70 protein-coding genes and 1 other RNA gene (1 of these 71 cut by a window edge) are annotated in these 91,593 nt (G+C 69.6%); 19 read left to right on the top strand and 52 right to left on the bottom strand.

Going from position 1 to position 91,593, the window contains the following annotated elements; translation table 11 throughout:
* Nucleotides 1–413: 413 nt before the first annotated feature.
* The 23 genes from V1318_RS07400 to V1318_RS07290 form a co-directional block, all read right to left on the bottom strand.
* Nucleotides 414–1,448, bottom strand: a complete 1,035-nt coding sequence (locus V1318_RS07400; protein ID WP_332939000.1) for an energy transducer TonB — start codon at nucleotides 1,446–1,448, stop codon at nucleotides 414–416.
* Between the two features lie 294 nt (nucleotides 1,449–1,742).
* Entirely contained in the window at nucleotides 1,743–3,104 is a 1,362-nt protein-coding gene (gene mnmE / locus V1318_RS07395) for a tRNA uridine-5-carboxymethylaminomethyl(34) synthesis GTPase MnmE (protein ID WP_332938999.1), read from the bottom strand.
* 741 nt (nucleotides 3,105–3,845) lie between these two features.
* Nucleotides 3,846–5,111: a citrate synthase gene (locus V1318_RS07390; RefSeq protein WP_332939016.1), complete on the bottom strand. Its 1,266-nt coding sequence runs from the start codon at nucleotides 5,109–5,111 to the stop codon at nucleotides 3,846–3,848.
* Nucleotides 5,112–5,517: 406 nt separating this feature from the next.
* Nucleotides 5,518–5,760: a type B 50S ribosomal protein L31 gene (locus tag V1318_RS07385; RefSeq protein ID WP_091632429.1), complete on the bottom strand. Its 243-nt coding sequence runs from the start codon at nucleotides 5,758–5,760 to the stop codon at nucleotides 5,518–5,520.
* A gap of 70 nt (nucleotides 5,761–5,830) precedes the next feature.
* Nucleotides 5,831–6,766 (bottom strand): nucleoside hydrolase, encoded by a 936-nt coding sequence (locus V1318_RS07380; protein ID WP_332938998.1) that lies wholly within the window; start codon nucleotides 6,764–6,766, stop codon nucleotides 5,831–5,833.
* Nucleotides 6,763–7,359 carry a DUF4166 domain-containing protein gene (locus V1318_RS07375; RefSeq protein WP_332938997.1) on the bottom strand — a complete coding sequence of 199 codons (597 nt, stop codon included), beginning with the start codon at nucleotides 7,357–7,359 and terminating at the stop codon, nucleotides 6,763–6,765. Before V1318_RS07375 ends, V1318_RS07380 begins: the two co-directional genes overlap by 4 nt.
* A gap of 189 nt (nucleotides 7,360–7,548) precedes the next feature.
* Nucleotides 7,549–8,658, bottom strand: coding sequence for a glycoside hydrolase family 99 protein (locus V1318_RS07370; protein ID WP_332938996.1), 1,110 nt, complete (start codon nucleotides 8,656–8,658; stop codon nucleotides 7,549–7,551).
* On the bottom strand, nucleotides 8,655–10,091 hold the full coding sequence (locus V1318_RS07365) for a glycoside hydrolase family 47 protein (protein WP_332938995.1): 1,437 nt from the start codon (nucleotides 10,089–10,091) through the stop codon (nucleotides 8,655–8,657). Before V1318_RS07365 ends, V1318_RS07370 begins: the two co-directional genes overlap by 4 nt.
* Before the next feature lie 68 nt (nucleotides 10,092–10,159).
* The gene (locus V1318_RS07360) at nucleotides 10,160–12,808 is read right to left on the bottom strand and encodes a glycoside hydrolase family 2 protein (protein WP_332938994.1); all 2,649 of its coding nucleotides are present in this window, start codon (nucleotides 12,806–12,808) and stop codon (nucleotides 10,160–10,162) included.
* Between the two features lie 6 nt (nucleotides 12,809–12,814).
* On the bottom strand, nucleotides 12,815–14,035 hold the full coding sequence (locus tag V1318_RS07355) for an AGE family epimerase/isomerase (RefSeq protein ID WP_332939015.1): 1,221 nt from the start codon (nucleotides 14,033–14,035) through the stop codon (nucleotides 12,815–12,817).
* A 103-nt stretch (nucleotides 14,036–14,138) separates the two neighbouring features.
* The gene (locus V1318_RS07350) at nucleotides 14,139–15,152 is read right to left on the bottom strand and encodes a carbohydrate kinase (RefSeq protein WP_332938993.1); all 1,014 of its coding nucleotides are present in this window, start codon (nucleotides 15,150–15,152) and stop codon (nucleotides 14,139–14,141) included.
* On the bottom strand, nucleotides 15,149–16,456 hold the full coding sequence (locus V1318_RS07345; RefSeq protein ID WP_332938992.1) for a sugar MFS transporter: 1,308 nt from the start codon (nucleotides 16,454–16,456) through the stop codon (nucleotides 15,149–15,151). The genes V1318_RS07350 and V1318_RS07345 overlap by 4 nt, the downstream gene beginning before the upstream one ends.
* 52 nt (nucleotides 16,457–16,508) lie before the next feature.
* Nucleotides 16,509–17,558 (bottom strand): LacI family DNA-binding transcriptional regulator, encoded by a 1,050-nt coding sequence (locus tag V1318_RS07340; protein ID WP_332938991.1) that lies wholly within the window; start codon nucleotides 17,556–17,558, stop codon nucleotides 16,509–16,511.
* A gap of 153 nt (nucleotides 17,559–17,711) precedes the next feature.
* Nucleotides 17,712–20,183, bottom strand: a complete 2,472-nt coding sequence (locus V1318_RS07335) for a GH92 family glycosyl hydrolase (protein ID WP_332938989.1) — start codon at nucleotides 20,181–20,183, stop codon at nucleotides 17,712–17,714.
* Entirely contained in the window at nucleotides 20,180–22,450 is a 2,271-nt protein-coding gene (locus V1318_RS07330; protein WP_332938988.1) for a family 20 glycosylhydrolase, read from the bottom strand. The genes V1318_RS07335 and V1318_RS07330 overlap by 4 nt, the downstream gene beginning before the upstream one ends.
* A 136-nt stretch (nucleotides 22,451–22,586) precedes the next feature.
* Nucleotides 22,587–25,553 (bottom strand): TonB-dependent receptor, encoded by a 2,967-nt coding sequence (locus V1318_RS07325; RefSeq protein ID WP_332938987.1) that lies wholly within the window; start codon nucleotides 25,551–25,553, stop codon nucleotides 22,587–22,589.
* Nucleotides 25,554–25,984: 431 nt separating this feature from the next.
* On the bottom strand, nucleotides 25,985–26,719 hold the full coding sequence (locus V1318_RS07320) for a copper homeostasis protein CutC (RefSeq protein WP_332938986.1): 735 nt from the start codon (nucleotides 26,717–26,719) through the stop codon (nucleotides 25,985–25,987).
* Nucleotides 26,716–27,723 (bottom strand): N(4)-(beta-N-acetylglucosaminyl)-L-asparaginase, encoded by a 1,008-nt coding sequence (locus V1318_RS07315; RefSeq protein ID WP_332938985.1) that lies wholly within the window; start codon nucleotides 27,721–27,723, stop codon nucleotides 26,716–26,718. The genes V1318_RS07320 and V1318_RS07315 overlap by 4 nt, the downstream gene beginning before the upstream one ends.
* A 44-nt stretch (nucleotides 27,724–27,767) precedes the next feature.
* Nucleotides 27,768–28,880, bottom strand: coding sequence for a glucokinase (locus tag V1318_RS07310; RefSeq protein ID WP_332938984.1), 1,113 nt, complete (start codon nucleotides 28,878–28,880; stop codon nucleotides 27,768–27,770).
* 260 nt (nucleotides 28,881–29,140) lie between these two features.
* Nucleotides 29,141–31,258 carry an ATP-dependent DNA helicase RecG gene (gene recG, locus V1318_RS07305; protein ID WP_332938983.1) on the bottom strand — a complete coding sequence of 706 codons (2,118 nt, stop codon included), beginning with the start codon at nucleotides 31,256–31,258 and terminating at the stop codon, nucleotides 29,141–29,143.
* A gap of 135 nt (nucleotides 31,259–31,393) precedes the next feature.
* Nucleotides 31,394–33,832, bottom strand: a complete 2,439-nt coding sequence (locus V1318_RS07300) for a TonB-dependent receptor (protein ID WP_332938982.1) — start codon at nucleotides 33,830–33,832, stop codon at nucleotides 31,394–31,396.
* A gap of 93 nt (nucleotides 33,833–33,925) precedes the next feature.
* The gene (locus tag V1318_RS07295; RefSeq protein ID WP_332938981.1) at nucleotides 33,926–35,047 is read right to left on the bottom strand and encodes an SO2930 family diheme c-type cytochrome; all 1,122 of its coding nucleotides are present in this window, start codon (nucleotides 35,045–35,047) and stop codon (nucleotides 33,926–33,928) included.
* Between the two features lie 30 nt (nucleotides 35,048–35,077).
* Nucleotides 35,078–36,307 (bottom strand): parallel beta-helix domain-containing protein, encoded by a 1,230-nt coding sequence (locus tag V1318_RS07290; protein WP_332938980.1) that lies wholly within the window; start codon nucleotides 36,305–36,307, stop codon nucleotides 35,078–35,080.
* Between the two features lie 179 nt (nucleotides 36,308–36,486).
* Here V1318_RS07290 and V1318_RS07285 point away from each other — a divergent pair, with 179 nt between their 5' ends.
* Nucleotides 36,487–37,554 (top strand): AraC family transcriptional regulator, encoded by a 1,068-nt coding sequence (locus tag V1318_RS07285; protein ID WP_332938978.1) that lies wholly within the window; start codon nucleotides 36,487–36,489, stop codon nucleotides 37,552–37,554.
* Between the two features lie 99 nt (nucleotides 37,555–37,653).
* Here V1318_RS07285 and V1318_RS07280 read toward each other — a convergent pair whose 3' ends face one another.
* The 5 genes from V1318_RS07280 to sucC form a co-directional block, all read right to left on the bottom strand.
* Complete coding sequence (locus V1318_RS07280) at nucleotides 37,654–38,037, bottom strand: RidA family protein (protein ID WP_332938976.1); 384 nt, start codon at nucleotides 38,035–38,037, stop codon at nucleotides 37,654–37,656.
* A gap of 74 nt (nucleotides 38,038–38,111) precedes the next feature.
* Nucleotides 38,112–39,752 (bottom strand): NAD+ synthase, encoded by a 1,641-nt coding sequence (locus V1318_RS07275; protein ID WP_332938974.1) that lies wholly within the window; start codon nucleotides 39,750–39,752, stop codon nucleotides 38,112–38,114.
* A 21-nt stretch (nucleotides 39,753–39,773) separates the two neighbouring features.
* Entirely contained in the window at nucleotides 39,774–40,130 is a 357-nt protein-coding gene (locus V1318_RS07270; RefSeq protein ID WP_332938972.1) for an endonuclease domain-containing protein, read from the bottom strand.
* Nucleotides 40,131–40,551: 421 nt separating this feature from the next.
* Nucleotides 40,552–41,427 (bottom strand): succinate--CoA ligase subunit alpha, encoded by an 876-nt coding sequence (gene sucD, locus V1318_RS07265; RefSeq protein WP_332938970.1) that lies wholly within the window; start codon nucleotides 41,425–41,427, stop codon nucleotides 40,552–40,554.
* A gap of 12 nt (nucleotides 41,428–41,439) precedes the next feature.
* Entirely contained in the window at nucleotides 41,440–42,606 is a 1,167-nt protein-coding gene (gene sucC / locus V1318_RS07260) for an ADP-forming succinate--CoA ligase subunit beta (protein WP_332938968.1), read from the bottom strand.
* A 262-nt stretch (nucleotides 42,607–42,868) separates the two neighbouring features.
* Here sucC and V1318_RS07255 point away from each other — a divergent pair, with 262 nt between their 5' ends.
* Nucleotides 42,869–44,488 carry an ATP-binding protein gene (locus V1318_RS07255; RefSeq protein ID WP_332938966.1) on the top strand — a complete coding sequence of 540 codons (1,620 nt, stop codon included), beginning with the start codon at nucleotides 42,869–42,871 and terminating at the stop codon, nucleotides 44,486–44,488.
* Nucleotides 44,489–44,553: 65 nt separating this feature from the next.
* Entirely contained in the window at nucleotides 44,554–45,957 is a 1,404-nt protein-coding gene (locus V1318_RS07250) for a sigma-54 dependent transcriptional regulator (protein WP_332938964.1), read from the top strand.
* Nucleotides 45,958–45,988: 31 nt separating this feature from the next.
* On the opposite strand, the gene V1318_RS07245 is transcribed toward V1318_RS07250, so the two are convergent.
* Genes V1318_RS07245 through V1318_RS07230 form a run of 4 tightly spaced genes read right to left on the bottom strand, consistent with a single transcriptional unit; the run spans nucleotide 45,989 to nucleotide 48,783 of the window.
* Nucleotides 45,989–46,588: a class I SAM-dependent methyltransferase gene (locus tag V1318_RS07245; RefSeq protein ID WP_332938962.1), complete on the bottom strand. Its 600-nt coding sequence runs from the start codon at nucleotides 46,586–46,588 to the stop codon at nucleotides 45,989–45,991.
* 1 nt (nucleotide 46,589) lies between these two features.
* Nucleotides 46,590–47,618 carry a glycosyltransferase gene (locus V1318_RS07240; protein WP_332938960.1) on the bottom strand — a complete coding sequence of 343 codons (1,029 nt, stop codon included), beginning with the start codon at nucleotides 47,616–47,618 and terminating at the stop codon, nucleotides 46,590–46,592.
* Nucleotides 47,618–48,409 (bottom strand): glycosyltransferase family A protein, encoded by a 792-nt coding sequence (locus tag V1318_RS07235; RefSeq protein WP_332938958.1) that lies wholly within the window; start codon nucleotides 48,407–48,409, stop codon nucleotides 47,618–47,620. Before V1318_RS07235 ends, V1318_RS07240 begins: the two co-directional genes overlap by 1 nt.
* Nucleotides 48,410–48,420: 11 nt before the next feature.
* A complete protein-coding gene (locus V1318_RS07230) occupies nucleotides 48,421–48,783 on the bottom strand; it encodes an EamA family transporter (protein ID WP_332938956.1) in 363 nt (120 codons plus the stop codon).
* A 472-nt stretch (nucleotides 48,784–49,255) separates the two neighbouring features.
* On the opposite strand from V1318_RS07230, the gene V1318_RS07225 reads away from it, so the two are divergent.
* From V1318_RS07225 to coaE, 10 genes are all read left to right on the top strand, one after another.
* Nucleotides 49,256–49,675: a pilin gene (locus V1318_RS07225; protein ID WP_332938954.1), complete on the top strand. Its 420-nt coding sequence runs from the start codon at nucleotides 49,256–49,258 to the stop codon at nucleotides 49,673–49,675.
* Nucleotides 49,676–50,037: 362 nt separating this feature from the next.
* Nucleotides 50,038–50,463, top strand: coding sequence for a pilin (locus V1318_RS07220; protein ID WP_332938952.1), 426 nt, complete (start codon nucleotides 50,038–50,040; stop codon nucleotides 50,461–50,463).
* A gap of 124 nt (nucleotides 50,464–50,587) precedes the next feature.
* On the top strand, nucleotides 50,588–52,522 hold the full coding sequence (locus V1318_RS07215) for a hypothetical protein (RefSeq protein WP_332938950.1): 1,935 nt from the start codon (nucleotides 50,588–50,590) through the stop codon (nucleotides 52,520–52,522).
* 265 nt (nucleotides 52,523–52,787) lie between these two features.
* The gene (locus tag V1318_RS07210) at nucleotides 52,788–53,216 is read left to right on the top strand and encodes a prepilin-type N-terminal cleavage/methylation domain-containing protein (RefSeq protein WP_332938948.1); all 429 of its coding nucleotides are present in this window, start codon (nucleotides 52,788–52,790) and stop codon (nucleotides 53,214–53,216) included.
* Nucleotides 53,217–53,422: 206 nt separating this feature from the next.
* Nucleotides 53,423–55,384, top strand: coding sequence for a hypothetical protein (locus tag V1318_RS07205; RefSeq protein WP_332938947.1), 1,962 nt, complete (start codon nucleotides 53,423–53,425; stop codon nucleotides 55,382–55,384).
* Nucleotides 55,385–55,599: 215 nt separating this feature from the next.
* Complete coding sequence (locus tag V1318_RS07200; RefSeq protein WP_332938945.1) at nucleotides 55,600–57,534, top strand: hypothetical protein; 1,935 nt, start codon at nucleotides 55,600–55,602, stop codon at nucleotides 57,532–57,534.
* Between the two features lie 148 nt (nucleotides 57,535–57,682).
* A complete protein-coding gene (gene pilB, locus V1318_RS07195) occupies nucleotides 57,683–59,410 on the top strand; it encodes a type IV-A pilus assembly ATPase PilB (protein WP_332938943.1) in 1,728 nt (575 codons plus the stop codon).
* Nucleotides 59,411–59,413: 3 nt separating this feature from the next.
* Nucleotides 59,414–60,670 (top strand): type II secretion system F family protein, encoded by a 1,257-nt coding sequence (locus V1318_RS07190; protein WP_332938941.1) that lies wholly within the window; start codon nucleotides 59,414–59,416, stop codon nucleotides 60,668–60,670.
* A 24-nt stretch (nucleotides 60,671–60,694) separates the two neighbouring features.
* The gene (locus V1318_RS07185; protein WP_332938940.1) at nucleotides 60,695–61,558 is read left to right on the top strand and encodes an A24 family peptidase; all 864 of its coding nucleotides are present in this window, start codon (nucleotides 60,695–60,697) and stop codon (nucleotides 61,556–61,558) included.
* A gap of 5 nt (nucleotides 61,559–61,563) precedes the next feature.
* Nucleotides 61,564–62,175, top strand: coding sequence for a dephospho-CoA kinase (gene coaE / locus V1318_RS07180; protein WP_332938939.1), 612 nt, complete (start codon nucleotides 61,564–61,566; stop codon nucleotides 62,173–62,175).
* A 228-nt stretch (nucleotides 62,176–62,403) separates the two neighbouring features.
* Here coaE and V1318_RS07175 read toward each other — a convergent pair whose 3' ends face one another.
* From V1318_RS07175 to V1318_RS07165, 3 genes are all read right to left on the bottom strand, one after another.
* On the bottom strand, nucleotides 62,404–63,354 hold the full coding sequence (locus V1318_RS07175; RefSeq protein ID WP_332938938.1) for a Nudix family hydrolase: 951 nt from the start codon (nucleotides 63,352–63,354) through the stop codon (nucleotides 62,404–62,406).
* 127 nt (nucleotides 63,355–63,481) lie between these two features.
* Nucleotides 63,482–66,202: a preprotein translocase subunit SecA gene (gene secA, locus V1318_RS07170; protein WP_332938936.1), complete on the bottom strand. Its 2,721-nt coding sequence runs from the start codon at nucleotides 66,200–66,202 to the stop codon at nucleotides 63,482–63,484.
* Nucleotides 66,203–66,719: 517 nt separating this feature from the next.
* Complete coding sequence (locus V1318_RS07165) at nucleotides 66,720–67,631, bottom strand: M23 family metallopeptidase (protein ID WP_332938934.1); 912 nt, start codon at nucleotides 67,629–67,631, stop codon at nucleotides 66,720–66,722.
* A gap of 7 nt (nucleotides 67,632–67,638) precedes the next feature.
* On the opposite strand from V1318_RS07165, the gene V1318_RS07160 reads away from it, so the two are divergent.
* Complete coding sequence (locus V1318_RS07160; protein WP_332938932.1) at nucleotides 67,639–68,088, top strand: DUF721 domain-containing protein; 450 nt, start codon at nucleotides 67,639–67,641, stop codon at nucleotides 68,086–68,088.
* A gap of 231 nt (nucleotides 68,089–68,319) precedes the next feature.
* Here the strand turns inward: V1318_RS07160 and lpxC are convergent, their stop codons facing one another.
* The 16 genes from lpxC to rnpB all read right to left on the bottom strand — a co-directional run bounded on the left by lpxC (nucleotide 68,320) and on the right by rnpB (nucleotide 86,707).
* Entirely contained in the window at nucleotides 68,320–69,228 is a 909-nt protein-coding gene (lpxC, locus tag V1318_RS07155) for a UDP-3-O-acyl-N-acetylglucosamine deacetylase (protein WP_332938931.1), read from the bottom strand.
* Between the two features lie 369 nt (nucleotides 69,229–69,597).
* A complete protein-coding gene (gene ftsZ / locus V1318_RS07150) occupies nucleotides 69,598–70,821 on the bottom strand; it encodes a cell division protein FtsZ (protein ID WP_055908591.1) in 1,224 nt (407 codons plus the stop codon).
* Nucleotides 70,822–71,018: 197 nt separating this feature from the next.
* Nucleotides 71,019–72,257 (bottom strand): cell division protein FtsA, encoded by a 1,239-nt coding sequence (ftsA, locus tag V1318_RS07145; protein ID WP_055908594.1) that lies wholly within the window; start codon nucleotides 72,255–72,257, stop codon nucleotides 71,019–71,021.
* Nucleotides 72,254–73,009 (bottom strand): cell division protein FtsQ/DivIB, encoded by a 756-nt coding sequence (locus V1318_RS07140; protein WP_332938928.1) that lies wholly within the window; start codon nucleotides 73,007–73,009, stop codon nucleotides 72,254–72,256. Before V1318_RS07140 ends, ftsA begins: the two co-directional genes overlap by 4 nt.
* Entirely contained in the window at nucleotides 73,006–73,983 is a 978-nt protein-coding gene (locus V1318_RS07135; RefSeq protein WP_332938926.1) for a D-alanine--D-alanine ligase, read from the bottom strand. The genes V1318_RS07140 and V1318_RS07135 overlap by 4 nt, the downstream gene beginning before the upstream one ends.
* A complete protein-coding gene (gene murC / locus V1318_RS07130; protein WP_332939014.1) occupies nucleotides 73,980–75,413 on the bottom strand; it encodes a UDP-N-acetylmuramate--L-alanine ligase in 1,434 nt (477 codons plus the stop codon). Before murC ends, V1318_RS07135 begins: the two co-directional genes overlap by 4 nt.
* A gap of 8 nt (nucleotides 75,414–75,421) precedes the next feature.
* On the bottom strand, nucleotides 75,422–76,537 hold the full coding sequence (murG, locus tag V1318_RS07125; RefSeq protein WP_332938924.1) for an undecaprenyldiphospho-muramoylpentapeptide beta-N-acetylglucosaminyltransferase: 1,116 nt from the start codon (nucleotides 76,535–76,537) through the stop codon (nucleotides 75,422–75,424).
* On the bottom strand, nucleotides 76,534–77,835 hold the full coding sequence (gene ftsW / locus V1318_RS07120) for a putative lipid II flippase FtsW (RefSeq protein WP_332938922.1): 1,302 nt from the start codon (nucleotides 77,833–77,835) through the stop codon (nucleotides 76,534–76,536). The genes murG and ftsW overlap by 4 nt, the downstream gene beginning before the upstream one ends.
* Nucleotides 77,835–78,920, bottom strand: a complete 1,086-nt coding sequence (gene mraY / locus V1318_RS07115; RefSeq protein ID WP_332938921.1) for a phospho-N-acetylmuramoyl-pentapeptide-transferase — start codon at nucleotides 78,918–78,920, stop codon at nucleotides 77,835–77,837. Before mraY ends, ftsW begins: the two co-directional genes overlap by 1 nt.
* Nucleotides 78,910–80,316 (bottom strand): UDP-N-acetylmuramoyl-tripeptide--D-alanyl-D-alanine ligase, encoded by a 1,407-nt coding sequence (murF, locus tag V1318_RS07110; RefSeq protein ID WP_332938920.1) that lies wholly within the window; start codon nucleotides 80,314–80,316, stop codon nucleotides 78,910–78,912. Before murF ends, mraY begins: the two co-directional genes overlap by 11 nt.
* Entirely contained in the window at nucleotides 80,313–81,773 is a 1,461-nt protein-coding gene (locus tag V1318_RS07105) for a UDP-N-acetylmuramoyl-L-alanyl-D-glutamate--2,6-diaminopimelate ligase (protein WP_332939013.1), read from the bottom strand. The genes murF and V1318_RS07105 overlap by 4 nt, the downstream gene beginning before the upstream one ends.
* Before the next feature lie 17 nt (nucleotides 81,774–81,790).
* A complete protein-coding gene (locus V1318_RS07100) occupies nucleotides 81,791–83,752 on the bottom strand; it encodes a penicillin-binding transpeptidase domain-containing protein (RefSeq protein ID WP_332938919.1) in 1,962 nt (653 codons plus the stop codon).
* On the bottom strand, nucleotides 83,749–84,015 hold the full coding sequence (ftsL, locus tag V1318_RS07095) for a cell division protein FtsL (RefSeq protein WP_332938918.1): 267 nt from the start codon (nucleotides 84,013–84,015) through the stop codon (nucleotides 83,749–83,751). The genes V1318_RS07100 and ftsL overlap by 4 nt, the downstream gene beginning before the upstream one ends.
* Nucleotides 84,012–84,953, bottom strand: coding sequence for a 16S rRNA (cytosine(1402)-N(4))-methyltransferase RsmH (gene rsmH / locus V1318_RS07090; protein ID WP_332938916.1), 942 nt, complete (start codon nucleotides 84,951–84,953; stop codon nucleotides 84,012–84,014). Before rsmH ends, ftsL begins: the two co-directional genes overlap by 4 nt.
* Before the next feature lie 11 nt (nucleotides 84,954–84,964).
* On the bottom strand, nucleotides 84,965–85,411 hold the full coding sequence (mraZ, locus tag V1318_RS07085) for a division/cell wall cluster transcriptional repressor MraZ (RefSeq protein WP_057160503.1): 447 nt from the start codon (nucleotides 85,409–85,411) through the stop codon (nucleotides 84,965–84,967).
* Between the two features lie 935 nt (nucleotides 85,412–86,346).
* Nucleotides 86,347–86,707: RNase P RNA component class A (gene rnpB / locus V1318_RS07080), an RNA gene on the bottom strand.
* Nucleotides 86,708–86,810: 103 nt separating this feature from the next.
* On the opposite strand from rnpB, the gene V1318_RS07075 reads away from it, so the two are divergent.
* Complete coding sequence (locus V1318_RS07075) at nucleotides 86,811–87,152, top strand: hypothetical protein (RefSeq protein ID WP_332938913.1); 342 nt, start codon at nucleotides 86,811–86,813, stop codon at nucleotides 87,150–87,152.
* Nucleotides 87,153–87,330: 178 nt separating this feature from the next.
* On the opposite strand, the gene rsmI is transcribed toward V1318_RS07075, so the two are convergent.
* Nucleotides 87,331–88,155, bottom strand: a complete 825-nt coding sequence (gene rsmI, locus V1318_RS07070) for a 16S rRNA (cytidine(1402)-2'-O)-methyltransferase (RefSeq protein WP_332938911.1) — start codon at nucleotides 88,153–88,155, stop codon at nucleotides 87,331–87,333.
* Between the two features lie 77 nt (nucleotides 88,156–88,232).
* Here rsmI and V1318_RS07065 point away from each other — a divergent pair, with 77 nt between their 5' ends.
* The 4 genes in view from V1318_RS07065 to V1318_RS07050 are tightly spaced (at most 10 nt apart) and all read left to right on the top strand, a layout consistent with a single transcriptional unit that may run on beyond the window.
* Entirely contained in the window at nucleotides 88,233–89,669 is a 1,437-nt protein-coding gene (locus tag V1318_RS07065) for a penicillin-binding protein activator (protein WP_332938908.1), read from the top strand.
* Between the two features lie 10 nt (nucleotides 89,670–89,679).
* Nucleotides 89,680–90,072, top strand: a complete 393-nt coding sequence (locus V1318_RS07060; protein ID WP_332938906.1) for a YraN family protein — start codon at nucleotides 89,680–89,682, stop codon at nucleotides 90,070–90,072.
* 6 nt (nucleotides 90,073–90,078) lie between these two features.
* Nucleotides 90,079–90,615, top strand: a complete 537-nt coding sequence (locus V1318_RS07055; protein ID WP_332938905.1) for a metal-dependent hydrolase — start codon at nucleotides 90,079–90,081, stop codon at nucleotides 90,613–90,615.
* A protein-coding gene (locus V1318_RS07050; protein WP_332938903.1) for an FAD-linked oxidase C-terminal domain-containing protein crosses the window boundary here: on the top strand, nucleotides 90,612–91,593 show its 5' portion. 401 nt of this gene lie beyond the right edge of the window; 982 of the gene's 1,383 nt are visible here — the first part of the coding sequence; it begins with the start codon at nucleotides 90,612–90,614; the stop codon falls past the right edge of the window. The genes V1318_RS07055 and V1318_RS07050 overlap by 4 nt, the downstream gene beginning before the upstream one ends.

The following is a 91,593-nucleotide window of genomic DNA, read 5'->3' as shown; positions in this document are numbered from 1 at the left end:
TTACTTTCTCTTGGGCCAGCAAGAGAAAGTGACCCGCACGCGCAGCGGGCGGAAGCCGTTGACCTTCGTGCCAACCAAGCAAAGCAACAGCAACAACAAATCCTCCCCAACCCGCCCGGCCCGCAGGCATAGCCTGCTGGCGTTCAGCCGCGCACGAATCTACGGTTCGTAAACGCACGGCTTCACCCTTTTCCAAAGGAGGGGGCCCAAGGCAGGAGAAAGCGGCGCACACCGCTAGCGGAGAAGGCCTCCAACGCATCGAAGCAAGCGCTGCGTTCGAGCTCCGACATCGCTGTTCGCATCGCTCCCGCCCCAGCGCAAGCGCACAAAAAACAACGCCCGGCCGAAGCCGGGCGTTGCGGGTGCTGCGGACGGGTCCCCTGTGCGTCGCCGCACGCCCGTCCCTGGATCGCTTAACCGCCGGGGTTGAACCCGATCGTGCGACGGGTCGTGACCGGTGCCCCCACCGGCTGGAACCGCCACTTGCGCACCGCGTTGACCGCCTCGCGGTCGAAGATGCGCGCCGGGTTGGAACGGACCACGCGGGCGGCGGTGACCGAGCCGTCGGTGCCGACGGTGAACTCGACCTGCACTTCGCCCGACTGGCCGGCACGCAGCGCTTCGGGCGGGTAACGCGGGGCCGGCGTCGACACCGCGCGCAGGTCGCTGCCCGCGGACGGTGCCGCGGCGGTCTGCCGCGCCTCGGCCGCGCGCTGCTCGGCGGCGCGTTGCTCGGCCGCGCGCTGCTCGGCGGCCCGCTGGTCGGCGGCGCGCTGATCGGCTTCGCGGGTCGCCGCGGCCTGACGCTCGGCCGCCTGCGAGGCGGCCAGCTGGGTCGCGGCCTGCTTCTGCTGCGCTTCCTGCTGGGCCAGGCGCTGCTTCTCGAGATCGGCCTGCTTCTTGGCCTGCTCTTCGGCGGTCAGCACCTGCTCTTCGGCGCGCTTGGCGACTTCGGCCTGCTTGGCGGCGATGCTGGCTTTCAGGCGCGCGAGCGCCGGATGCTGGGCATCGGCCTTTTCCAACAGAGCCGACAGGCGCTGGGCTTCGGCGAAGTCCTCGCGACCGACGCTCTGCTCGGTGGCGATGACGGTCATCGGCAGCAGGTCGGTGAGGGCGCTGGAAACGGCGGCGTCGGCCGGCGCCTTGTCGCGCAATGCGAGGTAGTACTCGACCGCATTGTCTTCGACCGGAGCGTACAGACGGTTTTCCGCATAGGCCTTGCGGGCGGCCTCGCGCAGCTGGTCGACGGTCAAGGCCGAGACCTTGGCCGAGACGGCCGTTTCCGGTGTTACCGCCGGGGCCGTGGTGGCCGCGGAGGTGGCCGCCGCATCCTGGGCGGGTTGTTCCTTGTTGCAGGCGGTCAGCGAGCAGGCCAGGGCCAGCGCGATGGTCGCATGCGATACGACGGACAGCCGGCGTGAACGCCGGTCATTTTGGTTCACAGTCATTGGCAAAACTCCCCTGAAGTGCGCCGTAGCGAGCACACGCCGGATAGGACGCGCTAGCAAGCCGCGTTTGTCAAGCGGCCGGGGGCCCAAAATCGGCCTCGGCCAGGCATGAATCGGGGATTGTGACCGATCCGGGACGACAGGGTTCCGCGCCGGCCCGGTTCAGGCCGGCGCAGCCTCGCGCGGCCAAACTCCGCAACGTGGCGGGACCGCTGCGGCGCGGTCGCCGGGCCGGCGGCGCGGACCGCAGCGGGCGACGACCGCGGCCGGATGGGCCGGCACCCTCGGCCGGTCCTACTTACCGATGCAGAAGCTGGAGAAGATGTGGCCCAGCAGGTCGTCGGCACGGACCCGGCCGGTGATTTCGCCGAGGGCGTCGTGGGCCTGGCGCAGCGACTCGGCGGCCAGGTCCAGGGCCTCGCGTTCGAGCTGGACGCCGGCGTCGGCCAGTTCGGTCCGGGCCCGGCGCAGGGCTTCGACGTGGCGCGCACGCGCGGTGAAGGCGCCTTCGCTGGCGTCGGCGCCCTCGCCCTGGGCGAGCCGGCGCAAGTGCGCGTGCAAGGCGTCCAGGCCCTGGCCGGTGCGCGCGGACAGGGCGATTCGGTCTTCGCCGTCCAGGGCGGCGGCGGCGGCCGGGTCCAGCAGATCGGCCTTGTTGTGCAGCCACAGCCGCGCCGGCACGCCGGCGATGGCGTCGGCGACCGCGGCGCGGCCGGTAGCGGGATCGCGTGCGTCCAGCACCACGATCGCCAGGTCGGCGCGCGCGAGTTCGTCGCGGGCGCGGCGCATGCCCTCTCGCTCGATCGCGTCGCCGCCTTCGCGCAGGCCGGCGGTGTCGACCAGGGTCAGCTCGACGCCGTCGCTGCGGATGGTTTCGTGCAGCAGGTCGCGGGTGGTGCCGGCGATGTCGGTGACGATGGCGCGCTCGCTGCCGGCCAGGGCGTTCAGCAGAGAACTCTTGCCTGCGTTGGGCGGACCGACGATGACCGCGTGCAGGCCGTCGCGCAGGCGGCGGCCGCGTTCGGCCGCGGCGAGCAGGGCGTCCAGGTCGGCGGACAGGGTGGCGTAGCGGCGGCGCAGCGCGGCGCCGCCGAGGGTGTCCAGCGGTTCGTCGGCGAAATCGATCGCGGCCTCGACGTGCACGCGCACGGCCAGCAGCTCGTCGGCCAGGGCATCGACCCGGCGCGAGAACTCGCCGTCCAGCGCGCGCCGGGCGGCGCGCGCGGCGCGCTCGTCGGCGGCCGCGATCAGATCGGCGACGGCTTCGGCCTGGGCCAGGTCGAGCCGGCCTTCGAGGAAGGCGCGTTCGCTGAACTCGCCCGGGCGCGCGCGCCGAGCGCCGAGCGCGCCGCAGCGCGCGGCCAGCGTTTGCAGCACGGCGGGGCTGCCGTGCGCCTGCAGTTCGACCACGTCCTCGCCGGTGTAGCTGGCCGGCGCGGCGAAGTAGAGCGCGATGCCGTCGTCGATGACCTCGCCGGCGGCGTCGACGAAACGCACGTGATGGGCATGGCGCGGCCGCAGGCGCCGCGCCACCAGGGCCTCGCCGATCGCCAGGGCGCGCGGACCCGACAAGCGCACGATCCCGACCCCGCCCGCGCCGGGCGCGGTGGCGATCGCGGCGATGGTGTCGCGGTCGGGAGGGGGCGTAGCGGTCATGCGGGTTCGACGGGTAGGCGGCGGTGCATCAGGGTAACGCGTTGGGTGCGGGGCGCGGGTCGGGGCCGCGACGGCAACGCGCCGTCTCCCCGTACCGGGGGCGCGCGACGATGCGGTTCGCCTACGGCTCACCGCATCCTACGAGTTGCGGTTGCGGTTGCCGTTGCCGTTGCCGTTGCCGTTGCCGTTGCCGTTGCCGTTGCCGTTGCCGTTGCCGCAGCATTGGAATCCATAGCAACGCATTCACCAATGAATCGTAGACCCGAAGGGCGGCGCGCAGGACGAGCGCCGTTTTTCGAATGGACAGGGATGTCCATTCGAAAAATCCCGGCGCCGGCCCCGGTCTCGCAAGGGAGGGTTGGTCACGCCAGCCCTTCTCTTTGGTTACTTTCTCTTGGGCTAGCAAGAGAAAGTGACCCGCACGCGCAGCGGGCGGAAGCCGTTGACCTTCGGGGCAGCCATGCAGAGCAAGGGCAATAGCAGATCCCCAACCGCCCTGCCCGCGCAATAGCCGGAGTTCGCGATCGCGGCTTATGACCGAAGGAAATCCCCGTGGGACGCCGCTCCCACAGAAAGCCAGTCGAAGTTCCCACGGAAGGCCGCCCCTTCGGAACCGGCGACGTAGCCGGAATTCGCGGCCGCGGCTCGCGCCGCTCCTACAGGAAGCGCTGGCGCAGAATGGGGCCGAAACGAAAACGCCCCGCACTGGGCGGGGCGTTTCGCGGGCGATTGCGGCCAGGCTCAGCGCTTGTCGGCGCCGACGTAGTCGCGCACGCCGTGACCGGTATAGATCTGGCGCGGGCGGCCGATCTTGTTTTCCGGATCGTTCTGCTGCTCCAGCCAATGCGACACCCAGCCGGCGGTGCGCGCGATCGCGAACATCACCGTGAACATCTCCACCGGAATGCCCAGCGCCTTGTAGATGATGCCCGAGTAGAAGTCGACGTTCGGGTAGAGCTTGCGCTGGACGAAGTAATCGTCCTGCAGCGCCGCCTCTTCCAGCTTCATCGCCACTTCCAGCAGCGGATCGTTGACGCCCAGCTCGCCGAGCACGTCGTGGGTCATCTTGCGCACCAGCGCCGCGCGCGGGTCGTAGTTCTTGTAGACGCGGTGGCCGAAGCCCATCAGGCGGAAGCCCGATTCCTTGTCCTTGGCCTTGTCGACCGCGGCCTTGACGTTCTCCGGACGGCCGATCTCGTTGAGCATCTTGAGCACGGCTTCGTTGGCGCCGCCGTGCGCCGGCCCCCACAGCGCCGCGACGCCGGAAGCGACGCTGACGTAGGGGTTGGCGCCGGTCGAGCCGACCAGACGCACGGTCGAAGTCGACGCGTTCTGCTCGTGGTCGGCGTGCAGGATGAACAGCAGGTCCATCGCCTTGGCGGCGACCGGATTGAGCTCCAGCGGCTCGCTCGGCACTTCGAACAGCATGTGCAGGAAGCGCGTGGTGTAGTCCAGGCTGTTCTTGGGGTAGCGGATCGGCCAGCCGATCGAATAGCGATGGCAGGCGGCGGCGATCGTCGGCACCTTGGCGATCAGGCGGATCGCGGCCAGGCGGCGCTGTTCCGGATCTTCCAGGTCGAGTTCGTTGTGGTAGAAGCTCGCCATTGAGCCGAGCATGCCGACCAGCATCGCCATCGGGTGGGCGTCGTGGCGGAAGCCGTACAGGAAGGTGCGGAAGGCCTCGTGCATCATCGTGTGATGCGTGACCTCGTGCTCGAACTTGCTGAACTCGTTCGCGGTCGGCAGTTCGCCGTTCATCAGCAGGTAGGCGACTTCGAGGAAGTTCGACTTCTCGGCGAGCTGCTCGATCGGGTAGCCGCGGTACAGCAGCACGCCTTCGTCGCCGTCGATGTAGGTGATCGCCGACTTGCAGCTGGCGGTCGCGGTGAAGCCCGGGTCGTAGGTGAAAAGACCGGTTTCCTTCGGCACCTTGGCGATGTCGATGCAGGAGGCGCCGAGCACCGGATGCTGGACCGGAAGGGTCACGCTCTTGTCGCCGGCGGCCAGGGTGACCTGGTCGAAGGCGGGTTTATTCGGGGTAGCTTTCTCAGCAACGGATTTATCAGGGGCGGACTTATCAGAACCGGACACGAACAGCTCCTCATGTCTGCGCCGCGCAGGGATGGCCGCGGGCGAGGTGGGGACAGGGAATCGCGGACGCGCCGCGTCCACGAATTATCGCATACCGGCCTGGAGCACCGGCTCGGACTTTGGTCGCGGGGACGGGCCGGGCTGTTCCGCCGGCGGTGTCGATCCGGCCGCCGACCCGTGCGCCGGATTCGAGCGGAGGCGATCGACGGCCACGCACGCGGGCGGCGCGCCGGACCAGTGCGGGTATCGACGCGCGGAATTCGGCCCAAACGCAAACGGCCGCCCAGTGGGCAGCCGTTGTGCGCGAAACCTGGCGACGCGATTACTTCTGCGCGTAACGCTTGCGGAACTTGTCGACGCGGCCGCTGGTGTCCATGATCTTGTGCTTGCCCGTGTAGAACGGGTGCGAAGCGGACGAGATATCGACCTTGATCAGCGGGTACTCGGCGCCGTCGACCTTGACCGTTTCCTTGCTCGACAGGGTCGAACGGGTCAGGATCTGGAAGTCGGTGGTGACGTCTTGGAACACGACGTCGCGGTACTCGGGATGGATACCTGCCTTCATGGCACTCACAAATTGATGCGGGAAAGAGCGGCATTATAGCCGCCCCTTCGAGGCCGAGGCAAGTCCCGGCCTAAACGGCCGCCAGGGCCCGCTGGATCAGGCCCTGGAAGCGTTCCTGGTCGTAGCGCATCAGGATCGCGACCCGGGCCGGGGCCCCGCCCTCCCCGCGCCAGTCCACGATGGTCGCGCCGCGGCCGTGGCGGCCGTCCAGCTCGATCGCCAGGGCCCGGTCCAGCACCTCCAGGGCGCCCTCGGGCTCCAGCGCGAAGGCCATGGCCAGGGCGTCGGCGGCATGCCAGTGGGCGCCGCGGCGGTCGGCCGACCACAGCCGGGTCTTCTCCGAGATGCGCTCGTAGAAGCGCGCGCGCGCGCTGTCGGCCTGGAGCCACTGGACCACGTCGTCGTGCAGGAAGCCGTGCGCGATCACCGCCTCCCAGTCGGCCAGCTCGATGCGCTCGAAGGCCTCGAACACGATGTGCGCGGCCTCCGGATCGAAGTAGATGTTGAACTCGGCGGCCGGGGTGATGTTGCCGCGGCAGGTGACCGCGCCGCCCATGACCACGAAGCGCGCGACGCGCTCGGGCAGGGTCGGGTCGAGCTTGAGCGCCAGCGCGATGTTGGTCAGCGGGCCCAGCGCCACCAACAGCAGCTTGCCGGCGTGCTCGTGCGACAGGCGCAGGATCGCCAGCGCGGCGTGCTCGGCCTCGACCTGGCGGCGCGCGGGCTCGTAGCCGACGTCGCCGAAGCCGTCCTGGCCGTGCACGTAGCCCGCGTCCGGCGAGGGATGCAGCAGCGGCGCGGCGGTGCCGGCGAACACCGGCGCGTCGACGCCGGCGACCTCGCACAACTTCAGGGCATTGGCGACGGTGTGCTTGAGGCCGACGTTGCCGGCGGCGATGGTCAGTCCGACCAGCTGGTGGCGCGGATCGTTGAACGCCATCAGCAGCGCGAGCGCGTCGTCCACGCCCGGGTCGGTATCGATAAGCAGGGGAATGCGGTCGGTCATGTAGCCACTCTTTCGACTTGGACGGCCGGATCGGCCGGGATGGCGTGCAGCGCGCCTTCGTAGCGCAGCAGTTCGCCGAGGGGAAACAGGGAGAAGGCGACGGCGAAGCGGTAACGCCCGTCGTCGTCGACGCGCTTGCTGGCGTCGGTGCGCGGAAACAGGAAGCGCGGCCAGGGCAGGCCGCGCAGCGCGACCCCCAGCAGGTGCCAGCGCCAGCCGCCCTCGGCCAGGTCCACGCCCAGGCGCAGCCGCGCCGGGCCGGTGGATTCCAGCCAATGCCCGTCCGGATAGCGGCCGACGGGGCGAAAGGTCGAGACCAGTTCGGCGCCGCCTTCGAAGCGGCGCCGCCACTGCATGGCCTGCGCATCGTGGACGATGCGGACCTGGAAAGCGCGGCGCGGACGATCCAGGGGAATGCCTAGGCGTCGCGCCAGGCGCCGGCCCAGGCGTCCGGCCAGGCCGGTACCGGTGGAGATCGCGACTTCGCCGCTCAAGGTGCCGCCGCTGCGATGCAGCGTTTGCAGCAGGGGGTGCAGCCGCTCGAAAGCCGGGCCGAACCATTGCGTGGCCGCGTTGTGAGGGGCTCCCGGCATCCGGGGGGTGCGCTCCTGGCGGCGGGACACTATAGCCAGAGTTTCGGCGCTTTGTGTGGCGGGAATTGCGCAAGCGCGGTCCGGGGCTTCGATGCGCATGGCGGCGCGGCCTGTCCCGGGGTGCCGCAACCGGCGCAGCAGGGTCGAAACGGCGGGCTGCTGGGCGCCCGCCACGATCGCTTCACGGCGCTAAGGCCGGGCGGCGGCCGGGAACCGCGACAGCCAGTGGCGGGTGCGGCGCAGGTAGTGATCGGGCGCCAGCGGAGCGTAATCGAGGTAGCTGCGGCCGCCGGCGCTCATCGGCACCGCCGGCTCCAGCTGGGTGCCTTCGTGCCATTCGTTGAACGAGGTGATCGACAGCCAGCGCGCGCCGCTGGCCCTGGCCGCGGCGAACATTTCGTCGTAGTAGGCGCCGCCGCGGCGGTCGCGCTCGTTGGCGCGGTTCCAGGGCCGCACCCGCCGGTCGCTGTAACCCGGCCCCAGCGAGGGGATGAAACGCAGGCCATGGCGGTCCGCCCAGCGCTGCAGCTGCGGCCAATGCTCCGGGGTCGAGCCCCAGGTGAAACCGCGGCTGGCGAAGTAGGTGTAGACGCCGTCGAAGCCGGCGCTCAGGAAGAAGGCGCCCTCGTCGGCGTTCACCCACAGGCCGATCAGGTCGGCGTCGTAGGCGCCGCCGCGCAGCGACTCGGCGCCGTCCGTGCGCAGCAGCCGCGCCCAGTCGGACGCCGGCAGCTGGTAGGAGTCGTAGACGAAGAACAGCGGACGCCCGCTATCGGGATCGCGATAGAACGCCGGATGCCGGCCGTAGTCGTCGATGGCGGCGACCACCTGCGCGCGCGCCGCGGCGATGGTCGGCCGCGCCGCCGGTTCGATCTGGAAACAGATGCGCAGGCCGTGACGCGCCGCCGCGTCGAACAGCGCGGGCAGGCTGCGGTAGCTCGGGTCCTGGCGGCCCAGCCAGGTCACCGCGACGACGCCGATGCCGGCCTCGGCGATCATCCGCATGTGCTGGTCGGCCAAGGCGGGATCGGCGCTGTCGTACTCGCCCAGCGCCGGGTAGTAATCGGCGGCGATGTCGCCGCCGCCGGGGATCTCCGGCGCGTCCGGATCGGAGGCGTGCGGCTTCAGCACCGGATGCGACCAATGCAGGCGCGCGCCACTGCGCTCGGGACTGCCGTACCAGTTGTAGTAGAAGACGATCGCGCGCGGATTGGGCGCGGCAGCCGGCGGCGCGCGCAGCGGGCCGGCGCAAGCCGCCAGCCACAGCGCGCACAGCGCCAGCGCCGCGCGCGCCTTCACCGCGCCGCTGCCGCGGCCCGCACCGGCCGCAGCGGATGCGCCTCGGTATTGAAGGTCACCGCCTCGAAGTCCAGCGTCTGCGCCGGCGCGAACAGCAGGTAGTAGTACTTGAAGGTCTCGGCGAACAGGAAGCTTTCCATCGAGTCGTCCTGCCGCTTGCTGGTCACGTCCTTGAGCGCGGCATAGCCGGCTTCGCTGCGGCAATGACGGACGAAGTCCTCGAAGAACTCGCGCCCCATCGCGCGATACTTGGGATCGCCTGTCAGCACATGCAGGTAATAGGCCGACTCGACGATCTCCGGCCGCAGCGCGTAGCCGGGCGAAGCGACCTGCATCTTGGCGTAGTCCAGCGACTCGGGCTCGATCCCGTGCAGGCGCCACATCTTCAGGCCCGAATCCTGCAGGCGCCGGGCGCGATCCAGATCGCCGCCCAATGCCAGCAGCGCCGGCATGAACGCATCCAGCGCGCCGTAGCGGGTGGCCGTGCGACGGCCGCTGGCCATGTCGGCATGGCCGTACCACAGCTCGCGCTCGCGCACTTCGTCGGCCAGGTGCCGGTTGACCGCGACGATGCTCTGTTCCCACATCGCCTTGCATTCCTGGTCGCCGAACAGGCGCCAGCACTTGTACAGGTACTCGTAGTAGGAATCGATGCCGCCGCCGATGTGCGAGCCGGTGTCGGTCCAGCGGCCGCTGTTCACATCGATCCAGGAGCCGACCAGACCGGTCTTGGCGTCGCGGCGCTTGTAGGTTTCCACCAGCGCGCGCTTGGCCTGGTCGTAGTACACCGGCTTGCCGGTGAGCTTGGACAGCATGCCGAACTCCAGCAGCAGGGTGCCGGTCTCGGCCGGGTTGCTGAGCTTGCCGCGGGTCTTGCCGGTGCGCAGGTTGACGTGGGTGTAGGGCAGCCCGGTGGGGGAGTCGAACACCGGCAGCAGGCGCGTGCCCAGGTCGTCGGCGAGCTTGAGCAGGCGTTCGTCGCCGGTGATCTGGTATCCCGACAGCAGGCCGCCGAGCAAGCGGATGGTGACCTCGAAGTTCTGCACGTACATGTCGCGGTCGAAGTCCAGCTGCGAGGCGATCAGTTCGCGCGCTTCGTCGGCCTCGCTCTTCAGGCCCATCAGCAGCAGGGTGTCCAGCGCATCCACCGGCGTCATCAGCAGCGAATGCGGGTACCAGTCGTGGCCGCTCTTGCTCAGCGGCTTGAGCGCGTCGCGGCCCCAGGCGTAACGCTTGTAGCCCTGCCAGGCGTGACGGGTCTCTTGCTTCACCCGTTCGGCTAGGCGCGCGGCTTCGGCGGCGTCCACGCCCTGCGCGGGCGCGGCGACGGCGGCCGTCGAGGCGGCCGCGGGCGCGGCGGTGTCGGCGGCGGGCCGGGCGCAGCCGGCCGCCAGGGCGGCGGCGGAGAGGCAGGCGAGCAGCGGTAGTTTCATCGGGATCACCAGAGGCGGGAGGAAGCCATGCCGACAACGGCGCACGGCGCGGGAGACGGAAGCGGAACTCAGGGCGCGCCCAGCCAGCGCAGCCGCAGGGCCTGACGCAGGCGCGCCAGGTCGGCGTCGGCGCGCACGCGCAGTTGCACGGTTTCGCCGGGCAGCAGGGTCAAGGCGTTGTCGGACAGCTCGGCGTCCAGGCCCTCGAAGTCGACCCATAGCGCACGCGCCAGGCGATCGGCTTGCAAGGTCAATACCGCGGCGTCGCCGTAGCGGCGCCACTGCGTGCGCAGTTGCGGATCGCCCAGCGCCAGGGACCTGGCTTCGTCGAAATAGACCACGCGACGCGACGGCGGCTCGCCGCGCACCTGCAACTCGAACACCGCCGCGGTGCGGCGCGGATCTGCGCCGCCCAGCAGCTCGGCATCGCTCCAGGCCCCGGCGGCAGTGACCGCCAGCGGCGCCAGCGTCGTCTCGCCTTGTTCGCGGCGGTGCTCGCGCCCGTCGAAGTCGAGCACCCGCAGCGTCCACCGCGCCGTCGCGGGCTCGCTGCGGTCCGACAGCAGGCTCAGCGCGGTGCGCCCGTCCTTGCGCAGCGCCGCCGCGGCGACCGGGGCGAAGAAGCGCCGCGCATGGAAATGCAGGGCCTTCCAACGGCCGTAATAGTCCAGACTGGACCAGGACGCGCCCGGCCAGACATCGTTGAGCTGCCAGTACAGCGAGCCCATGGTGCGGGGCCGGCTGGCGCGATGGTGCAGCGCTGCCAGCTCGATGCCCTCGGCCTGCATGACCTGGCTGAGGTAGACGAAATCGGCGAAATCGCGCGGCTCGCCGTAACCGGCGCGGATGTAGTGCAGCAGGCGCTCGTTGCCGGCGCCGGCCAGGAATTTCTGGTGGGCGCGGATCACCGGCGCATCGATGCCCTGCTCCGCCGCGCTGGCGAACGCGTCCACGGTACGCAGCGACGGCCAGGCCTGCAGGCCGTACTCGGACATGAAGCGCGGCGTCTCGTCCAGGTAGGCGGCGATCGGCTTGGAACCGGCCCACACGTCCCAGTAGTGTTTGTCGCCCCGGGCCGAATCGTTGGCCTTCTCGTCCAGGTCGTTGCTGGGGGAGCTGGACCAGTACGGCACGTCGCCGGCCTCCTGCGCGACCACCTCGCGCAGGTCGCGCCCGAACAACTGCACATAGCCGTCCCACACGGTTTGGGCGAAGCGCGGGTCGGCCTCGGTCAGCTTGCGGCGGTGGCCCCAATCCTTCCAGGCCGTTTCCTCTTCGTTGTTGCCGCACCACAGCACCACGCTGGGGTGGCGGCGCAGCCGGCGCACCTGGTCGCGCGCCTCGGCCACGGCGTTGGCGCGGAACGCCGGATCGAAACCCGGCTGCATGCCGCCGCCGTACATGAAGTCCTGCCACACCATCAGGCCGAGCTCGTCGGCCAGATCGAAGAACTCGTCGCTTTCGTAATAGCCGCCGCCCCAGTTGCGCAGCATGTTCATGTTGGCCGCGCGCGCGTCCTCCAGGGTCTTGCGCAGGCGTTCGCGCGGCACCCGCGCCGGGAACATGTCGAACGGAATCGCGTTGGCGCCCTTGGCGAAGATCTCGATGCCGTTGACCGCGAACGCGAAGCCCTGCCCCGCGGCGTCGCGCGGCCGGCGCAGCTCGACCCGGCGCAGGCCGGTGCGCTGTTGCGCCTGCGTGCGCTGGCCGTCGGGACCGAGCAGGCGCATGCGGAAGCTGTACAAGGCCTGCTCGCCGTAGCCGAACGGGTACCAGCGTCGCGGCCGCTCGATCCGCAGCGGCATATCCAGCGTCTGCGTTCCCGGCTGCAGGCTCACGGCCCGCCGCAGCGTGCGCGCGCGGCGACCGTCGGGGTCCAGCCAATCCAGCTCCAGCGTCGCGCTGCCGGCGACGTCGGCGCGCACTTGCACTTGCGCGCCGAGCTCGGCGACCTCGGCGTCGACGCGCAGCTGGCGCAAATGCAGATCGTCGATGCGCGGCCCGTCCCAGCTTTCCAGCTTCACATCCCGCCACACCCCGGCGGTGACGTAACGCGGGCCCCAATCCCAACCGTAGTGATAACCGGGCTTGCGCGCGAAGTTGCCGGTCATCGACTCCTTGGGTTCGTCGCCGTAGGGCGAGGGATAGTTGCCGGCGATCTTGTGCGGCATCGCTTCGACGCGCGCCAGTAGGCGCCGGATCGGCGAACGCAGGATCACCCGCAATTCGTTGTCGCGCGCGCGCAGCTTGCCCGCCACCGGTGCCCGCCAGGTCCGGAAAGCGTTGTCGGCCGACAGCAGCGGCTCGCCGTTGAGGTAGACGTCCGCATAGGTGTCCAGACCCTCGAACACCAGCTCGGCATGACGCTTGCGCAAAACCTTCGGGCCCGCATCGAAATGGCTGCGGTACTCCCAGGCGCCCAGGCCGATCCATTGCAGCCGCGCTTCCGGCGCGCCGACGTAAGGGTCGGGAATCAGCCCCTGTGCGAGCAGGTCGGTGTGGACGTGGCCGGGCACGCGCGCGGCATGCCATTGCGTCGCGGCCGCGTGTTCGCGCGCCTGCGGATCGTCCGGCAGCAGCCGGAATTCCCAGCGTTGGTGCAGGCTGCGCACTTCCGGTTGCGCCGCCTGCGCGGGCGCGCCGAACAGCGCCGCCGCGGCGATCGCCACGACCGCCGCCGAGTGCCTCCATCCGTGCAGGAGCCTGGCCGGTCGCATCCCGTCTCAGCCCCCGCGCACCAGATTCAGCACTTCGTAGCAGGCGCCCATGGTGTGGTAGTCGGTCTTGCCGGCCGGGCTCTTCTCGTCGCTGTATTTGCGGTTGTCGGCGTCGAGGATGCGGAACCAGGCGCCGTGGCGGTGATCGACCAGGTGCTCCCAGGAATAGGCCCACAGCCGCTGGTACCAGTCCCAGTAGCGGGCCTCGCCGGTGCGCGCGGCCAGCAGTGCGGCGGCGGCCAGCGATTCGGCCTGGACCCAGAAATACTTGTCGTCGTCGCAGACGTAGGCGGGCCCCTGCGCAAGCGTCCGTCCGTCCATGAGCGGGCGTTCCGATGCCGCCGCTTCGTGCAGGGCCTCACGCAGCCGTTCGTAAGCGAAGCCGTAGTACATGCCGCCGCGTCGCGCGTCCCAGGAATTCGCCAGCGCGGTATCGAACAGTTGGCGCGCGGTCGCCAGCAGCCAGTCGGCCTCGACATGGCGGTCCAGGATCAGCAGCAGCTTGGCCCATTCGGTCTGGTGGCCGGGCTGGAAGCCCCAGGGGCGGAACAAGTGCTTGGGATCGTCCAGGTGATAGCGCCAGTCGATGTTCCAGTCGGCGTCGTAGTGCTCCCATACCAGTCCGCCGGCCTGGGCGGCCTGGTGGCGGGTCATGCGTTCGGCCAGGTCCAGCGCACGCTCGAGATAACGGCGCTCGCCGCTGGCGTCGAACGCCGCCAACATCGCCTCGCACATGTGCATGTTGGCGTTCTGGCCGCGGTAGCCGCTGAAGTTCCAGTGCGCGTCGGCCTCGTCGCGGTACAGGCCGTGCTGCGGCTCCCAGTAGCGCCGTTCGAGCAGCTGCCAGGTCTCGTCCATCCACTCGCGCGCTTCGTCGATGCCGGCCTTGAGCGCGCTGGAGTACGCCAGCAGCACGAAGGCGACGCCGTAGCAGTGGTAGGTCTCGTCCTCCACGCGGCCGTCGCGCAGGGTCCAGGCGTAGCCGCCGGTGTCCGGGTTGCGGTGGCGCTCGCGCAGGTAGCGCAGGCCGTGGCGCGTCGCCTGCAGGTACTGCGCGCGCAAGGCGGCGTCCTCGCCGAATTCGCGCGCGGCCATGGCGTAGTTGAAGACGAAGCGGGTGCTGCTGACCAGATGCCGGTGCGAGGCCTCATAGACCCCGCCGTCGTCCTTGAAGTAGTGGAAGAACCCACCGGACGGGTCGATACAGCGCGGGTGATAGAAGGCCATGGTGCGCGCGATGTGCGCGCGCAGGAAGTCGGCGGAACGGAAGTCCGGCGCGGCAGGGTCGGGCGGCGCGCTTTGGGGCAGCGCGCTTTGAGGCAGCGTGTTCTCAGGCAGCGTGTTCATATTGATCCTTGAGCAATTGCTGCACCTGCGCGCGGGTGGGCATCGCGGCGAAGGCGCCGTGTCGGGTCACCGCCAGGGCGCCGACCGCGGCGGCGAAACGCAGAGCGTCCTCCATCGCGGCGCGGTCGGCCAGGAACGCAGGCAGTCCGGCCGCATCCACATCGCGTTCGCACAGGTGCGACAGCAGGCCGCCGACGAAAGCGTCGCCGGCGGCGGTGGTGTCGACCGCCTTGACCCGGAAGCCGCGCAGCTCGCCCTCGGCGCCTGCGGTGTACCAACGCATCGGCGCGCCGCCGTCGGTAACCACCAGCCAGCGCGCGGCACCCGCGAACAGGCGTTCGCGCACCGCGCGTTCGCCGGCCTCGCCGCCGCCGTAGGGCTCGGCCAGATAGTCCAGCTCGTTGCGCGCCAGCTTGACCACGTCGGCCGCGGCCAGCGCCTGCCACAAGCGCGGCCGCGGCTGCACGCCCTGCGGCCACAGCATCGGGCGCAGGTTGAGATCCAGGCTGACCAGCGCGCCGGCCGCGCGCGCCAGGCCCATGCCCTGCAACGTGGCCTCGGCGATCTCGTCCTCGGTCAGGCTGTTGGAGCAGACATGGAAGGCACCGGCCTGGGCGAAGCAGTCGGCGGCGTAGTGTTCGCTGCGGAACAGCAGGTCCGCCGCCGGCGGACGGTAGAAGCTGAAGCTGCGCTCGCCGTGTTCGTCCAGGGCGACGAAGGCCAGCGCGGTCTTGGCCGCATCGGTGCGCAGCACATAGTCGGTGGCCACCCCGCAGCCGCGCAGGCTGTCGAGCAGGAAGTCGCCGAACATGTCGCGGCCCAGCATGCCGACGAACTGGGTCGGCGCGCCCAGCCGCGCGGCCGCCGCGGCGACGTTGGCCGGCGCGCCGCCGGCGTATTTCAGGAACGCGCGCGGCGCGTCGTCGGCCGGCGCGGGCTGGGCGAGGAAATCGATCAAGGCCTCGCCGAAGCAAACGATGTTGCGCATGCGGTTCAATCCTGCCCCTGTTGGATGTTGAGCGCCGGTTGCAGGCGCGAGCCGCGCAGGCCGTACCAGACGATGTAGGCGTAGCAGAGCGCGGACACGATGAAGGCGTATTGCAGCGCCCGGGTCTCGTCGCCCAGCGCGCCCTTGAGCAGATCGACGAAAGCGCCCTGCAGCGGCGGAATCACCGCGCCGCCGACGATGGCCATCACCAGCAGGCTGGAGGCTTTCTCGGTCATCGGCCCCAGGCGCTCGATCGCCAGGGTGAAGATGGTCGGGAACATGATCGAATTGAACAGGCCCACCAGCACCACCGACCACAGCGCCGTACCGCCGACGGTGTTCATGGTCACCAGCAGCAGGACGATGTTGATCGCCGCGTACAGCGGCAGCAGCCGGCGCGGATTGGCGCTCATCAGCAGCGCCGCGCCCAGGAAGCGGCCGATCATGGCCGCGCCGTGGTAGTACGACAGGTACAGCGCGGCCTGGCCTTCGCTCATCGCGCCGATCTCCGGGCGCGAGACGTACTTGACCATGAAATGGGCGACGGTGACCTCCACGCCCACGTAGAAGAAGATCGCCAGCACGCCCCAGCGCAGGTGCGGATGGCGCAGCACCTCGGCGAAACCGTGCTTGCGCGCGTCGGCCTGTTCGGTGGCCTCGGTGAGCGCCGGCATGCGGAAGAAGTACACCGCCGCCGCCAGCACGATCAGCGCCGCGGCCACGCCGATGTACAGCGGCTGCACGGTCTGCACGCGCTCGGCCGCCGGCAGCTTGGCCAGCTGTTCGGCGCTGAGCAGGGTCGCGCTGAAGATCAGCAGGCCGGCCACGTAGGGGCCGATGGTGTGGCCGAGCGAATTCACCGCCTGGGCGAAGTTGAGCCGGCTGGCGGCGCGCTCGGGCGCGCCCAGCAGGCTCACGTAGGGATTGGCCGAGACCTGCAACAGGACGATGCCGGTGGCCAGAATGAACAAGGCCGGCAGGAACAATTCGAACGAGGCCGCCTGCGCCGCCGGCAGCACCAGCAGGGCGCCGGCGCCGGCGATCAACAGGCCGATCACGATGCCCAGCTTGTAGCCGACTCTGGCCACCACCCGCCCGGCCGGCACCGCCATCACGAAGTAGGCCCCGAAGAAGGCCGAGTCCAGCAGCATCGAGCGCGCGTGGGTGAGCTGGAACACCGACTGCAGGTGCGGAATCAGCACCCCGTTGAGCTCGGTGATGAAGCCCCACATGAAAAAGATCGCGGTCATCGCGATCAGGGCCGCGCGGTTGCGCGTGGCGGACGCCGGCGCGTTGGGATCTTGAGTGCTCATGGCGTCGACGGCTCGATGGAGGCGTCGTGCGGTCGGCGCCGGAGGAGGGAACTCACATGGCCGCGGCTCCGCTGCTGCCGCGCACCACTAACGTCACCGGCGCGATCACGCGCCGCGACAACGCGCCCGGATCGCGCACGCGCTGCAGCAGCAGCTCGGCGGCCTGGCGCCCGCACGCGCGCGGCTGCGCCGCCAGCGTGGTCAGCGATGGCGTCGACAGCGCCGCCTCGGTGATGTCGTCGAATCCGGTCAGGGCGAAGTCGACGCCCGGCCGGATGCCGCGCGCGCTCAGGCCCAGCATCAGGCCCAGGGCGACGGTGTCGTTGTAGCAAACCGCCGCGCTCGCCTCCGGCGCGCGCTCGAACAGTTTGGCGGTGCGCGAGGCGGCTTCGACGCGGGTCGGGCTGCATTCCACCAGCCAGTCCGGCGACGGCTCGATCGCGGCCGCGCGCATCGCGTCGCTGTAGCCCTGGCGGCGTTGCCGGCACGAGCTGGAATCGGCGTGCCCGCCGAAGAACGCGATCCGCCGGTGCCCCAGCGACAGCAGGTGTTCGGTGGCCAGGCGCGCGCCGTGCTCGTTGTCCAGCGCCAGGAAGTCCCAGTCCACGCCCGGCAAGGCGCGGTTGAACACCAGCGCCGGCGTGTGCGCGCCCAGCAGCCGCTGCAGCGCCGCGCCGTCGCTGTGCTCGGCCGGCGACAGGATGATGCCGGCCGGACCGTGCTCGACCAGCGAGCCCAGCACCGCCAACTGCCGCTGCGGCGACTCGGCGGTGCTGCCCAGCAGGGTCACGTAGCCTTCCTCGCCCAAGGCCTCGTCCACGCCGGCGGCGAACTCGGCGAAGAAGGGATTGGACAGGTCGTTGATCACCAGCGCGACCGAACTGGAGGTCTGCCGGCGCAGGTTCGCCGCCGCGCGGTTGTAGACGTAACGCTGCCGCTTGAGCTCTGCCTCCACCCGCGCACGGGTGTCGGCATGCACCAACGGACTGCCGCGCAGCACCAGCGACACCGTCGCCCGCGATACTCCGCAGGCCTGGGCGATGTCGGTCACGGTGACCTGCTTGCGGTTGGACCGGCCGGTGCCGGGCTTGTGGGTCGTCATCGGAGATCCCGGGTCCTTGGACTCGTGCGGTCGACCGATTATTCACCAAGTGGATCGATCCAAGTTGGCAGGCCCGGGCGGCAACGCGCGCGCCGGCCAGGCCGCGGCCGGCGCGGACCGGCGGGCGGTCCGGGACAGGGGCAAAGGCCAGGCTCAAGGCGCGCTCCCGGCCGGCGCGCCGCAGGCCGCGGCCGGACGCGCCGAGGCGGCGGTGGCCCAGGCCGAGGGCGCGGCGCCCAGCTCGAAGCGCAGGCTGCCGCCGTCGCGCAGACGCGACCAGTCCAGCCACACCCGATCGACCGCCGCGCCGTTGAAACGCACCGACTGCGGGTACTGCAGGACGCGGGCGTCGGCACCCGGCGCCTCGATGCGCAGGGTCCTGCCCTCGCCCAGCTCCAGTTCGACCCGCTCGAAGCGCGGCGCGTGCAGCACCAGCTCGCCGCTGCCCGGCATCAGCGGATACAGGCCGATCGCGCTGAACAGATACCAGGCCGACATGGTGCCCAGGTCGTCGTTACCGGTGACGCCGTTGGGCGCGTTGGTGAACAGCGTCTGCGCCGAACGCAGCACCGCCGAGGTCTTCCACGGCTGCCCCAGCAGCGCGTACAGCCATGGCGCGTGCAGGTCGGGTTCGTTGTTGGGGTTGTAGCGGTACTGGCTGTAGTAGCTATACGGCCCCACCACCCATTGCTTGCGCGCGGCATGGGCCGGGTCGGCCACCAGCGCGTCGTAGGCGAAGAACGCATCCAACCGACGCAGCGCTTCGGCTTCGCCGCCCATCGCCGCGGCCAGCCCGGGCACGTCCTGCTGCACCAGCCATTGGTACTGCCAGGCGGTGCCTTCGTGGAAGCCGTGGTGCGAGCGCGGGTTGTAGCGCCCGTCCGGCCCCGTGTACCAACTGCCGTCGTCCAAACGCGGGCGCGGGAAGCCGGTGAAGCCCAGCTCGGCGTCCTTGGCCTGCGCGTCCCAGAGCTTGCGCCAGTTGCCGCCGCGCGCGCGCAGCGCCTGCGCGTCGGCCGGCGCGCCGACGGCCTCGGCGAAGCCCGCCAGCGCGCAATCGGCCAAAGCGTATTCCAGGGTGGCCGACCCGCCATGGTGGGGATCGACGTCCATGCTCTTGACCGGGAAGGTGCGGTCGTACTGGACGTAACCGCGCTGCAGGTAACTGGGGTTGCCGGCACGACCGCTGCTGCGCGAACCGAACGGCGGCACCCCGAAGGCGTTCTCGCGCAGCGCGGTCCAGGCCTCGCGTTCGCGGCCCCGCAGCGCGCCGAACTTCCACAGGTCGACCAGGAAGGGCGTGACCGGATCGCCGGTCATCACATTGGTCTCGAAGCTGGCGTAGCCCCAGCGCGGCAGCCAGCCGCCCTGCTCGCGGATCTTGAGCACCGACTGGGCGATGTCGCGCGCGCGCTGCGGACGCAGCATCGCCAGCAACTGGTTCTGCGAGCGGTAGGTGTCCCACAGCGAGAAGTACTCGTAGTAGGTCCAGCCCTCGGCCCGGTGGATGCCGTCGTCGTAGCCGCGGTAGCGGCCGTCGGCGTCGCTGCCGGTCAGCGGTTGCAGCAGGGTGTGATAGAGCGCGGTGTAGAACACCGTGCGATCGTCGCCGCTGCCGCCCTGCACGCGCACCGTCCGCAGTTCCTGGCGCCAGGCGTCTTGCGCGCGCGCGCGCATCGCGTCGAATCCCAGGGCGCGGTCGCCGGCCATGGCGTCGGCGCGCAGATTGTTCCAGGCGCCCTGCTGGTCGACGTGCGAGATCGCGCTGATCGCGGTCACCGCGCGGCCCTGCTTCAGGTCGAAGCTGAACCACGCGCCGGCCGGCCGGCCGTCGCCCTGCATGGCGCTGCGGCCGCCGGGGTGGCCGCCCTCCTCGTCCCAGGTGCCCTGGCTCCGGAACGGACGGTCGAAGCGCAGCACGAACCAGGTGGTGTAGTTCTGGCCGCCGCAGAAGCTCTTGGTGGTGATGCGTCCTTCGACGCTGCGATCGTCGACCACGCGCAGCGCGCTGCCGACCACCCAATGCCGATTATTGGCCTGACCGGTGTTGACCAGCACATGCCCGGTATCCGCCTCGACGCCGAAGGTATAGCGTTCGGCCGCGGCGCGGGTGCGCGCGGTGGTCTCGACGTCGATGCCGCCGTAGTCGGTCAGCCGTACCTTGTAGTAGCCCGCTTGGCCGACCTCGCCTTCGTGGGTGTAGGCAGCGGCGTACTTGCGCTGATCGAAGCTGTCGGCCTTGGCGGTGTCGAAGGTACCGCCCGGCGCGATGCGGCCGGTCACCGGCAACATCGACAACTGCCCGCCCTGCTCCCAGCAGCCGGCGCCGGACAGGAAGGAATGGCCGAAGCCGCGGATCTTGGGCTCGTCGTAGCGCCAGCCGGCATAGTGTTCGCCGATCGGCGAGACCTGGATCAGCCCGAACGGCGCGGAGGCGCCGGGATAGGTGTTGCCGTCGTCCTTGGTGCCGATGAAGGTGTTGACCGTAGCGGCCAGATCCTCGCGCGCGGGCGCCGCCTGCGCCGTGGCGCCGGCCAGCGCCAAAGCCAGGCCCAGCCAGCGCAAGCGCGCGCTCAAGGTGGGAGCGGAACGGGCGGCCTGCGGCGGCGTATGCGAGCGACTCATTCGATCACCAGTTCGTCGACGAAATAGAAGGACGGGCTGCCGGCGCCGGGATGGCCCGCGGGCAGGTCGCCATAACCTTGGATCTGCAAGCGCAGATAGCGTGCGCGCGTCGGCTGCGGCAACGCCAGACGCGGCGTGAGGTAACGCTGGCGCAGTTCGGCGGCGTCCACGTCCAGCGCGAGCTCGGCGCAGGGCGTCCAGCGCCGGCCGTCGTCGGAGGCGGACAGGCGCAGGCCGCGTGGCGGCAGGATCCAGCTGTTGGTCTGCTGCAGGAAACGCGCCGACACCGCGCGTACCGCGGTCGGCGTGCCCAGGTCCAGGGTGAGTTCGACATCGCCGCCGGCCCAGGCCGTCCAGCGGCCGTCGGCATGCTCGTCGCCGGCCAGCACGCCGTCGCTCAGGGTCGCGCCGTCGGCGTTGCCGCGGTAACGCGGATGCGCGGGCAGCGAGTAGCTCAGCGCGCGGTCCAGGCCCAGGTGCGCGACCAGGGCGTAGCTGCGGCTGGGCGCGTAGGCGCGGCCATGGCGATACGGCACCAGCTTCAGCGTGCCGGGCCTGGCGATGTCCAGACTGTCCTCGAACCAGGGCGAAGTCGCATCGGGCTCGCGGCCGTCGGTGCTGTAGTGGATGCGCAGATCGGAGAAACCGCGTTGCGCCTGCACGCGCCACACCCGTCGCGTCGGGTCGCGCTCCAAGCGATAGCGCACCAGGTCGGTGGATTCGGGACCGTAGCTCACCCGCCAGGCGTCCAGCCTGGGATAGTGCCGGCTCAGACGGCGATGGAAATCCTGGTAGTCGCCGATGCCGCTCCAGGTGTTCTCTGCGAACGCGAGCAGTCGCGGATACAACATCGTCTCGGCATTGCGCGGGGTGACCCGCTCGGTCCACAGCGGCGCCTCGGCGCCCAGCACCTGCGCCGCGTGCCCGGCGAACACCGGCGCGGCGGCGAAATCGGTGCCGTAGAGCTTCTCCAGGGTCAGATCGCCGAGCCCGCGATCCAGGTAGAACGGACTGGCCACGACGATGCGGTTGCCGTTGCGCAGCGCGCGCGCGGCCGGCTCGTCGCCGCGCCAGACCTCGACGATGGCGTCCTGGCTCAGACCGCCGTCGAGCACTTCGTCCCAACCGATCAGGGTCTTGCCCTTGCCGGCCAGATAGCGCTGGATGCGACGCACGAACCAGGCCTGCAGCTCGTCCTCGTTCTTCAGGCCCTGCTCGCGCATGCGTTGCTGCGAGGACGCGCTTTCCTTCCAGCGCGCCTTGGGCGCCTCGTCGCCGCCGATGTGCACGTAGGGCGCGGGGAACAGCTCGATCACTTCGTCCAGCACGTGCTGCAGGAATTCGAAGCTGGATTCGTCGCCGGCGCAGTAGATGTCCTCGAACACGCCCCAGCTGGCGGGCACGGCGATCGGCTGCTTGCGGCAGGACAGCTCCGGATAGGCCGCCAGCGCCGCCGATGCATGCCCGGGCATCTCGATCTCGGGGATCACCATGATGTTGCGCTGGCGCGCGTACTCCACCACTTCGCGTATCTGCGCCTGGGTGTAGTAGCCGCCATAGCGGCGGCCGTCGCCTTCCTCGCGCCAGGCGCCGACCTGGGTCAGCTTGGGATAGCGCTTGATCTCGATGCGCCAGCCCTGGTCTTCGGTGAGATGCCAGCGGAAGGTGTTGATCTTGTAATAGGACAGCAGGTCGAGCTGCTTCTTGACGAAATCGACCGGCATGAAGTGGCGGCCCACATCGAGCATATGCCCGCGATAGCCGTAGCGCGGCGCGTCCTCGATGCGCTGCGCGGGCACTTCGATGTTCGCCGCGCGCCCCGGCGGCAGCAGCTGGCGCAGGCTCTGCACCGCCCAGAACAGCCCGCGCGGACGCGCGGCCGTCAGCACGATGCGCTGCGGCGCGACTTCGATGCGGTAGGCCTCGTCGCCCGCCAGCGCGGGATCCAGGCGCAGTTCGATCGCGCGCGCGGCGCGCGCGCCGCGGCCGGTCAGCCACAGGCCGTGATCCTCGGCCAGCGCGCGGCGCAGGAAATCCGCGATCTCGCGGCTGCGCGTATCGGCGGGCACGATCAGGACCACGCTGCTGTCGAGCGCGAACGCGCCCTCGCCGCGCTGCCAATGCCGCGGCTGCGGGATCAGCGCCGGCGAGGGATCCGATGACGCGGGCGCCTGTGCAGCCTGCGCCTGCGAAAGCGGAGCCTGCGCGCAGGCGCAGGCCGGCGCGAGCAGCAGCAACAACAGCGTCGTGGCGAGGCGGATGCCCAAATCGAACGCGTTCCGGATGCGCGCCTACGGCCCGTAGGCGGGGCCGGACAGCGGCCTGGACGGCGCCGCTGCCCGAGTGAGAAAAAGAGCCCGGCCGGACGGCCGGGCCCAGGGCCCGAGGGAGGGGCGGGAGAGATCAATCGAAGTTGAACACGTACTCCAGGGAGACTTCGCGGCCGACCGGGCTGAACAGACGGCTGTTGTAGAACTCGTAGTCGAGCTTGTACGGGTCCTTGTGGTTCCAGCCGGTGCTGTTGAACACGTTGTTGACGTAGAAGTTGATCTTGGCGCGATCGGTGACCTTGTAGCCGACGTTGAAGTTCCAGGTGATCGCCGGGCCGACGCGGCCGTAGTAGCGCGATGTGCTCTTGCCGGCATTGGGGTTGCTGCTGCCGGCGGGCACCGTGCAATTGCTGTCCAGGCTGTCGCTGGGCACGTAGCCGTCCGGGAACGGGCGGCAGCCGCCGGGGTTGTCGAGGCGATCGGTGCCCCAGTGATAGCGCACGCCCGGCACCGAGCCGATGCGGTCGCCGTACACGGTCCAGTTCCACTTCTCGCCCTGCCAGCTGACGCTGCCGCGGATCTTGCTGCGCACGTCGCGGTCGCGACGCTCCGGGTTGGGATCGGTGGCGTACACCTGCTCCTTCATCGACACCAGGTTGGTGTAGTTCAGGCCGAACTGGAAGTTGCCCCAGCGCGCGGTGTCCAGGCGATAACGCAGCGACGCGTCCACGCCGGCGACGCTGCGCTGGGCGATGTTGATCGGGCCGGTTTCCACCGACAGCAGGCGGCCGTTGGCGTCGCGGTTCACGCGCGCCAGGATGGTCGAGCAGTACTCCGCGCCGCTGGGGTTGGACCAGGGCACGGACGGGTCGACGGTCTTGCCGGTGCGGCAGCCGGCCTCGTCGTTGAGGATCACGTCCAGCGGCAGGTCGCGGATTTCGTCGTCCAGATCGATCGACCAGTAGTCGGCGGTGAGCGACAGGTTGTCCAGCGGATCCCAGACGAAACCCACCGTCCACGACTCGCCCAGTTCGGACTTCAGGTCCGGCGTACCGCGGCGGTTGGCGCCGAAGGCGTAGAACACGTCGGGGTTGCCGCTGCCGCAATCGTTGGTCAGGTAGGAGCCGCTCTGGATGCAGCGCAGCGGATCGCTCATGCCGACGTCGGAGGTGCTGGGCTGGGCCAGCAGGAAGTGCATGTCCGGCGCGTGGAAGCTGGTGGCGTAGCTGCCGCGCAGCAGCAGGTTGGACAGCGGCCGCCATTCGATGCCGGCGTTCCAGGTGGTTTCGGCCTGCGAACCGATGGCCAGGCGCGCGGCGGAGTCGAAGGCGTGGTAGCTGCCGTAATGGTCGCGGCGCGCCGCCGCGGTCAGGGTCACCGAGTCCAGCAGCGGCACCTTGAATTCCACGCCGGCCGAGTAGCGGGTGCGCTCGCCGCCGCCGCGATCGATGTTCTGCACCCAGTAGTCCTGGTTGCCGCGCGGATCGGGGTCGAGCTGGTAGCCCTGCTTGGCCGCCTCCAGCACCGCGGCGAAGCCGATCGGACCGGCCCAGCCTTCGAACAGGTCGCCGCTGATCGAGGCCTGCGCCTGATTGACCCAGGACGCGGCGTTGTTGATCGAGTTCACCCCGAACTGGCGGTATTGCTCCGGCGTCACCGGCGCCCACCAGCGCGCTTCGTTGAAGTTGTACACCGGCAGACCGCCCTGGGTGCCGATCTGCGGGCCGAGGAAGAAGTTCTCGGCCTGGTCCCAATCGACGGTGGCGATGCGCTCGTGCACGGTGTAGCGCGAGCGGCCGACCGAGGCGTCCCAGTTGAAGCGGCCATCGAACACGGTGCCGCTGAGGCCCGCGCTCAGGTCCCAGGACTGCTCCTTGTTGAGGTTGCGCATGTTGTCCATGCCGCCGACCTCGAACGGAGTGAAGCTGCGCACGCCGATCAGACGGCGGCCGGTGTTGGCGTCGATGAAGGCGCCGCCGTCCAGGCCGTCGGTGAGCTGCAGCGACGGCGGCGAGGTGCCCCACTGCGCCTTGGAATCGTACAGGGCCACGTTGACCCAGGCCTGCATGCCGCCCTCGAAATCCCAGGTGGCGTGCGCATAGGCCGACCAGTCCTCGCTGCCGCTGCGCAGCAGCCAGTCGCCGAAGTCGGCGCTCTTGCCGCACAGCTGGCCGGTGTTGCTGACGGTGTTGCTGCCGTAGTTGTAGATCAGGCGGTCGGCGCGGTAGTACTCGCCGCGGAACTGCTCGCAGGCGCCGGCCGGCGGGGCCAGGCGGCGGTTGCCGTTGCCGGCGTCGAGCAGGGCCAGGCCGGTGAACGGACGGAAGCCGACCTTGCGCTGCTCGGTGTTCCAGGAGCTGGGCGCGGCGTCGTCGGAATCGTCCATCTCGGGGCGGTCGCGGCCGAACAGCGGATCGCGCTTGGTCCACTGCAGGGCGTAACTCACGCTCCACTGGTCGCCGGTCTTGCCGCCGGCCCAGGACAGGTCCCAGGTATCGCGGCCGCCTTCGGTGGAGGTACCGCCGCGCACGCGCACTTCGTCGCCGCTGTAGTTCTTCTTCAGGATCACGTTGATGACGCCGGCGATGGCGTCGGAACCGTAGATCGCCGAGGCGCCGCCGGTCAGCACTTCGATGCGCTCGACCGCGGCGGCGGGAATGTTGGAGTAGTTGGCGAAGTTGCTCTGGCCGCCGTAGGGCAGCGGGTAGTCGGCGACGCGACGGCCGTTGACCAGCAGCAGGCTGCGGTTGGGGCCCATGTTGCGCAGGTTCAGCGGGCTGGCGTTGGGCGTGTGCGAGCCCCACTGCACGTCGGCCTCGACCGTGCCGATGGCCTCGTTGAGGGTGCTGAGGGCGTCGTGGACGGTGACGAAGCCTTCGGCCTTGATCTGCTCGGCGGTCATCACGGTGACCGGGGCCGGGCCTTCGATCTGGGTGCGCTTGATGCGCGAACCGGTGACGGTGATCTTTTCGACTTCGGTTACCTGGTCCGGCGCCGCCGTCCCCTGGGGCGCGTCCTGGGCCTGCGCGGCCAACGGTGCGAGCAAAGCGAGCGCGAGCGCGCTGGCCAACGCATTACGGTGAAGCGTGGAGTGGGTCATCACGGCGATCTCGGAAGGTGAGCGGCAACGGGACACGCGTAGATCCCCAGCTTTTGTCACGATCTAAAAATCGGATCGTTTAAAAGGGACGCCGGTCGGGCCGCCCCTTTCCCCCTGAAGCTGGATCGATCTAAATTCATCACAGGCTTTGCCGAATTGCATTCTGCGCCGCAACAAATCTTTAACCTTGAGCTGTTAAGTGATTGAGCCGGATGGGTTTAATGCCCGCAAATCCGGACGCGGCGACGGCCGCGGCTTTGTGAGCGGGATCGGGGAGGCGCGCAGGCGCGATGGGGCAGATCGTCGGTTGCCGCGACACGGGCGCTTCGGTCGGTCGGACGCGCTGGCAGGTGCACCGGCGCGAGGGTACGGACTGGCGCGATGGTGCGGTTCGCCTGTGGCTCACCACACCCTACGGCATCGCCTCTGCGTCAGTCGCCGGCGTCCAAGGCCAGGCGCAGCGCCGCCACCTGCTCGCGTTCGCTCGCGATCCAGTCCGGATCCAGCCCCGCCAGCGCCGGGTTGCGCCAACGCATGCGCGAGCGTTGCGGCGCCTTGGCCGAAGCGTGCACCTGGCCGACCCCGGTGGCGGCGAGCAGCGCCTGCACGTTGCCGGGCCCGACGCCCGCCCCCGCCATCAGCGCGATGCGTCCATGCGCCTGCCGGACCAGCGCGGCGATGGCCGCGGCGCCCGCGGGCGCGCCGGCCGCGCCGCCGGATGTCAGCACGCGCTCGCAGCCCAGCGCGATCGCATCCTCCAGCGCGCGCGCGGGGTCGCGCGCGGCGTCGATGGCGCGGTGAAAGGTGACCCCCAGCGGGCCGGCGGCGGCGATCAACTCGGCGCAGGCGGCCACGTCGACGCCACCGTCGGCGTCCAGCGCGCCGATCGCCACGCCGTCGCAGCCCAGGCGCACGCACAGCTCGATGTCGCGGCGCATCCGCTCGCGCTCTAGGGCGTCGTAGAGGAAATCGCCGGCGCGCGGGCGAATCAGCACGTACAGCGGGATGCGCAGGCGCTCGCGCGCCATCGCGATGCTGGCATAGGACGGGGTGCAGCCGCCCTCGCCGAGGTTCTCGCACAGTTCGACGCGGTCGCCGCCGCCGTCCTGCGCCGCTAGCGCCGAGGCCAGCGAGTTGGCCGCGATCTCCAGCAGGATGCGACTCACTTGCGCTCCGTGGCGTAGACCGAGGCCGACTCGCGCAGGCGCTCGTGCGGTCCGGCGCCGCCGTCGTGCACCGCGTAGACGAAGCCCCGATGCAGCGCGTAGGCGCCGACTTCGCCGTGCTTGTTCAAGGCCAGGAAGCACACCTGCAGTTGCTTGCTGGCCTGCGGGCGCTTGCGCACCACGCGTTCGATCGCCTCGCGGCAGGCCTGCGCCGGCGAGCGTCCCTGCCGCATCAGCTCCACCACCAGGAAGCTGGCGGCGTTGCGCACCATCTCCTCGCCCACGCCGGAGGCGGTGGCGGCGCCGACATCGTTGTCCACGTACAGGCCGGCGCCGACGATGGGGCTGTCGCCGACCCGGCCGGGCAGCTTCCAGGCCATGCCGCTGGTGGTGCAGGCGCCGGCGAGCCTGCCGTCGGCGCCGATCGCCAGGATGCCCAGTGTGTCGTGATTGCTGGCGTCGCCGGGGCGCTGCCTGCGCTCGGCGTTGATCTGCGGCCGGTACTCGCCGGTCTTCAGCCATTCGCGCCAGGCCTTGCGCGCCTCGTCGGTCAACAGCGCTTGCTTGGGGAAACCCTGGGCCAGCGCAAACTGTTGCGCGCCCTCGCCCACCAACATCACGTGCGGGGTCTTCTCCATCACCGCGCGCGCCACCGACACCGGATGCAGGATGTCCTGCAATGCCGCGACCGCGCCGCAGCGGCCGTCGCCGTCCATGATGCTGGCGTCCAGGGTCAGCACGCCGTCGCGGTCGGGGTTGCCGCAGCGGCCCACGGTGGGGTTGCACAGATCGGCCTCGGCCCAGCGCGCGCCGGCCTCCACCGCGTCCAGCGCGCTGCCGCCGCGCGCCAGCAACGGCCACGCCGCAGCGTTGGCGCCGACGCCGAAATCCCAGGTGGACACCACCTTGGCGCCGCTGGCGGTCGCCGAGCGCGCGACGCGCGGCAAGGCCAGCGCGCCGGCGGCCAGCAAGGAGGACTGGAGGAAGTCGCGACGGGTGCTCATGCGTGGTCTCGGATGGGAGTCGGTCGTCGCCGCGCCGCGCGGGTTCAGTCGCCGGCGTGGCGCTCCAGGTAATAGGCGGCGGCGCCGAGCAGGCCGCGCTGGCCGTGCTCGACCAGGCGCACCGGCGTGCGCGCCATCAGCTCGGCGAACACGCCCTTGTTGCGGAAACGCGCGGCGAAGTCGCTGGCCAACAGGAACGGCGCGATCTGTGCGGGGATGCCGCCGGCCAGGTACACCGACTGCGCGCCGAAGGTCACCGCCAGGTCGCCGGCCAGGCTGCCGAGCATCGCGCAGAAGATCGACAGCGTCTCTACCGCCTGCGCATCGTCGCCGCGCTGCGCGGCGGCGGTGATCGCCACCGGCGTGTCCAGTCGCGGCGCCGTCGCGTCCAGCGCGCATAGCGCTTCGTAGGTGTGGACCAGGCCAGGGCCGGACAGCACGCGCTCGTTGTCCACGTGCGGCCAGCGTTGCAGCAGTTGCCTCAGCAATTCCAGTTCGCGCGGCGTGCCCGCCGCCAGCGCGGCGTGACCGGCTTCGCTGGCCAGCACCCGCGCGGGCGTGCCCGGCAGGTACAGCGCGGCGCCGAAGCCGGTGCCCGGGCCCAGCACCAGCGCCGGGCCCGCGACGGCGGCATCGTCGCCGCAGATCCGCAGCATGCCGGCCGGATCCAGGCGCGGCACCGCGTACGCCACCGCTTCGAAATCGTTGAGCAGCGCCAGGCGTCCGCAGCCGGCCTCCAGCCGGGTGCGCTCCAGCGACACCGGCCACGGCAGATTGCTGTTGAGCAGGCGATCGCCGTCCAGGCGCCCGGCGATGGCGACCACCGCGTGCTCGGGGACCAATTGCGCCTCCTGGGCGAACTCGCGCAGGATCGCCGCCAGGCTGGGCGCCTGCGCGCAGGCGTACTGGCGGAAACGCAGCACCGACAGCGCGCCGTCGTCGCCGACGCGCACATGTCCGACCCGCGCATGGGTGCCGCCGACATCGGCAGCGATGAGATCGCGCAACCGCGCGCATTGGGGATCGACCGTCATAGCCGGCGAGCATGCCGGGTCCGGGGGCTGCGCCGCCAGCACGGCTTCGCCGCGGCGCTGGGCCGGGGCGTCGGCAGCGAGCGGCGCGGGCAGGACGGCGGCGTTGGAACGGGCGGCGGGCATGGCCGGCTTCCGAAGGGGGTAGCCCGATTATGGCCAAGCCGCAGCGAATTTGTATCGATCAAAACCGGCCGATTTCGCGAATTCGCCAGCGAGGGCAAGGTACCCCGCCCCAGCCGCGGGCGCCGCGCGGCCATTCAGGCCGAGGCCCGGCGCGCGCCGCCGCCCTCGGGCTGGCAGGACGGGAGCGTAGTGGAAAGCAAGTGGAAACGAGTCAGCAGATCCTACTGCTTGCTTATTACCGCCTTCACTGGTTCCTGGCCTCAGGCCGAAGCGTAGCGCGCGGCGCCGCCGACCCAGCGTTCGACGATGCGCTGGGCGATCTCGGGCGCGTCGGCGAGCAGGCGTTCGCCCAGGGCCTGCACCTGCGGCAGCAGATCGGCGTCGCGGGCCAGGTCGGCGACGCGGAAGCCGGCCAGGCCGGTCTGGCGCGTGCCCAGCAGCTCGCCGGGGCCGCGCAGCTCCAGGTCCTTCTCGGCGATCACGAAGCCGTCGTGGGTCTGGCGCATGGTCTCCAGGCGCTGCCGGGCCAGGCCCGACAGCGGCGCGCGGTACAGCAGCACGCAGCTGGAGGCCGCGCGGCCGCGCCCGACCCGGCCGCGCAGCTGGTGCAGCTGGGCCAGGCCCAGGCGCTCGGCGTTCTCGATGATCATCAGCGAGGCGTTGGGCACGTCCACGCCGACCTCGATCACCGTGGTCGCGACCAGCAGGTCGACCTCGCCGTCCTTGAACGCGCGCATGGTCGCCTGCTTCTCGCTCGCCTTCATGCGGCCGTGGACCAGGCCCACGCGCAGTTCGGCCAGCTGCCGCGACAGTTCCTCGAAGGTGGTCTGCGCGGCCTGGGCCACGACCTCGTCGGAATCGTCGATCAGGGTGCAGACCCAATAGGCCTGGCGGCCTTCGGCGCAGGCGCTGCGGATGCGCTCCACCAGCTCCGGACGGCGTTCCTCGCTGAGAGCGACGGTCTGCACCGGCGTGCGCCCGGGCGGCAGTTCGTCGATCGCCGACACGTCCAGGTCGGCGTAGGCGGCCATCGCCAGGGTGCGCGGGATCGGGGTGGCGGTCATCACCAGCTGGTGCGGCACGATCGCGTCGGCGCCGACGCTGCCGCCGGCGCCCTTGTCGCGCAGGGCCAGGCGCTGGTGCACGCCGAAGCGGTGCTGCTCGTCGACGATCGCCAGCGCCAGATCGCGGAAGGCCACCCCCTCCTGCATCAGCGCGTGGGTGCCGACCACGACCTGGGCCTGTCCGTTGGCGACCTCTTCCAGCACCTTGGCGCGAGCGCGGCCGGTGACCTTGCCGGCCAGCCAGGCCACGCGCACGTCCAGCGGTTCCAGCCAGGCGCGCAGATTGTTGAGGTGCTGTTCGGCCAGCAGTTCGGTGGGCGCCATCAGCGCGGCCTGGCGGCCGGCGTGCACGGCGATCATCGCCGCCATCGCCGCGACCACGGTCTTGCCGCTGCCGACGTCGCCCTGGACCAGGCGCAGCATAGGCGAGGGCTTGGCCAGGTCGGCGCGGATCTGCGCGAACACGCGCTGCTGCGCGCCGGTGAGCGCGAACGGCAGCGCCTTGCGCAGGCGCTCGGCCAAGACCACGCCCTTCAGCGCGCGCGCCTTGTGCGCCTGCTGGGCGATGCGCTGGCGGCGCAGGCTGAGGTGATGCGCCAGCAGTTCCTCCAGCGCCAGGCGGCGCTGGGCCGGATGGGTGCCGGCGACCAGCGCGGCCACGTCGGCGTCCTGCGGCGGCCGGTGCACGGTCAGCAGGGCCTCGCGCAGGGTCGGCAGCTTGAGGCGCTCGCGCAGTTCGCGCGGCAGCAGCTCCAGCGCGTCCTCGTCCGGCAGGCGGTCCAGGGCCAGGCCGATCAGGCGCCGCAGCGACACCGGGCCGATGCCCTCGATCGCGGGATAGACCGGATCGAGCTGCTCGCCCAGCGCGCTGTCGTCGTGATCGCCGAGCACGCGGTAGCTGGGGTGCACGATCTCCAGGCCGATCTGCCCGGGCTTGGGCGTGCCGTAGCAGCGCACGCGCGCGCCGACCCGGAACTGCGCGACCTGGGCTGCACGGAAGTGGAAGAAGCGCAACACCAGGGTGCCGCGGCTGTCGTCGCCGATCGCCACCCGCAGCAGCGGGCGATAACGGAATCCACGCTCGACCGCTTCGACGCGGCCTTCGACCTGCGCCGCCACACCCGGCTGCAGCAGCCGGATCGGGGTGATCGAGGTGCGGTCTTCGTACTGGCGCGGCAGTTGCAGCCACAGGTCCTGCAGGCTGGTCAGGCCGCGCGCGGCGAGCTTCTCGGCCACGCGCGGACCGACCCCGGGCAAGCTGGAGATCGGCTGCAATTGGAGATCGACGGACGCCCCGCCCTTGGCTTTCGGCATGGGCCAAGGATAAAGGCCGGGAGTCGGGAATTGGGAATCGGGAATCGGTATTCGCAAAAGCAAAGGACCCGCCATGGGCGGGCCCTCGCTGGTCGCTCTATCGAATCCCTAATCCCGAATCCCCAATCCCGGCCTTTAAAACTTCGCGTTGAACTCCACGCCGAAGGTGCGCGGCTCGGTCACTCGCGCGCCGACGGTGCCCAGTACGGTCTTGCCGTAGGTACCCAGGGAATTGATGTACTGGTTGTCGAACACGTTGTTGCCGAACAGGGCCAGACCCCAGTGGCCGTTAGCTGCGGTCCAGGCCAGGCGCAGGTCGGTACGGTTGCGCGATTCGTCCAGGTCCAGCGCCGGGCTGGGCCCGCAGTCGCCCTGCGCCACCGATTCGGTGTTGCAGCGTTTCTTGCTGCGGTAGGCGTGGCGCAGCGAGAAACGCAGGTCGCCGTGCTCCTGCAGGTGCCACTGGTAGTTCATGCCGCCGGCCAGGAACCAGTGCGGCACGCCGGTGGGCTCGCCCGACAGGTCCAGGCCGCTGATCGACTCGTAGTTCTTGTAGGTGGCGTCGATGAAGGCGGCGTTGAAGTCCAGGCCCAGGCCGTCGGTGACCTGCCAGCGCGCATCGAAGTCCACGCCGTAGGCTTCCATGTCCGAGGTATCGACGACGAAGCGCGGGATGGTGGTGCTCATGTCCAGCACCACCGCCTGGCGGTTGTCGTAGACGTAGTAGTAGGCCGACAAGTTGTACTGCAGGCGATGCTCGGGGAAGGACTGCTTCAGGCCGAACTCCAGGTTCCACACGTCCTCGTTGTCGAAGCGGCTGCCGATCTGCAGCGAGTTGAACCCACCGGCCTTGTAGCCCTTGGCCAGCGAGGCGTAACCCATGGTGTTGTCGTTGAAATGGTAGTCGGCGACGAAGCGCGGGCTGACATCGCTCCAGGAGCGTTTGGCGCGGTTGGTCACGCCCTTGTTGAGCATGGCCGGCGGGTCGATGAAGGCCACGTCGAAGACGAAGGTCTCGCGCGGGATGCCGGCCAGGGCGAAGAAGCCCATCGCTTCCAACTGGTCCAGCGCCGCATCCAGTTCGGGCGCCGAACGCGGGTTGTTGAGCCAGCTGAAGTCCTTCTCGTCGCGGGTGTAGCGCAGGCCGAAGGTCAGGTTGAGCTTGTCGGTGGCATGCCAGATCACGTCGCCGAACACCGCGTAGGACTGGGTCTCCAGGGTATTGATGAACTTCTCGTTCCAGCGGTGGCCGCGCAGCCGGATCGGAATGCCGAACGCGGCCAGCTGCTGGTCGACGTAGCCGAACAGATAGCCGGTGGGCGTGGGCGCCAGGCCCAGGTTGTGGACGATGGTGTCCACCGAGTCGGTCAGGGCGTTGACCTCGCTGGTCTGGTCGGCCTCCTCCTTGAAGTAGCTGGCGCCGGCGACCCAGTCGATGCGGTCGGTGCTGCCGGCGAACTTGAATTCCTGGTACAGGCTTTGGTTGCTCTCGGTGTTGGTGGAGTCGACGTAGAGGTAGTTGCGGTCGGTGCCGTCCTCTTCGACGCGGTTGACCGAGTCGTAGTCGCGCCAGGAGCTGGTCATGGTCAGCGTGCCCCAGTCGAAGCCGTGGTCGACGATCAGGGTGACGCCGTCGAAGCGGCGCGACTCCTCGTTGCCTTCGGCGTCGGAGGCGGTGGGCACCTTGCGCGGATCCAGGTAGCCCAGCTCGTCCACCGGCAGGGTCGGCAGGCCCGGCCGCGGCGGCAGCGGCACGATGCCGGTGGTGGCCTGGCCGAGCTGGTCCAGGTTCTCGTGGTCCCAGCTCAAAGTGGCGGTGGTGCGCTCGCCCAGACCCAGCCGGAACGCGGCGCGCGTGGCCCAGTTGTTCTCCGGGTTGAGGTCGCGGCCGGTGTTGGCGTCCTGGATCCAGCCGTCGCTGTGGTTGAACAACGCGTTCACGCGCAGGGCCGCGTCCTCGCCGGTGGGCAAGTTGACCATCGCGTCGGCGTAGACGCGTCCTTCGTTACCCAGGCGCAGGCGCGCGGCGGCTTCGGTTTCGCTGCCGGGCTTGCGGGTGATGATGGACACCGCGCCGGCGGCGGTGTTGCGGCCGAACAGGGTGCCCTGCGGGCCCTTGAGGATTTCGATGCGCTCCACGTCTGTGAACGGCAGCAGCACGCCGCCGCCGCGGCCGGCGTAGACGCCGTCGACGTAGATGCCGACCGCCGGGTCGGTGCCGATGCCGAAGTCGTCGGTGCTGATGCCGCGCAGCTGGAAGCTGGGCTGGGTCGGCTGCTGGCTGTTCACCACCAGGCCCGGCACGAAGCTGTCGAGATCGCCCAGGTCCTTGGCGGCGACGTCGTCGATGAGCTGGTCGCTCACCACCTGCAGGGCGATCGGAACGTCCTGCAGTTCCTGCTCGCGGCTCTGCGCGGTGACGGTGATGGCGTCGAGGTCCTTGGCCTCGGCGCGCGGCTGCGGCTCGTTCGCGGCGGACTGCGCCAGCGCCGTGGCCGGCGCGCCGAAGGTGAGGACGGCACCGCCGCACAGTGCGGCGATCGCGGTGACCAACTTGTGTTTACGCAAGAGCATCGGATCTTTCCTCACGCTCGTTTTCGACATGGACGACGCGTTCCCCCCGGACACGTCCGTCGCCCTCCCCAGCAGCACGCGCCTCGCCGGACGCTAGCCGCAATCTCCCTGCTGCGCCGCGATCCATTCCCGGATCAGCGTCACGCCTTCGCGATGCACCACGCTGCGACCGACCTCCGGCATCATCGCCGAGGGGTCGTCGCTGTCCATGCGGTAGACCAGGATCGACGCGTCCGGATCGCCCGGCACGATGTCGTGGCGGCGGTCGCCGGTGCCCTTGCCGGCCGCGATCGGCAGCTTGCAACGGCCCAGCCGCAGCGGCTCGTCGGTGGCCGCATCCAGCCACAGGCCGGAGGTGTTGCCCGGCCCCTTGGGGCTGTGGCAATGGCCGCAGTTGATGTCCAGATAGGCGCGCGCACGCGCGTCCAGGCTGGCGCGCGCGCTGGCGCGCCAGTCGGCCGCGTGCGGCAGGTCCGCCTGCGCCGGAAGCTCGCTCAGATAGTTCAGCCGCTGCCAGTGCGCGAGCTGGTTGGCGCGGCCGCCGGCATAGTCGAACTCGCGATTGAGATGACGCGCCTTCAGCCCGATCGGCTGCAACGCCTTGCTCTTGATGTCGGTGCCGTGGCAACCGCCGCACTGGTTCTGATCTGGCACCTGATAGGTCGCGCTCTCGCGGCTGCCGTCGGCGGCCTGCAGACTCAGCGCCACCAGTTCGCCGCCGCGCATCAGCTTGGCTTCGGTCTGCTCGGCGTTCCACACGTAGGGCAGCGCGATCCAGCCTTCCTGGCGCCGCACCAGCAACCGGGTTTCGATCAGCCGCACTTTCGCCAGGTCCAGCGCGCCGTCGCGGAACTCGCCGTCGGCGCTGTTGCTGCGCGCGACCACTTCGCTGTCCGCGGCCTGGCCCGGCACGCGCGGGTAATAGAAGGTCTTGCTGACCACGGTGCCGACCGGGAACTCGAACGCGCCGTCGGCCTTGTAGCGCGCAGATGTCCCCTCGGGCATCCACACCGTGCGCAGCTTGTGCGCGTAGTCGCTGAACAACGGTGTGTTGAGCTCGTAGGGCACCACGCCCTGGTTGAGGCGCAGCCGGCGGTCGGCCACTTGCAGCACGCCCCATTCGCTGAGCAGGGCCGGCTGGCCCTGGGCGTGGAAGCGCACCGGCGCCGGCGCGCGATCGCAAGCGGCCAGCCCCGACAACAGCAGCAACGACAAGCCAAGGCGCGATCGCAATCCCGTCATCGCTTAGCCGCGCTTGAGATCGATGGCCGGCAGCTTGGGCAGGGTGCAGTTGTAGGCCGCCATGTCCTTGCTCGGATTCTTGTAGCCGCCGGGGCCGTCGGCGTTGAGTACGCCGGACACGTCGCGCAGACACAGGTGCGGGTCGCCCGGCTTGGCCGGCTTGGGGTTGCGGTAGCCGTCCCAGAGCACATCGGGCAGATTGCCGCTAAGGCCGTAACTGGCGACCTTGAGCGCTTTGAGATCGAAGCCGTCGGGCGCGTCGCCGCCGCCGGACAGGCGATTGCCGTAGACCGAGATGCGCTCCGGATAGGGATCGAAATCCTTGGCCGCCTGTTCGTCCTTGTAACCGGTGGAGTAGACGCTGGAGATGATGATGTTGGTGGTGGCGTTGTCGCTGATGTCGTTGTCGAAGATCTCGACGTCGTCGTTGGAATTGACCACCACGCCGCTGCCGGCCGGCACGCTGGCCACCGGCGTGCCCTTGGCGCCGAAGTTGGCGGTGTTGTTCTTGTACACCTGGTTCTTGTACACCCGGATCGCCCCGCCCTGCTGCGACAACGCCGGCATGTTGAACACCAGGATGCCGCCGGTGTTGTTGGTGGCGGTGTTGCCGTAGACGTCGGCGTTGACGGTGTTCTCGATCTCGATGCCGGCGACGTTGAACTCGGCGCGGCTGTTGCGCACGATCACGTCGCGCGACTGTCCGACGTAGATGCCGGCGTCGGAGGCGCCGATCGCGACCGAGTTCTCGATCAGCACGTTGCGGGTCTTGACCGGGTACAGGCCGTAGGCGCCGTTCTTGGTGCTGGGGCCGCCGGTCCACTCCACGCGCACGTTGCGGATGGTGATGTGCTCGCCTTCGTTGACCTTGAGACCGTCGCCCTTGCTGTCCTCGATGGCGATGTTCTCGATGGTGAAGTTGCTGGCGTTGACCAGCAGGCCTTCGGCGCCGGCCTTCTGGCCCTTGAAGCTCAGCACCGACTTGTCCGGTCCGGCGCCGCGGATGGTCACGCCGTCCACGCGCAGGCTCAGGCTGCGATCGAAGCTGTAGCGGCCGGCCGGCACTTCGATCACGTCGCCGGGCTTGGCGTCGAGCAGGCGGGTGCGCAGGGTCTCGGCGTAGGCCGGATCGCCGGCGGCCACTTGCGCGCTGGGCACGTGCGCCGGCCCGGCGTCGCGGCCGCAGGCGGCCAGGGCGATCAGGATCGGCAATGCCAGGATCGGTCTGCTCATCGAGTCTTGCGCTCCCCGTGTGGTCGGTATGGGCGCGCTTGCGCGTCGCCGCGTTCGGGTTGCGCCGCATCCCCCCGCCGGCGCCCCGCTCCATTCACGAGTCTCGGCCGCGGTCACGCGCGCGCGTGAGGGCAGTTGCGGCACACTAAGGGGGGATTAACGGCCAAGTTGCGAGAACGATGCCGCACCGGATCCAGGAAGCGCCGCGCACCGACATCGCCCTGATGTCGCCGAATCTGCTGTGGGGCCTGTTCCGCAGCGCGGAGGAACTGGGCGTGTCCAGCGCCGACTGGTTGCTCGGCACCCAGCTCAGCCGCGCCCAGATCGACGACCCAGGCGTGCGCCTGCCCGACCGCCAGACCGCGATCGTGGTCGAGCGCGCGCTGCGGGTACTGCCGCCCTCGATCGGCCTGGACCTGGGCGCGCAGCAGAACGTCGGCAACTTCGGCCTGCTCGGGCTGGCGATGACCACCGCGGCCACCTTCGGCGAGGCGATCGCGCTGGGCCTGCGCTTCACGCCCGTGGTCGGCAGCCTGATGCGCTTCGTCGAAAGCGCGGCCGCAGCGGGCGAGATCGCCCTGGCCGGCGAGATGATCGTGGCCAATCCGGCCATCCACCGCTTCGTCTGCGAGGAGTTCTTCTCCAGCTGCCTGGCGCTGGCGCGCGGCCTGGTCGGAACGGCGCTGAAACCGCTGCGGCTGGAATTCAGCTATCCGGCGCCGGACTACGTCGAGCGCTACCGCGAGGTGTTCGAATGCCCGATCGCGTTCGACCAGCCGCAGGACCGGCTGGTGCTGGACCAGCGCTGGCTGGGCCACCCGCTCAGCACCCATAACCCGATCGCGGCGCAGCAGGTGCTGGCGCTGCTGCGCGCGCAGATGCCCGCGACCCAGGCGCCGGGCGAAACCACGGCCGCGGTCGAACGCCTGCTGCGCGCGCAACTGGCGACCGACCCCAAGCTGGCCGACATCGCCGCGCAGTTGCACGTGAGCGAGCGCACCCTGCGCCGCCAGCTCAGCGCCGAGGGCACGCGCTACAACGCCTTGCACGATCGTCTGCGCATCGATCAGGCCTACGCCCTGCTGCGCGAGCGCGAGCGCCCGATCGCGAGCATCGCCGCGGCGATCGGCTACAAGGACCCGCGCGAGTTCCGGCGCGCGTTCAAACGCCTGACCCAGACCACGCCCCGCGAGGCGCGCGAGCGCCTGCTGGAAGAGGCGGCGGTGCGCAAGACCGCGCCGGCCTGAGCCGGCGCGGCCCGCGTCGGCGCGCGGCGCCGTTCGCGAAGACGCATCGATCCGGCGGCGATGCGCGCATCCCGCGCATCGCCGCGATAACCATTGGGTTCAGTCCAGCACCATGATCGCGTCGGCCTCGAAGGCCACGCCGCGCGGCAGCGCCGATACCTGCACCGTCGAGCGCGCGGGGTACGGCGCGTTGAAATACTCGCCCATCACCGAATTGACCTTGCCGAAGTGGCCCAGGTCGGTCAGGAACAGGCCCAGGCGGACGATCTTCTCCAGCGAACCGCCGGCGGCCTCGCAGACTTCCTTGAGGTTGAGGAAGACGCGATGGGCCTGGGCCTCGATATCGCCCTCGACGACCAGGCCGCTGGCCGGGTCGAGCGGAATCTGGCCGGACAGGTAGACGGTGTCGCCGACGCGCACGGCCTGCGAGTAGGGGCCGATCGCGGCCGGCGCCTTGGCGGTATTGACGATCTCTTTGGACATGGTCGGGATCCTGGTGGGTAGCGTGGAATGCTAAGGCGTTTGCGGCGCGTACGTGGCGGGGCGCCGCCGGAGGCTCAGCCGCGGTAGCCGTTGCTGATCGGATAGCGGCGCTCGCGCCCGAACGCGCGGTGCGAGACCTTGGGGCCCGGCGCGGCCTGGTGGCGCTTCCATTCGCTGATCCGCACCAGCCGCAGCACCCGGTCGACGGTGTCGGCGGCGAAGCCGGCCGCCACGATCTCGTCGCGCGACTGCTCCTGGTCGACGTGACGCAGCAGGATCGCGTCGAGCACGTCGTAGGGCGGCAGCGAATCCTGGTCCTTCTGATTGTCGCGCAGCTCCGCCGAGGGCGGACGGTCGATCACGCCCGGCGGAATCAGCGGCGCGCCGGCGACCGCGTTGCGCCATCGCGCCAGATCGTAGACCTCGGTCTTGTACAGGTCCTTGATCGGCGCGTAGCCGCCGCACATGTCGCCGTAGATGGTGGCGTAGCCGACCGCGTACTCGCTCTTGTTGCCGGTGGTCAGCAGCAAGCCGCCGAACTTGTTGCTCAGCGCCATCAGCAGCGCGCCGCGGGTGCGCGACTGCAAATTCTCCTCGGTCACGTCGACCGCCTTGCCGGCGAAGGTCTCCGCCAGGGTATCGAGGTAGCCCTGGAACGGCTTCTCGATCGGCAGCGCGATCAGGCGCACGCCCTGCACACGGCACTGCTCGGCGGCGAGGTCGTTGGACAGGCCGGCGGTATAGCGCGAGGGCATGCGCACCGCGGTGACGTTGTCGGCGCCCAGCGCGTCGACCGCGATGGCCAGCACCAGCGAGGAATCGATGCCGCCGGACAACCCCAGCCAGACCGAATCGAAGCCGTTCTTGCCGCAGTAGTCGCGGGTGCCGCGCACCACCGCGCGCCAGGCCAGCGAGTCGCGGCCGTCGTCGTTCTCCTCCGGCCAGGCCACCGGCGCGAACTTGCGGGTGGCGGCGTCGTAGTCGGCGACCAGCCAATGGTCCTCGAACGCGCGCGCGGCGTTGTGCACGCGGCCGTCGCCGTCGGCCAGCACCGAGGCGCCGTCGAACACCAGCGAATCCTGGCCGCCGACCACGTTGAGGTAGGCCAGCGCGCAGCCGCTTTCGCGAACGCGCTGGGCGATCAGGGCGTCGCGCTGGGCGTGCTTGTCGTGCTCGAACGGCGAGGCGTTGGGCACCAGCACCAACTCGGCGCCGGCCGCGACGGTGGCCGCCAGCGGCTCGGGGAACCACAGGTCCTCGCAGATCACCAGGCCCAGCGGCACGCCCTTGACCTCGAACACGCAGCTTTCGCCGTCGGGGTCGACATCGAAATAGCGGCGCTCGTCGAACACCGCGTAGTTGGGCAGCTCGCGCTTGCGGTAGGTCGCCTCGACACGGCCGTCGCGCAGCACGCTGGCGGCGTTGTAGACCACCGCGCCGGCCGCCTGTGGCCAGCCCACCACCGCGGTGATGCCGCCGCCCACGGCGCTGGCAACGCGCAGCAACGCGGCTTCGCAGTCGGCCAGGAAGCTGGGGCGCAGCAGCAGGTCTTCGGGCGGGTAGCCGCTGATCGCGAGTTCGGGGAACAGCACCACGTCGGCGCCGTGCTGGTCGCGCGCCTGCACGATCATCTGCGCGATGCGTTCGGCGTTGCGCTCGACGGCGCCGACGGGGAAGTCGAACTGGGCCAGGGCGATGCGGAGAGTCTGGGACATGAGTGCTCGGTCGGCAGAAGGTCAGCTCAGGCTGACGGCGTCGCGGGCCACAGCGGCATGGATCTGCTCCAGCACCGCGTCGGTCCGCGCCAGGACATCATTGTTCCAGAATCTGAGGACTCGGTAGCCGCGGAATGCGAGGAAACGGGTCCTGACGCGATCGGCGCCCGAATCCGCATGCTGACCGCCGTCGGTTTCGACGATCAGTCCGCGCTCGATGCAGGCGAAATCGGCGATGTAGGGACCGATGGGGTGCTGACGGCGGAACTTGCAGCCCATCAGCGCTCGGTTGCGCAGATGGAACCATAGGCGGAGCTCGGCGTCGGTCATGCTCCGACGCAGGTGGCGGGCGCAATTGCGTTTCTGGCCTGGGCGCATCCTTGCGCTCCTTGAGGTAGGTGGTGCTTCAGCTTGGTTGCTTACGGGGCGGGGCTGTATCGGGGAGTGCCGCCCTCACCCCAACCCCTCTCCCGCGAGCGGGAGAGGGGCTAAGCCGCGGCAAAGGGTAGGAATTCGGGAAGGCGTCGCGGGCGCGGCAATCCCAGCGTTCAAAACCGATGCGTCACCGGCACCATACGGCCACGAAGCCCACTGCACCCGCCTTGTCGCCATCTCCCGCACGCGCCAGCCGCCCTACGCATTGAGCCCATCTCCCGCGCGCTCACCCGAACAGCGTGAGCCCCTCTCCCGCCTGCGGGAGAGGGGTTGGGGTGAGGGCCGCCCCCCCTCCAACCGGCATTCCCAGAAAGCGAAAAGGCCGCCCGAAGGCGGCCTTTCCATAACAGCCGAACGCGCAGGCTTACTTGGCCAGACGCTTCGCGATCGCCGCACCCAGGTCGCCGGGCGACTTGACCGTGGTGATGCCGGCCTTTTCCATCGCCGCGAACTTGCCCGCGGCCGTGCCCTGGCCGCCCGAAGCGATCGCGCCGGCGTGGCCCATGCGCTTGCCGGCCGGAGCCGAGGCGCCCGCGATGAAGCCGACCACCGGCTTGGTCACGTGCTGGGCGATGTACTCGGCCGCTTCTTCCTCGGCCGAACCGCCGATCTCGCCGACCATGATGATGCCCTCGGTCTGCGGATCGTTCTGGAACAGCTTCAGCGCGTCGATGAAGTTGGTGCCGTTGATCGGGTCGCCGCCGATGCCGATGCAGGTCGACTGGCCGAGGCCAGCGTCGGTGGTCTGCTTGACGGCTTCATAGGTGAGCGTGCCCGAGCGCGAGACGATGCCGATCTTGCCCGGCAGGTGGATGTGGCCCGGCATGATGCCGATCTTGCACTCGCCGGGGGTGATCACGCCGGGGCAGTTCGGACCGATCAGGACCGCGTCCGGGTAGCCGGCCAGGGTGTTCTTCACGCGCAGCATGTCCAGCACCGGAATGCCCTCGGTGATGCAGACGATGACCTTGATGCCGGCGTCGGCCGCTTCCAGGATCGCGTCGGCCGCGAACGGCGGCGGCACGTAGATCACCGACGCGTCGGCGCCGGTTTCGGCGACCGCGTCGCGCACGGTGTTGAAGACCGGCAGGCCCAGGTGCTGGGTGCCGCCCTTGCCCGGGGTCACGCCGCCGACGACCTGGGTGCCGTAGTCGAGCATCTGCTCGGCGTGGAAGCTGCCCTGGGTGCCGGTGAAGCCCTGGACGATGACCTTGGTGTTCTTGTTGATCAAAACGGACATGTCAGTGGCCCCTTACTTGCCGGCGACGGCGGCAACCGCCTTCTTCGCGCCGTCGTTGATGTCGTCCGCCGGGGTAATGGCCAGACCCGAATTCTTCAGCAGCTCCTTGCCGGCTTCGACGTTGGTGCCCTCCAGGCGCACGATCACCGGCACCTTGACGTCGACTTCCTTGACCGCGGCGATGATGCCGTCGGCGATCATGTCGCAGCGGACGATGCCGCCGAAGATGTTGACGAAGATCGCCTTGACCTTGTCCGAGCTCAGGATGAGCTTGAAGGCCTCGGTCACGCGTTCCTTGGTGGCGCCGCCGCCGACGTCGAGGAAGTTGGCCGGCGAACCGCCGTTGAGCGCGATCACGTCCATGGTCGCCATCGCCAGGCCGGCGCCGTTGACCATGCAGCCGATGTTGCCGTCCATGGTGACGTAGTTGAGGTCGTGCTGGCTGGCCAGCACCTCGGTCTCGTCTTCCTGGCGGATGTCGCGCATCGCGGCCAGGTCCTTGTGGCGGAACGTGGCGTTGTCGTCGCTGTTGATCTTGCCGTCGAGCACGGCGAGGTCGCCGTTGGTGAGGATGGCCAGCGGGTTGAGTTCGACCAGCGCCAGGTCCTTCTCGTTGAACAGCTTGTACAGGCCCAGCATGATCTTGGTCAGCTGGCCGACCTGCTTGGCGTTCAGGCCCAGGCCGAAGCCGAGGTCGCGGCACTGGTAGGGCTGCAGGCCCTGGATGTAGTTCACGTGCAGGGTCTTGATCAGCTCCGGCGTCTCGGCCGCGACCTTCTCGATCTCGACGCCGCCTTCGGCGGAGGCGATGAAGGTGATCGACTTGGTGGAGCGGTCGACCAGCACCGACAAGTACAGTTCCTTGGCGATGTCGGTGCCTTCGGAGATCAGCACCGTATCGATCGGCAGGGCGACGCCAGCGGACTGGTAGGTCTCCATCTTGGTGCCGAGCATGGCGGTGGCGTACTGCTTCACTTCGTCATAGCTCTTGGCCAGCTTGACGCCGCCGGCCTTGCCGCGGCCACCGGCGTGGATCTGGGCCTTGACCACCCAGAGGTCGCCGGGGATGGCCTTCGCGGCCGCGACGGCCTCATCCGGCGTGCGCGCGACGCGCCCGGCCGGCACCGCAATGCCATAGTCGGCAAACAGCTGCTTTGCCTGATATTCGTGAAAATTCATGCGTCACCGAGGGGAGTGAAAGACGTCCCGCGCGAACAGCGGACCGCTGGGCGGGCCAGCGCGAGGGGGCCGCATTGTCGCCCATCGCGGCGGAGCGAGCAAAACCGGCCCCGGCCGGGGCCGCCCCCGCCAAGCCAGGCAAAGCCCGCCGTACCGGGCCGCGGGCGCCGCCGGGGCGATTTCGCGCGGGCCCGGGCGCATGGGCGATCCCGGCGCTTTCGCGCATACTCGGCGCCATTCCACCCGGACTAGGGACAGCCGCTTGCCGTCAGGTCTCGCCCCCGTCGCCGCCACCGATGCCGACCACGCGCTGCGCCGCGAGCTGTACTTCTTCACCCTGTACCGGCTGCTGGAGGCCGCCCTGCTGGCCCTGCTGGTGTTCGGGCCGGCCCAGGTCCTGATCCGCGCCCCCAGCCTGCCCCTGCTCGCGCGCGCCGTGGTCCTGGGCTACATGCTGGCGGCGATGCTGCTGTTCGTGTCCGGGCGCCGCGGCGACCTCCACACCCAGGCCCTGATCGGCATCACCGTCGACCTGCTGGCCGGCATCCTGGCCCTGCACGCCCTGCCCGCGGCCGGCACCGGCATCGCCCTGATGCTGGTGTTCAACGTCGGCGCCGCGGCCCTGCTGCTGCGCATGCGCTACGGCCTGAGCATGGCGGTGATCGCGGTGGCCCTGCTGCTGGGCGAATACGCCTTCAGCGAGCTGGTCGGCAACGGCAGCGAACGCGTGGTCGGCGAGCCGGTGATGTTCGCCCTGGGCTTCATGGCCATCGCCACCCTGACCAGCCTGCTCGGGCGCGAGATGCGCGCCAGCTCGGCCCTGGCCGAGCGCCGCGGCGCCGAGGCCGCCAACTACGCCGAGATCAACGAACTCATCATCCGGCGCATGCGCACCGGCGTGCTGCTGGTCGACGGCGAAGGCCGCCTGCGCCTGGCCAACGAGGCCGCGATGCTGCTGCTGGGCGACCCCGGCGAGCACTCCGACCACAGCCACCGCAACCTGGCCATCGCCTCGCCCGAGCTCGCGCGCCGGCTCGGGCGCTGGCGTGCCGACGCGGTCCCGGACGAGACCCCGCTGCAGATGGCGCCCGACCAGCCCGAGGTGGTGCCGCGCTTCACCCGCCTGCTCGCCGGCAGCGACCAGACCCTGATCTTCCTCGACGACACCTCGCTGGTCTCCCGCCGCGCCGAATCGATCACCCTGGCCGCGCTGGGCCGGTTTTCGGCCAGCCTCGCCCACGAAATCCGCAATCCGCTGGCCGCGATCAGCTACGCCGTGCAATTGCTGGAGGAGTCGCGCGACATCGCCGTCGCCGACCGCCGCCTGCTCGAGATCGTGCGCCAGCAGGGCACCCGCATGAACGGCATCGTCGAGAACGTGCTGGGCATGGCGCGGCGCGAACCGGCCAAGCCCGAGCACGTCGACCTGGTCGCGTTCAACCGCCAGTTCGTCGACGAGTACAACACCAGCCACCCGATCGAACTGGACAGCCTGCGCGCGACCGCGACCCAGCCGCGCATCCCGGCCCTGGTCGATCCGCGCCAGCTGCACCAGGCCCTGACCGTGCTGGTGCACAACGCCCTGACCTACGGCCGCATGCCCGGCGAACCGGCGCGGGTGACGGTGCACGCCTACCTGGACGCGGGCGCGGTGCCGGTGATCGACGTGCTGGACCGCGGCCCGGGCATCCCCGAATCGGTGGCCGCGCGGCTGTTCCGGCCGTTCTTCACCACCTCCAGCCACGGCACCGGACTGGGCCTGTACATCGCGCGCGAGCTGTGCCGGGCCAACCAGGCCTCGCTGGACTACGTGCCCATGCCGGGCGGCGGCGGTTGCTTCCGCATCCACCTCTCCGGCATCAACGCGATGCTGCCGGCGTGACCTGGCGCACGCTCCCGGCTTGGCCGTGACCCACCCTTAAGCTATCGTGTCGGGCGGAGGACGCAATGGCTGAAACTCGTAGTGCACTGGTGATCGACGACGAGCGCGATATTCGCGAGTTGTTGGTCATGACTTTGGGCCGCATGGGCCTGCGTTGCGATACCGCCTCCAGCGTTTCGGAGGCGCGCAGCCAGCTGGCCCGCAATCGCTACGACCTGTGCCTCACCGACATGCGCCTGCCCGACGGGTCGGGCCTGGAGCTGATCGCCGAGATCAGCCAGAAGCACCCGGACACCCCGGTCGCCATGATCACCGCCTTCGGCAACGTCGAAGCCGCGGTCGAGGCGCTCAAGGCCGGCGCCTTCGATTTCGTCGCCAAGCCGGTCGAGCTGACCGTGCTGCGCGACCTGGTCCGGCACGCGCTGGAACTGAACGAGAGCCGCCGCAGCACCGCCGACACGGTCGCCTCGCGCCTGTACGGCGAGTCGCCGGCCATGGCCAAGCTGCGCCAGACCATCGGCAAGGTGGCGCGCAGCCAGGCCCCGGTCTACATCGCCGGCGAGTCCGGCGTGGGCAAGGAACTAGTCGCGCGCACCATCCACGCCGAGGGCGGCCGCGCCAGCGGCCCGTTCGTGCCGGTCAACTGCGGCGCGATCCCGGCCGAACTGATGGAAAGCGAATTCTTCGGCCACAAGAAAGGCAGCTTCACCGGCGCCCACGTCGACAAGCCCGGCCTGTTCCAGGCCGCCGACGGTGGCACCCTGTTCCTGGACGAAGTGGCCGAGCTGCCGCTGCCGATGCAGGTCAAGCTGCTGCGCGCGATCCAGGAAAAGTCGATCCGTCCGGTCGGCGCCCAGGCCGAAGTCGTGGTCGACGTGCGCATCCTCTCGGCCACCCACAAGGATCTGGCCGCGCTGGTCGCCGACGGCCGCTTCCGTCAGGACCTCTACTACCGCATCAACGTGATCGAGCTGCGCGTGCCGCCGCTGCGCGAACGCCTGGACGATCTGCCCGGCCTGGCCAGCAAGGTGCTCGAGCGCCTGGCCAACGCCCAGGGCCGCCCGATCCCGCGCCTGGGCGACGACGCCCTGGAAGCGCTGCGCGCCTACGCCTTCCCGGGCAACGTGCGCGAACTGGAGAACATCCTCGAGCGCGCCCTGGCCCTGGCCGAGGGCGAACTGCTCAACGCCAGCGACCTGCGCCTGCCGCGCCTGTCGACCCAGGCGCCCGCGCCCGTGGCCGGCGCGCCGGCGACGCCCGCCGCACCTTCGGCCGGCGTCGATCCGCGCACGCTCAATCCACGCGACACCTCGACCAGCGCCCTGCCCTCGTACATCGAGGAAATCGAACGCGCCGCGATCCAGCAGGCGCTGCAGGAAAACCGCTACAACAAGACCCGCACCGCCGCCGCGCTGGGCATTACCTTCCGCGCGTTGCGCTACAAGCTCAAGAAGCTCGGGATCGATTGAGGCCCGCCCGCCGCGCATCGGCGCGGCGTGTTCAATCGCGGCGGACGAACAGCGCCTGCAGCTCGTGGTGCGGGAACCAGTCGCCGATCTTGCGCAGGTCGCCGGGGAAGTAACGCGCCCGCTGCAGGGCGAAACCGCTGCCGGCCGCGAGCGCGGGATCGGCCAGCATCTGACGATCGACGAAGGTGCGATGGGTGTCGTCGATGCGATAGCCGGCGCGCCCCGGCACGATCGCCAGCACCCGCCGCACGCCCAGTTCGCGCGCCGCGCGCAGCAGCCGCGACGCGATCGCGCCGGGACCGTCGAAGTGCTCCAGCACGTGGCTGATCACCATCGACTCGAAACGCTGACCGCTCAGCGGCGTCAGCCTCCAATCGTCGGCGTAACCGTCGTACCAATCCACATCCAGGCCGCGCGCACGGCAATGCGCGACGGTAGCGCGGTTGTACTCCAGGCCCTTGGAACCGGCCGGCAGGCGTTCCAGCAACTCGCCGACGCCGCAGCCGAAGTCCAGGGTGGGTCCGCGCAACTGCGCCGCCGCACTGCGCAGGTAGATGCGCCGGACCACGCGCCGCAGCGCGCTGCGGTCGGTCTGGTAGGCGGTATAGCGCTCGTCGAACTCGCCGCTCATCTCATTCGTCGCCGGAGGGCAGCAGCGGGTGCAGGGTGCGCTTGGGCACCGAGGCGATGTCGTAGGCCAGAAAGCCCAGCACCAGCTGAATGCCGACGATCACCTGCAGGGCCGCCAGCATGACGCTGCCGGCCGAGGCGGTGACGCCGGTCAGGAAGGACTCGAACCAGAACTTCGCGCCCAGCGCGGTACCGACCAGCACGAACAGTAAGCCCAGCGCCAGCTCGATCGAAGCCAGCGACAGATCGCGCAGGAAATAGTTGTAGAACACGCGCTTGAAGGTGTTGCGCAGGTGCTTGAACAGGAAATCGAACAGGATCTTGGAAATACGCAGGTTGCTGGTCTCGGCGCCGTAACGCGCGTCCATCGGCACGTCCACCACCACCGCGCGGATGATGTTGAGCCGGAACAGCATGTCGGTCTCGAAGAAGTAGCGCCGGCTGATCTTCTTCAGCGGCAGCTTGGCCACGACCTTGGCGTGGATGGCGGTATAGCCGTTGGTCGGGTCGAACACGTCCCAGTAGCCGGACGAGATCTTGGTCATGAACGACAGCATGGCGTTGCCGAAGATGCGCAGCTTGGGCATGCGGCCGATCTGGGCCAGGTCGTAGAAGCGGTTGCCCTTGGTGTAATCGGCGTCGCCGCGCAGGATCGGGCCGACCAGCTGCGGCAGGGCGGCACCGGCCATCTGGCCGTCGCCGTCCATCTTCACCACCACGTCGGCGCCGTCGGCGACGGCGCTGCGGTAACCGGCCATCACCGCGCCGCCCACGCCCAGGTTGACCTCGTTGAACAGCACCCGCACGCGCGGATCGCGGCATTCGCTCTCGACGTAGCGGCCGGACTGCTCGGGGCAGGCGTCGTCGACCACGTAGATGCGCCATACCGCGGCCGGCACGTCCTCGATCACGCCCAGAATATGGGCGCGCACGCGGTGGCAGGGCACGACCACGGCGATCCGCGGCGCATCGGTCGCGGGCTCCAGCCCAGGCAGCGCGGCGGCGGCGATCGGTTCGGCTAGCTGGCTCATCATGCGCTTTGGTAGGACAGACGGTAGGCGCGCGCCAAGGTGCGTGCGATCGGCCGCGGCCACAGGGAATCGAACATCATCTGGTCCTCCGCCGCGCGCACCCCATCGCGCACGCCCGCGCTGGTCTCGCTGCCGGGATGGATGCGATGCAGCATCAACTGCTCGCGAATGTACACGAACGCGCCCGGCTCCCGCGCGCGCCGCACCCAGGCGTCCCAATCCAGGTTCACGCGCAGGTCTTCGCGGAAATGCAGCGGCGCCGCACCGCGCGCCAGGGTCACCGACGGACACGGGATCGGGCAACCGAAGCGCAGCGCGCGCAGCTTGGCGCCCGGCCGCGCGATCGCGCCGCGCCCCAGGAACGCCAGCTCCAGCAGCACCCGCTTGATCCGCAGCATCGCGGTGGCGTCGCGCGTCGTCTCGCTGTCGCCCAGCAACTCGGCGTAACCGGTGAACAGCAGCGCCGCATGCGGGTGCGCCGCGGCCGCATCCAGGGTGCGGCGGGTGAACTCGGGCAAGTAGATATCGTCCTGATGCGCGACCGTGACCCAGGGCGTGTCGGCCTGGGCCAGGGCCTGGTTCCAGTCGCGCCCGATGCCGGCATTGGGCGAGTGCACCGCGAGCGTGGCGCCGTATTCGTGCGCGAGCTCGACCAGCCCCTCGTAGGGCGTGGAGGTCGCCAGGTGCAGACGCGAGGGCAGGCTTTGCGCGCGCAACGAGTCCAGGCACGCGCGCAGATGCGGCGAACGCCCGTAGGCGGGAACGACGAAGGAATGCAGCGGCTCGGACATGGCGGCCAGGCTCAGGCGCTTTGCCCCATCGACGACAGCATCAGCACGCCGGTCGAGACCAGCACTATGCCGCCCCACTGCACCGGCGTCAGGCGTTCGCCGTACAGCCACCAGCTCACCACCGCCATCAATATATAAAAGGACGCGCCGTTGATCGCGAAGGCCAGACCGAGCTTGACCTTGCTGACCACCACCACCCAGATCACGAAGCCCAGGCCCTGGATCGCGACCGCAGACAGCACCCCGGGCGACAGCACCGCGGCCATCAGCCAGTCGAAGCCCTTGAGGTCCGGACTGCGCACGGCCAGCTGCAGCAGCGAGCGTTTGATCAACAACTGGCTGCCCAGGGTCGAGCACGCCACAAACACGATCATCAGGATTTCGCGGATCACTCGGCCCCCAAGGCGTACGGGCATCGATGCGGCGCCTGCGCGTGCCGTGTCCGCGATGCGGTAGCGGGCGCAGGGGTCGATGCTGCGCACCTAGTATGCAAGTTCACCCCCGGCCTGCGATGCGGCGACCGTCGAGCTGCGACCGCCGTCACCGCCGCGGCCACCGTCGGCGCCCGCCTCCTCGTCGGCCGCCGGCGCTAGCGCCGGGGCTCGGCGACGGATGTGACGCAAATGGTCACCACAGCCTCGGCGACTGACAAAAAAAGGCAGCTCGCTCGCCTCCGGGAGCGGCTCCAACTGTGACCGAATTTTCTTTTTAGAAATTTTTCGGTCCTAAACAGGCTGGCACGAGTTGTGCGTGACACCTAGGGCACGGGCCTCAAGCGCGGCAGACGACGGATCGCCGGGCCGCGCCGGCAAGCACGTGACACACACCACTCCTAGGGAAAAAACCATGAAAAACAATCAACAAGGCTTCACCCTGATCGAACTGATGATCGTCATCGCGATCCTGGGCATCCTGATCGCCATCGCTCTGCCGGCGTACCAGGACTACACCATCCGCACCAAGAACACCGAGTGCCTGAACGTCGCCGCCGCCGCCAAGCTGGCCGTGTCCGAGACCGCTCAGGACCGTGGTTCGTTGGGCGGGGTCACCGAAGACAACACCGGCTACTCGTTCGTTCAGAGCGACTACTGCAAGTCGGTCACGGTCGAAGACGGCGGCAGCATCACCATGGTCACCCGCAGCACCGGCGCCCCCACGGATGCGACCCACACGCTCGTCCCGGAAATGGCAGCCGGCTCGGGCCGCATCGAATGGGACTGCAACTCCAACGCACCGGACTCGCAGGTTCCGGCCGAATGCCGCTAATAAGCCGCTAGCCAGATCTGCCATTTGGAAGCCCCGGTTCGCCGGGGCTTTTTTTGCATTCTAAAAAATGCAAATCCTAACCAGGATTAGAAATAATATTTATCGCCATATCTTGGCCTGATTGAAGAATATTCCCCAATGTGACTTCTCCGTGCCTGCCGTCGTTCACCAATTAACTGCGACTGCGCTCTCATTCGACGTGTAGGCACCTGCAAGGCAGTCTTTTAGAGACTTAAGTTGTCCTTGTTGGCATGGGTTGTGCGTAAGCTTTCACCGCACGTGCAGTAACGCACGGCAAGCCGACGGACCGCCAAGCCGGGCCAGCAGGCACGTGAAGTTCACCACTCCTAGGGGAAACACCAATGAAGAACAACCAGCAAGGCTTCACCCTGATCGAACTGATGATCGTCATCGCGATCCTGGGCATCCTGATCGCCATCGCTCTGCCGGCGTACCAGGACTACACCATCCGCACCAAGAACACCGAGTGCCTGAACGTCGCCGCCGCCGCCAAGCTGGCCGTGTCCGAGACCGCTCAGGACCGTGGTTCGCTGGGTCTGGTCACCACCACCAACACCGGCTACTCGTTCCTGCCCAGCGACTACTGCAACCGTGTCGAAGTCGGTGCCAACGGTGTGATCGGCATGACCACCCGCTCGACCGGCGCCGCCGCCGACGCCGTGCACACCCTGACCCCGGCCATGGCCGCTGGGTCGGGCCGCATCGAGTGGACCTGCCGCTCGACCGCTCCGGACTCGCAGGTTCCGGCCGAGTGCCGCATCCCGTAAGTCTGAGCTCTACGATTCAAATCAAAGCCCCGGTTCGCCGGGGCTTTTTTTTTCGAGCCTCGCCATTGCGCTTCGCTGGCCGACGCCGTTAGCCTCAGCAACCCATAAGAAAGGCCGGCCTCGCATGCGCGTTCGTTTGCTGCTATTCGCCGCCATGCTGGTCACCACCGCGATCTACTGGCCCGGCCTGACCGGCCCCTTCGTGCTAGATGACAACGCGGCCTTCGGCGCCCTGCACGGCTGGCTGGCCGGCAAGGCCTCCTGGCAGGAAGTGGTGCCGGGTAACGCCTCCTGGCTGTACGCACGGCCGGTCTCGATGCTCAGCTTCATGCTCAGCGGCTGGCTGGGCGGCGACACGCCGTTCTCCTACAAGCTGGGCAATCTCATCGTCCACCTGATCTGCGGCCTGTTCGGCTGGCAGGTGCTGCGCCGCGCGCTCGCCCGCGACGGACGCCTGGCCCCGCACGCCGACCTGATCGCCGGGCTGCTGGCCGCGCTGTGGCTGCTGCACCCGCTGCACGCCAGCACCGTGCTCTATGCGGTGCAACGCATGGCCCAGCTCAGCACGCTGTTCGTGCTCGCTTCGCTGTGGGCCTATCTGCATGCGCGTCGGCAGCTAGCCGACGGCCGCGGCCGCGCCGCGATCGCATGGCTGTTCCTGCTGTGCCCGTTGCTGATGCTGACCGCGCTGCTCAGCAAGCAGAACGGCGCGGTCGCACCCGCTTTGTGTCTGGTGTTGGAACTGGCCTACTTCGGCCGCCCGCGCCCCAAGCCCGTGCTCGCGTTCTTCGGCCTGTTCCTGGTCCTGCCCATGGCCGGTGCCGTCGCCCTGCTGACCCTCGCGCCGGAGCGTCTGCTCGACGGCTACGCCGAGTGGGATTTCAGCCTGGCCGAGCGCCTGCTGACCCAGGCCCGCGTCTTGGCCGACTATCTCGGCACCCTGCTGCTGCCGTATGCGCCGCGCATGGGCCTGTACACCGACGACTTCGCGACTTCGACCGGCCTGCTGTCGCCGCCTTCGACGCTGCTGGCGCTGTTGCTGCTGGCCGCGATCAGCCTGGCCGCGATCGCGCTGCGCAAGCGCGCGCCCAGCCTGTTCGCCGGCTGGTTCTTCTTCCTGGTCGCGCATGGCGTGGAGTCGAGCTTCCTGCCGATCGAGATGTACTACGAGCATCGCAACTACCTGCCCTCGATCGGCATCCTGCTGGCGGTCGCGGGCCTGGGCGCACTGGCGCCGCGTCGCGCCGAACCGGCACCCGGCCCGAATCGGCTGGCCCTGCTCGCGGTCGCCGGCCTGGCCGCGGTGCTGGCCTTCGCCACGCTCGGCCGCGCCCTGGTCTGGCGCCATTACGACACCATCGTGATGCAAGCGCTGAAGTTCCATCCGGATTCGATGCGCGCCCATCTGGACCTGTCGACCCTGGCCTTGCTGGGCGGCAAGTACGACGAAAGCGAACGTCTGTTGACGCAGCTGGCCAAGAGCCCGACGCCGCGCAACCGTCTGATGGCCAACCTCAACCTGATCACCACCCAGTGCCTGCGCGACGGCAAGGCCGATCGCGCCCTGCTCCAACGCGCTCTCTCCGACGCGCAGCCGCAGCTGACGATCTTCGAGTCGCAAACGCTGATGCAGATGGCGAAGATCGCCGGCAAGGGCTGCGGCGAGGTCAGTCTGCTGGACATGGCGCAGACCACCGAAAAGTTGCTCGACGCCGCCCACGCGCAGCCCGAGCACCTGCGTTCCAAGTGGGTGACCCGGGCGATCGCGGCCGAGTTCTATGCGCGCGCGCGTCGATGGCAGCAAGCCGAGACTCAGGCCGCGCTGGCCTGGCAGCCGGGCGCCGATTTCGCGGTCGGCGAAATGCTGGTCCGTCTATACGTGCAGAACGGCAAGCTGGCGGAGGCCGAACGCACCTATGCCAGCCTGAAGGCGCAGACCCGGCCCTACGATGGGATCGGCCAGAAATACCTGCGCGAACTGCGCAAGGCGATAGACGACCGGCGTCGCCGCAGCGCGGCGCGAAGCGCGACCGAAACCGCTGCCGGCCCGGCCCCATAGGCACGCGCCGCGGCCGCTTTCCGTTCGTCCGCGACGAGCGGCCGCAGGAAGTTGCCAGGCAGCGTCATATGCCGACGCTGCAGGCGCTGCGATCCCGACGGCAGCCTGGGGCAGCGAGCTGAATGGCGTCACAAATATGACCGCCGTCACAAGCGCGGACTTGGCATGCTCCTTGCTCAAGTACTGATTCAGGGGGGGGATCGATGCCGCTGCGGAACGCAACTCCGACGGTGCCGACCCGAATCGAGCTCACTGGAGAGGGTCCATGAACAAGCGTCACGCCGAGGGCTTCACCCTCATCGAACTCATGATCGTGATCGCCATCCTGGGCATTCTGATCGCCATCGCGCTGCCGGCCTACCAGGACTATTCGATCCGCACCAAGAATGCCGAGTGCCTGCACATTTCCGCGGCCGCTAAGCTCGCGGTGTCCGAAACCGCGCACTCCGCCGAAGGCTTGGACAACATCACCGCGACCAGCACCGGCTTCACCTTCACCGGCAGTGATTACTGTGCTTCGGTGGTGGTCCAGCCCGGCGGCACCGTGCGTTCGGTGACGCGCAGCACTGGCGGCCCGGTCACCACCTTCGAACTGGATCCGGAAAGCACCCAGAACAGCGGCCGCATCGAGTGGACCTGCACCGCCAGCGGTCAGGACAACGACTCGCAGCTGCCGGCCGAGTGCCGCGGCTAAGAGCTCGCTCCAGCATCGGCAGCACCCGACGGCCGCGCAATGCGGCCGTCGGCGCGTTTGAGGCCGGGTTTGCGCATTCGCGGCCCGACGCTGGACAGCGCGAAAGGCGATGACGCAGGATCGCCTCGCCGCTACACGAACCCCGTCCACACCACGCCCACTACGCGCCTTGCGGCGGCGGGTCGGCTACCTCGGTGCCGCCGATCATGCGATTCGACGCTTCCTCCGCACCGCCCGCTTCCGCCGTCCCGGCACCGACCGATGTCGCTTACGCGCGCCTGGCCGCGATCGGTCTGACCCTGCTGGTGCTGGCCGCGGCAGCTATCTACTGGCGCGGATTGAGCGGCCCCTTCCTGCTCGACGACGGCGTTACCTTCCCGGTGATCCAGCGTTGGCTGGCCGGCCAGGCAAGCTTCGCCGAGGCGGTGCTCGGCCGCGGTTCGCCGCTGGCGGGGCGGCCGGTCGCGATGGCCAGCTTCGCCCTGACCTCCACCCTGGGCGGATTCGAGCCGTTCTCGTTCAAGCTCGGCAACCTCGTCGTCCACCTGCTGTGCGGCCTGTTGGTATGGCAACTGCTGCGCCGCCTGCTGGCGTTGGATCCGCGCCTGAGCGCGCAGGCGCCGCTGCTGGCGACGATCGCCAGCGGCCTGTGGCTGCTGCACCCGCTGCAAGTCAGCACCGTGCTGTATTCGGTGCAACGCATGGCGCAGCTGAGCACCTTGCTGGTGCTGGCGGCGGTGCTGGTCTACCTGGTCGCGCGCCAGGAAATCGCCGCGGGCCAACTGCGGCCCGCGCGCTCGAAGCTGTTCCTGACCTTCCCGCTACTGGTGCTGCTGGGCCTGCTCAGCAAGCAGAACGCGGCGGTGGCGCCGCTGATCTGCGCGGCGATCGAGTGGACCTGCTTCAAGCGCGACGGCGCCGCGGCGCGCCCCGTGCAGGCGTTCTTCGGCCTGTTCCTGTTCGCGCCGGCGCTGGTCGCGCTGGCCTCGCTGGCGTTCGCGCCGCAGTTGCTGCTCGGCGGCTATTCGGAATGGGACTTCAGCCTGGCGCAGCGGCTGATGAGCGAACCGCGCGCGCTGATGGCCTACCTCGGCCATATCGCGCTGCCATACGGGCCGGCGCTGGGCCTGTACACGGACGACTTCGCCGCCTCGACCGGCCTGCTCTCGCCGATCTCCACGCTCAGCTCGATCGTCGCCCTGATCGCGATCAGCGTCGCGGCCTGGTTCTGGCGGGCCTCGGCGCCCAGCGCCTGCCTGGGCTGGTTCTTCTTTCTCGCCGCGCATGCGGTGGAGTCGAGCTTCTTGCCGGTCGAGTTGTACTACGAGCACCGCAACTATCTGCCCCTGGTCGGCGTGGCGCTGGCGCTGGTGGGGCTCACCGCGCTGTTGCCGCAGCGCCTGCGCTCGCGGCCGGGCTATCGGCTGCAACTGCTGGGCGCGGCGGCGCTGGCGATCGCGGCCTTGGCGACGATCACGTCCTCGCGCGTGTCGGTCTGGCAGCGCATGGACACGATCGCGACCGAAGGCGTGCGCGAGCATCCGCATTCGCTGCGCGCGCTCTACGACCTCAGCGGCGTACTGCTCGCGCGCGGCGATCTGCGCGGCAACATCGCGCTGATGGAGTCGCTGGCCGCGAGCCCGGACCCGCGCCGGCGCCGGCTGGGCCGCATCAACCTGATCACCGCGCGCTGCCGCGCCGGCCTGCCCGCCGATCGCGCGGCGCTCGACGCGATCGCCGCCCAGGCGCCGCCCAGTTCCACCGTCTTCGAGATCCAGGCGCTGCGGCTGCTGGGCCGTTTCAACGCCGCGCGCGGTTGCGGCTTCGAAGCGCGCGAATTCGCCGACACGGTGGTGCGCACGCTGGCGGCCACGCCGACTCAGCCGGAGTCGTCGCGGCCGAAGTGGCTGACCCGCCTGCTCGCGGCCGAGGTCTACGCCAGCGTCGGCGACCTGGCCGCCGCCCAGACCCAGGCCGAGATCGCCTGGGCCGCCAGCGGCGACCTGCCGACGGGCGCGCTGCTGGCCAAGATCCTGGCCGCGCGCGGCGCCACCGACGGCGCACTGCGAGTACTCGCCGAGCTCGAACGGCGCATGAAGCCTTACGACAGTCTCGGCCAATCCGAACTCGCCGCGATACGCCAGATGCTGGCCGCGCCCCAGCGCTAATGAGACGCGCGTACGCCGGGCCGTGCGCATCGCCACAGATCGCGGTGGGCGCCGCAGCCGCCGCACTCGTATGCGTTAAAGTCGTCACGGGGACTCGACCGGACACGCCATGACCGCTGCAGCGACCACCGCAACGGTGGCGATCATCCTTGAACCGATGCGCGCGAGCACCAGCGGCCGCCGTCGCGACGCGCCTGCATCGAGCGCTCGACTCCATGTCGCTGAGTAAGGCGCTGAGCGCCGACCTGAGCGGCACCGCGGCGCGCTGGGACGCCGCGCGCTGGCTGCTGCTATGCGCGGCCGTGGCCACCGTGGCCCTGTACTGGAACGGCCTGAATGGGCCCTTCCTGTTCGACGATGCGGCCAATCTGGCGCCGCTGCGGCCCTGGTACAACGGCCAGCTCGATTGGCGGCAGGTCGTGCTGGGCCAGGACGGACTGATCGATTCGCGCCCGGTGTCCATGCTCAGCTTCCTGCTCACCGCCGGGCTCGGCGGTCCCGGCCCGCTGTCCTACAAGATCGGCAACCTGCTGCTGCACCTGCTCTGCGGCCTGGTCGCGTTCCGGCTGTTGCGCCGCACGCTCGACGAGGATGCCGCATTGGCGCCGCAGGCGCGGCTGCTGGCCGCGGCCGCGGTCGCGCTATGGCTGCTGCATCCGATCCAGGTCAGCACCGTGCTGTACGCGGTGCAGCGCATGGCCCAACTCAGCGCCTTGTTCGCGCTGGGCGCCACCCTGGCCTACCTGGTCGCGCGTCGGCGTCTGGCCGACGGGCGGCCGCGATCGGCCTGGCTGTTGCTGTTCCTGGTGTTTCCGCTGCTGCTGGCCGCCGGCGTGCTCAGCAAGCAGAACGCGGCGATCGCGCCGCTGCTGTGCCTGGTACTGGAACTGGCGTATTTCCGCGGCCCGCGACCGCCGTCGATCAAACTGTTCTTCGCCCTGTTCCTGGCGCTGCCGGCCGCGGCCGTGCTCGCGATGCTGGCGTTCGTGCCCGACGCGCTGCTGGGCGGCTATGCCGAATGGGACTTCAACCCGCTCCAGCGTCTGCTCACCCAGGCGCGCGTGCTGTGCGAGTACCTGGGCAACCTGCTGCTGCCGCGCGGCGAGCGGATGACCCTGTTCCGCGACGATGTCGCGGTGTCCACCGGCTTGTTCGCGCCGGCGACCACGGCCGCGGCGATCGCGCTGCTGCTGGGCCTGAGCGCGATCGCCATCGCGCTGCGCAAGCGCGCGCCCAGCGTCTTCGCCGGCTGGTTCTTCTTTCTCGCCGCGCATTCGGTCGAGTCGGGCCTGCTGCCTTTGGAGATGTACTACGAACACCGCAACTACCTGCCCTCGATCGGTCTGGCGTTGGCGGCGATGGGCCTGTTCGCGCTGCTGCCGGCACGCCAGGCGCAGCCGCGGCGCCGATACTTCGGCGGGCTGGCCCTGGTCGCGGTCTGCGCCCTGCTGGCCTGGTCCGCGCAGGGCCGGGTGACGACCTGGCGCAGCAAGGCCGACATCGTCGCCAACGCCCTGCTCCACCACCCCGGCTCGCTGCGCGCGCGCCAGACCCAGGCCTTCATCGACCTCAGCGCGAACCGCTACGACCTGGCCATGGCCCAGATGGGCACGCTGCTGCGCAGCCCGCTGCCGCGCCGGCGCATGCTGGCCGGCATCGACCTGGTCTCGATCGCCTGCCTCGGCGGGCGCGACCCCGATCCGGCGCAGCTGCAGCGCGCGCTCGCCGACCGCCAGCCCCAGATCACCCTGGACGAGGTGCTGGTCGCCGACCTGCTCGCGCAGGCGTCGGCACCGGGGCGCTGCCCGCGCATCGGCGACGCGCAGGCGATCGCCACGGTCGAGAGCCTGCTCGACGCAGCCTCGGCGCAACCCGAACGGGCCACGCCCAAACGGCAACTGCGTTTCGTCGCGGCCCTGCTGTACGCGCGCGCGGGCCGCTGGCCGCAGGCCCAGGCGCAGGCGCAGCGGGCATGGTCGCCGCAGGCCGCGGCCGAGATCGGCGACCTGCTGGTCCAGGCCTGCGTAAAGAACGGCCGGACCGACTGCGCCCGACGCGTGCTCGGGCAGTTGGCCGAGCGCACGCGTGCCTACGACCGCGCCGGCCAGGCCCGCCTGACCCGGCTCGAGGCCCTGATCGCGCATCGCTGAACCGTTCACCGGCGACGCGGTCCAATGCCCGTTCGAGCCCCGCAATATGGCCTGCGTGGGCTTCCGGCGAGCGAAAAGGCGACCGTTGTCCGCTCGCGTGGCCCACGGATTGGGGTAAAGTCGGCCTGGGGAAAAACCGAGGACTGCGATGTCTAGCGTCGCTACCGCCAACTTGGTGGGGATCACCGGCATTGCCCGGCGTCTGGTGCTGGACGGCGCCCTGGACGAGACCGCGGCCCGCGAGGCCATGGCCACGGCCAGCAGCGAACGCAAGCCGATCGCAACCTACCTGTCCGAAAAGCGCCTGGTCTCGGCCGGTCAGCTGGCGGCCGCCAACTCGATCGAGTTCGGTGTGCCGCTGTTCGACGCGGCCACGCTGGACGCCTCGCAATCGGCGATCAAGCTGGTCAGCGAGGAGCTGGTCCGCAAGCACGCCGTGCTGCCGCTGTTCAAGCGCGGCAACAAGCTGTTCGTGGGCCTGGCCGATCCGACCAACACCCGCGCCCTGGACGAGATCAAGTTCCAGACCAATCTGGTGATCGAGGCCATCCTGGTCGACGAGGACACGATCCGGCGCAGCCTGGACCAGTGGCTGGAGTCGGCCGACGCGCTCGGCGACGGCGTCAACGAGGAAGGCCTGGAGTCGCTCGACGTCGGCAGCGGCGACGACGACCTGACCGCGGCCGGCGACAGCGGCGTCGACGCCAAGGGCGACGACACTCCGGTGGTGAAGTTCGTCAACAAGGTGCTGGTGGACGCGATCCGCCGCGGCGCCTCGGACATCCACTTCGAGCCCTACGAAACCGAATACCGCGTGCGCCTGCGCATCGACGGCCTGCTCAAGCAGGTCGCCAAGGTGCCGGTCAAGCTCAGCCCGCGCATCGCCGCGCGTCTGAAGGTCATGGCGCAGCTGGACATCGCCGAGAAGCGCGTGCCGCAGGACGGCCGCATCAAGCTCAACCTGTCCAAGACCAAGCAGATCGACTTCCGCGTCAGCACCCTGCCGACCCTGTTCGGCGAAAAGATCGTGCTGCGTATCCTCGACGGCAGCGCGGCGCGCCTGGGCGTGGACAAGCTCGGCTACGAGGAAGACCAGAAGGAGCTGTTCGTCGGTGCCGTGGTCAAGCCCTACGGCATGGTCCTGGTCACCGGCCCGACCGGTTCGGGCAAGACGGTGTCGCTGTACACCGCGCTGAACATCCTCAACGACGACATGCGCAACATCTCCACGGTCGAGGACCCGGTCGAAATCCGCGTGCCGGGCATCAACCAGGTGCAGATGAACGTGAAGCGCGGCATGACCTTCGCCGCCGCGCTGCGCAGCTTCCTGCGCCAGGATCCGGACGTGATCATGGTCGGCGAAATCCGCGACCTGGAGACCGCCGAAATCGCGATCAAGGCCGCCCAGACCGGCCACATGGTGCTGTCGACCCTGCACACCAACGACGCGCCGCAGACCATCGCGCGCCTGATGAACATGGGCGTGGCGCCGTACAACATCACCTCGTCGGTGACCCTGGTCATCGCCCAGCGCCTGGCCCGGCGCCTGCACGACTGCAAGCGCGAGGTTCACCTGCCCGAACACGCGCTGCTGGCCGAAGGCTTCAGCCACGACGAGATCGTCGGCGGCCTGAAGATCTACGAGCCCGCCGGCTGTCCGGATTGCACCGAGGGGTACAAGGGACGTACCGGCATCTACCAGGTCATGCCCATGACCGAACAGATCCAGGCCATCGTGCTGGAAGGCGGCAATGCGATGCAGATCGCCGCCGCCGCATTGAAGTCCGGCGTCCGCGACCTGCGCCAATCGGCGTTAATGAAGGTCAGGAACGGCGTCACCAGCCTCTCCGAAATCAACCGCGTTACCAAGGACTAAACCATGTCCGCGACCCGCACCGCGACCAAGCAGCAGACCCCCGTCCGCCGCCCCAATCCGCTCGAAATCTTTGTCTGGGAAGGCAAGGACAAGCGCGGCGTCGTCATGAAGGGCGAGCAGGCGGCGAAGAACGCCAACATGCTGCGCGCCGAACTTCGCCGCCAGGGCATCACGCCCGGCACGGTCAAGCCCAAGGGCAAGCCGTTCCTGGGCGGCGCCGGCAAACGCATCACGCCGCGCGACATCGCCATCTTCAGCCGCCAGATCGCGACCATGATGAAGTCGGGCGTGCCGATCGTGACCTCGCTGGAGATCATGGCCGGCGGCCAGAAGAACCAGAAGATGAAGACGCTGATCAACACGATCCGCGCCGACCTCGAAGGCGGCTCGTCGATGCACGAGGCGCTGAGCAAGCACCCGGTCCAGTTCGACGAGCTCTACCGCAACCTGGTCAAGGCCGGCGAATCGGCGGGCGTGCTGGAAACGGTGCTCGACACCGTCGCCAGTTACAAGGAAAACATCGAGAGCCTGAAGGGCAAGATCAAGAAGGCGCTGTTCTACCCCGCCACGGTCGTCGCCGTGGCGATCCTGGTCAGCGCGATCCTGTTGATCTTCGTGGTGCCGCAGTTCCAGAAGACCTTCGAGAGCTTCGGCGCCGAGCTGCCTGCGTTCACCCTGATGATCATCGGCGCCAGCGATTTCATGATCGCGTACTGGTGGGCGGTGCTGCTGCTGGTGATCGGCGCGGGCGTGGGCTTCATCATGGCCAAGAACCGGTCTCCGGCTTTCGCCCATTTCCTCGACCGCATGATGCTGAAGATCCCGGTGGTCGGGCAGATCCTGCACAACTCGGCGATCGCGCGTTTCGCGCGCACGCTGGCGGTGACCTTCAAGGCCGGCGTGCCGCTGGTGGAGGCCCTGGACACCGTCGCCGGCGCCACCGGCAACGTGGTCTACGAGACCGCCGTGCGCCGCATCCGCGACGACGTCGCGGTGGGCTACCAGCTCAACATGTCGATGAAGCAGGTCAACCTGTTCCCGCACATGGTGATCCAGATGACCGCGATCGGCGAAGAGGCCGGCGCGCTCGACACCATGCTGTTCAAGGTCGCGGAGTTCTACGAGGAAGAGGTCAACAACGCGGTCGATGCGCTGTCCAGCCTGCTCGAGCCGCTGATCATGATGGTGCTGGGCGTAATCGTGGGCAGCATGGTCATCGGCATGTACCTGCCGATCTTCAAGCTCGCCGCGACGATCTGACCGACCCGGGGTTATCCTTCGCGCATGGCATTCCTGGATCAGAACCCCGGCCTCGGGTTTCCGCTCGCGGCCGGTTTCGGGCTGTTGGTCGGCAGTTTCCTCAACGTGGTCATCCTGCGCCTGCCCAAGCGGCTGGAATGGCAGTGGAACCGCGACGCCCGCGAGATCCTGGAGCTGCCGGAGATCTACGACCCGCCGCCTCCCGGCATCGTGGTCGAACGCTCGCACTGCCCGCACTGCAAGCACCAGCTGAGCTGGTACGAGAACATCCCGGTCTTCAGCTACCTGTTCCTGCGCGGGCGCTGCCGTCACTGCAAGACCCCGATCTCGCCGCAGTACCCGTTGGTCGAGCTGGTGACCATGCTGGCGGTGCTGGCCTGCGTGTGGCGCTTCGGCTTCGGCTGGCAGGGTTTCGGCGCGATCGTGTTCAGCACCTTCCTGATCACGCTGTCCGGGATCGACTTCCGCACCAAGCTGCTGCCCGACCAGCTCACCCTGCCGCTGATGTGGCTGGGGCTGATCGCCAGTTCCGACAATCTGTACTTCAGCACCAAGCCGGCCCTGCTCGGCGCGATCGCCGGCTACCTCAGCCTGTGGTCGGTATGGTGGGTGTTCAAACAGCTGACCGGCAAGGAAGGCATGGGCCACGGCGACTTCAAGCTGCTGGCCGCGATCGGCGCCTGGGTCGGGCTCAAGGGCATCCTGCCGACCATCCTGCTGTCGTCCCTGGTCGGCGCCATCATCGGCTCGATCTGGCTGACCGCGCGCGGGCGCGACAAGGCGACTCCGATTCCGTTCGGGCCCTACCTCGCGATCGCGGGCTGGATCGTGTTCTTCTGGGGCGAGCAACTGGTCGGCGCTTACATGCGCTACGCCGGGCTGCGCTGACCGCCATGGCCGCGTTCTGCGTCGGGGTGACCGGCGGCGTGGCCTCGGGCAAGAGCGAAGTGACGCGGCGTTTCGAAGCGCTGGGGGTGATCGTGGCCGATGCCGATGTGGCCGCGCGCGCGGCGGTCGAAGCCGGCTCGGCCGGGCTGGCCGAAGTCGTGGCCGCGTTCGGCGATCGAGTGCTGGACGCTCAGGGCGGCCTGGACCGGGCCGCGATGCGGCGCCTTGTGTTCGCCGATCCCGATGCGCGCCGGCGCCTGGAAGCCATCGTCCATCCGCGCGTGCGCGCCCTGCTGCTGGCGCAGTGCGAGCGCGCGCCCGGCGCCTATGCGATCGCCGCGATCCCGCTGCTCGCCGAAGGCGGCGGCCGCGAGGCCTATCCCTGGCTGCAGCGCATCCTGGTGGTCGATGTGCCGGTCGCGGTCCAGCGGTCGCGCGTGATGGCGCGCGACCGGGTCGAGGCCGAGCTGGCCGAACGCATGATCGCGGCCCAGGCCACGCGCGCGGCGCGGCTGGCGATCGCCGACGACGTGATCGTCAACGACGGCCCGCTGGAGGCGTTGGACCGGCAGATCGCGGCCTTGGATCGGCGTTATCGGGCTTTGGCCGCGGGCTGATTGCCTCAAGGGCGATCGCTCTCTCAGGCGACGACGCGGGCATTCGCATCGCGGCTTACGCCGCTCTTACAGGCGGCGGGTTCCGCGCCCGAGTTGTGGCGACCTGGGCGCTCGCATCGCGGCTTATGCCGCTCCCACAGGCGGGAAGAACCGCGTGCGAACGGCGCCGATGCTGGCCCCGGATCGCGGCACGGTTCCTGCAACGGACGCTGTTTGCCGGTCTTGCGCTCAGGCCGCGGCGATCGCGGCAGCGCCGGGCCACAGGCCGCGGATCGCGGCCACGCCCTGGGCGCCGTGCGCGCGCGCCGGCGCGATGTCCTCGGGGCCCAGGCCGCCGATCGCGTAGATCGGCAGCGAAACCGCCTCGCGCAGGGCCGCGAACCCTTCCCAGCCGATGCCTAGCGCGCCCGGATGGCTGGGCGTGGCGCGGACCGCGCCGACCACCGCGAAGTCGCAGCCCAGGGCCTGGGCGCGGCGCAGCTCGTCGGCGTCGTGGCAGGAAGCGGCCAGCGGCAGCCCCGCCGGCAAGGGTCGCTGCTCGTGTTCGCGCAGCTGCGCCGCGCGCAGGTGCAAACCGACCGCCAAGGTGCGCGCCAGTTCGGCGTCGCCGTTGATCAGAACCTCGGCGTCGGCGGCGCGGCAGCGCGCCACCGCAGCAGCGGCCAAGGCGCGCCAGCGCTCGGGCGCGGTATCGGGCGCGCGCAGCTGGATCCGGCGGACGCCGGACGCCAACGCCAGTTCCAAGGCCGCCAGCCAGCTCGCATCGTCCGCGCCGGGCGCGGGCGTGACCAGGTAGCGATCGGGCTGCAGCAACGCTGCGACCACGGGACGGTCGGCCGGCGGCATTTCGTAGCGGGCCAGCTTGGCTGGCGGCACCCACACCAGGGCCTGGCCCTCGCGGCCGCGCACGCTGCCGCGCCAGTGCTTGAGTTCGCGCACGTCCAGGCGCAGGCGTTTGTCCGGATAGGCCTGCGGCACCTCGATCAGGGCCGCGCCGACCTCGCAGTCGATGCCCAACTCTTCGTGCAGTTCGCGCTGCAGCGCGGCCTCGGGCGATTCGCCGGGCTCGCGCTTGCCGCCGGGAAACTCCCACAGACCGGCCAGGTCGCGGCCTTCGGTGCGGCGGGTGAGCAGGATGCGGCCGCGCGCGTCGCGAATCACGCCGGCGACGACTTCCACTACGCGGGAATGGGGAGTCGGGAATGGGGAATCGGCGAAGCCGTGCGCGCTGGCCGTTTCGTCCGGAGGAGCAGGCTCGGTTTCCGTCCTGCTCCTCTCGACTCCCGGTTCCCTATTCCCGGCCTTGTCAGGCCAGCTGCCCATGGCAGTGCTTGTACTTCTTGCCGCTGCCGCAGGGACAGGGATCGTTGCGGCCGACGTTGGCGAAGGCCTCTTCGGAGACCTCGGCGGCCTCTTCGTCGGCGCCGAAACCACCGGCGCTGGCGTGCTGGAACTGCATCTGCCGGGCCTGGGCCTCGGCCTGGGCGCGCTCCTGCGCTTCCATCGCCGCGATCTCTTCCTCGTTGCGGATGCGCACGCGCGACAGCAGGGTCACCACCTCGCGCTTGACCTTCTCCAGCATGTCCGAGAACAGCTCGAAGGCTTCCTTCTTGTACTCCTGCTTCGGCTGCTTCTGGGCGTAGCCGCGCAGGTGGATGCCCTGGCGCAGGTAGTCCATGCGCGCCAAATGCTCCTTCCAGTTCTGGTCGAGCACGTTGAGCATGATGTGCTTCTCCAGCATGCGCATGGTCTCGGCGCCGAGCTGGACCTCGCGATCGGCGAAGTGCTGATTGACCGCCTCGACCACCCGCGCGGCGACGCCCTCGGCGTCGAGCTCGTCGTGGCTGCGGGCGAAATCGACCATGTCCAACTGCACGCCGAATTCCTCGGCGATGCCGGCCTCGAGGCCCGGCAGGTCCCACTGCTCGTCGACCGAATTCGGCGGCACGTAGCGCGCGACCAAGTCGGCGACCACGTCCTCGCGGATGCCGTCGACGTTGTCCTGCACGCTGTCGGCTTCCAGCAGCTCGTCGCGCTGGCCGTAGATCACCTTGCGCTGGTCGTTGTTGACGTCGTCGAAGTCGAGCAGGTTCTTGCGGATGTCGAAGTTGTGGGCCTCGACCTTGCGCTGCGCGTTGGCGATCTGCTTGGTCACCAGCGGGCTTTCGATGATGTCGTCTTCCTTCAGGCCCATGCGCGCCATCACGCGCTGGACCCAGTCGGCCGCGAAGATGCGCATCAGGTTGTCTTCGAGCGACAGGTAGAAGCGCGAGGAACCCGGGTCGCCCTGGCGGCCGGCGCGGCCGCGCAACTGGTTGTCGATACGGCGCGATTCGTGGCGTTCGGTGCCGACGATATGCAGGCCGCCCGAGGCCTTGACCGCGTCGTGGCGGCGCTGCCACTCGGCCTTCAGGCGCGCGTGGGTGACCTCGTCGACCGGCTGGCCTTCGTTCTGCGCGGCCAGCTCCGCCAGTTCGCTTTCCAGCGAACCGCCGAGCACGATGTCGGTACCGCGGCCGGCCATGTTGGTGGCGATGGTGATCGCGCCCGGGCGGCCGGCCTGGGCCACGATGTTGGCTTCGCGCTCGTGCTGCTTGGCGTTGAGCACCTCGTGCGGCACGCCGGCCTCGCGCAGTTGCTGGCTGAGCATTTCCGAGACTTCGATCGAGGTCGTGCCGACCAGGACCGGCTGGCCGCGGCCGTGCGCGTCCTTGATCTCGTTGAGCACCGCGCGGTACTTGCCGGCGCGGTTGAGGAAGACCTGGTCCGGATGGTCCTTGCGCACCATGGTCCGGTGGGTCGGGATCACGATCACTTCCAGGCCGTAGATGCTCTGGAACTCGTAGGCCTCGGTGTCCGCCGTACCGGTCATGCCGGCCAGCTTCTTGTACATGCGGAACAGGTTCTGGAAGGTGATCGATGCCAGCGTCTGGTTCTCGCGCTGGACCGGCACGCCTTCCTTCGCCTCGACCGCCTGGTGCAGGCCGTCCGACCAGCGGCGGCCGGCCAGGGTGCGGCCGGTGAACTCGTCGACGATCACCACTTCGCCGTCGCGCACGATGTAATCGACGTCGCGCTGGTAGATCGCATGCGCGCGCAGCGCCGCATTGAGGTGGTGCACGACGCTGAGGTTGTTGGCGCCGTACAGGCTGTCTTCGTCGCCCTGCAGGATGCCGGCGCGGCGCAGCAGGTCTTCGGCGTGTTCCTGGCCGGACTCGGACAGGTGCACCTGCTTGCCCTTCTCGTCGACCCAGTAGTCGCCCTCGCCGTCTTCCTTCTCCTGGCGGATCAGCGACGGCACGATGCGGTTGACCTTGATGTACAGCTCCGGCGACTCGTCGGCCGGGCCGGAAATGATCAGCGGCGTGCGCGCCTCGTCGATCAGGATCGAGTCGACCTCGTCGACGATCGCGTAATGCAGACCGCGCTGGAAGCGGTCTTCCTTCGACAGCGCCATGTTGTCGCGCAGGTAGTCGAAGCCGAATTCGTTGTTGGTGCCGTAGGTGATATCGGCGGCGTAGGCGGCGTGCTTGTCGCTGTGCGCCATGCCCGGGTAGACCACGTCCACGCTCAGGCCCAGCCAGTTGTACAGCCGGCCCATCCAGGCCGAGTCGCGCCGCGCCAGGTAGTCGTTGACGGTGACCACGTGCACGCCCTTGCCCTCGAGCGCGTTGAGGTAGACCGGCAGCGTGCCGACCAGGGTCTTGCCCTCGCCGGTGCGCATCTCGGCGATCTTGCCCAGGTGCAGGACCATGCCGCCGATCAGCTGCACGTCGTAGTGGCGCATGCCGAGCACGCGCTTGGACGCCTCGCGGCAAACCGCGAACGCCTCCGGCAGCAGCTTGTCCAGGCTTTCGCCGGCGGCGATGCGCTGCTGGAATTCGGGGGTCTTGGCCTGCAGCTCGCTGTCGGAGAGCTTTTCCATCTCCGGTTCGAGCGCGTTGATCTTGACGACGGAGCGTTGCAGTTGGCGCAGCAGGCGATCGTTGCGACTGCCGAAAACGCGGGTAAGCAGGCTGTTGAGCATGAACGGGTCCGTGAAGCGGAACAGGAATCCGAGGGCGGAACGCGTTAAGAACGCTTAACCGCCGGCGAGTTCCCGATTGAGGAAGGTCCAGAGACGGAATCGGAGCGCCTGGCGCCCCGATCGCATCGAGCCTGGTCTTAAGCCAACGCTCATTCTAGCTTGGGCCGCGCCCCGGCGCTTGCAAGGGGGAACGGCGGCCGGCGGCGGGTCCCGCATTCATGGGTGCCGGGGCCTGGAAACGCCAACGGCGCCCGTGGGCGCCGTTGTTGGCAGTCGTGCTTCGAACAGGCGCAGGGACTCTGGTGAGGCTCCGGCCCGCCGCAGCGCGGCGGGCGTTCGGCGGGCCGCGAGCCAGTGGCTCGCAAACCGCCCCTTCTCACCCAGCCCGCCGCAGCGCGGCGGGCGTTCGGCGGGCCGCGAGCCAGTGGCTCGCAAACCGGCCCTACTCACCCAGCCCGCCGCAGCGCGGCGGGCGTTCGTCAGGCCTGCGAGCCAGTGGCTCGCAAGCAGGCCTTCCTCACCCCCGCAGCGGCGACTGCTGGTTCAAGAACTTGACCGGGTTCACGACCCGGCCGTTCTCCCAGACCTCGAAATGCACGTGGGCGCCGGTGGAGCGGCCGGTGGAGCCGGCCTTGGCCACTTCCTGGCCCGCACGGACCAGTTCGCCGACCTTGAGCAGCAGGCGCGAGTTGTGCGCGTATCGGGTCACGTAGCCGTTGCCGTGGTCGACTTCGACCACGTTGCCGTAGCCCGAACGCACGCCGGAATAGCTGACCACGCCGTCGGCCACGGCCAGCACCGGGTCGCCGACGTCGGCTTCGAAGTCGATGCCCTTGTGGAAGGCGCTGCCGCCGTTGAACGGGTCGGCGCGGCCGCCGAAGCCGGACGTGATATAGCTGTTGGCGATCGGCGCGCGCGAAGGCACGGCGTTCATGTCGAGCTGGCGGTTGAACAGCAGCGATTCCAGCACCGACAGCTGCTCGCCGGAGGCCTTGAACTGGCCGTCCAGCTTGGCCATGCCGATCGATAACTCGGCCTTGGGCATGTCCCGGACCGGGCCGGCGCCACCTTGGCCGACCGGCTTGTTGAAGTCGAACTCGCCGTCCTGCAGCTGGCCGATACGGGTCAGGCGCTCGCCGAGCGCGTTGAGGCGGTTGGCCTCGGCCTGCAGCTCGCCCATGCGGGCGGCCAGGGCGTTGATCTCGCGCTGGGCATCGCGGCGGGTGGCGTCGATCTGGGCCTGCTGGTCGCGCACCTGGGCGCGCAGCATGGCGTTATCGGCGATACCGGCGCCGGCGCCCAGCGCCACGCCGGTACCCAGGAGCAGAGCGACCGCGACGGCAGGACGGCGTCCGCCGAAGTGGCCGACGTGCTGGAAGAAGGTCCCCAGCTGCGCCCGCGATTTGTTTACGATGGTTTGATAGGTCATTTGTTCTATGTCTGATTCCAAGTCCAAACCACCAACGCGCCCCCCCTCGACCCCTCGCGACGCGCTCGAAGCGCTGCTCGCGGAGCCGGCGGGGAACCCGATCCGTCGAGCGCTCTGGCTGGACGGTCTGGACCGACGGTTACGCCCCCTCTTGCCGCCTTCGCTGGCCGCGCACGCGCGGCTGGCTAACTTCGAGAACGGCAAGCTCGTATTTGTCGTCGATGCTCCGGTGTGGCGGGCCAAGCTGCGGCTCGCGGCTCCGGAACTACTCGACGCGGCCCGTTCCGTCGGGCTGGATGCAGCTGAACTGATCGTCAAAACGACAGCGCCGGCGGCTGTGCCTGTGCAACAGAGCCGGAAAGCCTTACCCATGTCGGCGTACGCGCAAAAGGCATTGGCGGACGCCCTGGCGTCGCTCAAGGAACCCGATCCATCGGGTTCGGATGACGCCGCCTGACCACCGTTCGACGGCTGGCACGGTCCGTGCCGCCGCCGGCTATGAGGCCGGGTCGGGGCATGCTAACGGCCTAAACCCTTGAATTTGTTAAGAACACACTAAAGAAACGGAAAAAATCCGTTAAAATTTAGTTAAAGCGTCACCGGACGTTCACGTCTGTGATCCGTCGCACGTTGGGGTCATGCTTTGTGCACCCTGTGTCCCCAGGCTTTGCCGGGACGGGCGGCAGGCTCAGGCCGTGACCGGCACGCCGTAGGCCACCGGCGGTGCGTCGGCGTCGGTGTAGGTGACTTCTTCCCAGGCCGAACGCTCGGCCAGCAGGGCGCGCACCAGCTGATTGTTGAGCGCGTGGCCGGACTTGTAACCCTCGTAGGCGCCGATGATCGGGTGCCCGGCCAGGTACAGGTCGCCGACCGCGTCGAGGATCTTGTGGCGCACGAATTCGTCGGCGTAGCGCAGGCCGTCGTCGTTCAGGACCCGGAACTCGTCCAGCACGATCGCGTTGTCCATCGAGCCGCCCAGGCCGAGGTTGCGCTCGCGCATGTACTCCAGGTCGCGCATGAAGCCGAAGGTGCGGGCGCGGCTGACTTCGCGGACGTAGTTCTCGGTCGAGAACTCCACTTCCGCGCGCGACTGCGAGGCCGGGATGGCCGGGTGGTCGAACACCACGGTGAAGCCCAGGCGGAAGCCCTCGTAAGGCTCGAAACGGGCGACCTTGTCGCCGTGACTGACCTCGACCGGGCGCTTGATGCGGATGAAGCGCTTGGGCGCCTCCTGCTCGGCGATGCCCGCCGACTGCAGCAGGAACACGAAGGGACCGGCGGAACCGTCCATGATCGGCACTTCGGCCGCGGACAATTCAATAAAGATGTTGTCGATGCCCAGGCCGGCCAGGGCCGACAGCAGGTGTTCGACGGTCATGACCTTGCCCGCGCCCTGGGTCAGGCCGGTGCACAGCACGGTCTCGGTGACCAGCTGCGCCGCCGCGGGGATCTCCACCACCGGGTCCAGGTCGACGCGCCGGAACACGACGCCGCTGTCCACCGGGGCCGGACGCAGGGTGAGAAAAACCTTCTCGCCGCTGTGCAGGCCCACGCCGGTGGCGCGGATCACGTTCTTGAGGGTGCGCTGACGCAACATGGATCGGTGGACACCTGGCTCTTGGGGGGAACGGCCGGTCTTGAAGGTATCGGGGTCTGGCGGCCGACGCCATCCACTATCGGGACGGGGTCGAAACCGCGCAAGGGTAGCACGCAGGTTCCTGAACCTGAACGGAAAGGACGCAGTGTCCTACCGGCGTTCCGGTCGAGAAACCGACCGGCCGACCCGCCTAGGGACGGGCCGACCGGTCCAAACGCCGCGCACCGGAGCGCGCGGCGGAGTATTGCCCCCGGGCCAGGGGACGAATCCGACCCGGGATCTGACAGCAGGAGTGAGCTGAAAGAAGTGAGAAGCGAGCGAAAGCCGCTCTTACTCTCTCCTCACTCCTCTACGCTCACTCCTCGCCTTTCAGTCCGCCTGGCGGCGCAGGAACGCCGGGATGTCCAGGTAGCTGCTGTCGTTGCCGAAGTCGGCCACGGCCGGGGCCGAGGTCTCGATCGGACGCGAGCCGCCGCGCAGGCTGCCGCCGAAGCTGGGCATCGGCGAGGACGGCATTTCGTCCATGGCCGAGAACTCGGGCTGGCCGGTGGTCGCGTTGCGCACCAGCTGGATCGGCGCGCGCTGCGATTCGCGGTCGTAGCCCTGGCCGCGCACCGACTGCTTGGCGGCGACGCGGTTGAGGCCGGTGGCGACCACGGTGACCTTGACCTCGTCCTGCATGTCCGGATCGAGCACGGTGCCGATGACGACGGTCGCGTCCTCGGAGGCGAAGCCTTCGATGGTGCGGCCGACCTCGTCGAACTCGGCCATGGTGAAGTCCGGACCGGCGGTGATGTTGACCAGGATGCCGTTGGCGCCGGACAGGTTGACGTCGTCCAGCAGCGGGTTCTGGATCGCCGACTCGGCCGCGGCCTGGGCGCGATCGTCGCCGCGCGCCGAACCGGTGCCCATCATCGCCAGGCCCATCTCGCTCATCACGGTGCGCACGTCGGCGAAGTCGACGTTGATCAGGCCCGGACGCACGATCAGGTCGGCGATGCCCTGCACGGCGCCCAGCAGGACGTCGTTGGCGGCGCGGAAGGCCTGGATCATGGTCGCGTTGCGGCCGAGCACGGTGATCAGCTTCTCGTTCGGGATCGTGATCAGCGAATCGCAGTGGTGCGACAGCTCCTCGATGCCCTTGAGCGCGACCTGCATGCGGCGGCGTCCCTCGAACGGGAACGGCTTGGTGACCACGGCCACGGTCAGGATGCCCATCTCCTTGGCCAGCTGGGCCACCACCGGCGCGGCGCCGGTGCCGGTGCCGCCGCCCATGCCGGCGGTGATGAACACCATGTCGGCGCCGGTCAGCGCGTCCATGATGCGCTCGCGGTCCTCCAGCGCGGCCTGGCGGCCGACTTCCGGATTCGCGCCCGCGCCCAGGCCCTTGGTGACGTTGCTGCCCAGCTGCAGCTGCAGCTTGGCGCCGCAGTTCTTGATCGCCTGGGCGTCGGTGTTGGCGGTGATGAATTCCACCCCGTCGACGTTGCCGCTGACCATGTGCGCCACGGCGTTGCCGCCGCCGCCGCCCACGCCAACGACCTTGATGACCGCGTTCGGGGCCATTTTTTCAACCAGTTCGAAATGTGCCATGTCCTCGTCCTCTTATAAGTGCCGGGATTGGGGATTGGGGATTGGGGATTCGCAGAAGCGGGCCCCTCGCCTTTCGTCCTCACCACCGACGTTTTTGGTGCACTGCCGTTTTTGGAACGTGTTGCAAATCTTTCGCTCGCCGCCTTCTCGCCCGCCGCTCTAACCGATCTCAAATCCCAAATCCCGAATCCCGGCTTTCAAAACTCGCCGCGGTACCAGTTCTTGATCTTGTTGAAGAAGCTGCCGGCGCGTCCGGTCGGAATCACCGAGCTGCGCCGCGGGTGTTCGATCTGGCTGCCCATCAGCAACAGGCCCACGCCGGTGGCGTGGACCGGGTTGCCGACCACCTCGCCCAGCCCGGTCACGTGCTGCGGAATGCCCACGCGCACCGGCATCTGCAGCATTTCCTCGGCCAGTTCGACCACGCCTTCCATCTTCGCCGCGCCGCCGGTCAGGACCATGCCCGCGCGCACGTGCTGTTCGAAACCCGAACGGCGCAGCTCGGCCTGGATCATTTCGAAGATCTCCTCGTAGCGCGCCTGCACCGCCTGCGCCAGCGAGTGGCGCGGCATGCGCCGCGGCGGGCGGTCGCCGACGCTGGGCACCTGGATGGATTCCTCGGCGGTGGCCATCTGCGCCAGCGCGCAGGCGTAGCGGACCTTGATCTGCTCGGCTTCCGGGGTGGGCGTGCGCAGCATGTGAGCGATGTCCTCGGTGACCTTGTCGCCGGCGATCGCCAGGCTCGCGCTGTGCGCGATCGCGCCCTGCACGAACACCGCGATGTCGGTGGTGCCGGCGCCGATGTCGACCAGGACCACGCCCAGTTCGCGCTCGTCGCTGGTCAGCACCGCGGTGCTGGAGGCCAGCACGCTCAGGATCAGGTCGTCGACCTGCAGGCCGCAGCGCTGCACGCATTTGCTGATGTTGGCCGCGGCCGACTGCGCGCACACCACCAGGTGCGCGTGCACCTCCAGGCGCACGCCGGTCATGCCGACCGGATTGCGGATGCCCTCCTGCGAATCGTCGAGCACGTAGTCGCGCGGGATCGCGTGCAGGATCTTCTGGTCGGCCGGGATCGCCACCGCCTTGGCCGCTTCCAGCACGCGGTCGAGATCGCCGTAGGTGACCTCGCCGTCGCGGATCGGGGCGATGCCCTGCGAGTTGCGGCACTGCACGTGGTTGCCGGAGATCGAGGCGTAGACCGAGCGGATCTCGCAGCCGGCCATCAGCTCGGCCTCCTCGATCGCGCGCTGGATCGACTGCACCGTCGACTCGATATCGACCACCACGCCGCGCTTGAGCCCGCGCGATTCGTGCGATCCGATGCCGATGACCTCGATCGGGTTGCCGGGCGAGTACTCGCCCACCAGCGCGACCACCTTCGAGGTGCCGATGTCGAGGCCGACGATCAGCGATTTGTCGCCTTTGCGATTCATGACTTTTCCTGCTGCTGTTGCGTTGCGGGCGTGGGGGCCGTGACCGGCGCCCACGACAGCGCGAAACCATTGGTGTAACGAAGGTCGGCGCGGGCCAGGATCTGCACCCGTTGCGCCAGCAAGCGCGGCATCAACCGCACGAAGCGCGACAAGCGCGCGCGCGCCTGCTCGCGACCGACCACGACTTCGGTGCCGCCCGGGGCGGCGCCGTTGACCAGGCCGAGGGTGCAACTGCCGCGCTGGTCGATCTCGACCCGCTGCACCTCCATCCCGATCGGCGCGAACATCGCGCGCGACTCGTTGTACAGCGCCACCACCTCGGCCACGCGCGTCTCCGGACCGGCGAACTGCGGCAGGCCCTTGGGCACCTCGATGCCCTTGGCGGGGAACAGCCGGCCCTGCTCCGACAGCAGGCGGTCGGCGCCCCAGCGCGCGAACGGACGGTGCTCGGCCACGCTCACTTCCAGCACGTCCGGCCAGCGCTTGCGCACCTCGGCGTGTTCGACCCAGGGCAGCTTGGCCACCGCGGCCTGCGCCGAGGCCAGGTCGACCGCGAAGAAGCCGCGCCGCGCGTAAGGCAGCAGCGTGCTGCGCAGCAGCGCCTCGTCGACGCGATCGAACTGCCCGGTCACGCGCAGCTTGCGCAGCGGCCATTGGCCCGCGCCGATCCAGCCGTTGAGCACGGCGACCACCGGCAGCGCGACCAGCGCCAGCGCGAGCAGCCAACCGATCAGGCGCAGCATGGCGTTCACGCCGTTGCACCTCCTTGCACCGTCGCCTCGAGCACGCGCCAGCACAGCTCGTCGTACTCGATCCCGACCTGACGCGCCGCCTTGGGCACCAGCGAATGGCTGGTCATGCCCGGCGCGGTGTTGACCTCGATCAGATACAGCTGGCCGCTGGCGCAGTCGCGCATCACGTCGACCCGGCCCCAGCCCTTGCAACCGGCGGCGACGAAGGCGCGCATCGCGATGCGGCGGATCTCGTCCTCGACCTCGCCTTCCAGGCCTGGGCACAGATACTGGGTGTCGTCGGCGATGTACTTGGCGTGGTAGTCGTACCAGGGGCCCTTGGGCACGATCCGGATCGAGGGCAGCGCGGTGTAGCCGTCGCCGTCGATCAGCACCGCCACGGTGAGCTCGTCGCCGATCACCATCTGCTCCATCAGCATCTCGCCGGGGTAGCGCGCGGCCAGGGCCACGGCCTCGTCGATGTCGGCGTCGGCCAGTACCCGCGACACGCCCACGCTGGAGCCTTCGCTGGACGGCTTGATGATCACCGGCAGGCCGATCTCGCGCGCCGCCGCGTGCACGTCCTCGCCCTTGGCGATGCGCTTGTAGCGCGGGGTCGGCAGGCCTTCGGCCATCCACACCTGCTTGGTGCGGATCTTGTCCATGGCCAGCGCCGAGCCGAGCACGTCCGAACCGGTGTAGGGCACGCCGAACGCTTCCAGCACGCCCTGCAGCACGCCGTCTTCGCCGCCGCCCTTGTTGCCGTGCAGGATGTTGAACACGCGATCGACGCGGCCGGACTGGATCGCTTCGATCAGGGCCGGGATGCCGTCGACGGCGAACGCGTCGACGCCGCGCGAGCGCAGCGCCTCCAGCACGCCGCGGCCGGAATCCAGCGACACCTCGCGCTCGGCGCTGGTGCCGCCCATGAGCACGGCGACGCGTCCGAACACGGCCGGATCGGTGACGCGGAGCGGGGCGAACTGCGAACTCACTTGGATTCTCCCTGGAAACCTTGGCTGGCGATCTGCTGCGCGGCGTGGCCGATGTCGCCGGCCCCCATCATCAGCAGCAGGTCGCCGTCGTTGAGGACATCGGGCAGCACCGCGGCCAGCTCGGCCGCGCCGCCGACCACCACCGGATCGATGCGGCCGCGCGCGCGGATCGCGCGCGCCAGCGATTTGGCGTCGGCGCCGGCGATCGGCGCCTCGCCGGCCGGATAGACCTCGGTCAGCACCAGCGCGTCGACGCTGGACAAGACCGCGGCGAACTCGTCGAACAGATCGCGGGTGCGGCTGTAGCGGTGCGGCTGGAACGCGACCACCAGGCGTTTGTCCGGCCAGCCGCCGCGCGCGGCGGCGAATACGGCTTCGAGTTCCTTGGGGTGGTGGCCGTAATCGTCGACCAACTGCACGGTCGCGCCCTTGGCGGTACGCAGCTGCGCGAGCAGATTGAAGCGGCGGCCGATGCCGGCGAAGTTCTGCAGCGCGCGCGCGATCGCGTCGGGCTGCACGCCCAGCTGCCAGCCCACCGCGGCCGCGGCCAGCGCGTTCTGGACGTTGTGCCGGCCCGGCAGCGCCAGGGTCACCGCGGTGCGGGTCGCGTCCGGCAGGCACAGGGTGAAGCGCATGTTCGGACCGTGCTGCTCGACGTCCTCGGCGCGCACGTCGGCGGCCTCGTCGAAGCCGTAGGTCATGACATGGCGCGGCGTCTCGGCGGCCAGCGCGGCGACCTTGGGGTCGTCGATGCACAGCACCGCCAGGCCGTAGAACGGCAGGCGGTGCAGGAATTCCTCGAACGCGGCCTGGACCTTGGCGAAGTCGCCGCCGTAGTTCTCCAGGTGGTCGGCGTCGATGTTGGTGACGATCGCGATCTGCGGGTTCAGGCGCAGGAAGCTGCCGTCGCTCTCGTCGGCCTCGGCCACCAGCCACTGGCCGCCGCCCAGGCGCGCGTTGGCGCCGGCGGCGAGCAGCTGGCCGCCGATCACGAAGGTCGGGTCGATGCCGCCCTCGCCGAGCACGCTGGCCGCCAGCGAGGTGGTAGTGGTCTTGCCGTGGGTACCGGCGACCGCGATGCCGCGGCGGAAGCGCATCAGCTCGGCCAGCATCTCGGCGCGCGGCACCACCGGAATGCGCTGCGCGCGCGCTTCCATCAGCTCCGGGTTGTCGCGCTTGATCGCGCTGGACACCACCACGCAGTCGCTGCCCAGCACGTTGGCGGCGGCGTGGCCGCGGTGCACCGCGATGCCCAGCGAGGCCAGGCGGCGGGTGACCGCGTTGTCGGCCATGTCCGAGCCGGAGACCTGATAGCCCAGGGTGCACATGACCTCGGCGATGCCGCTCATGCCGGTGCCGCCGATGCCGACGAAATGCACGCGCGGGAAGGCCTTGGCGAGATCGCCCGTGTGCTGCAGCCGGCGGCGCAGGGCCGTACTCATGCCGGCTTCCTCATGTTCGATTGCTCCAGGACGATGTCGGCGACGCGTTCGGCCGCGTCGGGTTTGGCCAGGGCGCGCGCGGCGATGGCCATCTGCAACAGGCCCTCGCGCTCGCCGAGAATTTCGATGGTGGCCGAGATGCGCTCGGCCAGATCGGTGCTTTGCGGCAGCAGCTGGGCCGCGCCACGGTCGACCAGGTACTGCGCGTTCTTGGTCTGGTGATCGTCGACCGCCTGCGGGAACGGCACCAGCACGCTGCCGACGCCGGCCGCGCACAGCTCGGCCAGGGTCAGCGCGCCGGCGCGGCAGATCACCAGATCGGCCCAGGCGTAGGCCGCGGCCATGTCGGCGATGAAGGGTTCGACCGAAGCGCTCACGCCGGCCTCGGCGTAGGCGCGCACCGCGTCCTCGCGCAGCTTCTCGCCGCACTGGTGGCGCACTTCGTAGCTCAGGCGCCCGCGCAGGCCGGCGATCGCCTTGGGCACCGCGGCGTTGAGCGCGCGCGCGCCCTGGCTGCCGCCCAGCACCAGCAGGCGCAGCGGACCGCCGCGGCCGGCGTAGCGCTCGGCCGGCGGCGCCAGCGCGGCGATTTCGGCGCGCACCGGGTTGCCGACGACTTCTTCCCGGCCGTTGGCGAAGGTGTCCGGGAAACCGGTCAGCACATGCCGGGCGAACTTCGCCAGCACGCGGTTGGTCATGCCGGGCGCGCGGTTCTGCTCGTGCACGATCAGCGGGATCCCGGCCAGGCGCGCGGCGATGCCGCCGGGCCCGGCGGCGTAACCGCCGAAGCTGATCACCGCGCGCGGTTGGCGCTCGCGCAGGGTCTGCGCGGCCGCGCGCACCGCCGCCAGCACCTTGAACGGCGCCGCCAGCAACGCGCCCACGCCCTTGCCGCGGATGCCGCGCACGGCGATGGTGTCGATCGCGATGCCGTGCTGCGGCACCAGGCGGGTTTCCATGCCGCCGTCGGCGCCCAGCCACAGCACCGGGGCACCGCGCGCGATCAGCGCATGCGCGACCGCGAGCCCTGGGAAGATGTGCCCGCCGGTGCCGCCGGCGAGGATCATCACCGGATGCAGGTCGGAGTCGGTGGCGGCGTTGTTCACGCTCATGCCGTCCTCCCCAGGCTGGGTTCGGCGCGCTGGCGCAGGCGGCTGGTGCCGCGCACCGGCTCGGCGGCGACGCCGGCCGGCAGCGGGTTCGCGGTCGCCGGCACGCCGCTGGACGGCTGCGCGGCTTCGTTGCGCAGGCGCGCGACCTGGCGCTGGGCGCGGTCGAGTTCGTAGGACACGCGCAGCAGCACGCCCAGGGCGGCGCAGGTCATGATCACGCTGGAACCGCCGGAAGAGATCATCGGCAGGGTCAGGCCCTTGGTCGGCAGCAGGCCCAGGTTCACGCCGATCGAAACGAAACTCTGCAGGCCCAGCCAAAGGGCGATGCCGAAAGCGACGTAGCCGGAGAAGTGGCGGCGCATCTCCACGCACTTCAGGCCGATCCACAGCGCGCGCCCGGTCAGCAGCGCATACATGCCGACCACCGCGCACACGCCGACGAAACCGAATTCCTCGGCGATCACCGCCAGGATGAAGTCGGTATGCGCCTCGGGCAGGTAGTTCAGTTTCTGCACCGACGCGCCCAGGCCCACGCCCAGCCATTCGCCGCGGCCGACCGCCATCAAGGCGTTGGTGAGCTGGTAGCCGGTCTTGAACGGATCCGACCAGGGATCCAGGAACGAGGTCAGCCGGCTCACCCGGTAGGGCTCGGCGATCGCGACGATCGCCAGCACCGGCAAGCCGATCAGGACCGGGCCGAACATGCGCGGCATGTTCACGCCGCCCAGCACCAGCATGCCGGCGGTGATCGCCAGGATCAGCGAGGAGGAACCGAAATCGGGCTGCAGCAGCAGCAGGGCCACCAGGATCACCGCCACGCCGATCGGCTTGAGCATCGCCATCCAGGTCGCCGAAATGTCCTCGCTGAAGCGCTTGAGGTAGCTCGCCAGCCACAGGATGTAGAGCAGCTTGACCGCCTCCACCGCCTGGAAGTTGGACACGCCCAGGTTGAGCCAGCGGCGCGCGCCGTTGACGCTCTTGCCGATGCCGGGCACGAACACCGCCAGCAGCAGCACCAGGCACACCAGCAGCAGGACCTGGTTGTACTGCTCCAGGGTCTTGAGCTCGGTGCGCATCAGCCACAGCGCCGCGACCAGGCCCACGGCCAGGAAGATCGCGTGCTTGACCAGGAAGTAGAACGGACCCACGTCCAGCCCGTCGGCGATGCCGATCGAAGCCGAGCCGACCATCACCAGACCGACGCAGGCCAGCGCGCACGACACCGCCAACAGCCACGGATCGTAGCGGCCGTGGATGGCGTCGAGGCGGGTTGCCTGGCGTGCGGCGGTGTCGTTCATCAGCGCACCTTCAAGGTCGCCAGGCCGACGAGGACGAGCACCACCGAGATGATCCAGAAGCGCACGATCACGCGCGGCTCCGGCCAGCCCTTGAGCTCGAAGTGGTGGTGGATGGGCGCCATCCGGAACACGCGCTTGCCGGTGAGCTTGAACGAGGCCACCTGGATCATCACCGACAGGGTTTCGATCACGAACACGCCGCCCATGACCACCAGCACCAGTTCCTGGCGCACGATCACCGCGATGGTGCCCAGCACCGCGCCCAGCGCCAGCGCGCCGATGTCGCCCATGAACACCATCGCCGGATAGGTGTTGAACCACAGGAAGCCCAGGCCGGCGCCGGCGATGGCCGCGCAGATGATCACCAGCTCGCCCGCCCCCGGCACCTGCGGAATCTGCAGATAGTTGGAGAACACCGCGTTGCCCGAGGCGTAGGCGAACACGCCCAGCGCGCAGGCGACCAGCACGGTCGGCATGATCGCCAGGCCGTCCAGGCCGTCGGTCAGGTTGACCGCGTTGGAGAAGCCGACGATCCAGAAGTAGGCGATCGCGATGAAGGTCACGCCCACCATCGGCAGGGCGATCGACTTCAGCATCGGGATGTAGAAGGTGGTCGCGGCCGGGGCGTCGGCGGTGTAGTACAGGAACACGCCCGCGGCCAGGCCGAAGATCGACTGCAGCAGGTACTTCCAGCGCGACTTCAGGCCGTTCGGGTCGCGGTGTACGATCTTGATCCAGTCGTCGTACCAGCCGATCGCGCCGAACGCCAGCATCACCGCGATCACCAGCCAGACGTAGCGGTTGCGCAGGTCGCCCCACAGCAGCACCGAGGCCAGCACGGTCATCAGGATCAGCGCGCCGCCCATGGTCGGGGTGCCGGCCTTGGAGAAGTGCGACTGCGGCCCGTCCTTGCGGATCGGCTGGCCGCCCTTGTACTGGGCCAGCTTGCGGATCACCGCCGGGCCCCACCACAGCGACAGCCCCAGCGCGGTCAGCGCGCTGAGGATGCCGCGGAAAGTCAGGTAGCCGAACAGGCCGAACAGGCTCTGCAGTTGTTCCAGCCAGCGCGTCAATTCAAGCAGCATGCGTCGGTTCCTCCCCATTCGGCGACGCGTCGCTGGCCAGCAGCGCTGTCACGATTCGATCCATCGCGCTGCCGCGCGACCCCTTCACCAGCGCGCGCACACCCTCGCGCAGCTCAGCCGCGAGCGCCTGTGCCAGCGCTTCATGGCTGTCGTAATGCGTGGCGCCCTCGCCGAACGCGCGCGCCGCCTCGGCGCTGAGCGCGCCCAGCGCGAACAGACGCTTGAGGCCGGCGCCCTTGGCGCGGCGCCCGGCCTCGGCGTGCATCGCCGCGCCGTCCGGGCCGAGTTCGCGCATGTCGCCCAGGACCAGCCAGCCCTCGCCCGTGCGGCCGTGCGCGGTGGCGTCGGCGAGCGTGTCGATGGCCGCGGCCAGCGAGCCCGGGTTGGCGTTGTAGCTGTCGTCGATCAACACCGCGCCGTTGCGCAGGCGGTGCGTGACCAGGCGCCCGGACACCGGGCGCGCGGCGTTGAGGCCGGCCGCGATGGTCTCCAGCGCCACGCCCGCGCCCAGCGCCAGCGAAGCCGCCGCCAGCGCGTTGCGCACGTTGTGGCGGCCGGGAATGGCCAGCGCGATCGCGGCCTCGCCCTGCGGCGCGGTCAGCACGAACTGCGAGCCCTCCTCGCCCAGGCGGATATCGCGCGCGCTCACGTCGGCGCTGGCGTCCAGGCCGAAGCGGATCAGGCGGCGGCCGTGCGCGCGCTCGGCAAAATACGGCGCGAACGCGTCGTCGGCGTTGATCACCGCCACGCCGTCCGGCGGCAGCGAGTCGTAGACCGCGGCCTTGGTGTCGGCGATCGCGAGCAGGCTGCCCATGCGCTCCAGGTGCGCCGGCGCGACGTTGTTGACCAGGGCCACGCGCGCGGGCGCGATCGCGGTCAGGTAGGCGATGTCGCCCGGCGCGCCGGTGCCCATCTCGTAGACCGCGTACTGCGCGTCCTCGGGCGCGGCCAGCACCGCCAGCGGCATGCCGATCTCGTTGTTGCGGTTGCCGGGCGTGGCATAGGCGCGGCCGGCGCGCTCCAGGATCGCGATGGTCAGGTTCTTGACGCTGGTCTTGCCGCTGCTGCCGGTGATCGCCAGGGTGACGGTGGCGCTGCGCTCGCGCTGCACGGCCGCGGCGAAGGCGGCCAGCGCGCGCTCGGTGTCGGCCACCACCACCTGCGGCACGGCCGCGTCGATCTCGCGCGAGACCAGCGCGCCGGCCACGCCGGCGGCGGCCGCGGCGGCGACATGGTCGTGGCCGTCGAAACGCTCGCCCTTGAGTGCGACGAACAGGGCCTGGCGCGCATCGGCCAGGGCGCGGGTGTCGGTGACCACGGACGCGACCACGGCATCCTCGCCGTGCAGGCGGCCGCCGGTCATGCGCGCGATCTCGGACAGGCGTAGCGCCTTCATGCGCCAGCCCCCAGCGCCGCGCGCGCGACTTCGGTGTCGTCGAATGGGTGCTGCACGCCGTCGATGTCCTGGTAAGGCTCGTGGCCCTTGCCGGCCACCAGCACGATGTCGTCGGCGCCGGCGTCGGCGATCGCGCGCGCGATCGCGGCGGCGCGGTCGCGCAACACGATCGCGCGTTCGGGATGGGCGAAGCCGGCGACGATGTCGGCGACGATGGCGTCGCCGTCCTCGCGGCGCGGGTTGTCGTCGGTGACCACCACCGTGTCCGCGCCGGCCTCGGCGATCGCGGCCATCTGCGGGCGCTTGCCGCGGTCGCGTTCGCCGCCGCAGCCGAACACGCAGATCAGGCGCGCGCGCGCGTGGCCGCGCAGCGAGGCCAGCGCCTGCTCCAGCGCGTCCGGGGTGTGCGCGTAGTCGATCACCACCAGCGGGCGCCCGTCGGCGCCGCCGAGTCGGTTCATGCGGCCGTGGATGGGCTGCAGCTGCGACAGGGTCGCGGCGATCTGCGCCGGCGCCTCGCCCAGCGCGTACAGCGCGCCGGCGACGGCCAACAGATTGTCCACGTTGAAGCGGCCCAGCAGCGGCGAGGCCACCGCATGCGCCTGGCCTGCGACCACCAGATCGAAGCCGATGCCGCGGTTGTCCAGGCTCAGGCGTTCGGCGCGCAGATCGGCGCCGGCGGCGCCGCGCGAACTCAAGCCGATCGCGCGTATCGACGCCGGCAGGCCCGCATGCAGCTCGCGCCCGAAGGCGTCGTCGAGGTTGATCGCGCCCGCGCGCAGGCCCGGCCACGCGAACAGACGCGCCTTGGCCGCGCCGTAGCTGGCCATGTCGCCGTGATAGTCGAGGTGGTCGCGGGTGAGATTGGTGAACACGCCGACATCGAAGTGCACGCCGTCGACGCGACCCTGGTCGAGCGCGTGCGAGCTGACTTCCATCGCCACGGCTTGGGCGCCGGCGTCGTGCATGTCGGCCAGCAGCTCATGCAGCTGCAGCACCAGTGGGGTGGTGAAGCCGGTCGGCACGATCTGGCCATAGAGGCCGGCGCCCAGCGTGCCGATCGTGCCGCAGCGCAGGCCACGCAGGTGCCAGGCCTGGGCCAGCAGCTGCACGGTCGAGGTTTTGCCGTTGGTGCCGGTCACGCCGACCATGCTCATCGCGGCGCTGGCGCGGCCGTGGAAATGATCGCCCATCTCGCCCAGACGCGCGCGCAGGCCGGGCACGGCGATGGCGTCGTCGGGCGCGGGCAGCTCGTCCGGCGCGGGCGGTTCGAACAGGATCGCGCTGGCCCCGGCGGCACGCGCCTGGGCGACGAACTTCAGCCCGTGCGCGCCGAAACCGGCGATCGCCACGAAGGCGTCGCCCGCGCGCACCGCGCGGCTGTCCAGGGTGAGTCCGGTGACGCTCAGGCCGGCCGGCACCGCGGCCACGTCGGGCAGCAGTTCGGTCAGCGGCATGGCACGGCGCGCGGCGTTCATCGTCCGGCTCCGATCGGCGCGATCGCGCCCGCCGCCACCGGCGGCAGGTCGGCGGGCAGTTCTTCGATGTTTTCGCTCACGCTTTCGGCGTCGATCGGCAGCACCGGCCCGCTGGGCTTGCCGCCGTTGGCCTTGAGGCGCTTGGCCTCGGCCGCCGACTGCGCCGCCAGCCAGGTGTCGATGTCGTCGGGCGCCACGTCCATCAGGCGCAGCGCGCCGTCCATGACGTTGCGGAACACCGGGCCGGACACCGAGCCGCCGTAATAGCCGCGCATCGACGGATCCGGCTCGCTGATGACCACGGTCATGGCGAAACGCGGGCGCTTGACCGGCACCACGCCGGCGAACAGCGAGATGTACTTGTTGGAATAGCCGCCGGTGCCGCTGAACTTGCGCGCCGTGCCGGTCTTGCCGGCGACGTGATAGCCCAGGATCGCCGCGGTCTTGGCGGTGCCGCCGGGCTCGGTCACGGTCTGCATCATGCGCATGACCTCGGCCGAGATCTTCGGGTCCAGCGCCTGGCGCGGCTCGTTGCGCTGGCCGCGCACGAAGGTCGGCGCGATCAGCTTGCCGCCGTTGGCCATCGCCGCGTAGGCCATCGCGATCTGCAGCGGCGTCGCCGACAGGCCGTAGCCGTAGGACATGGTCGCCTTGGTGGTGCCGCTCCACCGGTCCGGCGGCATCAGCACGCCCGAGGACTCGCCCGGGAAGCCGCTTTCGGGCTTGCTGCCGTAGCCGAAGCCCTTCACGAACTGGTAGTAGTAGTCGTTCGGCAGCGGCAGCGCGAGCTTGGCCGCGCCGACGTTGGAACTCTTGGTGATCACGCCGGTGACCGTCAGCACGCCGTAGTTGTGCGTGTCGTTGATGCGGTAACGGCCGTTGGGCATCGAGCCCGGTCGGGTATCGACGATGGTGTTGGGCGTGACCCGGCCGGCCTGCAGGGCCGCGGCGATGGTGATCGGCTTCATGGTCGAACCCGGCTCGACCACGTCGGTGACGGCGCGGTTGCGGTGCGTATCCGGATTGCCCGAGCCCAGCAGGTTCGGGTTATAGGTCGGCAGGTTGGCCATCGCCAGCACTTCGCCGGTATCCACGTCCAGGACCACCGCCGAACCGCTGCTGGCGCCGGTTTCGAGCAGGGCGCGGCGCAGTTCGCGATAGGTCAGGTATTGGATGCGGCGGTCGATCGTGAGCGTCAGGTCGTGGCCGGGCTCGGCCGACTTGACCAGGTCGACGTTCTCGATGATGCGGCCGGCGCCGTCGCGGATCACGCGCTTGGCGCCGGGCTTGCCGCGCAACCAATCGTCGAAGGCCAGTTCCAGGCCTTCCTGGCCGCGGTCGTCGATGTTGGTGAAGCCCAGCACGTGCGCCATCGCCTCGCCCTGCGGGTAGAAGCGACGGAACTCGCGCTGCGAGAACACGCCGGGAATCTTGCGCGCGAGGATGCGATGGGCCTCGTCCGGATTGATCCGGCGCTTGAGGTACAGGAATTCCTTGCCCGAGCGCTGGCTGAGCTTGCGCGTGAGGTAGTCGGTGGGCACGCCCAGCGCGGCCGCCAGCTCCGGCAGGCGCGCCGGATTCTTCAGCAGCTCCTTGGGATTACCCCAGATCGACTCCACCGGAGTGGACACCGCCAGCGGCTCGCCGTTGCGGTCGGTGATCATGCCGCGCGAGGTCGGGATCGGAATCTCGCGCAGCGCGCGCGCGTCGCCCTGCTGGCGATAGAAATCGTTGCCGATCACCTGCAGATAGAACGCGCGCCCGACCAGCGCCACCGCGCACAGGCCCAGGGCGCCGCCGACGATCAGCAGACGGTTGCGCAGGTCGAAGCGGGCGCGGCCGCGCGGCTTGCCGGCGCCGCGATCCGAGGACCCGCGCGAGTACGGGCCCTGGCGCTTGCCGCGCTCGCCCAACAGGCGGTCCAGCGGGCCGCTGCGATGATCGTCGCGCCGGCTCATGGCTTGATCACCACGGTTTCGGGGCCTTCCGGAAACTTCATGCCCAGCCGGTCGCGCGCGACCTGGTCGATGCGGTTGCTTTCGGCCCAGGTCGCCTGCTCCAGCTGCAGGCGGCCGAACTCGATATTGAGCTCGTCGCGTTCGCGGTCGAGCTTGTTGATCTGGACGAAGTACTGGCGGTGCTGATGGCGCGCGTAGACCACGGCCAGGGCCGAGGCCAGATTGGCCACCACCAGCACGGTCAGGAGCAGGCGCAAGGTCATGCGGCCACCCCCAGCTTTTCGGCCACGCGCAATACCGCGCTGCGCGCGCGCGGGTTGTCGGCGGTCTCTTCGTTCAGCGCCTTCTGGGCGCCGTCCACCGCCAGCAGGGTCGGCGTGAACGCGATCTCGACCGGCATGCGGCGGTTGGCCGGCGGCGCCTTGCTGTGGCGCAGGATGAACTGCTTGACGATGCGGTCTTCCAGCGAGTGGAAGCTGATCACCGCCAGGCGGCCGCCGGGCTTGAGCCGCGCCAGCGCGCCGTCGAGCCCGGCCTCCAGATCGGCCAGCTCGCGGTTGATGTGGATGCGGATGGCCTGGAAGCTGCGCGTGGCCGGGTGGATCTTGTCGCCGCCGCGCGGCACCACCGAGGCGATCAGATCGGCCAGCTGGGCGGTGCGGGTCAGCGCCTGCTCGCCGCGGCGGGCGACGATGGCGCGCGCGATCCGGCGGCTCTGGCGTTCCTCGCCGTAGGTCCACAGCACGTCGGCGATCTCGCGATCGGACGCCTCGGCCAGCCACTGCGCCGCGCTCTGGCCGCTGTCGGGGTCCATGCGCATGTCCAGCGGGCCGTCCTTGCCGAAGCTGAAACCGCGCTCGGCCACGTCCAGCTGCGGCGAGGACACGCCCAGGTCCAGCAGCACGCCGTCCAGGCCGGCGGCGGTCGCGTCCCAATGCGCGAGCTGGGCGAAGCTGCCGCGGAAGATCGCCACGCGCGGATCGGCGCCGAACTCGCGTTCGGCGACGGCGATCGCTTCGGGATCCTTGTCCATCAGCAGCAGCCGGCCTCCGGCGCCGAGTTGATCGAGTACGCCGCGCGCGTGACCGCCACGGCCGAACGTCCCATCCAGGTACGTCCCACTCCCGTCGATGCGCAGGCCGTCCAGGACCTGCCGATACATCACGGGGAGGTGGCCGGACCGCGCACCCGGGCGCTCCATGCCACCGCCCGTCACAGCTGCAGGTCGAGCAGCTCGTCGCTCAGATCGTCGTCGGTAATGGTCTGACGGATCTGGGCGTGATGCGCCTGCTCGCTCCACAACTCGAATTTGTCGCCCATGCCCAGCAGCACGGCCTTCTTCTCTATGCCCACGGCGGCGCGATGGCTGGCCGGCACGGTGATGCGGCCGTTGCCGTCGAGCTCGACGAAGGACGCCGCGCCGACCAGCTTGAGCTGGATGTTGCGGTTGACCTTCTTGGCCTTGGGCAGCGCGTTGACCTGGTCGCGCACGCGTTCCCAGATCGCCAGCGGATAGAGGTAGAGGCTGCCGGCCTCGAACGGGTTGTAGGTGATGACCAGACGGTTGCCGCAATCGCGCGCGACGAGGTCCCGGTAAGCGGTGGGCACCGCTAGCCGGCCCTTGTCGTCGATCGTGATGGCGGTTTCGCCCTGGAACATTGCCCACCTTGTGCGGCGCCCCTCTCTACCGGACGGGTCGCCTGGTTAGGTCCGCCTCGCGACGGATCACCTGCGTACTGGCCACCAACCGGCGGCCAAGCCTCCGAAAAAACCACAAAAAACCCGGTTTTCCCTCGGATGCCCACCTTAGCACTGCGCACAAGGTTGTCAACAACTTTTGAGACTGAATTTCGCTAGGCGCATCAATGGCTTGCGGCAATCTTCAGAACTTTATTCAAGACTTATCCACTAACCTTTGTTTCGTCTCATATTTTGAGATTCTGGCGATTAGTTTGACCGCCGTCGCAATCTGCAGCGGCCCGGCAGCCGGCCTGCTGCGCCGCAACATCCAAATTGGGACGATGAGCCGGCGATCCGAAGGCGACGCCCCGACGCCAGCGCCCCCGCAGCCGAATTCTGAATGGGGGTCATGCGGCCAGCCGCGGCAGCCAAGAGCCCCCATTACCGCGACTCCGCTCCAGTGAAGAGCCCCTTAGTAAGGAAGCACCGCGATAGCGGCGGGATTGAAAGCCCATGGCGGGCCCCGAACTCGCACAGCAAGCTTGGGATTCCGTGCGCAGCGCGAAGTGCATCGCGGCTCACGCCGCTCCCACAGAAAGCAGCCCATCGCGACACAGCTCGATATGGGGAGCCCCCTTACTAAGGGGGCGCGGCGATAGCCGCGGGGATTGGAAGCACATAGCGGGGCCCGAACTTGCGCAGCAAGTTTGGGATTTCGTGCGCAGCACGAAATGCATCGCGGCTCACGCCGCTCCCACAGGAAGCGGCCGCCCCTTGCGACGCCGCTCGATATGGAGAGCCCCCTTAGTAAGGGGGCGCCGCGAAGCGGCGGGGATTGGAAGCGATAGCCTGGGGCCCAAAGTTTTCTCCGAAAACTTTGGGGCTTTTTTAGACGCCCTCGGCGTCTAAAAAAGCGGCGGAGCCGGCCATAAGCCGGGTTCTGTCGTGAGCAGTCATTCCTCTAGGCGCAGCGTCACCGCTACGCTCAAGCAGCCTACCCGGAGACACCGCGGGCCGCGGCATAGTCTCCCTATTTGGCCTTGCTCCCGGTGGGGTTTGCCGTGCCGGTCCGTTGCCGGACTCGCGGTGCGCTCTTACCGCACCGTTTCACCCTTACCACGCGCGTCTTGCGACGCCGTTCGGCGGTCTGCTCTCTGTTGCACTTTCCGTCGGCTCGCGCCGCCCAGGCGTTACCTGGCACCGTGCCCTGTGGAGCCCGGACTTTCCTCGGCACCCGATCTTGCGATCCGATGACGCGACTGCCTGGCCGACTCCGCCGCGCGTATTGTCGCACGTGCGGCATCGGGCCGCCGCGCCGCGGCTGAATCAAAGGCACGAGGCGGCGCAAACATTCAGGCAAGGAGCGAACTGCGACCCCATGCAAAGCGACGATCCGGAAGACCGCTACCCGCTGTATCCGCTGGGCATGCTGCGCCGTCACGGCCTGATCGGCGCCCAGGACCTGGCCCGGCGCCTGCCCGACTGGAGCGAACAGCGACTGCACGACAGCTTCTGGGCCGCCTATCGCGCGATCCGCGAAACCGAAACCGAGCTGGAGCGGATGCTGGGTTTCGACGGCGGCGAGCGGGTGCTGTTGCTCAACGGCCTGCCGATCTTCGTATCCGAGGACATCTGGAATTTCCAGGTGCTGGCCGGTCCGGAGCTGATGGACAGCCTGGTCGCCGCGCTGACCCAGGCTGACCCGGCGCAAACGGATTAGCCCGCGCGAGGAAGCGAAAGGCCGCGAGCAGCGGCCGGCTTCCACGCCGTTGGCGGCCGCCAGCCCGTCGGCCATTGCGCCCTGCGACGGCATCGCGCCTCGCCCATGCGGACCAGGAACCCGCGCCGCTCAGGACGAAGCCGGCCGGCTCACCCGACGATCGCCGCTGGCGCCGACCTCAATCGCCGCCGTACAAGGCCTTGCGCGGCGCGCCGCTGAGTTCGGCGGCGAGCTTGGCCGCCTGCGACGGCTTCAGGTATTCGCTGAGTTTCGCGTACAGCCGGCGCCCCTCGACGATCTGGGCATCGGCGTCTTCGCCGGCGCCCTCGATCATCACCACGAACTCGCCCTTGCGCTGGTTGGGATCGGCCGCGACGCGCTCGCGCAACTGCGCCAGGCTGCCGTCGAGCACGGTCTCGAACAGTTTGGTCAGCTCGCGCGCCAGTACCGCCGGGCGTTCGTCGCCGAATGCGGCGGCCATGTCGGCCAGCGCTTCCTCGATGCGGTGCGCGGATTCGTAGAACAGCAGGGTGCGCGGCTCCGCCGCCAGCCGGGCCAGGCGTTCGCGGCGCGCGGACGCCTTGGCCGGCAGGAAGCCCTCGAACGCGAACCGGTCCGAGGCCAGCCCGGCCACGCTGAGCGCGGCGATCGCGGCGCAGGCGCCGGGCACCGGCGAGACCCGGATGCCGGCCGCGCGCGCGGCGCGCACCAGGCGGAAACCGGGGTCGCTGACCAGGGGCGTGCCGGCATCGGAGACCAGCGCCAGGCTGTCGCCTGTCTGCAGGCGCGCGATCAGCTGCGCCGCCTGCGCGTCTTCGTTGTGCTGGTGCAGGGCCAGCAGGGGCCGCTCCAGGCCGAAGTGGGACAGCAACTGGCGGGTATGGCGGGTGTCCTCGGCGCAAATCGCGGCCACGCTGCGCAGGGTTTCCAGCGCGCGCGGCGACAGGTCGCCGAGGTTGCCGATCGGGGTCGCAACGATGTGAAGGGTACCGGGGCTGTGCATCGTGCTTCCGTGTCGGGGCCGGGTAGAATCCTAACCGGTCCCCCAAGGAACGCCGCGTCGCGGCGGGAAGCAAGCCGATGCGCCTTCAGCTCGAGATCGCAGGATCCACCCTTACGCCTACCGCTGCCGGCCGGATCGGCTGGCGCGGCGCGCGGTTCGCCTTCGCCGCCCTGGCGCTGGGCCTGGCGCTGGCGGGCTGCGGCACGGTGACCACCCATACCGGCCCGGCGCCGGCGCGCACCGCCGGCCATCCGCTGGTGGTGCAGGCCAGCGAGCTGGCGCGCAACGGCGCCGCCCTCGGCGGCGCGGCGCGCAGCGAGAACGACAGCCAGATCGAGCGCCTGCTCAACCAGCTCGACAACGACAGCCTGGCCCGCGAAGCCGCCGCGCTGCCGGCCGGCGACCCGCTCTACAACTACGCAGGCCGCGCCCTGTTGCGCCGCGGCCTGCCGCTGCCGCGTCCGTTCGACCGCGGCGAAGGCTGGCGCTTCAGCGCCAACCGTCCGCCGGCCGACAGCGACGGCTACCGTCCGCCGAACAAGATCGCGGTGCTGCTGCCGCTGTCGGGCGGCCTGGCCACCGCCGCCTCGCCGGTGCGCGACGGCTTCCTGGCCGGCTACTACGGCGAAAACCGCCGCCGCCCGGACGTGGTCTTCTACGACACCCTCGGCACCGCCGGCGGCACCCTGGCCGCCTACGACAAGGCCGCCGCCGAGGGCAACGATTTCGTGGTCGGCCCGCTCGGCCGCGACGAGGTCAGCGCGCTGTTCGGCAAGGGCACGCTGCCGGTGGCGGTGCTCGCCCTCAACCGCGGCACGGTCGCGCCGCCGTCGGGCAACGCCAGTTTTTCGTTGTCGCCCGAAGACGAAGGCATCGCGGCGGCCGACTACCTGCTCGGCCGCGGCGCGCGCCGCGTGCTCGTGGTCGGCGGCGGCGACGACGGCCAGAGCCGTGCGGTCGCCTCGCTGCGCGCGCGCTTGAACGAACGCGGCGCCGCGGTCACCGACGTGGTCGGCGAAGGCACCGCCGACTTCGCGCCCTTCGCCAACAAGGACGGCGGCGTCGATGCGATCTTCCTGGCGGTCAAGGGCGCCTCGGCGCGCACGCTGATGCCCAAGCTGGCTCTGGCCGGGCTGGGCGGCAAGCCGCGCGTGGCGACCTCCTACGTGCTTTCGGGCACCGGCAAGCCGGAACAGGACCGCGTGCTCGACGGCATCGTGTTCCCGTCCGAAGCCTGGACCACGCGCGGCGTGCGCGGCCTGCCCGCGGCGGCGTCCGCCGGCCAGACCCTGCCGACCGCGCGCGGACCGGCCGCGCGCCTGTTCGCGTTCGGCTACGACGCCTGGCTGCTGTCGGCCTATCTGGAACGCCTGGCGACCTCGGCCGACGGCCAGGTCACCGGCGCCACCGGCACCCTGCGCATCGACGGCTTCGGCAACGTGATGCGTACGCCAGCGTGGTCGACCTTCAGCAGCGGCGTCGCGGTTTCGCTGAGCGACGTGGCGCGCCAGTAAGCGCCGCGCCATGCCCGCGCCGACGGATCGACGCAGCCGCGGTGCGGCGGTCGAAGCCGCCGCGCGCGAACATCTGCTCGCGCAGGGCCTGCGCGACATCGCCGCCAACGCCAACTTCCGTTTCGGCGAGCTCGACCTGGTGATGCTGGACCCGAGCGCGCGCGAGCACTGCGTGGTGTTCGTCGAAGTGCGTTACCGCCGCAGCGCGGCCTTCGGCGGCGGCGCGGCCTCGGTCGACGCCGGCAAGCGCCGGCGCCTGGTCCAGGCCGCGCAGGCCTTCCTTGCCGCGCACCGTTCCTACCGCAACGCGCCTTGCCGCTTCGACGTGATCGAAGCCGACGGCGATCCCAGCGCTCCGCGCCTGAACTGGCTGCGCGATGCCTTCCGTGCCGACGAGATCTGACGCCGCATGCCGACCATCATCAGTCACGCCGTGGTACCGCTGGCCTTGGGCTGGGCCCTGGGCCCGCGCCGGGTCGACCGCCGGCTGCTGGTGGCCGGCGCGATCGCGGCCATGCTGCCCGACGCCGACGTGGCCGCGTTCAAGCTCGGCATCGCCTATGCCGACGACTTCGGCCATCGCGGCGCCAGCCACTCCTTCGCCTTCGCCACCGCGATCGGCGCGCTGGGCGCGCTCGCCAGCCGCTGGCTGCGCGCGCCGCCGCTGTGGGCCGCGCTGTGGCTGGCGCTGTGCGTGGCTTCGCATCCCTTGTTGGACGCGCTCACCGACGGCGGGCTCGGCGTCGCCCTGTGGTGGCCGTGGTCGGACGCGCGCATCTTCGCGCCGTGGCGGCCGATCGAGGTCTCGCCGATCGGCGCCGGCTTCTTCAGCCTGCGCGGCCTGCACGTGCTGTGGTCGGAACTGCAATGGGTGTGGCTGCCGAGCCTGTTGCTGGCCGCGCCGCTGGCATTGATCGCGCGTCGGCGCCAGGCCGCGCCGGCATGAGCGCGCTGCCGGCCGAGCTCGCGCGCACGCTGGCCGAACTGCTCGGCGACGGCTGGCTCACCGATCCCGGCGAACGCCTGGCCTACGCCTACGACAACTCGCGCCGCGAAGCGCTGCCCGATGCGGTCGCGCTGCCGCGCACGCGCGAGCAGGTGCAGGCGCTGGTGCGCGCCTGCCGCGCGCACCGCGTGCCGGTGGTCGCGCGCGGGCGCGGCACCAACACCACCGGCGCCTCGGTGCCGGTCGCGGCGGGCGTGGTGGTTTCGTTCGAACGCATGAACCGCATCCTCGCCATCCGCCCCGGCGATCGCTGCGCGGTGGTCGAGCCCGGTGTGCTCAACGGCGAGCTGCAGACCGCGCTCAAGCCGCACGGCCTGTTCTGGCCACCGGATCCCACCAGCGCGGCATTCAGCACCGTCGGCGGCAACCTGGCCTGCAACGCCGGCGGCCCGCGCGCGGTCAAGTACGGCGCCAGCCGCGACAACGTGCTGGCGATCACCGCGGTCACCGGCGCGGGCGAGCTTATCGTCTGCGGCACCGCGACCACCAAGGGCTCGACCGGCTACGACCTGCACCGTTTGCTGGTCGGCAGCGAAGGCACCCTGGCCCTGATCGTCGAAGCGAGCCTGCGGCTCACGCCTTCGGCGCCGCAGCGGCGCGCCCTGCGCGCGATCTACCGCGACGTCTCGTCCGCGGCGCAGGCGGTGGCGCGATTGATGGCGCAGCCGGTCACGCCGTCGATGCTGGAATTCATGGACGGCGACGCCCTGCGTTTGGCGCGCGACGTCGGCGGCGCGGACCTGCCGCACGAGGCCGGCGCCCTGCTGATGGTCGAGGCCGACGGCGACGCGGACACGCTGCCGCAGGCGATCGAAGCCTTGAAACGCGCGGCCGCCGGCGAAGGCCTGCTGGCGCTGGACGATGCGGCCGACGAGGCCGCGCGCGAAAAACTGTGGGCCGCGCGCAAGGCGCTGTCGC

It is taken from the genome of Lysobacter sp. CCNWLW3 (assembly GCF_036697405.1).
GTDB lineage: Bacteria > Pseudomonadota > Gammaproteobacteria > Xanthomonadales > Xanthomonadaceae > Lysobacter.
The sequence above is the reverse complement of the archived record's forward strand: the minus strand, read 5'-3'. Positions and strand labels throughout refer to the sequence as shown.

Coding starts and splice junctions, on each gene's coding strand:
- ftsA (WP_055908594.1), bottom strand. CDS start 72,257: ATGAATCGCAAAGGCGACAAATCGCTGATCGTCGGCCTCGACATCGGC.
- ftsW (WP_332938922.1), bottom strand. CDS start 77,835: ATGAACGACACCGCCGCACGCCAGGCAACCCGCCTCGACGCCATCCAC.
- V1318_RS07055 (WP_332938905.1), top strand. CDS start 90,079: ATGCCGACCATCATCAGTCACGCCGTGGTACCGCTGGCCTTGGGCTGG.
- V1318_RS07365 (WP_332938995.1), bottom strand. CDS start 10,091: ATGAAACTACCGCTGCTCGCCTGCCTCTCCGCCGCCGCCCTGGCGGCC.
- V1318_RS07065 (WP_332938908.1), top strand. CDS start 88,233: ATGCGCCTTCAGCTCGAGATCGCAGGATCCACCCTTACGCCTACCGCT.
- mraZ (WP_057160503.1), bottom strand. CDS start 85,411: ATGTTCCAGGGCGAAACCGCCATCACGATCGACGACAAGGGCCGGCTA.
- V1318_RS07215 (WP_332938950.1), top strand. CDS start 50,588: ATGCGCGTTCGTTTGCTGCTATTCGCCGCCATGCTGGTCACCACCGCG.
- lpxC (WP_332938931.1), bottom strand. CDS start 69,228: ATGTTGCGTCAGCGCACCCTCAAGAACGTGATCCGCGCCACCGGCGTG.
- secA (WP_332938936.1), bottom strand. CDS start 66,202: ATGCTCAACAGCCTGCTTACCCGCGTTTTCGGCAGTCGCAACGATCGC.
- V1318_RS07355 (WP_332939015.1), bottom strand. CDS start 14,035: ATGGCCTTCTATCACCCGCGCTGTATCGACCCGTCCGGTGGGTTCTTC.
- murF (WP_332938920.1), bottom strand. CDS start 80,316: ATGAAGGCGCTACGCCTGTCCGAGATCGCGCGCATGACCGGCGGCCGC.
- recG (WP_332938983.1), bottom strand. CDS start 31,258: ATGCCGAAAGCCAAGGGCGGGGCGTCCGTCGATCTCCAATTGCAGCCG.
- V1318_RS07075 (WP_332938913.1), top strand. CDS start 86,811: ATGCAAAGCGACGATCCGGAAGACCGCTACCCGCTGTATCCGCTGGGC.
- V1318_RS07290 (WP_332938980.1), bottom strand. CDS start 36,307: ATGAGCAGACCGATCCTGGCATTGCCGATCCTGATCGCCCTGGCCGCC.
- V1318_RS07245 (WP_332938962.1), bottom strand. CDS start 46,588: ATGAGCGGCGAGTTCGACGAGCGCTATACCGCCTACCAGACCGACCGC.
- V1318_RS07210 (WP_332938948.1), top strand. CDS start 52,788: ATGAACAAGCGTCACGCCGAGGGCTTCACCCTCATCGAACTCATGATC.
- V1318_RS07190 (WP_332938941.1), top strand. CDS start 59,414: ATGTCCGCGACCCGCACCGCGACCAAGCAGCAGACCCCCGTCCGCCGC.
- V1318_RS07380 (WP_332938998.1), bottom strand. CDS start 6,766: ATGACCGACCGCATTCCCCTGCTTATCGATACCGACCCGGGCGTGGAC.
- V1318_RS07270 (WP_332938972.1), bottom strand. CDS start 40,130: ATGCGCCCAGGCCAGAAACGCAATTGCGCCCGCCACCTGCGTCGGAGC.
- V1318_RS07100 (WP_332938919.1), bottom strand. CDS start 83,752: ATGAGCCGGCGCGACGATCATCGCAGCGGCCCGCTGGACCGCCTGTTG.
- V1318_RS07310 (WP_332938984.1), bottom strand. CDS start 28,880: ATGCCCGCCGCCCGTTCCAACGCCGCCGTCCTGCCCGCGCCGCTCGCT.
- V1318_RS07060 (WP_332938906.1), top strand. CDS start 89,680: ATGCCCGCGCCGACGGATCGACGCAGCCGCGGTGCGGCGGTCGAAGCC.
- V1318_RS07250 (WP_332938964.1), top strand. CDS start 44,554: ATGGCTGAAACTCGTAGTGCACTGGTGATCGACGACGAGCGCGATATT.
- ftsL (WP_332938918.1), bottom strand. CDS start 84,015: ATGACCTTGCGCCTGCTCCTGACCGTGCTGGTGGTGGCCAATCTGGCC.
- rsmI (WP_332938911.1), bottom strand. CDS start 88,155: ATGCACAGCCCCGGTACCCTTCACATCGTTGCGACCCCGATCGGCAAC.
- V1318_RS07200 (WP_332938945.1), top strand. CDS start 55,600: ATGTCGCTGAGTAAGGCGCTGAGCGCCGACCTGAGCGGCACCGCGGCG.
- sucC (WP_332938968.1), bottom strand. CDS start 42,606: ATGAATTTTCACGAATATCAGGCAAAGCAGCTGTTTGCCGACTATGGC.
- V1318_RS07160 (WP_332938932.1), top strand. CDS start 67,639: ATGTCTGATTCCAAGTCCAAACCACCAACGCGCCCCCCCTCGACCCCT.
- V1318_RS07275 (WP_332938974.1), bottom strand. CDS start 39,752: ATGTCCCAGACTCTCCGCATCGCCCTGGCCCAGTTCGACTTCCCCGTC.
- V1318_RS07360 (WP_332938994.1), bottom strand. CDS start 12,808: ATGCGACCGGCCAGGCTCCTGCACGGATGGAGGCACTCGGCGGCGGTC.
- V1318_RS07240 (WP_332938960.1), bottom strand. CDS start 47,618: ATGAGCCAGCTAGCCGAACCGATCGCCGCCGCCGCGCTGCCTGGGCTG.
- rsmH (WP_332938916.1), bottom strand. CDS start 84,953: ATGGAGCGCCCGGGTGCGCGGTCCGGCCACCTCCCCGTGATGTATCGG.
- V1318_RS07340 (WP_332938991.1), bottom strand. CDS start 17,558: ATGACGACCCACAAGCCCGGCACCGGCCGGTCCAACCGCAAGCAGGTC.
- V1318_RS07280 (WP_332938976.1), bottom strand. CDS start 38,037: ATGTCCAAAGAGATCGTCAATACCGCCAAGGCGCCGGCCGCGATCGGC.
- mnmE (WP_332938999.1), bottom strand. CDS start 3,104: ATGACCGCTACGCCCCCTCCCGACCGCGACACCATCGCCGCGATCGCC.
- V1318_RS07400 (WP_332939000.1), bottom strand. CDS start 1,448: ATGACTGTGAACCAAAATGACCGGCGTTCACGCCGGCTGTCCGTCGTA.
- V1318_RS07325 (WP_332938987.1), bottom strand. CDS start 25,553: ATGACCCACTCCACGCTTCACCGTAATGCGTTGGCCAGCGCGCTCGCG.
- pilB (WP_332938943.1), top strand. CDS start 57,683: ATGTCTAGCGTCGCTACCGCCAACTTGGTGGGGATCACCGGCATTGCC.
- V1318_RS07385 (WP_091632429.1), bottom strand. CDS start 5,760: ATGAAGGCAGGTATCCATCCCGAGTACCGCGACGTCGTGTTCCAAGAC.
- V1318_RS07285 (WP_332938978.1), top strand. CDS start 36,487: ATGCCGCACCGGATCCAGGAAGCGCCGCGCACCGACATCGCCCTGATG.
- V1318_RS07230 (WP_332938956.1), bottom strand. CDS start 48,783: ATGATCGTGTTTGTGGCGTGCTCGACCCTGGGCAGCCAGTTGTTGATC.
- V1318_RS07300 (WP_332938982.1), bottom strand. CDS start 33,832: ATGCTCTTGCGTAAACACAAGTTGGTCACCGCGATCGCCGCACTGTGC.
- mraY (WP_332938921.1), bottom strand. CDS start 78,920: ATGCTGCTTGAATTGACGCGCTGGCTGGAACAACTGCAGAGCCTGTTC.
- V1318_RS07345 (WP_332938992.1), bottom strand. CDS start 16,456: ATGAGCACTCAAGATCCCAACGCGCCGGCGTCCGCCACGCGCAACCGC.
- murG (WP_332938924.1), bottom strand. CDS start 76,537: ATGAGCGTGAACAACGCCGCCACCGACTCCGACCTGCATCCGGTGATG.
- V1318_RS07165 (WP_332938934.1), bottom strand. CDS start 67,631: ATGACCTATCAAACCATCGTAAACAAATCGCGGGCGCAGCTGGGGACC.
- V1318_RS07185 (WP_332938940.1), top strand. CDS start 60,695: ATGGCATTCCTGGATCAGAACCCCGGCCTCGGGTTTCCGCTCGCGGCC.
- V1318_RS07335 (WP_332938989.1), bottom strand. CDS start 20,183: ATGAGTCGCTCGCATACGCCGCCGCAGGCCGCCCGTTCCGCTCCCACC.
- V1318_RS07105 (WP_332939013.1), bottom strand. CDS start 81,773: ATGCCGCTGACCGAACTGCTGCCCGACGTGGCCGCGGTGCCGGCCGGC.
- V1318_RS07225 (WP_332938954.1), top strand. CDS start 49,256: ATGAAAAACAATCAACAAGGCTTCACCCTGATCGAACTGATGATCGTC.
- V1318_RS07205 (WP_332938947.1), top strand. CDS start 53,423: ATGCGATTCGACGCTTCCTCCGCACCGCCCGCTTCCGCCGTCCCGGCA.
- V1318_RS07375 (WP_332938997.1), bottom strand. CDS start 7,359: ATGCCGGGAGCCCCTCACAACGCGGCCACGCAATGGTTCGGCCCGGCT.
- ftsZ (WP_055908591.1), bottom strand. CDS start 70,821: ATGGCACATTTCGAACTGGTTGAAAAAATGGCCCCGAACGCGGTCATC.
- coaE (WP_332938939.1), top strand. CDS start 61,564: ATGGCCGCGTTCTGCGTCGGGGTGACCGGCGGCGTGGCCTCGGGCAAG.
- V1318_RS07220 (WP_332938952.1), top strand. CDS start 50,038: ATGAAGAACAACCAGCAAGGCTTCACCCTGATCGAACTGATGATCGTC.
- V1318_RS07235 (WP_332938958.1), bottom strand. CDS start 48,409: ATGTCCGAGCCGCTGCATTCCTTCGTCGTTCCCGCCTACGGGCGTTCG.
- sucD (WP_332938970.1), bottom strand. CDS start 41,427: ATGTCCGTTTTGATCAACAAGAACACCAAGGTCATCGTCCAGGGCTTC.
- V1318_RS07315 (WP_332938985.1), bottom strand. CDS start 27,723: ATGAGCACCCGTCGCGACTTCCTCCAGTCCTCCTTGCTGGCCGCCGGC.